This is a genomic window from Micromonospora sp. CA-269861 (assembly GCF_050948505.1).
Lineage (GTDB): Bacteria > Actinomycetota > Actinomycetes > Mycobacteriales > Micromonosporaceae > Micromonospora.
The window spans coordinates 4,737,936-4,853,278 of the sequence record NZ_CP192014.1 but is presented as its reverse complement, the minus strand read 5'-3'; the positions used below and the strand labels follow the sequence as shown (position 1 = coordinate 4,853,278).

Annotated in this window: 91 protein-coding genes, 1 tRNA gene and 5 pseudogenes (2 of these 97 cut by a window edge); 53 read left to right on the top strand and 44 right to left on the bottom strand. The window is 69.3% G+C overall.

The features are described from left to right. Positions 1-2,340, top strand: partial view of a nitrate- and nitrite sensing domain-containing protein gene (locus tag ACQP0U_RS22090; protein WP_433310176.1) — the 3' portion only. 81 nt of this gene lie to the left of the window's left edge; the window shows 2,340 of its 2,421 coding nt (coding positions 82-2,421); its start codon lies off the left edge, out of view; it ends in the stop codon at positions 2,338-2,340. Further along, positions 2,337-2,759, top strand: coding sequence for a roadblock/LC7 domain-containing protein (locus ACQP0U_RS22085; RefSeq protein ID WP_088988684.1), 423 nt, complete (start codon positions 2,337-2,339; stop codon positions 2,757-2,759). Before ACQP0U_RS22090 ends, ACQP0U_RS22085 begins: the two co-directional genes overlap by 4 nt. An 80-nt stretch (positions 2,760-2,839) precedes the next feature. On the opposite strand, the gene ACQP0U_RS22080 is transcribed toward ACQP0U_RS22085, so the two are convergent. Then, on the bottom strand, positions 2,840-4,183 hold the full coding sequence (locus ACQP0U_RS22080; protein WP_433310173.1) for a GH1 family beta-glucosidase: 1,344 nt from the start codon (positions 4,181-4,183) through the stop codon (positions 2,840-2,842). Positions 4,184-5,025: 842 nt separating this feature from the next. Here ACQP0U_RS22080 and ACQP0U_RS22075 point away from each other — a divergent pair. Then, a complete protein-coding gene (locus ACQP0U_RS22075) occupies positions 5,026-7,932 on the top strand; it encodes a glycoside hydrolase family 48 protein (RefSeq protein WP_433310170.1) in 2,907 nt (968 codons plus the stop codon). A gap of 327 nt (positions 7,933-8,259) precedes the next feature. Here the strand turns inward: ACQP0U_RS22075 and ACQP0U_RS22070 are convergent, their stop codons facing one another. After that, a complete protein-coding gene (locus ACQP0U_RS22070; RefSeq protein WP_433321015.1) occupies positions 8,260-8,868 on the bottom strand; it encodes a DUF3159 domain-containing protein in 609 nt (202 codons plus the stop codon). Positions 8,869-9,098: 230 nt separating this feature from the next. Between ACQP0U_RS22070 and ACQP0U_RS22065 the strand changes: the two genes are divergently transcribed. Continuing rightward, a complete protein-coding gene (locus ACQP0U_RS22065; RefSeq protein WP_433310167.1) occupies positions 9,099-9,986 on the top strand; it encodes a phosphatase PAP2 family protein in 888 nt (295 codons plus the stop codon). Beyond that, on the top strand, positions 9,986-10,663 hold the full coding sequence (locus ACQP0U_RS22060; RefSeq protein WP_433321012.1) for a maleylpyruvate isomerase N-terminal domain-containing protein: 678 nt from the start codon (positions 9,986-9,988) through the stop codon (positions 10,661-10,663). Before ACQP0U_RS22065 ends, ACQP0U_RS22060 begins: the two co-directional genes overlap by 1 nt. Before the next feature lie 39 nt (positions 10,664-10,702). Here ACQP0U_RS22060 and ACQP0U_RS22055 read toward each other — a convergent pair whose 3' ends face one another. Then, complete coding sequence (locus ACQP0U_RS22055; protein ID WP_433310164.1) at positions 10,703-11,566, bottom strand: DUF1028 domain-containing protein; 864 nt, start codon at positions 11,564-11,566, stop codon at positions 10,703-10,705. 47 nt (positions 11,567-11,613) lie between these two features. Continuing rightward, positions 11,614-12,834, bottom strand: coding sequence for a low temperature requirement protein A (locus tag ACQP0U_RS22050; protein WP_433310162.1), 1,221 nt, complete (start codon positions 12,832-12,834; stop codon positions 11,614-11,616). A gap of 153 nt (positions 12,835-12,987) precedes the next feature. On the opposite strand from ACQP0U_RS22050, the gene ACQP0U_RS22045 reads away from it, so the two are divergent. After that, positions 12,988-13,971 (top strand): LLM class F420-dependent oxidoreductase, encoded by a 984-nt coding sequence (locus ACQP0U_RS22045; RefSeq protein WP_433321009.1) that lies wholly within the window; start codon positions 12,988-12,990, stop codon positions 13,969-13,971. Next, the gene (locus ACQP0U_RS22040; RefSeq protein WP_433310159.1) at positions 13,968-14,759 is read left to right on the top strand and encodes an SDR family oxidoreductase; all 792 of its coding nucleotides are present in this window, start codon (positions 13,968-13,970) and stop codon (positions 14,757-14,759) included. Before ACQP0U_RS22045 ends, ACQP0U_RS22040 begins: the two co-directional genes overlap by 4 nt. A gap of 4 nt (positions 14,760-14,763) precedes the next feature. Here the strand turns inward: ACQP0U_RS22040 and ACQP0U_RS22035 are convergent, their stop codons facing one another. From ACQP0U_RS22035 to ACQP0U_RS22010, 6 genes are all read right to left on the bottom strand, one after another. Further along, positions 14,764-15,567 (bottom strand): class I SAM-dependent methyltransferase, encoded by an 804-nt coding sequence (locus ACQP0U_RS22035; RefSeq protein WP_433310156.1) that lies wholly within the window; start codon positions 15,565-15,567, stop codon positions 14,764-14,766. Between the two features lie 65 nt (positions 15,568-15,632). Next, complete coding sequence (locus ACQP0U_RS22030) at positions 15,633-17,987, bottom strand: DUF3488 and transglutaminase-like domain-containing protein (RefSeq protein WP_433310153.1); 2,355 nt, start codon at positions 17,985-17,987, stop codon at positions 15,633-15,635. Next, positions 17,963-19,135, bottom strand: coding sequence for a DUF58 domain-containing protein (locus tag ACQP0U_RS22025; protein ID WP_433310151.1), 1,173 nt, complete (start codon positions 19,133-19,135; stop codon positions 17,963-17,965). The genes ACQP0U_RS22030 and ACQP0U_RS22025 overlap by 25 nt, the downstream gene beginning before the upstream one ends. Before the next feature lie 14 nt (positions 19,136-19,149). Next, positions 19,150-20,145, bottom strand: coding sequence for an AAA family ATPase (locus ACQP0U_RS22020; RefSeq protein WP_112583044.1), 996 nt, complete (start codon positions 20,143-20,145; stop codon positions 19,150-19,152). Between the two features lie 27 nt (positions 20,146-20,172). After that, the gene (locus ACQP0U_RS22015) at positions 20,173-22,788 is read right to left on the bottom strand and encodes a fibronectin type III domain-containing protein (RefSeq protein WP_433310148.1); all 2,616 of its coding nucleotides are present in this window, start codon (positions 22,786-22,788) and stop codon (positions 20,173-20,175) included. Between the two features lie 195 nt (positions 22,789-22,983). Next, positions 22,984-24,156: a hypothetical protein gene (locus tag ACQP0U_RS22010; RefSeq protein WP_433310145.1), complete on the bottom strand. Its 1,173-nt coding sequence runs from the start codon at positions 24,154-24,156 to the stop codon at positions 22,984-22,986. A gap of 454 nt (positions 24,157-24,610) precedes the next feature. Between ACQP0U_RS22010 and ACQP0U_RS22005 the strand changes: the two genes are divergently transcribed. Further along, entirely contained in the window at positions 24,611-24,904 is a 294-nt protein-coding gene (locus ACQP0U_RS22005; RefSeq protein ID WP_433310142.1) for a hypothetical protein, read from the top strand. A gap of 612 nt (positions 24,905-25,516) precedes the next feature. Here ACQP0U_RS22005 and ACQP0U_RS22000 read toward each other — a convergent pair. Next, a pseudogene (locus tag ACQP0U_RS22000) lies at positions 25,517-25,933 on the bottom strand (tetratricopeptide repeat protein); the annotation flags it as partial. Positions 25,934-26,165: 232 nt separating this feature from the next. On the opposite strand from ACQP0U_RS22000, the gene ACQP0U_RS21995 reads away from it, so the two are divergent. The 4 genes from ACQP0U_RS21995 to ACQP0U_RS21980 all read left to right on the top strand — a co-directional run bounded on the left by ACQP0U_RS21995 (position 26,166) and on the right by ACQP0U_RS21980 (position 34,440). Continuing rightward, positions 26,166-26,249, top strand: a tRNA-Leu gene (locus ACQP0U_RS21995). A 574-nt stretch (positions 26,250-26,823) separates the two neighbouring features. After that, a complete protein-coding gene (locus ACQP0U_RS21990; protein WP_433310139.1) occupies positions 26,824-29,856 on the top strand; it encodes a family 16 glycoside hydrolase in 3,033 nt (1,010 codons plus the stop codon). A 479-nt stretch (positions 29,857-30,335) separates the two neighbouring features. Then, on the top strand, positions 30,336-32,459 hold the full coding sequence (locus ACQP0U_RS21985; protein WP_433310136.1) for an MMPL family transporter: 2,124 nt from the start codon (positions 30,336-30,338) through the stop codon (positions 32,457-32,459). 904 nt (positions 32,460-33,363) lie between these two features. Further along, entirely contained in the window at positions 33,364-34,440 is a 1,077-nt protein-coding gene (locus ACQP0U_RS21980) for a cellulose binding domain-containing protein (protein ID WP_433310133.1), read from the top strand. 627 nt (positions 34,441-35,067) lie between these two features. Here ACQP0U_RS21980 and ACQP0U_RS21975 read toward each other — a convergent pair. Genes ACQP0U_RS21975 through ACQP0U_RS21965 form a run of 3 tightly spaced genes read right to left on the bottom strand, consistent with a single transcriptional unit; the run spans position 35,068 to position 37,277 of the window. After that, on the bottom strand, positions 35,068-35,886 hold the full coding sequence (locus tag ACQP0U_RS21975; protein WP_433310130.1) for a CPCC family cysteine-rich protein: 819 nt from the start codon (positions 35,884-35,886) through the stop codon (positions 35,068-35,070). A gap of 4 nt (positions 35,887-35,890) precedes the next feature. Continuing rightward, complete coding sequence (locus tag ACQP0U_RS21970) at positions 35,891-36,049, bottom strand: hypothetical protein (protein WP_433310127.1); 159 nt, start codon at positions 36,047-36,049, stop codon at positions 35,891-35,893. 40 nt (positions 36,050-36,089) lie between these two features. Next, positions 36,090-37,277 (bottom strand): HEAT repeat domain-containing protein, encoded by a 1,188-nt coding sequence (locus tag ACQP0U_RS21965; RefSeq protein WP_433310124.1) that lies wholly within the window; start codon positions 37,275-37,277, stop codon positions 36,090-36,092. Between the two features lie 242 nt (positions 37,278-37,519). Between ACQP0U_RS21965 and ACQP0U_RS21960 the strand changes: the two are divergent. From ACQP0U_RS21960 to ACQP0U_RS21940, 5 genes and pseudogenes are all read left to right on the top strand, one after another. Then, positions 37,520-37,705, top strand: a pseudogene (locus ACQP0U_RS21960) (DUF1877 family protein); the annotation flags it as partial. Positions 37,706-37,742: 37 nt separating this feature from the next. Beyond that, the gene (locus ACQP0U_RS21955; protein WP_433321355.1) at positions 37,743-38,060 is read left to right on the top strand and encodes a hypothetical protein; all 318 of its coding nucleotides are present in this window, start codon (positions 37,743-37,745) and stop codon (positions 38,058-38,060) included. An 80-nt stretch (positions 38,061-38,140) separates the two neighbouring features. Next, a complete protein-coding gene (locus ACQP0U_RS21950) occupies positions 38,141-38,797 on the top strand; it encodes a hypothetical protein (protein ID WP_433310122.1) in 657 nt (218 codons plus the stop codon). A gap of 22 nt (positions 38,798-38,819) precedes the next feature. Further along, positions 38,820-39,221 (top strand): hypothetical protein, encoded by a 402-nt coding sequence (locus ACQP0U_RS21945; RefSeq protein ID WP_433310120.1) that lies wholly within the window; start codon positions 38,820-38,822, stop codon positions 39,219-39,221. A gap of 132 nt (positions 39,222-39,353) precedes the next feature. After that, the gene (locus ACQP0U_RS21940; protein ID WP_433310117.1) at positions 39,354-41,915 is read left to right on the top strand and encodes a tetratricopeptide repeat protein; all 2,562 of its coding nucleotides are present in this window, start codon (positions 39,354-39,356) and stop codon (positions 41,913-41,915) included. 474 nt (positions 41,916-42,389) lie between these two features. On the opposite strand, the gene ACQP0U_RS21935 is transcribed toward ACQP0U_RS21940, so the two are convergent. Then, positions 42,390-45,167 carry a TIM barrel protein gene (locus tag ACQP0U_RS21935; protein WP_433310114.1) on the bottom strand — a complete coding sequence of 926 codons (2,778 nt, stop codon included), beginning with the start codon at positions 45,165-45,167 and terminating at the stop codon, positions 42,390-42,392. Next, a complete protein-coding gene (locus tag ACQP0U_RS21930) occupies positions 45,148-46,056 on the bottom strand; it encodes a shikimate dehydrogenase (protein WP_433310111.1) in 909 nt (302 codons plus the stop codon). Before ACQP0U_RS21930 ends, ACQP0U_RS21935 begins: the two co-directional genes overlap by 20 nt. A gap of 129 nt (positions 46,057-46,185) precedes the next feature. Between ACQP0U_RS21930 and ACQP0U_RS21925 the strand changes: the two genes are divergently transcribed. Beyond that, the gene (locus ACQP0U_RS21925) at positions 46,186-46,836 is read left to right on the top strand and encodes a TetR/AcrR family transcriptional regulator (RefSeq protein WP_433310109.1); all 651 of its coding nucleotides are present in this window, start codon (positions 46,186-46,188) and stop codon (positions 46,834-46,836) included. Between the two features lie 51 nt (positions 46,837-46,887). Here ACQP0U_RS21925 and ACQP0U_RS21920 read toward each other — a convergent pair whose 3' ends face one another. From ACQP0U_RS21920 to ACQP0U_RS21905, 4 genes are all read right to left on the bottom strand, one after another. Further along, positions 46,888-47,868 (bottom strand): ThuA domain-containing protein, encoded by a 981-nt coding sequence (locus ACQP0U_RS21920; RefSeq protein ID WP_433310107.1) that lies wholly within the window; start codon positions 47,866-47,868, stop codon positions 46,888-46,890. Between the two features lie 246 nt (positions 47,869-48,114). After that, positions 48,115-48,918 (bottom strand): citryl-CoA lyase, encoded by an 804-nt coding sequence (locus ACQP0U_RS21915; protein ID WP_433310104.1) that lies wholly within the window; start codon positions 48,916-48,918, stop codon positions 48,115-48,117. After that, positions 48,915-50,111, bottom strand: coding sequence for a CaiB/BaiF CoA transferase family protein (locus tag ACQP0U_RS21910; protein ID WP_433310102.1), 1,197 nt, complete (start codon positions 50,109-50,111; stop codon positions 48,915-48,917). The genes ACQP0U_RS21915 and ACQP0U_RS21910 overlap by 4 nt, the downstream gene beginning before the upstream one ends. A 56-nt stretch (positions 50,112-50,167) precedes the next feature. Beyond that, entirely contained in the window at positions 50,168-50,962 is a 795-nt protein-coding gene (locus ACQP0U_RS21905; protein WP_433310099.1) for an IclR family transcriptional regulator, read from the bottom strand. Positions 50,963-51,116: 154 nt separating this feature from the next. Here ACQP0U_RS21905 and ACQP0U_RS21900 point away from each other — a divergent pair, with 154 nt between their 5' ends. The 7 genes from ACQP0U_RS21900 (at position 51,117) to ACQP0U_RS21870 (ending at position 61,363) form a co-directional block, all read left to right on the top strand. Further along, the gene (locus tag ACQP0U_RS21900) at positions 51,117-52,607 is read left to right on the top strand and encodes an aldehyde dehydrogenase family protein (RefSeq protein ID WP_433310096.1); all 1,491 of its coding nucleotides are present in this window, start codon (positions 51,117-51,119) and stop codon (positions 52,605-52,607) included. Then, a complete protein-coding gene (locus tag ACQP0U_RS21895; protein WP_433310094.1) occupies positions 52,604-54,379 on the top strand; it encodes a thiamine pyrophosphate-binding protein in 1,776 nt (591 codons plus the stop codon). The genes ACQP0U_RS21900 and ACQP0U_RS21895 overlap by 4 nt, the downstream gene beginning before the upstream one ends. Before the next feature lie 111 nt (positions 54,380-54,490). Further along, positions 54,491-55,645, top strand: a complete 1,155-nt coding sequence (locus ACQP0U_RS21890) for an ABC transporter substrate-binding protein (protein ID WP_433310091.1) — start codon at positions 54,491-54,493, stop codon at positions 55,643-55,645. Between the two features lie 66 nt (positions 55,646-55,711). Then, the gene (locus tag ACQP0U_RS21885) at positions 55,712-56,581 is read left to right on the top strand and encodes a branched-chain amino acid ABC transporter permease (protein ID WP_433310088.1); all 870 of its coding nucleotides are present in this window, start codon (positions 55,712-55,714) and stop codon (positions 56,579-56,581) included. Next, positions 56,578-58,392: a branched-chain amino acid ABC transporter ATP-binding protein/permease gene (locus tag ACQP0U_RS21880; RefSeq protein ID WP_433310085.1), complete on the top strand. Its 1,815-nt coding sequence runs from the start codon at positions 56,578-56,580 to the stop codon at positions 58,390-58,392. The genes ACQP0U_RS21885 and ACQP0U_RS21880 overlap by 4 nt, the downstream gene beginning before the upstream one ends. Beyond that, positions 58,389-59,144 carry an ABC transporter ATP-binding protein gene (locus ACQP0U_RS21875; protein WP_433310082.1) on the top strand — a complete coding sequence of 252 codons (756 nt, stop codon included), beginning with the start codon at positions 58,389-58,391 and terminating at the stop codon, positions 59,142-59,144. Before ACQP0U_RS21880 ends, ACQP0U_RS21875 begins: the two co-directional genes overlap by 4 nt. A 92-nt stretch (positions 59,145-59,236) precedes the next feature. Further along, complete coding sequence (locus tag ACQP0U_RS21870) at positions 59,237-61,363, top strand: PQQ-binding-like beta-propeller repeat protein (protein ID WP_433310080.1); 2,127 nt, start codon at positions 59,237-59,239, stop codon at positions 61,361-61,363. A gap of 877 nt (positions 61,364-62,240) precedes the next feature. Here the strand turns inward: ACQP0U_RS21870 and ACQP0U_RS21865 are convergent. The 3 genes from ACQP0U_RS21865 to ACQP0U_RS21855 all read right to left on the bottom strand — a co-directional run bounded on the left by ACQP0U_RS21865 (position 62,241) and on the right by ACQP0U_RS21855 (position 64,684). Further along, positions 62,241-62,792: a kinase gene (locus tag ACQP0U_RS21865; protein WP_433310077.1), complete on the bottom strand. Its 552-nt coding sequence runs from the start codon at positions 62,790-62,792 to the stop codon at positions 62,241-62,243. Continuing rightward, positions 62,789-64,027: a methyltransferase, FxLD system gene (gene fxlM / locus ACQP0U_RS21860; RefSeq protein WP_433310074.1), complete on the bottom strand. Its 1,239-nt coding sequence runs from the start codon at positions 64,025-64,027 to the stop codon at positions 62,789-62,791. The genes ACQP0U_RS21865 and fxlM overlap by 4 nt, the downstream gene beginning before the upstream one ends. An 87-nt stretch (positions 64,028-64,114) precedes the next feature. Further along, positions 64,115-64,684 carry an NUDIX domain-containing protein gene (locus ACQP0U_RS21855; protein WP_433310072.1) on the bottom strand — a complete coding sequence of 190 codons (570 nt, stop codon included), beginning with the start codon at positions 64,682-64,684 and terminating at the stop codon, positions 64,115-64,117. A 140-nt stretch (positions 64,685-64,824) separates the two neighbouring features. On the opposite strand from ACQP0U_RS21855, the pseudogene ACQP0U_RS21850 reads away from it, so the two are divergent. The 4 genes and pseudogenes from ACQP0U_RS21850 to ACQP0U_RS21835 form a co-directional block, all read left to right on the top strand. After that, positions 64,825-65,067: pseudogene (locus tag ACQP0U_RS21850) on the top strand (helix-turn-helix domain-containing protein); the annotation flags it as partial. Between the two features lie 136 nt (positions 65,068-65,203). Continuing rightward, entirely contained in the window at positions 65,204-66,001 is a 798-nt protein-coding gene (locus ACQP0U_RS21845) for an ABC transporter ATP-binding protein (RefSeq protein WP_433310069.1), read from the top strand. Beyond that, entirely contained in the window at positions 65,998-66,759 is a 762-nt protein-coding gene (locus ACQP0U_RS21840; RefSeq protein WP_433310068.1) for an ABC transporter permease, read from the top strand. The genes ACQP0U_RS21845 and ACQP0U_RS21840 overlap by 4 nt, the downstream gene beginning before the upstream one ends. Before the next feature lie 45 nt (positions 66,760-66,804). Further along, positions 66,805-67,584, top strand: a complete 780-nt coding sequence (locus ACQP0U_RS21835; RefSeq protein WP_433310065.1) for a MerR family transcriptional regulator — start codon at positions 66,805-66,807, stop codon at positions 67,582-67,584. A 65-nt stretch (positions 67,585-67,649) separates the two neighbouring features. Here the strand turns inward: ACQP0U_RS21835 and ACQP0U_RS21830 are convergent, their stop codons facing one another. Then, the gene (locus ACQP0U_RS21830) at positions 67,650-68,096 is read right to left on the bottom strand and encodes an SRPBCC family protein (RefSeq protein ID WP_433310063.1); all 447 of its coding nucleotides are present in this window, start codon (positions 68,094-68,096) and stop codon (positions 67,650-67,652) included. A 650-nt stretch (positions 68,097-68,746) separates the two neighbouring features. On the opposite strand from ACQP0U_RS21830, the gene ACQP0U_RS21825 reads away from it, so the two are divergent. Both ACQP0U_RS21825 and ACQP0U_RS21820 read left to right on the top strand, forming a co-directional pair. Then, positions 68,747-72,607, top strand: coding sequence for a ThuA domain-containing protein (locus tag ACQP0U_RS21825; protein ID WP_433310060.1), 3,861 nt, complete (start codon positions 68,747-68,749; stop codon positions 72,605-72,607). 703 nt (positions 72,608-73,310) lie between these two features. Continuing rightward, positions 73,311-74,342 (top strand): DUF808 domain-containing protein, encoded by a 1,032-nt coding sequence (locus ACQP0U_RS21820; protein WP_433310057.1) that lies wholly within the window; start codon positions 73,311-73,313, stop codon positions 74,340-74,342. A gap of 694 nt (positions 74,343-75,036) precedes the next feature. Here the strand turns inward: ACQP0U_RS21820 and ACQP0U_RS21815 are convergent. From ACQP0U_RS21815 to ACQP0U_RS21805, 3 genes are all read right to left on the bottom strand, one after another. Further along, positions 75,037-75,723 (bottom strand): hypothetical protein, encoded by a 687-nt coding sequence (locus tag ACQP0U_RS21815; protein ID WP_433310054.1) that lies wholly within the window; start codon positions 75,721-75,723, stop codon positions 75,037-75,039. 211 nt (positions 75,724-75,934) lie between these two features. Then, complete coding sequence (locus tag ACQP0U_RS21810; RefSeq protein ID WP_433310052.1) at positions 75,935-76,792, bottom strand: hypothetical protein; 858 nt, start codon at positions 76,790-76,792, stop codon at positions 75,935-75,937. Positions 76,793-77,093: 301 nt separating this feature from the next. Continuing rightward, positions 77,094-77,693 carry a hypothetical protein gene (locus tag ACQP0U_RS21805; RefSeq protein ID WP_433310049.1) on the bottom strand — a complete coding sequence of 200 codons (600 nt, stop codon included), beginning with the start codon at positions 77,691-77,693 and terminating at the stop codon, positions 77,094-77,096. An 867-nt stretch (positions 77,694-78,560) separates the two neighbouring features. Here ACQP0U_RS21805 and ACQP0U_RS21800 point away from each other — a divergent pair. The 4 genes from ACQP0U_RS21800 (at position 78,561) to ACQP0U_RS21785 (ending at position 81,918) form a co-directional block, all read left to right on the top strand. Further along, a complete protein-coding gene (locus ACQP0U_RS21800) occupies positions 78,561-79,466 on the top strand; it encodes a hypothetical protein (protein WP_433309956.1) in 906 nt (301 codons plus the stop codon). Between the two features lie 552 nt (positions 79,467-80,018). Next, complete coding sequence (locus tag ACQP0U_RS21795; RefSeq protein WP_433310046.1) at positions 80,019-80,171, top strand: MYXO-CTERM sorting domain-containing protein; 153 nt, start codon at positions 80,019-80,021, stop codon at positions 80,169-80,171. A 449-nt stretch (positions 80,172-80,620) separates the two neighbouring features. Beyond that, positions 80,621-81,283: a DsbA family protein gene (locus tag ACQP0U_RS21790; protein ID WP_433310043.1), complete on the top strand. Its 663-nt coding sequence runs from the start codon at positions 80,621-80,623 to the stop codon at positions 81,281-81,283. Further along, complete coding sequence (locus ACQP0U_RS21785; protein WP_433310040.1) at positions 81,280-81,918, top strand: vitamin K epoxide reductase family protein; 639 nt, start codon at positions 81,280-81,282, stop codon at positions 81,916-81,918. The genes ACQP0U_RS21790 and ACQP0U_RS21785 overlap by 4 nt, the downstream gene beginning before the upstream one ends. A 77-nt stretch (positions 81,919-81,995) precedes the next feature. Here the strand turns inward: ACQP0U_RS21785 and ACQP0U_RS21780 are convergent, their stop codons facing one another. The 3 genes from ACQP0U_RS21780 to ACQP0U_RS21770 form a co-directional block, all read right to left on the bottom strand. Further along, positions 81,996-82,712: a cation transporter gene (locus ACQP0U_RS21780; RefSeq protein ID WP_433310037.1), complete on the bottom strand. Its 717-nt coding sequence runs from the start codon at positions 82,710-82,712 to the stop codon at positions 81,996-81,998. Continuing rightward, positions 82,712-83,041: an ArsR/SmtB family transcription factor gene (locus ACQP0U_RS21775; protein ID WP_433310034.1), complete on the bottom strand. Its 330-nt coding sequence runs from the start codon at positions 83,039-83,041 to the stop codon at positions 82,712-82,714. Before ACQP0U_RS21775 ends, ACQP0U_RS21780 begins: the two co-directional genes overlap by 1 nt. Positions 83,042-83,179: 138 nt before the next feature. Continuing rightward, positions 83,180-84,229: an aldo/keto reductase gene (locus tag ACQP0U_RS21770; RefSeq protein WP_433310032.1), complete on the bottom strand. Its 1,050-nt coding sequence runs from the start codon at positions 84,227-84,229 to the stop codon at positions 83,180-83,182. Positions 84,230-84,343: 114 nt separating this feature from the next. On the opposite strand from ACQP0U_RS21770, the gene ACQP0U_RS21765 reads away from it, so the two are divergent. Then, a complete protein-coding gene (locus ACQP0U_RS21765; RefSeq protein ID WP_433310029.1) occupies positions 84,344-84,799 on the top strand; it encodes a MerR family transcriptional regulator in 456 nt (151 codons plus the stop codon). Between the two features lie 214 nt (positions 84,800-85,013). Beyond that, on the top strand, positions 85,014-85,988 hold the full coding sequence (locus ACQP0U_RS21760; RefSeq protein ID WP_433310027.1) for a zinc-binding dehydrogenase: 975 nt from the start codon (positions 85,014-85,016) through the stop codon (positions 85,986-85,988). A 286-nt stretch (positions 85,989-86,274) separates the two neighbouring features. On the opposite strand, the gene ACQP0U_RS21755 is transcribed toward ACQP0U_RS21760, so the two are convergent. Both ACQP0U_RS21755 and ACQP0U_RS21750 read right to left on the bottom strand, forming a co-directional pair. Beyond that, entirely contained in the window at positions 86,275-86,454 is a 180-nt protein-coding gene (locus ACQP0U_RS21755; protein ID WP_433310024.1) for a hypothetical protein, read from the bottom strand. Positions 86,455-86,520: 66 nt separating this feature from the next. Further along, entirely contained in the window at positions 86,521-87,744 is a 1,224-nt protein-coding gene (locus tag ACQP0U_RS21750; protein ID WP_433310022.1) for an MFS transporter, read from the bottom strand. A gap of 166 nt (positions 87,745-87,910) precedes the next feature. Here ACQP0U_RS21750 and ACQP0U_RS21745 point away from each other — a divergent pair, with 166 nt between their 5' ends. From ACQP0U_RS21745 to ACQP0U_RS21730, 4 genes and pseudogenes are all read left to right on the top strand, one after another. Then, entirely contained in the window at positions 87,911-91,183 is a 3,273-nt protein-coding gene (locus ACQP0U_RS21745; RefSeq protein ID WP_433310019.1) for a BTAD domain-containing putative transcriptional regulator, read from the top strand. Between the two features lie 46 nt (positions 91,184-91,229). Beyond that, positions 91,230-91,862 (top strand): NAD(P)H:quinone oxidoreductase, encoded by a 633-nt coding sequence (gene wrbA / locus ACQP0U_RS21740; protein WP_354978238.1) that lies wholly within the window; start codon positions 91,230-91,232, stop codon positions 91,860-91,862. 120 nt (positions 91,863-91,982) lie between these two features. Continuing rightward, positions 91,983-92,879: an NAD(P)-dependent oxidoreductase gene (locus ACQP0U_RS21735; protein ID WP_433310016.1), complete on the top strand. Its 897-nt coding sequence runs from the start codon at positions 91,983-91,985 to the stop codon at positions 92,877-92,879. A gap of 309 nt (positions 92,880-93,188) precedes the next feature. Then, positions 93,189-93,283 (top strand): annotated as a pseudogene (locus ACQP0U_RS21730) (IS5/IS1182 family transposase); the annotation flags it as partial. Positions 93,284-93,339: 56 nt separating this feature from the next. On the opposite strand, the gene ACQP0U_RS21725 reads toward ACQP0U_RS21730, so the two are convergent. Then, entirely contained in the window at positions 93,340-93,696 is a 357-nt protein-coding gene (locus tag ACQP0U_RS21725; RefSeq protein WP_354878882.1) for a nuclear transport factor 2 family protein, read from the bottom strand. A gap of 178 nt (positions 93,697-93,874) precedes the next feature. Next, complete coding sequence (locus ACQP0U_RS21720) at positions 93,875-94,345, bottom strand: MarR family winged helix-turn-helix transcriptional regulator (protein ID WP_433310012.1); 471 nt, start codon at positions 94,343-94,345, stop codon at positions 93,875-93,877. A 103-nt stretch (positions 94,346-94,448) separates the two neighbouring features. On the opposite strand from ACQP0U_RS21720, the gene ACQP0U_RS21715 reads away from it, so the two are divergent. Continuing rightward, positions 94,449-94,868 (top strand): hypothetical protein, encoded by a 420-nt coding sequence (locus ACQP0U_RS21715; RefSeq protein WP_433310009.1) that lies wholly within the window; start codon positions 94,449-94,451, stop codon positions 94,866-94,868. Between the two features lie 29 nt (positions 94,869-94,897). Further along, complete coding sequence (locus ACQP0U_RS21710; RefSeq protein WP_433310007.1) at positions 94,898-96,343, top strand: MFS transporter; 1,446 nt, start codon at positions 94,898-94,900, stop codon at positions 96,341-96,343. 173 nt (positions 96,344-96,516) lie between these two features. Here ACQP0U_RS21710 and ACQP0U_RS21705 read toward each other — a convergent pair whose 3' ends face one another. Further along, positions 96,517-97,887: an MFS transporter gene (locus ACQP0U_RS21705; protein ID WP_433310004.1), complete on the bottom strand. Its 1,371-nt coding sequence runs from the start codon at positions 97,885-97,887 to the stop codon at positions 96,517-96,519. A 64-nt stretch (positions 97,888-97,951) separates the two neighbouring features. Here ACQP0U_RS21705 and ACQP0U_RS21700 point away from each other — a divergent pair, with 64 nt between their 5' ends. Further along, positions 97,952-98,845 (top strand): LysR substrate-binding domain-containing protein, encoded by an 894-nt coding sequence (locus ACQP0U_RS21700; RefSeq protein ID WP_433310001.1) that lies wholly within the window; start codon positions 97,952-97,954, stop codon positions 98,843-98,845. A gap of 12 nt (positions 98,846-98,857) precedes the next feature. On the opposite strand, the gene ACQP0U_RS21695 is transcribed toward ACQP0U_RS21700, so the two are convergent. After that, positions 98,858-99,814: an EamA family transporter gene (locus tag ACQP0U_RS21695; RefSeq protein WP_433309998.1), complete on the bottom strand. Its 957-nt coding sequence runs from the start codon at positions 99,812-99,814 to the stop codon at positions 98,858-98,860. A 79-nt stretch (positions 99,815-99,893) separates the two neighbouring features. Here ACQP0U_RS21695 and ACQP0U_RS21690 point away from each other — a divergent pair, with 79 nt between their 5' ends. After that, complete coding sequence (locus ACQP0U_RS21690; RefSeq protein WP_433309995.1) at positions 99,894-100,793, top strand: LysR family transcriptional regulator; 900 nt, start codon at positions 99,894-99,896, stop codon at positions 100,791-100,793. Between the two features lie 63 nt (positions 100,794-100,856). Here ACQP0U_RS21690 and ACQP0U_RS21685 read toward each other — a convergent pair whose 3' ends face one another. Next, positions 100,857-101,717 (bottom strand): pyridoxamine 5'-phosphate oxidase family protein, encoded by an 861-nt coding sequence (locus ACQP0U_RS21685; RefSeq protein ID WP_433309992.1) that lies wholly within the window; start codon positions 101,715-101,717, stop codon positions 100,857-100,859. A gap of 9 nt (positions 101,718-101,726) precedes the next feature. Next, entirely contained in the window at positions 101,727-102,176 is a 450-nt protein-coding gene (locus tag ACQP0U_RS21680) for a VOC family protein (protein WP_433309990.1), read from the bottom strand. A gap of 90 nt (positions 102,177-102,266) precedes the next feature. Between ACQP0U_RS21680 and ACQP0U_RS21675 the strand changes: the two genes are divergently transcribed. After that, positions 102,267-102,830, top strand: a complete 564-nt coding sequence (locus ACQP0U_RS21675; protein WP_433309987.1) for a CGNR zinc finger domain-containing protein — start codon at positions 102,267-102,269, stop codon at positions 102,828-102,830. A 110-nt stretch (positions 102,831-102,940) separates the two neighbouring features. Here ACQP0U_RS21675 and ACQP0U_RS21670 read toward each other — a convergent pair whose 3' ends face one another. Further along, positions 102,941-103,900 carry a helix-turn-helix domain-containing protein gene (locus ACQP0U_RS21670; RefSeq protein ID WP_433309984.1) on the bottom strand — a complete coding sequence of 320 codons (960 nt, stop codon included), beginning with the start codon at positions 103,898-103,900 and terminating at the stop codon, positions 102,941-102,943. 71 nt (positions 103,901-103,971) lie between these two features. Here ACQP0U_RS21670 and ACQP0U_RS21665 point away from each other — a divergent pair, with 71 nt between their 5' ends. Together ACQP0U_RS21665 and ACQP0U_RS21660 are read left to right on the top strand one after the other, a co-directional pair. Further along, positions 103,972-104,295, top strand: coding sequence for a cupin domain-containing protein (locus ACQP0U_RS21665; RefSeq protein WP_433309982.1), 324 nt, complete (start codon positions 103,972-103,974; stop codon positions 104,293-104,295). Positions 104,296-104,392: 97 nt separating this feature from the next. Next, on the top strand, positions 104,393-107,353 hold the full coding sequence (locus ACQP0U_RS21660; protein ID WP_433309979.1) for a hypothetical protein: 2,961 nt from the start codon (positions 104,393-104,395) through the stop codon (positions 107,351-107,353). A 401-nt stretch (positions 107,354-107,754) separates the two neighbouring features. Here the strand turns inward: ACQP0U_RS21660 and ACQP0U_RS21655 are convergent, their stop codons facing one another. After that, entirely contained in the window at positions 107,755-109,032 is a 1,278-nt protein-coding gene (locus tag ACQP0U_RS21655; protein ID WP_433309976.1) for an MFS transporter, read from the bottom strand. Positions 109,033-109,315: 283 nt separating this feature from the next. On the opposite strand from ACQP0U_RS21655, the gene ACQP0U_RS21650 reads away from it, so the two are divergent. After that, complete coding sequence (locus tag ACQP0U_RS21650) at positions 109,316-109,696, top strand: MerR family transcriptional regulator (protein WP_433309973.1); 381 nt, start codon at positions 109,316-109,318, stop codon at positions 109,694-109,696. Between the two features lie 211 nt (positions 109,697-109,907). Continuing rightward, positions 109,908-110,267 carry a VOC family protein gene (locus ACQP0U_RS21645; RefSeq protein WP_433309970.1) on the top strand — a complete coding sequence of 120 codons (360 nt, stop codon included), beginning with the start codon at positions 109,908-109,910 and terminating at the stop codon, positions 110,265-110,267. A gap of 320 nt (positions 110,268-110,587) precedes the next feature. On the opposite strand, the gene ACQP0U_RS21640 is transcribed toward ACQP0U_RS21645, so the two are convergent. After that, positions 110,588-110,776, bottom strand: coding sequence for a hypothetical protein (locus ACQP0U_RS21640; RefSeq protein WP_433309967.1), 189 nt, complete (start codon positions 110,774-110,776; stop codon positions 110,588-110,590). Positions 110,777-110,782: 6 nt separating this feature from the next. Between ACQP0U_RS21640 and ACQP0U_RS21635 the strand changes: the two genes are divergently transcribed. Then, positions 110,783-111,061: a GNAT family N-acetyltransferase gene (locus ACQP0U_RS21635; RefSeq protein ID WP_433309964.1), complete on the top strand. Its 279-nt coding sequence runs from the start codon at positions 110,783-110,785 to the stop codon at positions 111,059-111,061. Positions 111,062-111,359: 298 nt separating this feature from the next. Here the strand turns inward: ACQP0U_RS21635 and ACQP0U_RS21630 are convergent, their stop codons facing one another. Then, positions 111,360-112,073, bottom strand: a complete 714-nt coding sequence (locus tag ACQP0U_RS21630; protein ID WP_433309961.1) for a hypothetical protein — start codon at positions 112,071-112,073, stop codon at positions 111,360-111,362. Positions 112,074-112,109: 36 nt separating this feature from the next. Between ACQP0U_RS21630 and ACQP0U_RS21625 the strand changes: the two genes are divergently transcribed. Beyond that, a complete protein-coding gene (locus ACQP0U_RS21625; protein WP_433309959.1) occupies positions 112,110-112,430 on the top strand; it encodes a hypothetical protein in 321 nt (106 codons plus the stop codon). Positions 112,431-113,339: 909 nt separating this feature from the next. Continuing rightward, positions 113,340-114,245, top strand: a complete 906-nt coding sequence (locus ACQP0U_RS21620) for a hypothetical protein (RefSeq protein WP_433309956.1) — start codon at positions 113,340-113,342, stop codon at positions 114,243-114,245. Between the two features lie 162 nt (positions 114,246-114,407). Here ACQP0U_RS21620 and ACQP0U_RS21615 read toward each other — a convergent pair. Both ACQP0U_RS21615 and ACQP0U_RS21610 read right to left on the bottom strand, forming a co-directional pair. Beyond that, positions 114,408-114,690, bottom strand: a pseudogene (locus tag ACQP0U_RS21615) (hypothetical protein); the annotation flags it as partial. 47 nt (positions 114,691-114,737) lie between these two features. After that, positions 114,738-115,343: the final stretch of a pentapeptide repeat-containing protein gene (locus ACQP0U_RS21610; protein WP_433309953.1), read on the bottom strand. 1,785 nt of this gene lie beyond the right edge of the window; the window shows 606 of its 2,391 coding nt (coding positions 1,786-2,391); the start codon falls outside the window, past its right edge; the stop codon is at positions 114,738-114,740.

Here is a 115,343-nt window from a genome sequence, read left to right as displayed (position 1 = left end):
GTGGGGCGGACGACGGCGTTGAACGACTTCTCCAGCCAGGTGGGCATCGGCCGGCAGATCACCGCGGCGGTGCACCAGCTCCAGCAGGAGCGTGACCGCTCGGCGGGGGAGCTGGGTGAGCTGCGTAAGGGTGGCGACCGGCAGGCGACCGAGAACGACCTGAAGCCGTTGCAGGCGGCCACCGACAAGGCCATCGTGGACCTGAGCCGGGCCGCCGAGCCGCTGGCGGACGCGGACGCGTCCTGGCGGGTCGCCTTCTCCGAGGCGTTGGAGGCGTACGACCAGGTGGTTGACATCCGCTCGGCGATTCCGCCGGCGGTGCTCAGCAGCGAGACCATCCTGAGCAACTACCACCGGGCCGTCGGGGCGTTGCTCGACCTGCTCGCCGAACCGAAGCCAGGTCAGAACCAGCCGGCGTTGAACGACGCGGTGCTGCGCTACGTCCAGCTGGCCCGGGTCAAGGAACTCTCCTCCCGGGTGCGGGCCCAGCTCTACACCGCCGCCCGCGCCGGTGCGTACGGCACCGAGGACCGGGTGGTCCTCGCCGACCTGCGCGGCCAGCAACTCACCGCGCTCGGCGCGTTCCGGGTGGCCGCGACCAATGAGCAGATCAGCCGTTACGACGAGACCTCGGTGTCGCCGGACTTCCTGGTCGCCACCGGTCTGGAGGAGCGCAGCCTGTCCACCGGCGCCGCGTCGCCGCAGGTGCTGCCGTCGGAGCAGTGGTGGTCGGCCAGCCAGCAGCGTCAGGAGCTGCTGCGCCAGCTCGAGGCGGGCGTGCTCGACGACGCCGTGCGGCAGGCCGAGGAGGCCAGCGACGATCAGCTGCGCACGACCTTGCTGGTCGTCGGTGGGGTCGTCACGGTCCTGCTGGCCGCCCTGCTGATCTCGTTGCTGATCGGGCGGTCGGTCGCCAGGTCGATGCGGATGCTGCGCAGTCAGGCGCTGCGGATCGCCCAGGTCGAGTTGCCGGACGCTCTGGACCGGCTGAAGACCGTCACCGGCGGGGTGCCCCGCATCGACGTCGCGCCGGCGGTGGTGCGTTCACTCGACGAGATCGGTGAGCTGGCCGAGGCGTTCGTGGCGGTGCACCGCAGCGCGGTCACGGTCGCCGTCGAGCAGGCGCTCATGCGGCGTAACGTCAACGCGATGTTCGTCAACCTGGCCCGCCGCAGCCAGGTGCTGGTCGAGCGTCAGCTGGAGCTGCTGGACGACCTGGAGCGTGAGGAGAGCGACCCGGATCAGCTGGAGAACCTGTTCAAGCTCGACCACCTGGCCGCCCGTATGCGCCGTAACGACGAGAGTCTGCTGGTGCTCGCCGGCACCGACTCCACCCGCCGGTGGAACCGGCCGGTCGGTCTCGGTGCGGTGCTGCTGGCCGCCGCCGCCGAGATCGAGCAGTACCAGCGGGTGCGGATCGAGTCGGTGGCCGACGTGCACGTGGTCGGCCACGCCGTCGGCGAGTTGGTGCACCTGCTGGCGGAGTTGCTGGAGAACGCCACGGCCTTCTCCCGCCCGGACACGGTCGTGGTGGTGAGCGCCCGGGTCGAGGCGGGGGCCCCGCTGATCGAGATCGTCGACCGCGGTCTGGGCATGAGCCCGGCCGCGCTGGTACAGGCGAACGAGGTGCTGGCCAGCCCGCCGGCCGCGGATGTCGCGGCGGTGGAGCGGATGGGGCTGTTCGTGGTCAGCCACCTGGCGGCCCGGCTGGGCGTACGGGTGCGGTTGGAGGGCGGCGAGGACGGCCTGGTCGCCCGGCTCGCCCTGCCCGCGGTGTTGCTGGCTCCGGCGGGCAACGTGGAGTTGGACACGCCCCCGTCGGCGCGGATGCTGGCGGCGGGCGCGGCGCGGGGCCTGGCTGCGCAGTCCGGGGCTCTCCGGCCGGCCGCTGCCCCGGTGCCCAACGGCGCGGTGCGGGACCTGCCGGTGGCCGGTCGCCCGCCGGGCGTCGGCGTGCCGCGTCAGGGCCGCCCGACGCCGGTGCGCGCCGAAGATGTGTTGACCCCGGCCGCTGCCCGTGGCGCCGGCGGGGGCTGGTATTCGCGGCAGGGCCCGACCGCGCCGGTGGTGCCCGCACCGGCGGCGCCGCCGACCGTCCCGGTGAGCGCCGGCACCAACGAGCGGGGGCTGCCGGTGCGGGTACCCATGGCGCAGTTGAGCGCGGTCACCCGTTCGGCACAACCGATGACGGCACCGACCCGCACCGACCCGGACCCGGAGGCGGTCGGCGGCATGCTCTCGCGGCTCTACAGCGGAGTACGGCGCGCCGAGGCTGAGGACACCACCGAGATACCCGTGCCACCGTCCGGGGGGCACGACGAAGGGGGACGACGACAGTGACGACGTTGAGCCAGGAGGCGCGTGACCTGAGCTGGCTGGTGAGCGCGTTCGCGGAGCGGGTGCCGGGTGTGGCGCACGCGGTGGTGGTCTCCTCTGACGGGCTGTTGGTGGCGATCTCCGATCACCTGCCCCGGGACAACGCGGACAAGCTCGCCGCGGTGACCTCCGGGCTGATGAGTATCACCGCGGGCGCGGCCTCGATGTTCGACGGCGATGTCGTCAAGCAGACGGTGGTCGAGATGGGTCGTGGCTACTTCCTGGTGATGCAGATCCGCGACGGTTCGATTCTGGCCACGTTGGCTGCCGGTGACGCGGACATCGGTGTGGTGGGCTACGAGATGGCCCGGCTGGCGAAGCAGGCGGGGGAGATGCTCACCCCGGCCCTGCGGGCGGAGTTGCAGCAGGCGCTGCCCCGCTGAGTGCGCCGGCCGGGGCCCGGACGGTCACCGGCTCACCCGAGCCGAGCCGTCCGGGCCCGGCTGTCCGGGTGGCGGCGCGTTCAGAAGCCGCCGTCGGCGATGACGGAGCGGTACCAGGTTGCGCTGTTCTTGAGCACCCGCCGCTGGGTGGCGTAGTCCACGTAGACCAGGCCCCAGCGCTGCTCGTACCCCTGGTCCCACTCGAAGTTGTCCAGCAGTGACCAGACGTGGAAGCTCTCCAGCGGCACCCCGTCGGTGATGGCCCGGTGCGCGGCGGCGAGGTGGTCGCGGAGGAAGCTGATCCGGCCGGTGTCCTGGACGGTGTCGTCCGTGCCCAGGGTGTCCGGTGTGGGCAGCCCGTTCTCGGTGATGGTGAGCGGGATCGGGCCGTAGTCGCGGGTGATCCGGGTCAGCAGGTCGTACATTCCCTCGGGGTAGATCTGCTGCCACTCGGCCTCCGAGGTCGCCCAGCGGTGCGCGGTGCCGCCGTCGGCGGTGACGTAGATCGGGGTGTAGTACTGCACGGCCAGTAGGTCGACAGGCGCGGAGATGATCTTCAGGTCGCCGTCGCGGATGCTCTGGACCATCCGGCTCTGCGGGCCCAGGTCGGCGAGCAGGTCCTCCGGGTAGCTGCCCCGGAACAGGGAGTCGAGGTAGAGGCGGTTCTCGTAGCCGTCGTAGAGGCGGGCGGCCGCGGCAGCCTGCGGGGAGTCGTCGGCGGGGTAGCAGGGGTGCAGGTTGAGTGCGGGGCCGATCCGGCTGTCGCTGCCGCTGGCCCGCAGCGCGCCGACGGCGAACCCGTGGGCGAGTTGCAGGTGGTGGGCGACCAGGTAGGCGGCGTCCGGGTCCTGCCGGCCGGGGGCGTGGTGGCCGGTGAGGTAGCCGTTCTGCACCACGGTCTTGGGCTCGTTGATGGTGAGCCAGGCTGGAACCCGGTCGCCGAGGGCGCGGAAGACCACGTCGGCGTAGTCGGCGAAGCGGTGGGCGGTGTCGCGTGACTCCCAGCCGCCGGCGTCCTGCAGGGCCTGCGGGAGGTCCCAGTGGAACAGGGTGGCCATCGGGGTGATGCCGCGCTCGTGCAGGCCGTCGAGGAGGCGGCGGTAGAAGTCGAGGCCGCGTTGGTTGGGCGTGCCGGTGCCGTCGGGCTGGATCCGGGGCCAGGAGATGGAGAAGCGGTAGCTGCGCAACCCGAGGTCGCGCATGAGGTCGAGGTCCTCGGCGTAGCGGTGGTAGTGGTCGATGGCCACGTCGCCGGTGTCGCCGTTGCGGGTGCGCCCCGGGACGCGGCTGAAGGTGTCCCAGACCGACTCGCCGCGCCCGTCCTCCTTGGTGGCGCCCTCGATCTGGTACGCGGAGGTGGCCGCGCCCCAGCCGAAGTTGTCCGGGAAGCGCAGCGGGCCGGCGGGCCCAATAGGTATCGACATGGATTCTCCTCATGGATACGGGGCCACCGCCGAAGGTTTCGGGAGCGCTCCCATGATAGGGCAGGCGCTGCCGGCCGGTCAGCCGGCCGTCAGAACGGCCGGCGCTGGCGGGTGGGAGGCGGGTGTGGCCCCGAGCAGCGAACGAGGCCGTCCGGGCGGCGCGGCGCGCCTGTCCCGTCGGCCTCTTTTCCTATCGTGTACGGGGGTTTAGTGTGGGGACGGGGGAGGGCAACCCCCGTCCCCACCGTAACTGCACACACACGGGCGGAATTTGGGTCCTGCCGTGCGTGTCGCGCGGGAGCCGGGCCACGCGAGTGGCTCTGGTTCCACCTCCCTCCCTGTGGCGGGACGATGGCTGACGACGGCGTCCGGGCTGGCCCGTCGTCGGCCCTCGGTCTGGGTCCCTGGGCTCGTCAGAGACGACCCCAGCGATCTTCTTGTTGGAACCTTGTCGATGGAAGCGCTCCCATCGACCGATGTTGCGACTGTAACGCCCGTCACGCCTTTGTGAAAGCCCCAAAACGAGATCGAAACAAGGAGCTGATCCGCCGCTCCGTGCGCTTGTTGTGGGAGCGCTTCCATGGCACACTGTCGATTCGACGCGACAGGAGCCACGTCGCGTGAGTGCGGGTCCACCGAGGGCAGCCGGCAGCACCAGCTCCGGTCACGGTCACCCGATCGGCCGGCGGGACCCCCTCCCGTGCGGGCCGCACCGCCCTACCCCGGCCGGGCCCGGGGAAGACCACCTTCCCGGCGCCTCGACATCCCCGTGGACCACCACCCTCGCGGGCAGGCGCCTCGCCGGGGACCGTCCCGGCCTGGTCCGAGGAGACACCGCGCACATGAGACAACTGGCAATACGCCGCCGCGTGGCGCTCGCCGCCGCCGCGCTGCTCGCCATCGGCGGGGTGACCCTGCCTGCCGGCGCCGCGCAGGCCGCACCCGCCTGCGACGTGGTCTACGCGACCAACGACTGGAACACCGGCTTCACCGCCAACGTCACCATCAAGAACCTGGGCGACCCGATCAGCAGTTGGACGCTCAAGTGGACCTTCCCGACCAGCGGTCAGCGGGTCACCCAGGGCTGGTCGGCCAGGTACAGCCAGTCCGGTAGCGAGGTCACCGCGACAAACGAGTCGTACAACGGCAACCTTGCCACCGGGGCCTCCACCACCATCGGCTTCAACGGCGCCCACACGGGCAGCAACCCGAAGCCCACCGCGTTCACCCTCAACGGCACCCCCTGCAACGGCACCCCGGCCAACCAGCCGCCGACGGTCTCCCTCGGCCTGCCGAGCGGGCCGTTCACCGCGCCGGCCGACGTGCCGCTGACCGCCACCGCCAGCGACCCGGACGGGACGATCAGCAAGGTCGAGTTCTACCGCAACGGCCTGCTGATCAACACCGACACCTCCGCCCCGTACGCGTACACCCAGGAGGACCTGCCGGCCGGCAGCTACACCGTGCAGGCCAGGGCGTACGACAACGCCAACGGCATCGGGGTCGACGAGAAGGCCTTCACGGTCACCGCCGCCACCGGCCCGACGCTTGTCGCCACGCCGTCCGCGGTGAGCGTCGCCGAGGGTGGCACCGCCACCTTCAACCTGAAGCTCAGCGCCGCCCCGACGACAAGCGTGCCGGTCACCCTCACCCGCACCGGTGACACCGATGTCACGGTCTCGCCGACCACCGCCACGCTGACCCCGAGCAACTGGAACACCGGGGTCACCGTCACGGTCGCCGCCGCGGAGGACGCCGACACCGCAGGCGGCGCCGCCACCATCACCGCCTCCGCCACCGGTCTCGCCTCGCTGGCGGTCACCGCCACCGAGATCGACAACGACACCCCCGGCGGCGACAACGCCTACACCGCGAAGTTCCTCGAGCAGTACGGCAAGATCAAGAACTCGGGCTACTTCAGCCCCGAGGGCGTGCCGTACCACTCGGTGGAGACGCTGATCGTCGAGGCGCCCGACCACGGCCACGAGACCACGTCGGAGGCGTTCAGCTTCTGGCTCTGGCTGGAGGCCTACTACGGCAAGGTCACCCAGAATTGGGCGCCGTTCAACAACGCCTGGACGGTGATGGAAAAATATATAATTCCGAATCATTCCGACCAGCCAACTGCTGGGTCCGCGGGCACCCCGCAGTACGCCGCGGAGTACAACCTGCCCAGCCAGTACCCCTCGGCGCTGAACCCGAACGTCTCGGTCGGACAGGACCCGCTCCGCTCGGAGCTGCAGTCCACCTACGGCACCGGCGACATCTACGGCATGCACTGGCTGCTGGACGTCGACAACACCTACGGCTTCGGCCGCTGCGGCGACGGCACCAGCAAGCCGACCTACATCAACACCTTCCAGCGGGGCACCCAGGAATCGGTGTGGGAGACCGTCCCGCAGCCGTCCTGCGACACCTTCAAGCACGGCGGTCAGTACGGCTACCTCGACCTGTTCGTCAAGGACACCGGCACCCCCGCCAAGCAGTGGAAGTACACCAACGCCCCGGACGCCGACGCCCGCGCCGTGCAGGCCGCGTACTGGGCGCTGACCTGGTCCAAGGCGCAGAACAAGCAGGCCGACGTCGCGGCCACCATCACCAAGGCCGCCAAGATGGGCGACTACCTGCGGTACGCGATGTTCGACAAGTACTTCAAGAAGATCGGCAACTGCGTCGGGGCCAGCACCTGCCCCGCCGGCAGCGGCAAGGACTCGGCGCACTACCTGCTGTCCTGGTACTACGCCTGGGGCGGCGCGTACGACGCGAGCCAGAACTGGTCCTGGCGGATCGGCTCCAGCCACAACCACTTCGGCTACCAGAACCCGTTCGCGGCCTGGGCGCTGACCAACACCCCGGAGCTCAAGCCGCAGTCGTCGACGGCTGTCGCCGACTGGACCAAGAGCTTCGAGCGGCAGCTGGAGTTCTACACCTGGCTGCAGTCCGCCGAGGGCGGCATCGCCGGTGGCGCGACCAACAGCTGGGACGGCAGTTACGCCCAGCCGCCGTCGGGCACCAGCACCTTCTACGGCATGTTCTACGACGTCGACCCGGTCTACAACGACCCGCCGTCGAACCAGTGGTTCGGCATGCAGGCCTGGTCGATGCAGCGCATCGCCGAGCTGTACCTGCAGACCGGCAACGCGAAGGCCAAGGCACTGCTGGACAAGTGGGTGCCGTGGGCGATCGCCAACACCACAGTCGGCACCAACTGGTCGATCCCGTCGGACATGGCGTGGACCGGTCAGCCGACCACCTGGAACCCGTCCAGCCCGCAGCCCAACACCAACCTGCACGTCGAGGTGATCAGCAAGGGCCAGGACGTCGGTGTCACCGCCGCCTACGCCCGGACCCTGATCGCGTACGCGGCCAAGTCGGGCAACACGGCGGCGAAGGACACCGCCAAGGGGCTGCTCGACGCGCTGTCGGCCGCCAGTGACGCCAAGGGTGTCTCCACCACCGAGAAGCGTGGCGACTACCGGCGCTTCGACGACGTCTACAACGCGTCCACCGGGCAGGGCCTCTACGTCCCGTCGGGCTGGACCGGGAAGATGCCGAACGGCGACGCCATCGCCGCCGGCAAGAGCTTCCTCGACATCCGGTCCTTCTACAAGAACGACCCGGACTGGCCCAAGGTGCAGGCGTACCTGAACGGTGGCGCGGAGCCCAGCTTCAACTACCACCGCTTCTGGGCACAGGCTGACGTCGCCATGGCGTACGCCGACTACGGCAGCCTGTTCCCGAACGGCTGAGACGACCCGGGGTGGGTGGCGTGCACCGCCCACCCCGGGATCCAGCCCGGTCCGGGGAACGACGGACCCGGGCTGGCGGACGGCCTGACACCCACGGTCAGGCCGGGGTGGGCCAGCCATCTGGCCGACGCAGCGGATCGGCTGGCCCACCCCACCGCCCGGACTGAAGCTAGCCGCGAAAAAGCCCAGAAATTCGGGCCGTCGCGGGATCACACCGAGGTCCGTGACGGAGTAACGTACGTCACCGGAGAGGCCGCTCCCCCCGTGGCGGCCTCTCCACTTTTTTGCCCCGAGCCGGGCTGCTTTCTCGCCCCGCGCCCACCCGGTTCAGCGAGGCGGCGTGACCGGGTGACGCAGCCCCGGGTGCCCGGCCGGCAGCGAGCGCCGCAGCACCACCCAGCTCAGCGCCAGCGCCGCGGCGACCAGCGGCCAGGTCAGCGCCACCCGGGCCACCACCAGCGCGAGCACCTGCCCACCCAGGTAGAGCGGCACGAACACGGCGAGCCGCAGCAGGTAGGTCGCCGTCCACACCCAACTGGCCCGGCCGTACCCGCGCAGCAGCGCCGGGTCATGTCGCCACCGGGCGCGCTGGCCCAGCACCGCGCCGACCAGCACGCCGAGCAGTGGCCACCGCACCACGATGCTGACCGTCCACGCCAGAGCGCTCGCGGCGTTGGAGAGCACCTGGATCAGAAAGAAGTTCTCGGCCCGGCCGGTGCGCACCGCGATCAGCGCCGCGACGCAGACGGCCAGCAGCCCGATCAGTACCGAGCGCGGCCGGTCACCGCGACGCAGGCGTACGCCGGCCACCACCGCGCCCACGGCCAGCGCCGCGCCGACCCCGCCCCACAGCGACTCGCCGCCCAGCAGCCAGCCCGCGGCGAACGCCAGCGGGGGCAGGGTGGCGTCGATGGCACCGCGTCGCCCGCCCAGCAGATCCGTCAATGACTCGTCCCGCGCCGGCCCTCCCGGACCGGTGTCGACGCCGGCTGGCGCCGGCCCTCCCGACCCCGGATCGTCGCCCCTGCGCTGCTCCGGGCCGGGCTCGGCCGGGCCGCCGTCGCGCTTCGCTGTTCCGCTCACCACCGCCTCCTCGCCACCGGCACAACCTAACCGGCGATTGGCGGCGGGCCACCGCTCGGAGCGCCGACACCTGCCGCTACGGTGTGCGGATGCGCGCGACGGCTCGGGGTTGGACCGCGGTCTGGTTGGTCGTACTGGCCCTCGTCCAGGCGGCTGCCTTCCTCGCCGTGTGGCGGGTGGCCGTGCACTTCGAGATCGGCCAGTGGGTGGACACGGTCGCCCTCACCGGCAACCGGATCGGGCAGGACACCATCGACGGTCCGGTCGACAAGATCCTCAACGCGATGTCGGTGGTCTCGCTGCTGGCCGCCACCGCGATGATCGGGTTCATCGCGTTGATCCGGGGGCGGATCGCCCTGGCGATCACCGCGACCCTGTTGATCGCCGGAGCGAACGTCACGACCCAACTGCTCAAGTACGGGCTGAACCGGCCCGACTATGGTCTCGACCCGGAACGCGCGGCGGTCGGCAACAGCCTGCCCAGCGGGCACGCCACAGTGGCCGCCTCGGTGGCGGTCGCGCTGATGCTCGTGCTGCCGCGCAAGGTGCGGGCCGCCGGTGCGGTCATCGGTGCCGGCTACGCCGCCGTCGCCGGAGTCGCCACCCTCTCCGCCGGCTGGCACCGGCCCAGCGACGCGGTCGCCGCGTACCTGGTGGTGGGCGTCTGGGCGGCGTTGGCCGGGCTGCTCCTGCTGGTCACGCAGCGGGAGCAGGCCGAGATCGCCCCCGGCGACGCGCACCGGGTCGCGGCGCTGGTGCTCGGGGTCGGCGGTGTGCTCGCCCTGGTCGCCTGCGGGCTCTCCCTGTCCTGGCTGCTCGACCTGCGCGACACCGGCCCGGAGGAGCTGGCCCGCCGCCCCCTGTTCGTCGGGTACGCGGGCAGCGCCGCCGGGATCGCCGGCACGATGGCCGTGGTGATGGCGTTGGTGCTCACCGTCGTGCACCGGCTGGTGCCCCGGGTCAAGGGCTGATCCGTCCGGTGCAGCCGGTCCGGGCGGCGTTCTCCGCCGAGTGCGCGCGGTTCACCGAGATCCTGGCCGAGCTGCTCGACGATGATCTCAGCCGGCCCACCGACTGCCCTCCGTGGAACGTTCGGGACCTGATCGCGCACACCCGCACCGGGGTCGGCCGGCTGACCGAGATGCTCGCCGCGCCGGCCCCGCCACGCGCCGAGGTGGACGCCGCCGGCTACTTCGGCACGGCGAAGTTCACCGCCGAGGTCGACGCCGACCGGATCGCCGGTGGTCAGCGGGAGGCGCTCCGGGTGGACCGGGCGGCGCTGGCGACCGAGTTCGACCGGGCCTGGCGGGCCACCGAGGCGGCGGTCGCCGCCGCGCCGCCCGACCGGGTGGTGCGAACCCGGCACGGTGACGCGATGCTCGTCGGCGAGTTCCTGCGGACCCGGGTCGTCGAGGTGGGTGTGCACGGGTTGGATCTGGCCGCCGCGCTGGGCCGCCCCCCGTGGCTCACCCCGTCGGCGGCGGTGGTCATCGGCGACCTGCTCACCGATGGTCGACCGACACCGGCCGGGTTGGGCTGGGACCGGCTGACAGTGATCCGCAAGGCCACCGGCCGGGCGGTGCTGACCGCCCCGGAACGGGCCGCGATCGACGCCGCCGGCTTCCGGTGGCTCTCCTTCGGCCGCTGACCCGAGCTGCCCGCGCGCGGCGGCTTCCGGTGGTGGACGTCAGCTCGCGGAGCGCGGGGCGGGGACGTGCGGGGCGACACCGCGCAGGTGCGTCAGCACCACCGGGTCGATCCGCCCCGGCACCAGCCGTTCCTCCAGGTTCTCCAGCCCGGCCCAGGAGATCAACGCCGCTTCCGTGCCGTCGGCGTGCACCGGATGGCCCAGCGCGCCGAGCAACGCCGCCACCTCGGCGGCGACCGCGCCGCTCAGGTCGAGCAGGGTGGCCGGGTCGGGCCGGCCGAACAGCATGGTGTGCACCGTGAGCAGGCGACCCAGCTCGGCGACCGGGTCCGGGTGGTCGTCCATGCGCAGGTCGACCACCACGTCGCTGGTGCCGCCGTACCCGCCGCCGCGCTCGACCACCAGCAGGCCGGCGCTCTGCCGGCCTCGCCTGTCGCCGCCGGCCTCGTCGCCGGCGCGCAGCGCGGCGACCAGGCGCTCGGCGAACGGCAGCGCCGTTCCCGCCTGCCAGGCCGTACCGAGGGCGTCGACGACCTCCGGCCCGGTGAGCACATTGCCCTGCGCGGCCCAGCCGTCGCCGGTCCGCCCGCCGGCCCACGGGTGGCAGGCCGGCCCCGTCCAGCTGGCGCCCGCACCGCTGGCCCCCACGACGCCGAGCTGGCGGTGCTCCCGCTCGGGGTCGGCGGCGATCAGCCCGGCCACCACGTCGGCGGGGGCCACCCCGGTCCGTAGCAGGGTGAGGCCCTGAGGGCGGTAGGCGAGGTTGACGTGCGCCTGGGTGGCCAGCGCGCCCACCTCGGCGGCGGCGGCGGGCACCAGTGCCCCGGCGGCGAGGAACTTGCTGGCGACGGCCACGCCGTGCAGGCGGCCGTCGTCGGAGCGGGCGACGATCGAGAAGGTCACCGGCTGAGAGTAACCGGCCGGTCCGGCGTGACATCGACGCGCGAGGCTCAGAAGGGTGGCGCTGCGGCCTCCGGTGGGGCGCCGTGGGCCCGACGGGCGTCGGCCACCGCGACCGCGCCCAACACCACCACCCCGACCGCGGTGGCGACCACGCCGGGCAGGAACAGCAGCGGCACGGCCGACGCCACGAGCACGAGGAGGGCGATCCACCGGGACGGGGACACCCGCGCGAACACCTCGTACTCCAGTCGGGCCCGCCCGGCCAGGAACAGGGCCGGTCCGCCGAGCACCATGGCCAGCCACGGCCCGGGGATCCGCTCCAGCGGATGATTGATGATCAGCTCGTATCCGATCGCGGTGGCGGCGAGTCCGATCACCATCACCAGGTGGGTGTCGGCCGCCGACCGGCCGATGGTGGCGGGGTGGCGGGCCTTCATCACCGCCTCGCCCAGGATCCGCCCGGCCCGCTGCACGTAGATGCGCCACAGCATGATCGAGGTGGCCAGCGCCAGCGCGAACGCCCATACGTGCCCCGACTCGTAGGGGCCTGCGCTGTACGCGAAACCTGCCACCAGGATCGTCTCGCCCAGCGCGACGAGGAAGAACTGCTGATACCGCTCGGCCAGGTGCTCCCCGGCGATCTCCCACTTGGAGATCGTCGAACGGCCCAGGCCGGGCACCGGCCACCCGCAGCGGGCGGCCAGGTACTCGCCGACCAGAGCCGCCGACCAGAGCACTACCTGCGCGTTGGTGCTGAGCATCGCACCGCTGATCCACAGCACCCCGCTGACGGCGAAGATCACCGCCATGCGGACCTTCAACCGGCGGTACGGGTGCGGCCCGAGCGCGATCGACAGGATCACCGGCCGGGTCACCTGCGCGATGACGTACGCCACCGCGAACATCAGCGCGGTGTCGCTGAACGCGCGGGGGACCGCCACTCCCATCAGCATGCTGCACACCAGCGCGGTGATCACCACGCTCTGCAGCGGCACCCGGTACGGGTCGTATCGGCTGGTCGTCCACGCGGTGCCCTGCCAGACCGCCCAGAGCGCGAGCAGCAACAGCAGCGTCTTGCCGCTGCCGGTGATCGTCCCCCAGCCGTGCTCCCGACCCGGTTCCTGGGTCAGGTCCTCGAACGCGCGCGCGGAGATCCGGGTGAGCGCGAAGACGAACACCAGGTCGAAGAAGAGTTCCAGGAAGGTGGCCCGGCCGGGTGGGGTCGCCGCGGGGACCGGCTCCAGGTGGCCCGCTGCTCTGGAACCCATGGTCAGCGGCCTGTGCCGTCGGTCCGGTCCACTCCGCAGTCGTAGCACCTCCGTCGGAGGGCACGGCCGGAAACCGGCGATTCTGCCCAGTCCGGGGATCTTGCTCGTGCTCGCGTCAACGGGCACGATCGATCGGTGACGAATCGATGGGGCATGACGGTGCCGCTGGGCGGGATCGCGTTGGCGCACCACGACGCGGCGTACGCGGCCCTCGACCGGGCCGGGTTCACCGACGTCTGGTCGTCCGAGGTCGCCGGGACCGACGCGTTCACCCCGCTGGCGCTCGCCGCGGCCTGGCAGCCCGGGCTGCGGCTCGGCACCGCGATCACGCCGGTCTTCACCCGGGGTCCCGGGTTGTTGGCGATGAGCGCGGCGGCGCTGGCCGAGGCCGCGCCGGGCCGGTTCTCGCTCGGCATCGGCGCGTCCTCACCCGTGCTCGTGCGGGACTGGAACGCGGTGGCGTTCGACGAGCCGTTCCGCCGCACCCGCGACGTCCTGCGCTTCCTGCGTGCCGCGCTGAACGGCGAGACGGTCGACGAGGTCTACGACACGTTCGCCGTGCGCCGGTTCACGCTGGAACGACCGCCGGCGGTGCCGCCACCGATCCTGCTGGCCGCGCTGCGCCCGGGGATGCTGCGGCTGGCGGGCGCGGAGGCCGACGGGGTGATCCTCAACTGGCTCAGCGCCGACGACGTGCCGCGTGCCCTCGCCGAGGTGGGCGAGCGTCGCGCCGGCTTCGAGGTCGCCGCCCGGATCTTCGTGTGCCCCACCGAGGACACCGCGTACGCCCGGGCGCTGGGCCGCCGGCTCATCACCAGCTACCTCACCGTCCCGGCGTACGCCGAGTTCCACCGCTGGCTCGGCCGCGACGAGACGCTCGCGCCCATGTGGGCGGCCTGGGCCGCCGGTGACCGGCGCGGCGCCAGCGCGGCGGTGCCCGACGAGGTGGTCGACGCCCTGGTGCTGCACGGCACGCCGGAGCGGTGCCGTGCCGAGGTGCGCCGCTACGCCGACAACGGTGTGGACGTGCCGATCCTCGCGCTGCTGCCCACCCCCGAGGTCTCCGCCGGTGGCACGACCGCGCTGCTGAGCCTCATCGCCCGGTTGGGCACCAACCTGGTGGAGGCGTCCGCGTGAACCTCACCGACCGGATCGTGGTGGTCACCGGCGGGGCCGGCGGCATCGGCGCGGCGCTGTCGCGCCGGTTCGCCGCCGAGGGGGCCGCCGCCGTGGTCGTCGCCGACCTGGACGCCGACGCGGCCCGCGCGGTGGCCGAGGGCATCGGCCCGGTCGCGCACGCCTGCGCCCTCGACGTCACCGACGAGGAGCAGGTCCGCGCGCTGGTCGCCGACACCGAGCAGCGGTACGGCCGGATCGACCTGTTCTGCGCCAACGCGGGGGTGACCACCGGCGGGGGAGTGGAGGTCGACGACGCCGGTTGGGACCGGGCGTGGCGGGTCAACGTGCTCGCCCACGTCTACTCGGCCCGCGCGGTGGTGCCCGGCATGCTCGCCCGGGGTGGCGGGCACCTGCTGCACACCTGCTCGGCGGCGGGTGTGCTGACCGCGGTGGGTGACGCCGCCTATACGGCGACGAAGCACGCCTCGGTGGGGTTCGCGGAGTGGCTGGCCATCACCTACCGGGACCGGGGCATCCGGGTCAGCGCGCTCTGCCCGCAGGGGGTGGACACCCCGATGCTCGCCGACGGGCTTGCCGATGCTCACCTCGGCGCTAGGGTGGTCGCCGCGTCCGGTGCGGTGCTCACCCCGGACCAGGTCGCCGACGCGGCCGTTGCCGGGCTGGCCGAGGAGCGTTTCCTGATCCTGCCGCACCCGGAGGTCGCCGACTACGCGCGCCGCCGCGCCGAGGACCCGGACGGTTGGCAGGCCGGGATGCGCAAACTGATCCGCCGGTTGACTGCCTGATCCGTTACCGCACCGGGACGCGCCCGGCGGCCAGGAGGTGGGCACTGGAACTGATCAGCGCCGGCTCGCTGCTGTAGAGCCGGGCGAGGTCCACTGCTGCGGCGAAGACCGTGTCCTGCGCCGGCCCGTTCGCCGCGGCCTCCGCTGCCGTCCAGGCCGGGCCTTCCACCCCGTGTACGACGACATCGGTCAGTCCTGCGGCCCGGCACTCGTCGGTGATCTCCTCGGCCCGGTGGAAGTAGGCGTGGGTGAAGCCGATCTGCGGGTCGTTGACGCCGTCGCTCAGCAGCGCCCTGGCCTCGTCGAGCAGTCTCTCGTCGAGTCGGCCGGTGGCCGCGAAGTCCAGCGGGCCGGCGAAGCGGGAGATGACGGCGGCCACGACGAGACCGCCGGGGCGGGTGACCCGGATGGCCTCGCGTAGCGCCTGGAGCCGGTCGGGACGGTGTACCAGGTGGTAGAGCGGGCCCAGGAGCAGTACGGCGTCGTAGTCGTCGTCGGCGTCGGGAAGCGCACGCGCGTCGGCCACCCGCGCCTCGACCGGCGGGTGCCCGTTGGCGGCCTGTGTGACGTGGTGCGGCACCAGGTCGACGAGGCGGACCTGGTAGCCGGCGGCGACGAGGGCCCGCGCGTACTCGCCGGTGCCTCCGCCGATGTCCAGCACGCGGGCACCCGGACCGGGCAGCAGATCCCGCAGGAGCTGCATGGTGCGGATCCACTCCAGGCGCGCCTGCGGTCTGCCGGTGAGCCGCTGGTCCTCGCGGTAGTGCTGCGTGTAGTAGTCGACGATGTCGTTCGAATGCTGGTCCACGCTCTGATGGTCACCAATGTGTGGTGCGCGGGCCAACGGATTTCGCCCGTCGGGCTGGCCCCTGCTCAGCGGCGGGCGCGGCGCAGGGGAGACGGGTGCACGGACCAGAGCAGGCGCCGCCACCAGGGTCGGGCGGCGCGCAGGGTGGCCACGTAGGCGGTGGCCACCTCGGCGGCCCGAGCCGCCTGGTCGGGCGTCGCGGCGGCGGGGGCGAAGCCCACCTGATTGAGCAGGACGGCCAGCTCGTCCACGGCCGGGCCGGACGCGTCTGCCTGCGCCGTGCCGCCGGTGTCCGGGCCGGCGGTCGTGTCGTCGCCGGTCGTGCCGGCTCGGGCGTCGGAGAGGGTCTGGCGGGCATGGCCGGCGATCTCGGTGGCGGCCAGGTCGCCGCCGACCGGTTTCCCGGCCAGCAGGAGCGCGTCGGTGACCTCCCGCCACGCGCCGGCGATGCGCTGACCGGGGTCGCCGCGCACGAGCCGGCTGCGCGTGAGAGAGCGGCGCATCGCCAAGAGGGTGAGCAGGAGCGCCCCCACCACCAGCAGCAGCCCGCCGCTGCCGCCGGCGACCAGCACCGGCGTGGAGAACCCGTCCTTGCCGGGCGGGGCGTCGGCGGCGGCCACCGGCTCCGGTGATGCGCTCGGCTCCGCGGTCGGTGCGGGCGCCTCCGACGGCGGCGGGTCCTCCGGCGTCGGGCGGAAGTCCTCCTCCACCGGTCGCGGCTCGTCGTTGGGGCGGGGCATCGGGTCGAACGCCACCCAGCCCAGCCCGTCGAAGAGCACCTCCGGCCAGGCGTACGCGTCACCGGCCAGGACCGGCCCCTGCCCGCTGGTCCGGAAGCCCACCACCACCCGCGTGGGTAGCCCGGAGAGCCGGCCGAGGACCGCGAACGCCGCCGCGAACTGCTCGGAGGTGCCCTCCTGCCCGCCGCCGTTGCGGGGCCCGAACAGGAAGAAACCCAGATTCGGGTACGCGTGCCCGCTCGGCGCGTCCGCCACCACCCGGTAGTGCTCGGCGAGGAACTGCTCGATCGCTGACGCCCGCGCGAACGGCGCGCCGTTCTCCTCGGCGAGCTGCGCGGACAGCCGGCGCATCGGGTCGGGCACCCCGTCCGCTACCCGCAGCACCCGGGCCACCTCATCGCCAGCGGGCACGTTCGCGGTGGCCAACAGGTTGTTGTCCGGGCGTTCCTCGGCGGAGGTCACCGCGTACCGCAGCCCCGGCGTGAGCCCCTCCGGCCGGATCAGCGTCCCGCTCGCCGGGTCGTACGCCACCCGCGCTCCGCTGACCTCCCGGGGCGTCGCCACGGCGGGCAGCAGCCGACCGCTCAACTCGGCCACGCTGATCTGCTGCCGGACCGTCTGCAGGGTGCTGTCCCGGGCCGGCGTCGCGGCCGGCAGGATCCGCCCGGCGTTGCGGTACGTCGCGCCGACCCGCCAGGTCACCCCGTCGTAGTCGCTGAGCACCGCCAACCGGATCCGCACACTGCGCGCGGTCTCCGCCGCCGCGTCGTTCTCCGGCGGGGCGTCGACGGGTGGTGCGTCGGGGCGTTCCGTGCTCACGTCGAGGAGCTTCTGCTCCGGGTGCAGCGCCCACCCGGAGATCCGGATCAGCGGGTTCTCGTCGAGGGTCTGCACCTGCGGCGGCTCCACGTACCGGCGTGGGTCCACCGGCCGGCCGTCGACCTGCTCGGCGACGACAGGGCCGAGCAACGCGACCAACCCGACCACCACTGCCACCCCGAGCGCCGCGCTGGTGGCCAGCCGCAGCCGCACCGCCGCGCGCACCCCGGGGGTCAGCTCGGCGGTCGGATCGCCGCCGCCCGGTGCGGTGCGGGCGGGGGTGGCCAGGCCGAGGGCCGCGACCGCGACGAACGCCAGCGTCGCCCCGACCGCCGGTTCGGCGTTCGGGCCGACCACGTAGAGGGCGGCGGCGTAGAGCCCCGCCGCGGGCAGGTACCCCAGCAGCACCCTGCCCGTGCGTAGCGCCACCTCCGCGCCGGTCAGCCCGGCCAGCCAGGCGGCGACGACCGGCACCAGCACCGTGTCCGGTGTGGGCTCCACCGGGATCATCGCGGTGAGCAGCCGGGGGATGCCGTTGCGGGCGGCGTCCGCGGTGACCTCCAGCAGACCGCCCGGCAGCTCGGCGCGGGTGGCGGCCAGTCGCAGCGACCACAGTGTCCAGCCGGCCATGACGGCGACCGACACCGGCGCCACCAGCCAGGATGGCAGCCGCCGGGCGGCCACGCTGACCAGCACCGAACCCGCCGCCGCGCCGATGACCAGCCAGGTCAGCAGGCTGCCTGCGTACACCCGGCCGAGGACCACCCCGGCGAGCGCCGTCAGCCCGATCAGCGCCAGCGGCAGGACCGCCGCCCGCAGCACCCGCACGGCGCCCGTCACCACCTGCGTACCCCGTCCCACTCGGCGGCGAACTGCGCGCCGTCCGCCGCGTCGACGACCACCAGGCCGGCGGTGCCCGGCGGCGTCGGCTCGGCCGCGCCGAACACCCCGACCACCACCGACGGGTACGCCCCGCGCAGCGCGCCGACGTGCCCCAGCTCGTCGCGGCCACCCGGCCCGGTCAGGAAGATCAGCGTGTCACCGAGCCGGTCCTGGCGCAGCCGGGTGGTGGCCGCCCGCACCGCGCCACCGTCGGCGGACAGGTCGGCGGCGGCGAGGCGGTCCAGCGGCCCGAGCGCGCCGTCGGCCCCGCCGTCGGGCGTCGTCACCTCGGTTGGCTCCGCGGCGGCCACCAGCAGCAGCACCGGCAGGTCGGCGCGGTGCGCGGCGGTGACGATCGACGCCGCCGCCTCACAGGCCGACTCGAACGACTCCGCCACCCCGCCGACCCGCTGGGGATGCGCGGCCGCGCGGTTGTCGAGCAGGACGACCAGGCGTGGCAGGCTGGTGTCCACGTTCTCCCGCACCATCAGCTCACCCACCCGGGCGCTGGTGCGCCAGTGCACCCGGCGCAGCTCGTCGCCGACCACGTACTCCCGCAGCGAGTCGAACGTGATCGACCCGTGCGGGACGCCGTCCACCCGGCCGTCGAGGCTGCGCCCCGCGCCTCGGGGCACCGCCGTCAGCGGGTGGATGCGGGGGTGCACCCAGACCGGCACCGCCGCACCGTACGGGCGGGCCAGCGCCACCAACCCCAGCGGGTCGCGCCGGGTCACCCGCAGTGGACCGACAGGCACCACCCCACGGCGGTGGGTCGGCACGTCGTAGCGGACCTCGGTGTCGCGCCCGGGCCGCAGGCGTAGCACCGGCACCGGCACCGTCCGTTCGCCGCACCGGTCCTCGGCCAGCAGGTTCGCCGAGCGCAGCCGGCCGGTGTTGCGCACTGTCAACGTCATGCTCGCCGGCTCGCCGCGCGCCACCCGGTCCGGGTCCGCGCGGCGGGTCACCGTCAGCCGGGGCCGCCAGGCCGCGACCAGCGCGGCGTAGCCGACGGCCGCGCCGCCCGCCGCGCCGAGCAACGTCAACTCGGGGTACGCGAACCGGAAACCCGCGCCCAGCAGCAGGACGGCGGCGACGAGCAGCCCGATTCCACGGGCGGTGATCCCCATCGCGGTGCTGCCGGTCAGCCCTGCACCGGAGCGGGTTGCCCCGACGGCAGTGGCACCGGCACCGAGGCGACGGCCTGGCGCAGCACCTCCGCGGGGGTCATCCCGCGCACCTGGGCGTCCGGGGTGAGTAGCAGCCGGTGCGCGAACACCGCCTCGACGAGTGCCTTCAGATCCTCCGGCATGATCCAGCCCCGCCCGTCGATCAGCGCGTACGCGCACGCGGCGCGGGTCAACGCGATCACGCCCCGGGGGCTGACCCCGACGCGGACTTGAGGGTGGGTGCGGGTGGCCGCGGCCAGCCGGACCGCGTACGCGTAGAGCGGCTCGGCGATGTGCACCCGGCGGGCCATCCGGACCATCTCCCCGACGGTGGCGGTGTCGGTGACCGGGGCGAGCGCCTCGGGGGACCGTACTGTCGCACCGCGCAGCACCTCGACCTCGACCGCCTCGTCCGGGTACCCGACGGAGAGCTTCACCAGGAACCGGTCCAGCTGCGCTTCGGGCAGCCGGTAGGTGCCGTCCATCTCCACCGGGTTCTGCGTGGCGACAACCAGGAACGGCGACGGCACCGGGTGCCGGACTCCGTCCACGGTGACAGTTCGTTCCTCCATCACCTCCAGCAGCGCGGACTGGGTCTTCGGCGACGCCCGGTTGATCTCGTCGGCGATGACGATGTTGGCGAAGACCGGCCCCGGGTGGAACTCGAAGTCCCGGGTCGCCTGGTTGAAGATCGTCACGCCGGACACGTCCGAGGGGAGCAGGTCGGGCGTGAATTGGATGCGTCGCCACTCACCCTTGACCGTGGCGGCGATGGCCCGTGCCAGGGTCGTCTTACCGACCCCGGGCACGTCCTCCAGCAGCACGTGACCCTGGGCGAAGAGCGCGGTCAGCGCCAGCCGCACCACCTGCGGCTTGCCGAGCACCACGGCGTTGACGTTCTCGGCCAGCCGGGCGGCCAGGGCGGCGAAGCCCTGCACCTCCGGCTGGGTGAGCGGCTCGTGGGTGTTCACGGTCGGTGGTGCTCCTCGCCTGGTGTTTCAGCAGGTGGGCAGGACGTTGATGGTGTCGCCGCCCTCCAGGTTGAGCCAGGCCCAGGGAATGTAGTTCTTCCCCTCGTAGCTGACCTGCACCCACCAGGTGCTGCGCTTCTCGTTGTTGTAGATGTAGGCGTAGACCTCTTCGCCCGACTTCTTGCAGTACGCCTGCAGACGGGTGCCGGGCTTTGCCCAACCCACCTGCTTGTCGTTGTCCTGCCGGGCGACCGAGAAGATCTCGTTGCCGTTGCGGCCTGCCCGGTCCCGATCACAGTAGGTCGACTCGGGCCCGGACGCGCCGTTGCGGCAGGTCGCGATCCCGTACAGCGGCTGCGTGGCCTGCGCCTTCGTCGCGGTGCCCTTGCCGGCGGCGTTGGTGGCGGTCACCGTGAACGTGTAGTTGGTGCCCGGTGTCAGGCCCGTCATCGTGATGCTGGAACACGCCCCGGCCTTCGCCGGCTCACCCGCCGTGGTCACCGCGCAGGTCGCCTGACCGCCACCGGCGTCCACTGTGAACGTGACAGTCGCCCCGGTGGCCGTCGACGACGAGCCGGTCACCGTGACCCGTGGCTCGGCCACCGTGCGGGCGGTGGCGGTGGCCTCCGGGCCGGGCCCCGCCTCGTTGACCGCCTTCACCTTCACCGTGACGTTCTGGCCGTTGCCCAGCCCGGTGACGGTCGTGCGGTTGCCGGTCACCTCGCTGACCCGCCCACCGACGTCCACCAGGTACTTCGTCACCGGCCGACCGTTGGCCTCGGCCGGCGCCCACTGCACCGTCACCGCCCCCGGCTGGCTGGCGACAGTGCCGGCGCGCAGGTCGAGCGGCCGACCGGGTGCCGCGAAAGGCACCACCGTGTTGCTGACCGGCGACGCCGCCGACCCGGCGCCCTTGCTGTTGACCGCCACCACCGTGAACGCGTACTGGGTGCCGAACTCCAACTCACCGGCGGGCACCACCAGCTCGGTCTTGGTCGACTCGCCGGCCGGCGCGTTCGTCCCCGCCGAACTGGCCGTCACCGCGTACCTCGCGATGGTGTTGCCCTGCCCGTTCGCCGCCGGCCACTTGACGAGGACCGTGCCGTCGGGCCGTTCCTGCGCGGTGACGCTCGCCGGCGGGTCGGGCACCGCAGCGGTCGGCGTCACCGGGTTGCTGGAGCGCGGCGGCCCGTCGCCCTTGGCGTTGACCGCGTGCACCGCGAACCGGTACGTCTCGCCGTTGGTCAGACCCTTGACCTCCACCGCACGCTGGTTCGCGCCCACCTCCAGGCGTTGCCCGGCGCCCTCCACCACGTACTTGATGATCTCAGCGCCGTTCGCGGCGGCCGGACGCCAACTCACCCGCGCCTCGGCGTTGCCGGCGGCGGCGGTGACGCTGCGCGGCGCGCTCGGCTTGCCCACCCGCGGCTTTTTCGGCGGAGGCGGCGGCGGGGGAACCGGCGGCGGGTCGCCACCGAGCACGTCGTTGGCGTACTTGTTGACCTCGCGCACCTGGTGCTTGTCGTCCACCACCCGGGCGGTCGCCGAGTCGGGGGAGTTGATGAACAGGTGGTTCTCCCGGACCTCCAGCTCCAGCGGCCCGTTGGCCCGCCCACGGATGGTCTCGACAAGCTGACCGGCCGCGTCGAAGGAGTAGATGGTGCCGGTGGCCTCGTCGGCGCAGTAGAACCGGTTAGCCCAGGCCACCGCCGGGCTGAGCCGATCCCCCTCACCCGGCACGGTGAACGCGTTCTCCTGCCCACCGTCACCCACCAGCAGCACCCGCCGGTCGGCGGTCACCGTGACCGGCACCCGGGGGCCGCTGGTGCGCGCGGGCAGCGCCGCCGGCCCGGACAGCGTCAGCGGCGTCGGGTGCACCTCACCGTGCTGCACCCGCACCAGCTTCCCGGCCGTCCGGTCGAGCACCGCCACCCCGTCGTCCAGGGTGGAAACCACCAGCTCGTGGCTGGCGTCGGCGACGTCGTACGACTCGACCCGCTGCGGGCTGAGCCCGGCACTGGCCGTTGCCGGCGCGGACGGCAGCTTGGCGGCGGTGATCGCCGAGACGGTGCCCTCGCTGGGCACCGCGATCCAGAGTCGACCCTTACCGTCGAAGGTGCCGCCGGTGATGCCCGGCGGGTAGCGCACCGGCTCACCGACCGGGGTCAACGATCGCGGGTCGAGCTGGCGGACGATGCCCTGCACGGCGTCGACGACGAACGCCGCGTCCTCGTGCAGGGCCACACTCACGCCCAGCCCGGGGGTGGTGCGGGTGGTCGCGCTCAGCTGGAGGGTGGCCAGGTCCAGGGAGCTGACCTGCCCCGTCTGCAGGTCCCGCAGGAGCAGCAGCCGGTCGGTCTGGGTGATCAGCATCGGATGCTGCCGGGCGCCGGGGATCTCGGTGCGGGTGTCCACCCGGGCGGTCAGCCCGTTGACCCGGGCCAGCTCGCTGCGCGCCGTGCTCCACAGCCAGGAACTCGCGTCGTAGTTGGCCACCGCGTTGTCCGCCGCGCCCAACCCGAGGACGGTCAACCCCATGGCGGCCAGCAGCGCGGCCACCGTGCCGACGGTCACCAGCCCGCCGCGCAGCCGGGACCGGGAGCGGGGAGCCTCGGTCGGTACGGCGTCGTCGATGCTGGCCACAGCCGGCTGCCTCCCCTGAGTCGTGGCAGGTGGCGCGCCTCGCGGCGACCCCTCCCCTGAGCCGGGTGCCATCATATGGCGCTGGTGGTGGCGGGGGAACCCGCACCGTCACCCCTGTGGATACCGAGCGTGTGCGGTGTGGACATCCAGCTCAGCCCAGTTCGCGCTCGACTCGGTCCGGGTTTCCGGGTCAGCTCAGCGCGGCGACGGTCGGTCGGAGGGCTCCCCGCTCGACGTGGCATTGCGCTCCCGCGCGGTGCAGACCTGCCCCGAAGTCGCAAAGCTGTCAGTGGAGTAGACCGCCAACACGGTGAAACAGTGATCCACTCGGGAGTTCAACCCGTTGACCGTGTAGCTCGTCTTGCCCGGGTCCACGGTGGCCATCACGCCCAGCGCCTGCCCGGCCCGCCCGGCGGCGACCATGAACGGCACCGCCCCGCCGGTCGGGTCCGTCCAGGTCAACGTGATCGTGGTCGAGTCGTCCCGCAGCGTCAGGTCACCCGGCGGCGGCCCGTCGGCCGTCGGCGCCGCCGCCGTCGGCGCGGTCCCGGCCGGCGGCGGGTCGTCGCGAGTCAGCATCACCGCGCCCAGGCCGGCCACCGCCACGACGGCCACCCCGGCCGCCACGACCGCGCCGATCAGCGTCGCCCGGTTGCGGCCCGCCGGCCCACCCTCATCGGCGTACGCCGGCCGGTACGCGTCCGGCATCGGTTGGTATTGCTGACCCGGGTACGGCGCGTGGTGCTGGTCCTGAGTGGGGTACGGCGTCTGGGGTGGCTGGTGGTGGTACTGCTGGACCGGTGGCGGTGCCAGCGCCGGGTCGACGCCCGGTGACCAGGCTGGCTGGGCGACGGGGCTCGGCGGGGCGGTGCTGTGACCTGCCTGAGCGATGCTCGGGTCTTCCTGTGCGGCGGTGAAGGTCGCCGGAGCGGGGGCGGGGTTCGCCTGGGCGGCCGTCGGGGTGGGCTGGGCGGTGGCGGGCCAGCCCGGGACGGCCTCACCGCCGGTCGGGCCGCCCTGCGACGGCACGGCCGGCAACACCACGGTCTGGTCGGACAGGACGCTACGGGCCTGCTGAGTCGGCACCGCCGGGGAATCGAGGATGCCCAGCCCGGAGTCACCCTCCGCGTCGGTGCCGCCCGTGTCCATCATGGTCTGCCCGGCGGTGCCGGCCTGCGCAGCCGTAGTGGTCGGCCCACCGGCCACGGCCTGCGCAGCCGTCGTGGTCTGCCCGGCGGTGCCGGCCTGCGCAGCCGTAGTGGTCGGCCCACCGGCCACGGCCTGCGCAGCCGTCGTGGTCCGCTCGGCGGTCACGGCCTGCGCAGCCGTCGTGGTCCGCTCGGCGGTCACGGCCTGCCCAGCCGCCACGGCCTGCGCATCCGTCGTGGTCTGCGAGGGCGTCGTGGTCTGGGCGGGGGAGTCAGCGCCTGGAGTTGGCAGGGGCTGGGGTGGGGCGCTGCTGCTCCAGGGCGGTGCGGTCAAACCCCAGGGGGGAACGGGCGTTGCGCTCACCGGAGGCGCGGAGACGGGCAGTCCGTAGGGCGGCCCCGACACAGGCGGCCCGAAGCCAGGCGGTGCGGACACCGGGTAGGTGTGCCCTGGTGGTGCGGAGACGGGTTGGGCGTAGCCGGGTGGTGCGGACACCGGGTAGGTGTGCCCTGGTGGTGCGGAGACGGGTTGGGCGTAGCCGGGCGGTCCGGAGACGGGTGGGCCGTAGCCGGGTGGAGCGGAGACCGGGTATGGGTGAGCTGGTGGTCCGGAGACCGGGTACGGCTGGCTGGGGGGCGCGGAGATCGGATGCGGGGTCACCGGCGGTGCGCTCATGGGCTGGGCCGGTGGTCCGGTCACCGGGTACATCGGCCCAGGCTGGCCGACGGTCGGGGTGGGCCTGCCCGGTGATGTCGCCTCGGTGTCGGACACGTTGTGCGATTCGCTCGGCGTGGTTGGCCGGGCGGCGGCTCGGGCGGCCTCCTCGGCGAGCAGCGGCTCGATCTGCCGTACCCGGATCGTGGGCTCGTCCCAGCGCGGTGCCGGCACCGCCGGTGTTGCCGGCGGGGCGGTCGACGCCGGGGCGGTTGGGGTCGACGGCGAGGTCGCCTGGTCGCCCATCCGCTGACGTGGTGCCGTGGCTGGCGCGGACGGCGGTCGGTCTGGTGGTCGCTGCCCGGTCGGTGTTGTCGGCGGGACCTCAGTCCTCGGCCGGGGCATCGGACCGACCGCTGGCCGAGGTGGTCCGGGCGGTTGCTGGTCGGCGTGCTGGAGCGGCGGTACCGCATTCACGGGGGGTTGCCCGCTGACCCGTGAGCCGAGTGACGTCGCATTCGCCGGCGGTGGTGGGTCGGCACGCGGGCGCGGCGGCGTCGCGGGCGTGGGTGCGGCCGTCTGCGGACCGGGCCGCGCCGGTGCGATCGAGGAAGCTGCCGGCTGGACGGGCGCCGTCCGAGGGGCAGGGACCGGTGCCGCAGGGGCGTTGCTGGGCGGGGTGGGTGTGGCGGGTGCGCGTACCGCTGGAGGGGTTGGTTGGTGCGTGGCCGGCGGCTGCGGCGGTGCCCAGGGAGACGGCCGGCGGCGGGTCACCGGCGGAGGGTCGCATCGCGGCGAGGGTCGCCAGCGACAGGGTCGGGCCGGAGAGCGCCGACCGGACACCCGGCTCGGTCACCGGGGTGGCCGGGGCCGGACCGGGCGTCGGCGCGGGGTGCTGCTCGCCCGGCGTCGACGCGGGTGGGCCGAGGTAGTCGCGGGCTGCGCGTACCGCCGGGTGGTTCTCCCCGAGCGCGGCGGGCCCCGCGGTGGCGACACGGGTGTAGTTGCGGCGGGCCTCGTGCCGGTTGCCCAACTCCTCCGCTACCTCGGCGAGCTCGAAGGCGAGCGCGAGCATCAGCGGGTCGGAGTGCTCCCAGCGCCGCTCGCCCGCCGCGAACGCCTCCTCCAACACCCGGCGGGCGGCGAGCGGGTCGTCCCCCTCCCGGTGCAGCCGTGCCAGCACATGGGCGGTGTGCAGTACCTCGGGATGGTCGTCACCGTACGGCGGCGGTGCGGATTCGACGGCCTCCGTGAGCAGGTGCCGGGCGGCGCTGAGGTCGCCCGCGGCGCGCAGGGCGAGGGCTCGGTGCTGGGCGGCTGCCAAGGGGGAGGGATGGGACACGGGGCAATGCTGCCGTCAGAGGGCGGCCGGACGCTACCCGGACACGCTCCGACGGTGTGTCGGCGCGGCCTTTTGAGGTGGCTTGATCAGCGGCGGGAGCGTCGGGGGAGAGGCGCCGGAAGGCGATGTGCATGATCCACGAGTGGCGTGTACAGTAACTCCCCGTGCGGCCCACCGTGCCGACCACCGGATGGAAAGATCATCTGGTCGGCGAGGTAGGCTGAACATGTAGGTCCGGGTGGCGGAATGGCAGACGCGCTAGCTTGAGGTGCTAGTACCCGTATAGGGTGTGGGGGTTCAAGTCCCCCCTCGGACACATTATTTCCACACGAACTGTGATGGTTGTTCGTGTTTTGCGTGATCCCCGTCCCGTTGGGCGGGGATTTTTGCTGTCGTAGCGAGGAGGCTCCCCGCCGGGGTGAGCGGGTGGATCGCGGTTTCGGCTTCGATGGTCCACGCGTGGTAGGGGTCGGTGCGCTGTGGATTGCCTGAATGGCGACGAAGTGTTCTTCGCTGGCCAGCGGAGGGTGCGCGATCTCGCGGGAGATGACCCAGTCGGTGGAGGCGGTCCACCGTTGGATCTCGTGGACCCGCTCAGCCCGGGCGACACTGAACGCCCTGCCCGGCCGGCGAAACGTGCAACCACCGGAGCCCCGTGCCGACCGTGCGGGGCATTGAAACATCATGATGAATCATATATAGTGGCCCGTTAGGAAAGCGCTTTCCTGACCGACTTTGGGAATGTTTCCGAAGCGGTAGCAACCTGCTCCGTTGAGAAGACGACGCGGCGGCGCGCGTCCTACCTGCGTCAGGCAACTACCTGATCCCACCCCTGTCATCCGGGCCGGCGTGTGCGCTGCTGCGCGGGTGCGAGCGCGAGAAGGATTGTCATGAGCATTCAAACCGTCCCAGAGGTCGCCCGCCGGCGGCGCCGGGCGCCAGTCCTCGTTCTGGGGCTGAGTGTATTGCTGCCATTTCTGTTGGTGCCTGGTCAGGCACACGCCGCGATCCCACCGCAGGATCCCGGGGTCACATTGCGCACCTACAACCTCGGAATCGATCGGTCCGGACTCTGCACGCTCAAGCCCGGACAGACTCCCAACGTCGACAAGCTGATGCCAGTGATCGACTGGTCGACCCAGGCCGACTTCGGCGTCGCCGACAGGTTCCACACCCAGGTCATCGCGAACATCAACATCACCACGGCCGGCTCGTACGTGTTCCGGCTCACCAGCGACGATGGCTCCCGCTTGCGCATCGACAGAAGCACCGTCGTCGACAATGACGACGCGGACAGCACGTTCACGACGGTCATCGACCACGACGGCCTTCATGGCGCGTTGCCGAAAGACGGCACCATCGACCTGTCCGCCGGCTATCACAAGCTGCGCATCGAACATTTCGATAACACCAGTGGGCAGGCGCTCAGACTGGAGTGGCGGCCACCGGGATCCACACAGTTCTCGCTCGTGCCGACCACGGCGCTGAGCACCGAATCCGGAGTGACCCGGGTGACCGCACCTGGCACCAAGGAATGCGTCGAGGGGGTGGACAGTCCGGGGGACGGGCTGCCACTGGACGCGGTGCATCCCAATTACACGCTGACCAATCTGCGTCCCAGCGGGTTCGAGCCAAAAGTCACCGGGATGGACTGGCTGCCCGACAACAGGCTGGCCATCACCACGTGGGGCGGCGACTACGGCACCACTACGCCGCTTGGCGAGGTCTATGTGCTGGGCAACGTCACCGGCACCACCTCTGCCGCGCAGGTGACGGTGAAGAGGATCGCCACAGGGTTGCAGGACCCCATGGGAATCAAATATGTGGACGGCAAACTGTACGTCGCGGAGCGGTACGGGCTGATCGAGCTGACCGATGCCGACAGCGATGACATCATCGACAGCAGGCGAACGGTGGCGACTTGGCCGTTCGGCGGGACCTACCACGAGTTCGCGATCGGCCTCCTGTACAAGGACGGCTACTTTTACCTCAACCTGTCGGTCCAGATCACTCCTGGCGGACGCTCCACCAAACCGCAGCTCGCCAACAATCGCGGCACCGCGATCAAAGTCAACAGGGCGACCGGACAGGTCGAGTACACAGCAAGCGGATTGCGTACCCCGAATGGCATAGGCTGGGGCCCCGAAGGCGGCATCTTCGTCACCGACAACCAGGGCGACTGGCTACCGGCCAACAAGCTGGTGCATCTCAAGCCGGGCCGGTTCTTCAACCACTACAACGATCCGGCCGGTCCGTTCGACTCGAACGCGGTCACACAGCCGGTCCTGTGGCTGCCGCACAACGAGATCGCGAACTCGCCGAGCACACCGCTCATGCTCACCCAAGGCCTGTTCGCCGGCCAGATGCTGTTCGGTGATGTTACCTATGGCGGGATCCAACGCGGGTATCTGGAGAAGGTCAACGGCGAGTATCAGGGTGCGGTCTTCCGCTTCACCCAGGGACTCGAGGCCGGCATCAGCCGGATCACCCTCGGCCCCGACGGTGCGATCTACGCGGGCGGCATCGGCGGTGGACAGGCCAGCAGCAACTGGCGTCAGCAGGGCAAGCTCACCTTCGGTCTGCAAAAACTCACCCCCAGCAGTAGCAACGCCTTCGACATGCTGGCGATGCGGGCGGTCGCCGGTGGCTTCGAACTCGAATACACCCAGCCGTTGTCGGCCGCAACGCTGAGCTCGCTGGCGTCGCGGTACGCCGTCCGGCAGTGGCGTTACACCCCGACCTCCAGCTATGGCGGCCCAAAGGTCGACTTGGAAACGCTGAGCGTCACTTCGGCCATCCCTTCGGCCGACGGCAAGAAAGTCACGTTGCGGATCAACGGCTTGAAGTCCGGGCGGGTGGTGTACGTGCACTCGCCACGGCCGTTCAGTTCGGCTTCGGGGCAGTCCCTGTGGAGCACGGAGGCCTGGTACACGCTCAACTCTCTGCCCGGCGGCCCGTACGAAGCCGAGTATGCGGCGCTCAGCGGCGCGACCGCAGGGTCCGAACATTCCGGTTACAGCGGAACCGGTTACGCCGACTTCGCGGCGTCCGCGAACACCGGCGCACACACCGAATGGACAGTCAACGCGCCGAGCGCGGGAACCTATTCGCTGGAATTCCGTTACGCCAACGGCGGACCCGTCGACCGGCCTCTGGCCATCGCGGCCAACGGCACGACTGTCAGCCCAGCGCTTTCGTTCCCGCCGACGGGTGCGTGGAACACCTGGCGAACCGTATCGCTGAGCACAACGCTACCGGCCGGGCAGAGCAAGATCCGTGCGACCACGACGGGCGCCAACGGCGCCAACCTCGACCACGTCGTCGTCGCTCCGGTATCTCGCATCCCCCTGTTCGACGGTACCGGCCTGGCGGCATGGGAGAACACAAACGGCGGCCCTGCGACCTGGCCGGTGGCCGGCGGATCGATGGAATCGCTTGGCGGAAACATCCGTACCAGAGCGAAATTCGGCGACTTCAAGCTGCACGGCGAGTGGCTGCAACCCGACTACCCGCCCGAGGTCACCGGACAGGCCCGCGGCAACAGCGGATTCTACCTCCAGGAACGCTACGAGATTCAGGTGCTGGACTCCTTCGGTGACACGACACTGGCCAACAACGAGGCCGGAGCCATCTACCTCAGGCGTGCTCCCGACCGGAACATGGCAACCGCGCCCAACACATGGCAGACGTTCGACATTACGTTCCGCGCGGCGCGGTTCAGCGCGACAGGCGCGAAACTCGAAGACGCCAGGGTCACTGTGGTGTGGAACGGCGTTGTTGTCCACAACAACGTCGCCATCAGCGGACCCACCGGAAACGGCCAGCCCGAAGGGCCGTCGCCTGGCTCCATAGCCTTGCAAGACCACGGCGACCCCGGCGCGAATCCCCGCTTCCGCAACATCTGGATCGAACCGCTGAGTTGACGCACACTCTGGTGTCGCCGCCGGTTCCGTGCGGCGGCACCAGAGTCCTGCGTGTCCGCCGGACCGGGCCACGTTGTCGGAGTACGGGTCGGCGGCGGTGATGAGGTAGACGTCGCACCCGGTCGCCTGCTGGATCATGTCGGCGAGGACCCGGGTGTTACCGGTCGTCAGGGTTCGGCGACCGCCGTAGTGGTACGCACCCGCCCGGGCGAGTTGCGCCGTGATCTTGGTGGTAACTCCTCGCCGGGGAAGAAACGCTCGCACAGATCTAGCGCGGCGTCGATGTCGCTGACGCCGATCGTCCGAGGTTGCCGCGCCAAACGATCGTCCAGCTGATGGAGCAAGTCGTCGATCGCTTCGCGGTGGCGATCGTCGCAGCAGCTCACCAGCAGGACCTGCGAACCATTGCGGGACGAGGGCAGTTGATGTTGTATTGCCTACGGCAGCGGCTAGGTCGGCTGCGGCCCGAGGAGGCTGCGGTGCTTGCACTGCTCGGCCGGTGGATCGCCAAACACCGAATGTGGGTGCTCGCTGGCTGGAGCGTGATCACGCTGGCCGGTGCGATGCTCGGAGGTGCGGTTTACGACCGGACCCAGTCGGTGGACAGTCTGCGACCCGACGCGGAGTCCATGGTCGCGCAGTCGCGCATCGACCGGCTCGACCCGCAGGGGGAGCGGATCGTGGCGGTCATCGCGGGCCGCGACTTCAACGCCACGGCACTGGTGGACAGCGCCACGCGGGTGATGTTCGACATCCGCGCGATCCCGGGAGTTGCGTCCGTCACCGATGCCTACACCGCAGGATCTTCGCAGGTGGCCGCCGATGATCAAAGCTCGCTCGTCGTCGTCGAGCTGCGCCCGCAACTCAGCGACGACGAGGCGCTCGCGGTGGCTGACCAGGTGGCCGCCGCACTGCGCCGCATCGACGCCCCCAGGGTGCTGGTCGGTGGGGAGTTGCTTGCCGAGCGGACCTTCGGCGAGCAGGCCGTCAAGGACGCCGCCATCGGCGAGTCGATCGCGCTGGTGGTGCTCTGCGGCGTTCTCACCGTCGTGCTCGGCGGGCTGATCGTAGGCAGTCTGCCGCTGGCGGCCGCCCTCGCCGCGGTTGCCGCAACGCTGCTGGCGCTGAGCGGGCTCGCCGAGGCGATGCCGGTCAGCGAGTACGCGGTCAACGTCGTCACCCTGCTCGGTCTCGGCCTCGCCGTCGACTACAGCCTGCTGATCCTTGCCCGGTTCCGGGAGGAACGCGAGGCGGCCCCTAAGGCATCGGTGGCGGAGCTGCTCGCCGCGACCACCGCGACGGCCGGACGTGCCGTTCTCGTGTCCGGTCTTACCGTCGGTGCGGCACTGGCTGGTCTTTTCGTCTTCGCCGAGCCGCTGCTGGCGGCGATGGCGCTGGGTGGAGCGCTGGTCGTCGGCATGGCCACGGTGATCGGGCTGACCCTGGTCCCCGCGCTGATCGCCCTGGCACACAGGCGTATCCCGCCGCCGCGAGGCGCCCGGATACGGTCCTCGGCGGGCAGCTCCCGTCGCCCGGCGCCGGGTCGGCCGGGCCTGCTGGCGCGGCTGGCGGCGTTCTCGCAGCGCCGTCCCGCCGCGGTGGCGTTGACCGTGACCGCCGGCCTGCTTCTGCTGGCGTCTCCGTTGTTCCAGATCACGCTCGCCAACTCCGACGCACGGTCGCTGCCGGCCGCCAGCGAGGAGCGGTTGGCGTACGAGGCCGTCGAACGGGACTTCGCCACCTGGGCCGCGCAGCCGGTCACCGTGCTCATCGAGGCCGGTGCCACCGAGCCGCCGGTGCCGGCGTTGCTGCAACAGTTGCGCGACCTCACCGGCGAGAAGGAGCTCGACCTGCGCTCGGACCTGCCGGCCGACGTCACCGTGGTGGACTTGCGCCCGGCCGGCCCGGCGAGCGGCGAACCGGCCCAACGCCTGGTCCGTGACCTGCGGGCCCTCGACATGCCGGTGCCGCTCCTCGTCGGGGGGCCCGCTGCCGAGCTCATCGACGCGCGGGAGTCGACGGCCGCGCGGCTACCGATCGCGGTGGCCGTCATCGTCGTCGCGACCGGGCTGCTGCTGGTCGCCTTGACCGGCTCGGTCGTCGTACCGGTCAAGGCCATCTGCATGAACATCCTGACGCTGCTGGCGACCCTCGGCGTCCTGGTCGCCGTGTTCCAGTGGGGATGGGGTTCGGCCCTGCTCGGGTTCGAACCCTGGGGGGCTCTGGACATCACCACACCGCTGCTGCTCTTCGTGTTTATCTTCGGGCTGTCGATGGACTACGAGGTGTTCCTGCTCGCCCGGATCAAGGAGGAGTGGGACCGCCGTACCGCCAACGGCCGGATCGACAACGACCGGGCAGTCCTCGCCGGCATCACCGCGACCGGTCCGATCGTCACCACCGCGGCCGTGGCGCTGGGTATCGTCTTCCTCGGCTTCGCCCTCGGCGAACTGATAGCGGTCAAGGAGATCGGTGTCGGCATGACTGTGGCCGTGCTGCTGGACGTCACCGTGGTCCGTGGACTGCTGCTGCCCTCTGTCATGTCCCTTCTCGGCGCGGCGAACTGGTGGCGTCCCGGCCGCCGTGCGACGCCCGCTTTGTAAGACGTCAGTTCAGTGAGTGAGTAGCTGGCGTAGGCAGATCAACGAGCAGGCGACGCTGACCACGCCTTCGTGGATGTCGGCCGGTGTTCGTAGAAGCGGGGTAGGTCCATTCGACGACCCGGCGCAGCTTGCCCGGCCCGCAGCCGTGGGCGCTGCCGCGGCGGGCAATCTTCGGCGTGATGGCGGCGTTGCCGCGGCAACCGGCTGCACTTGTGGCGAGGACATGGGCTTCGCCCCGCGCGTTGGCCGAGTAGTTGTACCACTCGTCCGCACGCTCCCACCGCTGCGGGCGTCGTACTCCTTGAGACCCTCGTTGGTGAAGACCCCGGAGTCCTCGGAGTGGATTGAGTCGATCCCAGCCTCGGATAGCGCCTCCTGGATCAGGGGAGTGCCCTGTTCAATGGCCTCCGAGTGCCGGAACTGCGTCGTCTTGCGACAGCCCCTCAAGGTCGAGAACGATAGCGGTGACAACATCGCTGGAGGTCTGAAGCCGTGCGGTGTACGGCGATGGAGGAGTTGTGTCGGAATCGGCCCCGGTAGGTCGTCGTCACGAGGTAGCCGGTGGCGGTCAACTGCCACTGTGGCAGGAGAGCGACACCGGCGCCCACATCGCGAAAGTGCCTCGCGCTGTGGCTCAGGGCTGACTGGTGGCCGCCGGTCTGGTGATCTGCCCACTCCCCGGTCCACATTGCGAGCTGGCGTACCAGGCGCTCGCTTTTCTGCCGGGACGTGGCGGCCCACTTCTCTGCCTGCTCGGCGCTGTGGCCGCTACCGGTCAGCCATGGGTGGGCTGTCCATTGTCCTGCCGGCGGCAGGACTGCCGTGCGTGCCTTGACAGGAAGGCGGAGCAGCAGGACAGTCGACATTCTCATAGACGCTCAGCTATTCAAGGTGAGGTGGTGCCATGCGGAAGTCGCTGACTGCTGTGGCCGCCATCGCTGTTGCCGTGGTCGCGATGATGGCCGCGATCTCACATGCCAGTGCGGCGAACGCGGCGGCCGGGTGTCGGGTGAACTACGTCGTCACCAGCCAGTGGACCGGTGGCTTCCACGCCGACATCGCGGTCACCAACTTGGGTGACCAAGTCAACGGGTGGACGCTGCGGTTCGCGTTCCCTGCAGTCGACCAGCGGCTCACGCAAACCTGGAGCGCCACCTGGGCCCAGGCGGGCCAGCAGGTCAGCGCGACCAATCTGGGCTGGAACGCGACCCTGGGCACCAATGGCTCCGCGAACATCGGTTTCGTTGGCGCCTGGTCGGGCAGCAACCCCATACCGGCGTCGTTCACGCTTAACGGCGTCACGTGCACCGGCGGCGTCCTGCCCAGCGTGACGTCGACCCGGACGACCACACCGCCGGTCGCTGACTGGCCGGCGATCGTCACCTGGCTGAGCCCGACCGCCGGCGCGGTGTACACCACGCCGGGAACCGTCCCGCTGGCGGCGACCGCGACCGTGGGAGGCGGACACAGCATCACCTCGGTGTCGTTCCGGGTGGACGGCGTCACGGTGGCCCGGGGGGTGAGGACGACCGGTGACCGGTACGAGGCGCTGTGGACACCACCGATCGGGGAGCCCGGCACCAGCACCACCTTCGTGCTGTACGTCTCGGCCGGCACCGACCAGTCGCTGTCTGGCGCTGCGCCGCCGTTGCTGGTCACGGTGGTGACTCCGGCGTCCACCGGCACCAACCACCCGCCGGCGGTGGCGTTGAGCACCCCGGGCGGGCAGACCTACTTCCTCGAACCGACGACCGTCACGCTGGTCGCCGACGTCGCCGACACCGATCCCGGGGACCTCGTCAGCCGGGTGGAGCTTTACCTCGGCGCAACCCGGCTGGCCGTGACGCCGACCAACAGCGGACAGCGCTACCAGTTCCAGACGACCCTGTCGGCCGGCACGTCGTCCACCTTTACCGTGCGGGTCCACGATTCCCACGGCGGCCTCGGCATCTCGAACCCGCTGACCTTCACCATCCGTTAGCGCCTCGGCCCTCCGTTGAGGGCTGACCAAGGTCCTTCCACTGGCCGTCGATACGTTGCGAGTCGGCACGCGCTCTGGGTCAATTCGACCAGGCCATCGGGGTTGGCGGTGACCGTCGTGGTGGGTGAATCTGCGGCGGTCGCCTCCCGCGGAGTGCTCCCCGGTTTCGCGCAACGGTCGACAATGCTCTATGTCGCCTGGCAGGGGAGTGTGCGCAGATCAAGGCGGTTAGGAGCCGTTGGTTGGCCCGGCCTTGCATCTGGGAGCAGATTGGGTGCAGGTTGGCGAAGAGGTCTCCGCGACCGAAGTGCTCACCGGCGCCCGACAGGTACGAGGGCTTCGACCTGCAGTGATGCGGTCGATCGGTGCGGTGTGACCTCCCAGTGGACACCGGAGAGGTCAAGCCTTCAGCCTCCCGACTGGCTGGTGCCGGATGTTGACTGATGCCTGCCGGCACCAATCACGAGACCAGCCCGCATCGATGCACGGCTCTTCGGCGGCACCAAAGGCATCAACGCTGACGCTCCCGCGGTAGTGGTAGGGCGGCGTCCGCACATGTCGAAGTGCGGTTACCCACCGCGTCTCAATCAATTTCGCGGGTGGACGAAGCATTGCGTGAGTCCGCTGTCACGAGCGGTCCCCGCCTCGAGCGGGCGGCCACCGCACCACGATCAGCCCGGCGATGTAGTAACCGTCCTCATCGACGCGGGTGGCAACGTCGAGTTCGACTGTCGTCGCCGTGGTGCGTAATCGGTGGACTTCCCAGTGGCGGTACCGAAGGTCACGTAGCCAGGCTCGCTTAACCTCTTCCGCGACACGCATCGGTGACGCCGCCGGCTCGGCGATACAGGCAGCCGTGATCTGCTGGGCAGGGTCGGGGCCTGTGGTCACGGTCACTTCCCGGATCGAGGGGCACCGGAACAGGTAGTGGTCGAAGTCGATCGACATGCCCGAGAGATTGTCCGGATCGGCCGGGGTTGCCACAGATGCGACTGCGCGGACTGCCTCGGCGAAGCCGGTTGGATCGGCGTCGTCGACTGGTGGCTCGGGGAAAACGATGGCCTGCACGTCGTCCCACCAAGTCCGGCCCGTTCGGCGGCGCCACCAGTACAGGACGGTCCGATCATCCGGCCAAGCCGCCAGGGCGCCACCGCGTGGCTCGAAGCGGTCCCCTTGAAGGTCGATCGTCCGCCAGTGCGGTTCTCTGCGGTAGTCGGCCGGGTCGGCTCGGTTCTCGACGAGGCTGTCCTCGTCACAGGCGCCGTACCTGCCAAAGTTGCGTTGCGCGTCAATCAATGAGGATTTGTTCGCGCCGCCTGCGCGGTACGGCCAACGTAGCTGGTAAACATCGTCCTCCCAGCGGCACACCTGGCAGATTTCGTGTGAGCCTGGCGGATCCCCCAATGTGCGGTAGCCGCAACAGACACACGGATAGGGGAGGTCCATGCGATCAGTGTGCCCGACACCCGTGCCGCACCAATGGCAGCCGCATACCTTCGGTCTGCTGGGCGATCACAGCGAAGCTGCGGGCGTCGACCGGGTCGGTCTTGGGGCCCTGGCCGGTGGCGAACACCCGGGCCCGGGCGGACAGCCTCGCGGGAACGTCCACGACGGTCTCGCCAGCGGATCGCTGACTGTGGGCTGCCGGGTCAGCGAGCGGTGGGGTTGGTCAGTCGGTCCAGTTCGGTGGCGGCAAGTCGGCGCAGGGTCTGATCAGGGTCGCGGGTATACCGGCGGAGGATGTCCGGGGCGGCGTCAGGCGCGACATGTCGTGCAACGACTGCGACCCGCTGACGGACCATTGGATCCGGATCGTTCACCAATTCGACCAAGAGGTGCCCCCGGTGCCACGCAGCCTCGCCACCGACGCTGGCGAGTCCGCTGAGGGTCGCCGCCCGTACTGCGGCCTCGCCGTCTCGTGCCAGCATCGTGAGTTGCGGCGCCACGCGGGGATCCGAGTCAGCCGCCTTCGCGAGCGCTTTGGCGGCTTGGACTCGCAGTTGTGGGTCTTGGTCGGCAGCCAGCGCCAGTAGCGTATCGACCGCCGCTGGCCCTCCGACTGAGCCGAGGGCTTCCGCAGCGTTTTCGCGGACGTGCCGATCGGCGTCGTGGATGAGCCGTAGCAGGGCCGGGGTCGCCTCGTGACTGCCGAGTCGCCCGAGTGCGTAGGCGACCATGGACCGTACTCGCGGTGTCGGGTCGGCGGCGAGGGCAACGAGCGGTGCGACCGCGTCAACCCGGCTGGTGTAGCCAAGCCTGCTCGCGGCCGACACACGTACCTGCTCGTTCAGATCACGCAACGCCATAACGAGCGCGCCGAATGCCCAGTCGTCGCCGGTTGGGTCAGGGATCGAGTCGACCGCCATGGACCTAATCTCCGGGTCGGCGTCGGTCACGGCCGCGGCCAGCAGCTCGACATCCTGTGCGTCGACCACGATCCCGAGCGCCCACAGCCCCACACGGCGCAGCTCTGGCGTATCACCCATGGCGAAATCACGGACCACACGCCGGCTGGCCGAACGGTCTGCGTGCAGCAGCTCGATGATCTCGGTCTGGAGACTGTCCTGGTCGTCCCCGAGATCGCGCGCCGAAGCGCGTAGCAGCACCGGCAGCGCCGCCACACCCTCGATGCCAGCCAAGACACCGGCGATCAGGTCCCGGCCGTAGAAGTTCCCCTCGTCGAGGAACTGGTCCAGTACCTCCTGCAGCCGGGGTACCAAAGCAGTGTCCCCGGATGCGGCCAGTGTCGTGACGGTCGGCGCGATGTCGTCGTAATCGTCCTCTAGCTCCACGGCATGCCGGACCACAGCCTCCAAGGCCTCACGGCTGTCGATCATCCGGTTACCCTGCCACACCACCACCCCGGCGGTGGAACAGCCAACGCATTGTCTGTGGCGACCTCTTCGGCGTGCCCGTAGGATCCAGCGTTGGCGTTCTCTGCAGCGGCTGGGGCGGTGTCCGCTCATGCCGAAAGTCGTGCACCTTCGTACGCCACGTGACCGCTCTTTAGGCGGTCGCAGCCGGATCACCGGGCATAGTCGTCCCGCAGCGTTCAGTGCACGCCCGTACGATCGCCGGCATGTTAGGGGTGCACTTCGCCATTACGTCCGAGCAGGAGCGCTTGCTACTAGCGGCGGACGACGACAAGTTGGGCGAGTTCCTTGAGGAGCTAGAGGAGTCTCGGGAAGAGGACGCTTTGACGGTTGACACCGACAAAGCCTGGGACGCGATCCACCGCTGCCTGACCGATGGCACGCTCGACCCAGGCGGCGGCGTGTATCCGTGGTCCCACGCGGTGCTCGGTGGCCGGCACCTACACGTTGACCGACACCGACCTGCTGGATTTGTTGATCGCGCACGACGCCACCGCGATCGTGGCGCCCGCAGCCGCCGAATGGCGTGCCTTGGCCGCCACCTACGACACCGTCGGCCGCCTCGACGCCGCCTCAGCGGTGCTGGCCCCACAATCTCGACATCTTGATCTTTGCCGGCCAGCCGGCGCTTTAGGCCGGGCTTGCCGGCGGCGGACCGTTCATCGAGCTGCCGCCGGCGTAACACGCGCGCCCACATCGTCGCAGGTCCGCCCGAGCGTCGTGCCACGCGTGAACCTGAAACGCTAAACTCGGCACCGGCCCGCACGTCGGCCGGAACCACCGAGCGGGCCACGCCGGCGCGCATCATCGGGGATAGGGTGCCGTGCATGGAGTGGGACTACGAGGCGTATCGGTTAATCGATCCCGGTGAGGCCGAGCGGCGGTTCTCGTTGTCTGCACATGTTGGATATCCCTACGCCGACCCTGCCGACCAGCAGGAGATCCGGCTGTTCGAGGGCGATTGGACGGTCGACGGTGACCTGATGTCGGCGTTCGACTTCACCCGGCCGCCGTACCACGTCATCATCGACGGTGACCTGACCCAAGTCAGCGAGCTGACCTGGGTGACCGACGACCGCTCCTCGTTCTTCCTGGTCTGTGGCAATGTGGAAGCCCGGGCGGTGACGCTCGGCGGAGTCACCGCAGGGCCGGAACTTGTCATCAGCGGGAGTCTGGTGGCAGACGAGGGCGTACTCGGCGACTGCGACGACCCCGGCGGCCGGCTCGTTGTCCATGGTCGTACGCACACCCCGATCGCGTTGGTACTCGACGCCTTCGTCATGGATTTTCGTCGGTCGCTGGACGGCGTCGCCGTCGGCGAACCCAGCGCCTTCGTCGGGTCACATCCTGTCGCCAGCTATGCGGACGCACTGCGCCCCGGGCTTATCGTCGACGGCGAGTTCGACAGGGAAGCAATCTGGGAAGACCTCAGCGCTGGCGGCGGTTCCCTCCTGTGGTCGCAGTACAACCCTCGGTCGGACTGACCGCTCCTGCGGTGGCAGGCAGGTGGATCCGGGCCAGGGTGTCGGTGAGGCCGGCCTGCCGCTCGGTCTACCTCCACCAGGTGCCCGGCGGCCCGAGAGTCGACCTCGCCGAGCAGAGGGCGAATCCGGTCGAGCTCGTCGACACAGTTCGTCGGACCGGCATAGTCCCGAAGGGCATGTTGAGCGCCACCTGCGCCTGCCCCGCTACCCCTCGGAGGTTTCGATCACTGCGGCCGGAAACATCACCGATGTGACCAGGCGTCGGCTCACCGAAGGGCTAGCGCGCCTGCAGGTGCATTGGAGCGGCGTGCTGGAGGAGGTGGACCTCCTCGGTCGGCTCTACGACGTTGACGCCCTGCCCAGCCGAGATCCCCGTTTTCACACTGCCGGCCAGGACATCGAACCCGGAGCTGTCTCGGGTTGAGCTGTTGGAGGCTCCGCCTCCTGCGCGCAGCGCGTACGAGGGTGGCGGGCTTACAGTCGTTTGAGGCCGTGGTGGGGAAAGGGTCCTCGCGCTGTGCCGAACCGCAGACAGCCCGCCCGCTACCATCCACGCGTGATACGGAACCGTCGATGGGTACGGTGGATCTTTATCGTCAGCGGTGCGGTATTTCTGCTGATGGGCGGGTACTGGCTCTTCACCACAACCCGGGCGCAGGCCAATGGGCAGGCGGGCTGGACCGGTGGGTTTATCGCGGTAGCTGGGTTGGCGTTCGGGATGGCCCAAGTTGTTCTCGGCGCCTTGGCGCTGCGCCGACAGCAGCCGGCCCGCGGCGTAGCGCCGACCGTGGCGGCACCTCCGGCCACACCAGGAATGATCTCGCTGACCGCGCCGGAGCCCGCCGCACACACGCGGGGCCGTGACGAACTGGTCGGCGAACTCGTCAGGCTCGTCCGCCGGCGGTACCGGCCAGCGGCGCGGGTACGGGTGCTGCACGGCTTGGGCGGTGCAGGCAAGAGCACTGTAGCTCAGCTGGTGGCCAGGCGATTCGCCGATCGCCAGGGAAAAGTCTGGTGGGTCTCGGCGGCGAACGCCACCGCCCTGCAGACCGGAATGCGGCAGCTCGTCGCCGATCTCGGCGCCTCCGATCACGACATACAGCGGGCCTGGTCCGGGCTGACCGGCGCCCCGGATCTGCTATGGACGCTGCTGTCCGCCGTTCCCGGACGCTGGCTACTAGTCATCGACAACGCCGACGACACCCGGTTACTGGGACTGGACGGCGAGCCGGTCACGGCCGCACGGGGGTGGGTCCGACCGGTACCGAACCGTCGGGGCCTCCTACTGGTCACGACTCGTGACGGTGACCCCGAATTGTGGAACACCTCCTGGTGCCGGTTGCACCAGATCACGATGCTGTCCGCCTCCGACGGTGCGGCAGTACTGATCGAACATGCCGGAAAACACGCGGGCGGCGTACGGGAGGCCGTCGCACTGTCGCAGCGTCTCGGCGGCCTGCCGCTGGCTCTCGGCCTGGCCGGCCGGGCCTTGGCCGACGCACAGCTATTGCGGCTACCCGGCATCCCGACCACCTTCGCGGCCTATCAGGCCGCGATCGATCCGCTCGGCGAGTCCAGCATCGGCGAGGCCGTTAGCCGAACGTTGGAGATGTCACTCGACCTGCTCGACAATCGCGGCCTGTCTGAAGCCCGGTCGCTGCTGTGGCTCCTCGCAACCTTCGCCGACGCGCCGATCTCGACCGGGCTGCTGGGATCACCGTTGAATCCACGCGATACGCAAGAGATACTGCGCGCCCTGGCCACACTTGGTCTGATCACCGTCGAACATGGCGAGTCGGACGCGGCGAGCCTGCGCCTACATCCCCTCATCCGCGCCGCCACTGATCCGGTGGCCCAGTTGAGCCTCGCGGTCACACTGCTGGCCGGATTCGCCGACGGCGACCCGGACGACTCCGGGCAGTGGCCAAAGTGGCAGGCCGTTGCCCCGCATGCCTTCCACCTGCTGACCCAGGCAGCCCGCACCACCGACACTGACCTGATCATCCGTGCCGCTTGCATCGCCGAAAACGCCGCCCGTCACCTCAACGCCACCGGGCTCTACGCCGTAGCCCTCGACCATCTGAACGCCCTGCGGTCGATCCGAGAACGGGAGCAGGGCGCGCACCATCCCGACACCCTTACCACCCGGTACCGCCAGGCATACACAACCGGATTCGCCGGCGATCCGGCTGCCGCCCGCGATCGGTTCGCCGCGCTACTGTCCGTCCAGGAACGGGCGTTGGGCGCCGGCCATCCGGACACCCTTGACACCCGTAACCAGTTGGCCCGCTGGACCGGGGAAACTGGCGACATCGTGGCGGCCCGTGACCAGTACGCGGCACTGCTGCCCGTCCATGAGCGCATCCTCGGCCCAGAACATCCGGCCACCCTGGCGTCGCGGCAGGGGCTCGCCCAATGGACTGGCCGGGCCGGCGACTCAGCTGCTGCCCGCGATCAGTTCGCCGCGCTGCTACCGGTCCGGGAACGGGTACTGGGCGACGAACACCCGGACACGTTGGCTACCCGGCATCGGCTGGCCCAGTGGACCGGCTGGTCAGGCGATGCCAGGGCGGCCCGTGACCTGCTCATCGGTGTGGCCGACAGCTGCCGCCGGGTGCTCGGTGCGGAGCACCCAGATTGCCTGTACGCCCAACATGACCTGGCGCGCTGGATCGGATACGCAGGCGATGCCGCCACTGCTCGCGACCGGTTCGCCGCGCTGCTGCCCATCCGTGAGCACGTCCTCGGCCCGGAACATCCCGAAACCCTGGCCACCCGCCATGGCTTTGCGTTCTGGATCGGCGCCGCGGGCGACGCCGCCGCCGCACGAGATCTGTTCGCCGCACTCGTCCCCGTTCGCACACGCGTCCAAGGCCCGGAACACCCGGACACTCTGGGCAGCCAGCACGAACTTGCCTTCTGGACGGGGAAAGCGGGCGACGCCGAAGACTCCCGAGCCCAATTCGCCGCGCTGCTACCGGTTCGCGAACGGGTGCTGGGCACCGACCATCCCGACACCACCGACACCCGTCGTAAACTGATCGAGCCTCTGGACGTAACCACCGGGTCCACCCGGCGATGGTTCCGATCGTGGCACCGCGGCGCAGGCAGTAGGTAGTGGTCAGGCCGGTCCAGGTGTCCACCCCGACATGGCCCCAGGCTGCTGGTATCGCGTCGTGCACGCGTACCACCCTGGCCGTGGCCTCGGCGGTTCGTCGCTGGTCGGCGTTCACCGCCAGCAACACGATGAACATCACCCGACCACGGGCAACCAGGTCGCGGTGCTTCGGGGTGAACGGATCGAACGTACCGGGATAGACGGGCGGGTCAAGCGTCCTGATTCCCGCGGAGTGCTCCACGGTTCTGCCCAGCAGGCGACATAGGGCGCTGTTCGATGCCCCTCTGGCCGGTCGGCGGCGACGATGAAGCCATCGGACCGCCATCTGCTTCTGCCGCTGTCAGGCAAGTTCCTTTTTGCGCCGCCGCTGCTACCTGTGCAGAGCATCGCTGATCAACTCAGATGCGGTAGACGCATCAGTCGCCAGCAGGCGTTCGGGTCGGGGCGAGGGCTCTGCCTGGAAGGCTGCCGCCTTCACGCCGCCCGCGTGGGCAGGTGGGCGTCTGAGGCGTGGTCAAGGTGGTGGCGTGCCGCCGCGATCGACATCCGAGCGTGTTCCTTGGCGCCCACCTGTGCCACCAGGGTCGCCCGAGGGATCTCCAGAGCGTAGGGAATTCCGGGCGGTAGGGCGGCGAGGATGCCGCGCACGTCGATGCCGCCCTCACCCGGAAAGAGACGCTCGAAGCGTGCCGTGTGGATGAGCCCCTCGACAGTGGCAGGCACGGTAGCTGCGGCGTCGCAGACATGCGCGAAGTGGAGCCAGTCGGCTGGCAGTTCACGAAGGTCGGCCAGACTGGATCCGGATCGGGCGAAGTGCAGGAGGTCGATCAGTATGCCGGCGTTGGGCGCCCCGGCGGCCCGCAGTACCCGGGTCGCTTCGCTCAGGTCGGGCGTCTCGGTCCATGACGGAAATTCGAGGTCAATGGTGAGGCCCAGTGGTCGAGCCAGCTCACACAGTTGGGCAAACCGGTCGATCTTGCGGGCCCGGTCGGGGTCGGGCAGTTGGGTGATGACGTGTCGGGCGCCGAGCTCGGCACCGGCTTCGAGGAAGCGTTCGAAGTCACGGGGGTCCTCGTGCGGGCCGATCCGTGCCAGTTCAATGTCCAGAACGTCGATTCCGGTCGCGGCGAGGCGTATTTTCGTCGTCCTCATGAGTGCCGGATCGGTCGCAAGGGGATAGTGGGGCTCCTGCGGCGTGACCCGGGTGAGGCGCAGACCGACGTAGCGGTATCCGGCCTCTGAGGCGGCTTCCACGAGCTCCGGTGGAGACAGGCTCAACGCGGTCAGGTGCGCCAGCGAGTAGTCGTGCGTCGCGACGTTCGGTGGCTGGGGCGTCTCCCGTAGGGCGATCAGGCGGCGTTGTCGATGAGCGGCCATACGTACGGGGGCAGCGTCGGTGGCGCCGTAACCGGCATACCCGCCGATCCGCTGCACCACCTCGAAGAAGACGCGGGAGCCGAGCATCTCGGTGTGGAAGTGCAGGTACTCGCCGTGTGCGTCGTGGTCGTAGAGGATGGAGTGCTCGCGCATGGCCGCGAGTAGCTCCGGACTCAGGGCGAGTCGGCCGTCGAGGTCGTCGTAGTAGTTCTGCGGAATCGTCAGTACGGGAGCGCCGAGTTCGCGCATCGCCTTCGCGCTGGCGATCACGTCGTCGCTGCTGAAGGCGAGATGTTGCGGGCTCGGAACGGCGGGTGCCCAACTGCCGCGTCGCAGCGGCGCTGTGTTAAGTGTGATCCGGAAGCGTTGGTCCGGGCTCGCGGCCCCCCGGCTGCGAATCAGCCCGAACGGCGCAGCGACCTCCGTCGTGGCGTCGAAGCGCAGCCCGAGCACCGAGCGGTAGAAGAGAGCTACGTGGTCGAAGTCGTCGACCGACGCGGTGAGCGACACGTGATCGGTGGCGGTGACCAGGCCGTCGTCACGGGCAGTGGTGCCGGTGGAGACGAAGTCGTCGAGCCAGCTGCCGTCCGCGCCGGTGCGGCAGAAGAAGACGGCGGTGCCGTCGGGTGCGGCCACGGAGCTGAGGTCGGCCTCCTCGGGCTGGCGGAGGCGAGGCAGTACGGGTGCGAGCATCTGCTCCGCGCGTTCGGCCGACGCGGTGGGGTCGCTGCTCTCCACGGCCACCGCGCAGATCGTGGCCGTGCCGGCGGTGACGGTGCGCTGTGGTGCGAAGTTCAGCAGAACCCGGGCGATGCCCTGTTGCCACAGCTGCACCGGCTTGGACCGGTGTTGTCCGCAGTGGGCGAAGCCGAGTGCGGTCAGGGCCCGCGCAATGAGAGGGCCGGAGATCGGGTCGACGGCCAGCTCGGTGAAGACGTGCGCACCCAGGCTTGGGGTGGGTCGCAGGCCGAGTGCCCGCAGTCGTTGCCGGACGGGCGTGGGACCCTTGGCCGTCACGGACTCTTGGAGGGCGAGCATCGCGCGCATGCCGTCGATGGCGGCCTGGCGTGGGTCCGCCTGCCGGTAGACATCGTTGAATACCTCAAGGGACATCGGTCCCGCGTAGCCGGTCGCCAGGGCGTAGCCGACGAAGGCGGTCAGGTCGAACGAGCCGAGCCCGGGCAGCAGCCGGTGGTGTCGGCTCCACTCGACCACCTCCCCCCTCGGTCGGGGCGCGTCGGCGAGTTGCAGGTGGAACACCTTGTCACCGGGGATAGCCCGGATGGCGGACGGGTCGTCATCACGGGAGAGGACGTGGAAGCTGTCGAGGCAGAGGCCGAGGGCCGGATGGTTGGCGTGCCGGACGATTCGCCAGGCGTGCGCGTAGGTGTTCACGAACCTGCCCCAGGCCTGGGCCTCGTACGCGATTCGCAAACCGCGCCGATTGGCCCGGTCAGCCAGCTCGCGCAACTGCTCGGCGGCCAGGTCGTCGTCGTCGACCGCGTCTGCCGATTCGGACGAGCAGACCAGCAGGGTGTCGACGCCGAGCTGCTCGAGCAACTCGAACTTGCGCTCCGCGCGACGCAGGTTGGCGCGGAACAGGTCGGGTGGCACCGCCTCGAAGTCGGAAAACGGTTGGTAGGCGGCGATGCGCAGGCCGCGTCGGGCGCACTCCTGCCGGATCCGCATCGGCGACCATGCCGAGGCGATGAGGTCACTCTCGAAGATCTCGACCCCGTGGAAGCTCGCCGCTGCGGCGGCGGCCAGCTTGTCCTCAAGAGTCCCGGAGAGGCAGATGGTCGCAATGGTCAGCTGGGGGGCCGTGCCTGCCCCGTCGGTCAGGCCGGTCGAGGAGTCACCGTTGGTGACGAACATGTGTGCTCCGCCTTCCAGCTGTGGGGTGGACGAGTTCATAGAACTGACGCAGCATCCGCTCGGCGTCGGGCTCGACGGCGGTGAACAGTCGGAAGGATTCGGCAGCCTGGAAGGCCGTCATCCGGCCCCCGTCGAGCACCTGGCAACCGCGGGCGCGTGCGGCCACGATCAGCTCAGTGTCGAGCGGTCGGTAGACGATGTCGGCGACCCAGAGCCCGGGTCCCAGCAGCTCGACGGGGAGCGGAAGGCCGGGGTGGCCCTCCATCCCGGTCGGGGTGGCGTGGGTGAGGCCGTCGGCGTCGCGGATTGCGTCCGCCAGGTTGCTGATCGGTCCTGTCTCGGCCCGACGCTCGCCGAACCGTCTGGTCAGGCGCCGCGCCAGCGCATCGCTACGCCGCGCGTCGGTGTCGAACACGCTCACGGTCCCCGTGCCCAGCGACAGCAGGCCGTGGGCGACGGCCGCGCCCGCGCCGCCGGCGCCGAGCACGACCACCCGGTCGAGTGCCGCGTCTGGCATGCCCGTGGTGAGGGCTCGAACGAAGCCGGGCAGGTCCGTGTTGTGGCCGACCGTAGCGCCGTCCGCGAAGAGCACCGTGTTGACCGCACCGACGGCAGCGGCGTCGGGGGAGACGACGTCGAGGTGCTCGATGATGAGCTGCTTGACCGGATGGGTGACGTTGACGCCGTCGAAGCCCGCGAGCCGGACCGCCGCCAGCACCCCACCGACGGCCGTTGCTGGCACCCCCATGACGTCGAGGTCCAGGATGCGGTAGCTGTATCTCAACCCGAGCGCATCGGCCTGCCGTTCGTGCAGGGCGGGGCTCAGCGACGTGCCGATCCCGGCGCCGATGAGGCCGACCAGGAAGCTGCGGCCGTTGTGGGGTGTCACCAGATTCTCTCCCGAGTCGACAATGTACGAACCGGTTAGTTACTTATACGCGGGGGTCGGTGGTGTGCGGAAGGGGCGGGGGCGATCTCGGTGGCTACAGTGATTTCACCCCGAAGGGAGGAGCCGTTGATGCCACGGACACCGGCGGTCGTCGCGGCGCCTGCCGCCCGGGACGCGGACCGGACACGGTCGGAGATCCTCGCGGTCGCCACGTCCGAGTTCGCCGACAAGGGGTTCGCAGGCGCACGTGTGGACGAGATTGCCGCGAGGACTCGCACGACGAAACGGATGATCTACTACTACTTCGGTGGCAAGGAGCGGCTCTACATCACGGTTCTCGAGCGGGCGTACGTGGGCATCCGGGCGTTGGAACAACAGCTTGACGTGGAGCATCTCGATCCGAGCGACGCGATCCGGAAACTGGCGGCGTTGACGTTCGACCACCACGAGGCCAACCCGGACTTCATCCGGCTGGTCAGCATCGAGAACGTTCATCGGGGCCGGCACATCGCCCGCTCGAAGATCCTGGCCGGGCTGGCCAACCCCGCGCTTGACGTGCTGGCCCGCATCCTGGAGCAGGGCCGCGTCGACGGCCGGTTCCGCGCCGACGTCGACCCCGTCGACGTCCACATGCTGATCAGTTCGTTCTGCGTGTTCCGGATCGCCAACCGGCATACCTTCGATGCGATCTTCAAGCGGGACATGCTCGACCCCGTCCGCCGCGAGCACTACCGGACGATGCTCGGTGACGTCGTGCTGGCGTACCTGACCGTGCAGTGACGGACCGCCGTGTGGTGCCGGGACGCGCCATCGCGTCCCGGCGCCGGCCGACTATCGGCAGAACGGTGCGCGCCCCATGGCGGACTCGATGCCGCCGAGGACGTGGTCGAGAAAGTACCGGTCGCCCGTCATGGGGGCTTCCGTCCAGGCCTCTACGGCGTGGCCGAGCGTGGTGACCCAGGACCGGCCCCCGTCGTAGTACTGGCACCAGGAGACGGGGTGGTCGGCGCCGTGGCCCGGGTGCCCGCTGCCGCCCTGTGGTCCCTCGGGCAGCGTCGACTCGTCGACCTTGGCGAGCACGCGGACCTGACTGGGGAAGGGGACCAGGTTGTACCACTCGTCGGCGAAGTCCCAGCGCGCCGGCAGGCCGGCAGTGGAGACGTCACGCCGGTTGGTCGTCACCACGGTGCCGGGCTGGTTGCGGCCATGATCGTAGTAGTTGGCGCCGCCGAGCAGCCCCTCGTACCACTCCCAGTTGTACTCGGTACCGAAGGCGTTGTGGACTCCCACGAAGCCGCCGCCGCCGCGGACGTACTGCCGCAGCGCGGTCTGGGCGGCGTCGTCGAGCGTGTCGCGGGTGGTGCTCATGAAGATGACCGCGTTGTACCGGAAGAGGCGCGACGGCGAGGAGAGCTGGGTGACGTCCTCGGTCCAGTCGACGGCGAAGTCGTGCTCGGCGCCGAGCTTGACGAGGGCGCTCTGAGCGGCGTGCTGCGGAGTCAGTGGTGGGTTGAGCCCGGGTGCCAGGGCAGGGCCGAGGTGGGCGTGGCGGGGGCCGGCGGTACGGCTGTAGACGAGGACGCGGTATCCGTCGGTCGTGGGGTCGAAGTTTCCCCAGTCGTGGTAGCAGTCGGGATCGGTGCCACGGCAGACGCCGTAGTCGGGCCGCCCGAGGTTCTCCGCGCCCCCGTCCTTCTGCGGGGGCCTCGCCCGCTCGGCGACGCTGGGCACAGAGGTGCCGAGGAGCATGACAGCGGCGGTGAGGGCAGCGCCGAGAGCCGCGCTGAGGACGGTGTTACGCCGTAAGGGCATGAGTGCTCCTTGTGCAGGGACGGCGTGTGGTGGTGGTGGGCGTCGCATTCGACGCCTGGCACGAGGTCCGTCAGGTGGTCCATTCGTACCGTGTAGAGGTACGCCGAATATATCGGCGGTGCTGTGCCCCGGCAAGACGAAAACCGTTGCAGGGCAAGGGTTTTCGCAGCAGCGCGAGGTGCTGACGGGCAGCCGTGTGCACCCCGTGCGCGGGCACGGGGTAACCGGCGTCGGGGTCGGCGTTCGTCAGGCGTTTCCCAGGTATGTCGGCGTGATGGTCGGCGGCATCGGGCCCTTGTTGCGCCGACCCTGTCCGGTTTCCTCCCAGGCGTGCGCGAGGATCCCGACGCTGCGGCTCAGCACGAACAGCCCACGGGCAAGCGGGGGAGCGAAGCCCAACTCGCCGTAGACGACGGCCGTGCAACCATCCACGTTGATCGGAACGGGCTGCGAGCGTCCGCGCGCAAGGATCGCCTCGACCGCGATCGCCGCGCTGAGGTACGCCCCCTCGGCAACGCCGTCGGCGACCGCTTCCTCGACCCGGCGCAGCAGAGGCTCGCGGCGGGGATCCACGTGGTGGAACCGGTGCCCGAATCCGGGCAGGTACCTCGACTGGGCGCGCCACTCGTCGACGACTGATTGCGCGGCATGCTCCAGCGAAGCGCCTACCGCGTGGCGGGCGGCCACCTCGCCGAGCATGGTCAGACACTGTTCCCCGGCGCCGCCATGCACGTCGCCGAGAAGGTTCACCCCGCTGGCGACGGCGTTGTTCAGGCCGATGCCGCAGGTGGCGGCCATCCGGGCGACCGCGATCGACGGCGCGTGCGGGCCATGGTCGACGGAGGCCACAAGGGCGGCCTCCAACAGTCGCTCCTGACCGCGCGTCGGTGGCTGTCCTCGCAGCAGCAGCCAGATCACCCCGACGAAGCTCGTGTCGCCGATGACCTCCTGGATCGGGCGGCCGCGCAGCTCGATGACGTCGGGCTCGACGCGGGAGACGGCGGTGGCCCACCAGTCCGCGACATCCCGTACTGTCGGCGACCCGCTCACGACGCCGCCACCCCGTCGGTGGCGCCAAGGCTGGCGTTCTCGGCCAGGCCGAGTTCCCCGTTGTGCTCGCCGAGTAGCGGCGGAGCCGATTTCGGCCGCAGCGGCGCCCCGTTGACGAGCACGCCGTTCCCGCTCACCCGTAGGGTCCGGTGTGACTGCCCGGGGAAGGGCAGATCGGTGAAGAAGCCACGCGAGTGGAGCTGTTCGAGCTGGACCGCCTGCGGGACGGTCAGGATCCGCGCGGCAGGTACGCCCGCGCCGGAGAGCACTTCTTCCCACTCCACAGCTGGGCGCTGCCGGAGCGCATGGTTGATCTCACGGTTGAGCGCCGTCCGATTGGTCTTGCGCGCCTCCCGGTCGGCGAACCGCTCGTCGGTGACGAGGTCCTCGCGCTGAACGAGCCGGCACAAAGCCTCGAACTGCTCCTGCCGGTTCGCCGCGATGTTGAGTGGACCGTCCGCGGCGTCGAACGTCCCCGACGGCGCAGCGGTGGCGTTCTGGTCACCCATCGGCTCCGGTGCTACGCCGCTGACGAGGTAGTTGGACGCCGCCCAGCCCATGGCCGACAACGACGCCTCCAGCATGGACACATCGAGGAAGACACCCTCGCCGGTCCGGGATCGACCGGTCAGCGCTGCGCAGATCGCCATGGCGGCCACGAGACCGCCGACCGAGTCGGAGACGGGAAAACCGACCCGCAACGGTGCCGTCTCCGGTGTGCCGGTGATGCTCATCATCCCCGAGAGGCCCTGGATGATCTGGTCGTACGCCGGCGCCTGACTCATCGGGCCGGTCTGCCCGAAGCCCGAGATGGCGCAGTAGACCAGGCGCGGGTTGATCCGGTGCAACACGTCCCAGCCGTAGCCGATCCGGGTGAGCACTCCGGCCCGGAAGTTCTCGAGGAGCACGTCTGCACCCAGGACCATCTTCTCGAGGGCCGCCCTGTCGGCCGGGTCCTTCAGGTCGAGCTCGATCGACTTCTTACCCGCGTTCTGGGCCAGGAACGAGGCGCCCATCGCGGTGTGGTTCAGCGCGGGCTCCGGCCCGAGTCGGCGGGCCAGGTCGCCGTGCCCCGGTTTCTCGATCTTGACGACCTCGGCGCCGAGCAGCATCAGGTGGTAGCTGCAGTAGGGCCCGGCCAGGACATTCGTCAGGTCCAGGACTCGGATGCCGTGAAGCGGTCGTTCGTCCATGTTGTATGCCCCTCGGTCGGTGTCGGCGGCCGAAGCCGGGTGTCGCCAGCCGGCGACTAGCCTGCGAGTGGGTGATCGAAGCCTTTCTCCGCCAGGCGGGCCGCCGCGTCACGCAGGGCCTCGACGAAGGTCTCGATCCGCTCGGGTGTGAAGCGCAGGGTCGGTCCACTGAGGCACAGGGCCGCCACCACGGGAACGGATCGCCCGCCGATCGGCACCGCCACCGCCGACAGGCCCGGTTCCCGTTCGCCGGCGCTGGTCGCGTAGCCCTTCAACGCGGCGTCGTCGATCCATTCGCGCAGGGTCGCCACGTGTGACGCGCCGTCGGGTGCGGTCGCCGCGATGCGACCCAGCAGGGCCTCGGGCGCGTCGCGGAGCAGGATCTTGGACGACGCGCCAGCCCACATCGGCAGTTCGTCGCCGACGCGTACCACGTGCCGCAGTGCCTGGGGACTCTCCTCCTGGGCGACGCAGACCCGGTAGATATCACGCGTCATGTACAGGTTGACGGTCTCGCGGTGCGTGGCCGCGAGTTCGCGCATGAGCTGGCGTGTGTCGGCCGGCACCTCCCAACTGCGGTGGGCCAGATGCGCCCAACGCCACAGCCCAGGCCCCGCCGTGTAACCGTGACTGGTTGCCCAGAGCAGACCGTTCTGCTCCAACGTCTGGACCAGCCGGATCGCTGTCGTCTTCGCCAGCCCGGTCTGCTCCACGATCTCCCGGATCGTGACCGAGGGGCGATGCTCGGTCAGCAGGGACATGATCTCCATCGCGCGCTGGACGCTGCGGACGCCGCCGGCATCCGCAGCGTCGGGAGCGGAGCGTCGCAGGGGCGGGCCTTGGTTGGCCACGGATGCCATGGTCTCGGGTCCTCCGTCTGGGTTCACACCCCTGTAACAGATTTGGCATCACCTATTGCCAGGGGCCCTCGCCGCCCGTACGTTACACCTAGTCCACACAGCGGTCCAGCGGTACCACCAGGCGGTCCACCTTTCAGGAGGGGCGATGCTCGACGACCGGATCAAGACTGTGGCACCTCCCGATGTGACCGAGGTCGGCTGCCTGATCGCCGGCGAGTGGATCACGGACGGGGCGCGTGCCGCCCGGGTCGGTCCGTGGGTCAGGAGCACCGTCAGCGCCGCCCGGCAGGCGACCGACGAGGACGCCCACACCGCGCTCGCCTACGCACGCAGCGGCGCAAAGGTTGTCGCCCGGATGTCTCCGTCAGCTCGCGCCCAGGTGCTGGAGCGGGCGGCGGTCGCCGCCTCCGCGCAGCGCGACCGTCTCGCTCGGCTGCTCGCGCTGGAACTGGGCAAGCCGATCAGGGACGGGCGTAACGAGATCGACCGGGTGGCCGACACCTTCGCGGTGTCCGCCGCCGAGGCGCGGCGGATCGGTGGTGAGGTGCTGCCGGTCGCCGGTTGGGCCCGGGGCGTGGGCACGACCGCCCTGACCCATCGCGCACCCGTCGGAGTCGCGTTGGCGATCACGCCGTTCAACGCGCCTGCCAATCTGCTGGCCCACAAGCTGGCCCCCGCCTTCGCAGCAGGCAACACCACGATCGTGAAGCCACCACCTCAAGCACCGGCGGCGTCCGCCGCCGTGGTGGCGCTCCTGCTGGAGTCCGGCATGCCGCAGGAGGCCGTCCAGGTGCTGCACGGCGACGGCCGCCTCGGCAGCGTGCTCTGCGCCGCGCCGGACGTCGGGGTCGTCAGCTTCACCGGGAGCGCCACCACGGGCGCGGCGGTCGCCCGAGCGGCCGGCGCCAAGCGGCTGGTCCTGGAACTCGGCGGCAACGCCGCCACGATCGTGTGCGAGGACGCCGATGTCGCCGCCGCCGCCCGCATCTGCGCTGCCACCGGCTACAGCAACTCGGGTCAGAGCTGCATCTCGGTGCAACGTGTCTACGTCCACCGGGCACGCTTCGACGAGTTCCTGGAGACCTTCACCGACGAGGTGCGAAGACTCGTCGTCGGCGATCCGCTCGATCCGGCCACCGACGTCGGCTCGATGGTCGATGACGACGCCGCCGAGCGCGTGGTCGCCTGGGCCGCCGAAGCGGCCGACGCCGGTGCGACCATCACCACCGGTGGACGGCGCGACGGCGCGACCGTGGCCCCGACGATAGTCGCGTCCCCACCGGCCGACGCGCGGCTGATCCGCGACGAGGTGTTCGGGGCGGCCGTCAGCGTGCTGCCCTACGACGACTTCGCCGACGTGGTGGCCGTGTGCAACGACAGCCGGTACGGCCTTCAGGCCGGCCTGTTCACCAACGATGTCCGCCGGATCGTGACTGCCTGGCGCGAACTCGAGGTCGGTGGCCTCGTCGTCAACGGCTCATCCAACTTCCGGCTCGACCATGTGCCGTTCGGCGGGGTCAAGGACTCCGGGTTCGGGCGTGAGTCGCCGCGCTGGATGGTCGATGACTACACGGTGGTCAAGACACTACTGCTGCGCGGCATGTCCCTGTTCGGCGACCAGGAGGGCACGCGATGAGCCTCGATCAACGTGTGGACACCACGACCGACGACCGCCGGGTGTCCGCAGCGGAAGCCATGGTGGCGCAGCTCGAAGCCTACGGTGTGGAATACGTCTTCGGGACCTGCGGGCACACCAACATCGCCCTGCTGGACGCCATCCGGCGCAGCAGTATCCGATTTGTCATCAGCCGGCACGAGCAGGCCGCAGCGCACGCCGCCGACGGGTACGCCCGGGCCACCGGCAAACCCGGCGTACTGCTCCTGCACGTCGGCCCCGGGATGACCAACGCGGTCACCGGCGTGCTCACCGCCGCCATGGACTCCGTTCCGTTGGTGGCCATCACCGGCGACATCCCGTCCTACTACCACGGTCGGCACCCGCACCAGGAGGTCAACCTGCACGCCGACGCCGACCAGACCGCGATCTACCGGCCGTTCGTCAAACGGGCCTGGCAGGTGCACCGTGCGGCCGATCTGCCGCGATTCACCGAACGCGCCTTCTGGACCGCGACCTCCGGGCGCCCCGGCGCCGTGCTCCTGAGTGTGCCCATGGACCACTTCTCCCGCCCGGTCGAGCCGGAGACAGCCACCGCACACCCACTCGCGGCCCAGGAGCGCCCCGGGTTGCCGGCGGATGTCGCCGGGCGTATCGCCGACCTGTTGGTCTCCGCCGAACGACCACTGGTCTACCTCGGTGGCGGCCTCCGTCGCGGGCCCGGACTCGCCGCCCTGCGCTCACTCGTCGAGCACCTCGACATCCCGGTCGCGCACTCGCTGATGGCCAAGGGCACACTGCCCGACAGTCATCCGCTGCTGCTTGGCATGCCCGGCTTCTGGGGCCTGGAGATCACCAACCGCCACACCCGGGAAGCCGACGTCGTGTTGGCGCTGGCGACGCGCTTCGCCGAAACCGACGCCAGCTCCTGGGACCGCAGGCACACCTGGCAGTTTCCACCCGGCAAGCTCATCCAGATCGACATCGACCCGGCCGAGATCGGCCGGAACTTCCCGGTGATCGTCGGTGCCGTCGCCGACGTCACCCACGCGGTCACGGCCATCGAGGCGGCTGTCCGCGACCGGCAGCCCGTCGCGCGGCAACGGACCGGGCTGCGGGAGACCATCACCGCGACACGCCGGGCCCTCTTCAGTGAGAGCCGGGAACGTGGCACCAGCGCGCAGTTCCCGCTGCGGCCCGAACGGATCCTGGCCGACCTGCGCGCGATCCTCCCATCCGACGCGGTCCTCGTCACCGACGTGGGGTGGAACAAGAACGGCGTGGCCCAGTGCTACGAGCTGCCCGACGAGGGACGGTTCATTACACCGGGCGGCGCCTCGACGATGGGGTTCGGCCCCGCGGCCGCGGTGGGCGTGCAGATCGCCCAGCCCGAGCGCACCGTGGTCGCCCTGATCGGCGACGGCGGGATGAGCGCACAACTGCCCGCGGTGCCGATGGCCGTCGAGCAGGGCGCCCCGGTGATTTTCGTCGTCATGAACAACCGCTCGCACGGCACGATCTCGGATCTGCAGGCGACGAACTTCGGGCAGAGCTACGGCTGCGACTTCCTCGGGCCGGACGGCCTGCCCTACAGCCCGGACTTCGCGGCCTACGGCCGGGCGTGCGGCGCGGACGGCCACACCGTGGCCAGCGCCGAGGAGTTCGCCGGCGCGCTGCGCGCCGCTCTGGCCAATCGCCGGCCGGCGGTGCTCGACGTACCCATGATCAACGAACCCGTGCCGACACCCGGCCACTGGAACATCAAGGACATCTACCAGGGCGTCTTCGACTGACGGCGCAACCCACCACGTCCTCGCCGGCCGCCGGCTCCGTCGGCCCGGCCCCGTTTCCGCACCGCACCGCACCCGAGTTGCCCGCCCCGAGACAACGACCCGAGGTGACCCATGAACCGCAGCACACGGCGGCACGTCGCCGCACCCCTTCTCGCCCTCTCGCTCGCCTTCGCTGCCGGCTGCTCCGCCCCCGGAGAGGAGCGATCCGGCGACAACGGCGACACCGGTCCCATCAAGATCGCAATCGCCAACGCGCAGAGCGGCCAGCTCAGCTCCCTCGGCGCTTGGGAACTCAAGGGCGCCAAACTGGCCATCGACGAATGGAACAAGAACGGCGGCGTCAACGGACGCCAGATCGAGGTCGGCGTCTTCGACAGCCAGGGCGACCCGACCGTCGGCACCAACCTCGCTCGCAAGATCGCCAGCGAACGGTACGTCGCGATGCTCGGCACCGCCGAAAGCGCCGTCACGATCGCCATGGCCCCAATCCTGCGCCAGGCGGAGATCCCCAACATCACCTCGGGCCAGTCGCCGGGTCTGGTCGGAGTGAAGAGTCCGTTCCTGTTCCTCAACGGACCGACGAGCGTGACCTACGACGAGTCCCTCGCGAAGCACATCGTGGACAGCAAGGGAATCAAGAGCTTCGCGCTCATCACCAACAACGGCTCGTACGGCAAGGGTGAGCACGACTCGTTCACCAAGGCGCTCGACAGCCGGGGCGTCAAGCCGGTGGCCGACCAGGTCGTCACGACCGACCAGAAGGACTTCAGCGCCGCGCTCACCAACATCCGGCAACGGAACCCACAGGTGATCTTCCTCGGTGCCGAAGAGGTGCAGTCCGGCCTGATCGTGAAGCAGGCCCGGGACCTCGGTATCCGAGCGACGTTCGCGGGCGCCGCGCCCCAGGGCACCCCGGTCTTCATCGACACCGCCGGCGCCACCAATGCCGAGGGCACGATCGTCAGCACGCCGTACCTGAGCAACGAGGTCAACGACGCCTCGCGTACCTTCGCCGCGGCCTATCTCGCCGCCCACGGGGAGGCGGCCGAGATGCACGGTGCGAAGGCCTACGACGGAGCGCAGATCCTGTTGACCGCGCTCAAGAACAGCAACAACGCCACCGGAAAGGACCTGTCGGACGCGATCCGCGCCGTCAAGCACAAGGGCCTGCTCGGTGACTTCGCCTTCGACGAGACCGGCGTCGGCATCTTCGCCACCTCGATCGGCACCATCACCAGCGGCAAGTTGGTCCCGGCCCAAGGCTGAGCCAGGCGGGGCGGTTTCCCGCGAGCCGCCCCGCGCCATCCCGTCGGACCGGGTCAGGGGAGAAGCATGCAAGTCTTTCTACAGACATTCATCGGCGGGATGAGCCTCGGCGCGATCTACGCGCTCGTCGCGATGGGCTTCTCGCTCGTCTACCGCACCATGGGACTGGTCAACTTCGCTCACGGCAGCGTCGTCATGATCGGCGCCTACCTGGCATCCACCTTCTACCTGTCGCTGACCCTGCCTTTCGCCCTCGCGATGGTGGTCGCCATCGGCGTGACCGGCCTCATCGGGGTCGTCATCGAACGCGTCCTGCGGCCCTTGGAGAACAAGGACTTCGACCTCATGCTGATCGGCACGATCGGCTTCGGCATCGTGCTGGAGGCCCTCGCCATCATCATCTGGGGCGCGACCGGTCGGGCCGTCCCGTCACCCGTGCCCGCCGCGCCGCTGGAGATCTTCGGCATCCGCGTCCGCACGTACGACCTCGTGGTGCTCGCCATCGCGGGTATCGCCACCATGCTGCTCGCGTACTTCCTCCAGCGCACGAAACGCGGCGTCGCCATGCAGGCCGTAGCGATGGACCACCAGGCCGCGACGGCGGTCGGCATTCACGTCGGACGCAGCAACTCGATGGCGTTCATGATCGGCGCCGGTCTCGCCGCACTGGCCGGCGGACTCGTCGGCCCACTGCTGTACGTCAACCCGGCCATGGGCGGCCTGCTCGGGATCAAGGGATTCGCCGGCGCGATTCTGGGCGGCTTCGGCAGCATCCCCGGTGCGATCCTCGGCGGGATCAGCATCGGCGTGATCGACTCGTTCGCGGCCGGGCATTTCCAGGGCTACTCCGAACTGGTCACCTTCCTGATCTTCACCGTCATCATCATGATCCGGCCGACCGGCATCTTCGGCGAGAGGACGGTGAACCGGGCATGAGATACCGCCTCGTCACCATCGCCGTGCTGGGGATCGCCGCCTGGCTGCTTCCGTACCAGCTCAACTCCTACGCCATGCACGTGGTCAACGTGATGCTGCTGTACGCGATCCTCGCGGTCGGCCTCGGGCTGGCCATGGGTGTCGCCGGTCAGATCAACCTGGCCCAGGTCGCGTTCTTCGGCGTCGGCGCATATGCCACCGCCGTACTGACCGTCAAGGCCGGCATGGGGTTCTGGACAGCCGCCGTGCTCGCGGTGATCGCCACCGCGGCCGTCGGACTGGTCGTCGGCACACCCGCGCTGAGGGTGCAGTCGCACTATCTCGGCATCGTCACCCTCGGGTTGGCGTTGGCCTTCACCAACTGGGTCACCAACTCTCACCTGGCCGGAGGTGCCGAGGGAATCCCGGGCATCCCGGGCCCGACCCTGCCGGGGGTCGACCTGTCCGACGGATACCTCTACTACTACCTCGAACTTGTGCTGTTCGCGGTGACCCTGGCCTTCGGGCTGTTCGTCGTGCACACATCGCTCGGCAGGCGCATGCGTGCCATGCGCGACGACTCCCTGGCGGCCGGTGCCGTCGGGGTCGAGGTGCCGACGCTGCGGATGACCGCGTTCCTGCTCGCCAGCGTCTACGGCGGCGTCGCCGGTGTGCTCTATTCCGGACTGATCGGCTACGTGGCACCGGAGACGTTCAGCATCGCCAACATGTTCCTGCTGCTCGCGATGGTCATCATCGGCGGCAGGCAGAGCCTGGTCGGCTGTGTCGTTGGTGCGATCGGGCTCGCCCTCATCCGCGAGCTGCTGATCGACTACCCGACATACGCCCAGGTGGCCTATGGCACCGTGGTCGTCCTGACCGTCGTCTTCGCCCCCACCGGGCTGGCTGGTCTACCGCGCCGCCTCGGCTCGGTGGCGGCACGCCTGGGCTGGCGCGGTCGAGGCGGCGAGACGGCCGGCGCATTGGGTGCATTCCATCCGTACGACGTGTCACCACCCGTCGCCGGCGACGCTACGGTCATGCTGGAGGTGCGCAACCTCAGCATGCACTTTCGAGGAGTCAAGGCACTCACCGACGTCAGCGTCACCGTGCCGGCACGTCAGGTCCGGGGGATCGTCGGCCCCAACGGCTCGGGCAAGACCACGTTGTTCAACGTGATCAGCGGCTTCTACCGACCGACCGCCGGCCGGGTGCTCCTCGACGGCCGCGACGTCACCGCTGCCCGCCCGTACGCCCTAGCCCACGCCGGGATCGCGCGGACGTTCCAGAACCTGCGGCTCTTCTCGGCGCTGACGGTCCGGGACAACGTGCTGGTCGCCCTCGACCCGACCCGGGCCCGCAGCACCTGGCGCTACCTTCTGCTGCCGCTCGGCGTCTGGCGGCGCGACCACGCGATGCGGCGCGAGGCCGACTCGCTGCTCGACCGGTTCGGACTGGCGGCCTTCGCCGACAACCAGCCCGCGGCCCTCCCCTACGGCATTCAACGCCGCGTCGAGGTCGCCCGCGCGATGGCGGCCCGGCCCCGACTGCTCCTGCTCGACGAACCGGCGGCAGGGCTCAACGGCGACGAGGTACGGCAGCTGTGCGACATCGTCCGCTCGATCCGCGACTCCGGGGTGACTGTGGTCGTGATCGAACACAACATGGGGATGGTCATGTCGTTGTGCGACCACGTCACCGTCTTCGCCCACGGCGCGATCATCGCCGACGGGCCGCCCGCGCAGGTCGCGGCCGCGCCCGAAGTCATCGAGGCGTACCTCGGCGAGTCGATGGCCATACCCGCCCCGACCGTGTCGGAGGCCCAGCGATGACCGCCAACCGCGACCAGGCCGACGCTGCCGCCGTCGGTGGCGGACGCGCCCTCTCCGTCGACGGCCTCTCTGTTCGCTACGGAGGGGTGACAGCGGCCCAGGACGTCTCGTTCACCATTGAACCCGGGCAGTCCCTCGGCATCATCGGCGCCAACGGCGCCGGTAAGACGTCGACCCTCAAGGCCCTGATGGGCCTCGTGCCCCGGACCGTCCGCTCGATCCAGTTCGGGGACCGGGACCTCACCCGGGTACCCGGACGCAACATGGTCCGCCACGGCATCGGGTACGTGCCCGAAGGCCGGCACGTGTTTCCCGGACTGCCGGTGGAGAAGAACCTCCTCCTGGGCGCGTACACCCGGCGCTGGAACGGCCCGACCCTGGAGACACTCGACGAGGTCTACGAGCTGTTCCCGATCCTGCGCGAGATGCGCGGTCGGCTGGCCGGGGCGCTGTCGGGCGGGCAACAGCAGATGCTGGCGATCGGGCGGGCCCTCATGTCAACGCCGCAGCTGATGCTCCTCGACGAACCGTCGATGGGTCTGTCGCCCAAGTTGGTCAGCGAAATTGTCGTGGTGCTCAAGAGGCTCAAGGAACGTGGCCTGAGCATCCTGCTCGTCGAGCAGAACGCGCAGCTGACGTTCGAGGTGACCACCGAGTGCCTCGTGATGGAGAACGGCGCCGTCGCCATGACGGGCACCTCCGCGGCACTCCGTCAGGACCCGCAGGTCCGCAAGATCTATCTCGGGCTCTGAGGATGCCCACCACCCGCGACCGCACCGAGCCGCAGCTGCATCCCGAGCTCCCCGACCGGCCGCCGAGACGGCCGAGGAAGAGGTGACCGCAGATGACGCACATCGACCGGAGGATCGTGCTCAAGGGTGCCGCGGCGACCGCCGTGGCCACGGCGGTGGGCCCTGCCGTCGCTGCACCGCCCGCGGCCGCCGGCGGCAACCACCGACCGTCCTCCGCCGACCTTGCCCGCTTCGATACGCCAGGTGACCAGGACTTTCCCAAGGTCGGCGGCAACCTGGGCAACCAGAACTACACATCGCTGCGTCGCATCGACGGTGTCAACGTCCGACGGCTGCGCGGTGCCTGGGTCAACCGGATCGAGGGTGGCCTCGCCACCGGCAACAGCCAGAGCACGACGGTGGCCGTCGACGGGGTGCTCTACATCGAATCCGCACTCGGCAACGTCATCGCCGTCGACGGCGCTACCGGGCAGACCAAATGGCGCTACGACCAGACCCGTGGCGCGCTGACGCGGCGCGGCGTCGCGGTCGGCGGCGGCTACGTCTACACCAAGTCCAACGAGAACTACGTCATCGCCCTCGACCAGGAGACCGGCCAGGTCGCCTGGGAGCACCAGGTCAACGGGTACGGCAACATCGAGAAGGTGGCCGTCGTCTACCACGACGGACTGCTGTTCTGCGGCACCAACGACGGACCCCGGGGAGCCGCCCTGGCCCTCGACGCCCGCACCGGCACCGTGCTCTGGCACTTCTGGGGCACACCCGGGCCGGGAGAGTTCGGCAACGACACCTGGGAGGGCGACTCCTGGACGGAGGGCGGTGCGACGCCGTGGATCCACCCGGCCGTCGACCCCGAACTCGGCCTCACCTACTGGACGTTCGGCAACGCCCGCGGCAACAACTCCTCCCAGGACGGGTCCGCGCGCGGCGGCCAGAACCTCTTCGCCAATTCGCTAGTGGCGCTCGACCTGCGAACCGGCGCGTACCGCTGGCACTTCCAATCGATTCACCACGACATCTGGGACATGGACAACGTCATGTCACCTGTCCTCGCCGACGTCCGGATCCGCGGACGGAAACGCAAGGTCGTCGTCTACGGCAGCAAGTCCGGCATGTTCTTCGTCCTCGACCGCGTCGACGGCACCGCCCCACTGGGAATCATGGAGCGGCGCGTGCCGCAGGAACCCCGCCAGAAGACGTGGCCGACCCAGCCCTTCCCGGTGCAGGGTCCGTGGACCGAACAGCGGGTCGTCAACCAGCCGCTGGGCACCTCGGTACCGGGCGACCCCAACCGGGCGGTGCCCAACTACGTGCAGGGCGCGTTGTACGACCCGCACTGGGAGACCCCGATCCTGTCGATCCCGGGCCACGGCGGCGGGGCGGACTGGTCGCATCTGTCGTTCAGCCACCGCACCGGCCTGGTGTACACCGGATACGGCTATGTCGCCGCGGCGCACTCGCTCACCGAGAGCAGCAACGGTCTGCGACCCCCGGGCGAATACCAGACCGGCGGCATCGTCGCCGTCGACGTCAGCACCAACCAGGTCAGGTGGAAGCGCCGGATGCCGTACTCGCTGGCACACGGCAACGGCATCCTCACCACCGCCAGTGACCTGCTGTTCATCGGCCAGCCCGACGGCAACCTGCTCGCCTTAAGCGCCCGCAACGGCCACGAGCTGTGGCGCTTCCAGACCGGCGCGGCGATCAGCTCAAGCCCGATCATGTACCGCGTCGGCAACAAGGAATACCTCGCCGTGTACGCCGGCGGCACCAGCATCCCGTACGGCAACTCTGCACCGCGTGGCGACTTCCTCTGGGCCTTCGAGATCAACGGGGACGTCGCGCCCGCGCCCACCCCGCCGCCCCCGGTGATCCGCCGTCCGGTATCCGGGAGCCCGGTCGAGGGCGCCGTCGTCGCGAACACGGTCGTCGTCGGACGGACCTACAATGCCTCCACCGGTGAGATCGGCGTCGCCGAGTCGTTCGCGGTGGCGGGCATGGCCCCCACCCACCTGCGGGTGCCGCTCGGCACGACCGTCACCTTCACCAACCACCCGGGTAACGCCGGTGTCCGTGGTGTGACGCAGTTCTTCGAAGGGCTCTTCGACGTGCGGCTCGCCCCCGGCGAGTCGTTCCGGTACACGTTCGGGCTTCGCGGCGAGTACTTCTTCAACGACCCGGCAAGCCCACGCTCCACCGGTAAGATCGAAGTCTACTGATCGCCGTCGTGCCGCTGGTGTGGCCGTCGGCTGCGCCAGTGGGGCGCAGTGAGGTGTGGCTGCGCTAGTGGTAGGGCGGTCTCCAGAGAACACCGAAGTGGTCAGGCATCGCTGCTCCCCGCCTTCGCTGGCGCCCGCTGTCGTGCTGGTTCGCCAGCCCGGTCGGGGCGGTCACTTTGCGTTGACGTAAGGCACTGGGCTCGTTGCGAGCACGTCGGTGCTGATTCCGCCGGCTGAGACCCGAATCCCACGGGCAAACCTGTGAGTAGGCCTTCCTCGACGGTGACTTCTTCCGGCGGCATCGAAGAAGTCACCACCGCAGCTAGACGTGCGCGAGCTTCACAGTTGCGCCCAGCGTCAACGGTGGTGGGGCAATGGGTGGTGTCGCCCCTCGGACCCGTGCAGTTACCGGACCCGGGACGGCCTTCGGGTCGGACATGCTGACCGCCATCGGCGGCGAGTAGCCCGCGCCGACGGGCAGATGCTGACGACCGCACTGCGAGGCCCCTTGCCGCAGTCGTGCCACGGTCTGCGGCGACGCGACCCCGGTCAGCGGCCTGTCGGCGAGGGCCTCGGCGATGCGGCTGCTCGTCCTCGGGGTCGAGGATCCCGAGGGTCACCATGCGGCGGACCAGGAGGTCCGGATGCGCGCAGCTCGTGCTCGCGCCGGCTTACCCAGTACGGGTCGTCGGTGGTCAATAGCTTCACGATCACCGGTTGGCCGGCGCGGCGGCCGGTGGCGACGACGGCCTTGTGGGTGCGGTGCACAACCCGGCCGATGCCCACCCGTGCGGCAGCGGCACGGGCGATCAGCGCCGGCGAACGCGTCGCCCGCGCCGAGGGCCGGCATAGTCTGGTGTTGCTCTGGGTGGTGCGGTCATGGGACGGCGGGAAGCAGGTCGTTGTCGCGGCCGGTCAACGGCAGGCCGGCGGTGGTGGCGATGCGCTCGATCGCTTGCTCCAGGGTGGTGGTCTCGGAGAGGACGAGTTCGTTGGGCCAGCCGAGGACGTCGCGCGGGGTGTACCAGCTGCGCAGGTTTTCCGGCGACACCTCCGCCGCCATGGGACGCGTTTCGTGGCGCCGCAGGGTCTCGGGTAGCGACACGTCGAGGTAGACGAAGAGCGTTCGCCCGCGGTGCGCGTCGCGCAGCTCGGTGAGCATGCTCCGGTACCGGGCGGTGTGCATGATTCCTTCCAGGATCACGTGGTAGCCGTGATCAAGACAGAAACGAACGTTCTGCGCGATAAGCGTGGGCGCGAGACCACCTGGCTTGTCACGTTCCCTCAGAAGGATCCGCCTAATATGATCTTGGCCAACGAGGGCGCAGCCGCGGCCGTGCCGATACCGCAACTCGCGGGCAATGGTGCTCTTGCCGGCTCCGGAGTTCCCCCGAATGCAGATCAAGATCGGCGATTCCGCGTTGCTCATCTGTCTGTCTCCGGCCAGGTGATCGCGGTCAGCGTGTGGCGGCGGGACACGAGCAGCCGCAACCGCTCAGTGTCGGGCAGTCGCGTGCCGGCCGGGTGCACGGTGATGTCCGGACCGGCGTCGGCCCGGAACTGCTGATCCCAGGCCACTATCAGTTTCATCAAATCGCTGGTCAGCCTGGTGGCCTCGGGACCGAAGCCGTGCCCGCCGAGCTGCCACGTCGTCGTGTCGTGGCGGCGCATGGTCAGGTAGGCGAGGCTGTCACGGGTCAGCAGGGTGGGGCAGAAGAAGCGGTCCTGTGGATCCAGCAGGCCGGCGGTGCGGTCCCGATCGACTCTGAGCACGCCGTACGGGCGAGGTTGACTGGCCAGCCACAGGTGCAGGGTCTCGAGGCAGGTGCCCATGCTCATGTCCAGGGTCACCGGCGAGGACACCTCAACCCGTGGCCCATCAAGGGCAGCGCGGAGGGCCTCGGCGTTGGTGGTGGTGTCGTCATCCAGGGTGAGAACGGCGTCGTCGCCGCGCAGCGGCACCCGGCGGGCCGGGTCCCGGCCGTGGCCTTGCATCGCGACGAAGCCGCACTGCACGGACGCTGTCGCGGCCAGGTGGTCACCTGCCGACTGCAGGGTGAGGCAGCGGGTGTTGCCGCGCAGCCGCAGCGGCACCACCAGCCTGCCGGCTGGTGAGAGCTGACCGGTCCACGCGGGTGGGAGGTCACTGGCCTCGACCGTGACGAGCACCGCGTCCCACAACCCGTCGGCAGGATGGCCGTGGACGCCATCGGCGTGGACCACCTCGACCTGCGGGTAGCCGGCCCGTGCCAGCGCCTCTCGCGCGTGGGTGACGACCTGCACGTCGATATCGACGCTGACGACCGTTCCAGCCGGGCCGACGACCTCGGCGATCAGCGCGGCGTTGTACCCCCCGGAGCCGATTTCAAGAACCCGGGCTCCGGGCCTCAGCCCGGCGGTCTCCAACATGTACGCCTGCAACCACGGCGCGGAGATCGAACTGGTCGCCTTTCCGTCCGAGCCGCGTCGGGTGACGACAACATCATTCGCATACGCGCTCTCAATGCTGGTACCGGCCGGAGCGAACAGGTGCCGCGGCACCGCGGCGAACGCCGCCGCCACCTCCGGTCGGGTGATCCAACCCTGACTGCGCAACTGGTCGACCAGCCGCCAGCGCGCGTCCTCCGCCGTCATCGTCTCGGTCGTTCTGCTCCCAACTGCCACGACATCTCCTCCTCGAACGAATATCAGGTGAGCGGACGGCCGACCGCGACGAGCATCGGCCCATTGGCGGGATGCGGCAGGTCGAGATCAGGAGACCGGCACGCCGTCTTCGAGGTAGCGGGTAGACCCGTCGGCACGCGCTTGAAGGCATTCGCTGACGCGGCGGGCCAGCAACGGCTGTAATCGCTGGCGCGTCTGCGGCGAGGTAGACCACGCCCAACCCTTCAACTCGGCGGGCGGCACGACGATCCGCTGCGCCTGAACCGCGTCGAGGACACCGCCGTCGAAGACGAGCATCACACCGTCGGTGCGGCCGTCACGGGCCGGCACCCAGTCCACGACGAGCAGCCGACCCGGCGTCAGGCTCACGGCGAGCTCTTCGCGGCACTCCCGCACCGCCGCCTGCCACGGCGATTCGCCGGGCTCAACACTTCCTCCGGGAATCTCCCAATCCGTCTTGTAGGCCGGCTCGACCAGCAAAACCCGATCCTGCGAATCGGTGATCAACAGTCCGGCCGCCATCCGCTTGCGCGGAAGACCAGCGGCGAATTCCTGGGAGTCGGAGGGCATGCGGGCACCGTAGAACTCCAGGCAGCCGACACGCCCGCAGCGCCACGCCCCGACAATGTCGGCACATCCCGACACCAGCTCCAACACCCGCCACCTTGACCAGGTTCGGGGACATCTGCTGGCGCTACCTCGCCCCATGATGCGCCGGCTGTCGGCCCCGGAACTTGTCACAGCCAGTCGCTACGGTGAACACGCACCGTGAGCGCTCAATCCGGGGGTGGTGGCCGATGGGCGACAGCGATGAGATCAGTGCTGCGCGCCGGGCGCTCGGCCGTCGCCTCGCGCATCTGCGCAAGGCTGCCGGACTCGCGCAGCACGGCCTCGCCCCTCTCGTGCGGTATGCCCGCAGCTCCATCGCCAGCATCGAAACCAGTCGGCAGCACCCCGATCGGACGTTCTGGAACCGCTGCGACTCGATCCTGAAAACGGGCGGCGCATTGGCGCCGAGTACGACCGCATCATCGAGCTGGACCTTCACCGTCAACGCGCCACGCCGGCAGACACCGCGGCGGCCAGTGGTGACGTGCTGTGGGAGCCCGAGGAATGCATCACCGCCCGCCGGTCGGCTTGACCCTGACGCTGCGTCAACCCTCCATGCTGGCTGCCATGACCATCCCACCAACAACAGATCAGGTTGAGCAGGCCGCGATACACGTGGACGGCCTGGAGAAGTCGTTCAAGGATGTGAAGGTCCTGCGCGGCGTGAACATCGACGTGGCACGGGGCAGCATCTTCGCCCTGCTCGGCTCCAACGGGGCGGGCAAGACCACGGTGGTGAAGATCCTTTCCACGCTGCTCAAGGCCGACGCGGGGTCCGCCCAGGTCAACGGCTTCGACGTCGCGGCACAGGCCGCCGAGGTACGCGAGTCGATAAGCCTCACCGGGCAGTTCGCCGCGGTCGACGAGATCCTCACCGGACGGGAGAACCTCGTCCTGGTCGCCAAGCTGAGGCATCTGAAGGACCCGGGTGCCATCGCGGACGACCTGCTGAGGCGCTTCTCGCTGACCGAGGCGGGCTTCCGGAGGGTGGCGACGTACTCCGGTGGCATGCGCCGCCGCCTGGACATCGCGATGAGCCTCATCGGGAATCCGCCGGTCATCTTCCTCGACGAGCCGACGACCGGGCTGGACCCGGAGGCGCGCATCGAGGTATGGCAGGCCGTCAAGGAACTCGCCGAGGGCGGCACGACCGTGCTGCTCACCACTCAGTACCTCGACGAGGCCGAACAGCTCGCCGATCGGATCGCGATCCTGCACGAGGGTCGAATCATCGTGAACGGCACCCTCCATGAACTCAAGCAGCTCCTGCCACCTGCTGAGGTCGAGTACGTCGAGAAGCAGCCCACCCTCGAGGACGTCTTCCTCACTCTCGTCGGCGCCAAAACGGACAAGGAACAACGATGAACAAGCATTTCCTCGGCGACACCGCCGTCCTGCTGGGACGGTCACTGCGCCACATCGCCCGCAGCCCGGACACCATCATCACGACCGCGGTCATGCCGATCGCCTTCATGCTGCTGTTCGTCTACGTCTTCGGCGGCGCGATCGAAACCGGTACCGACTCGTACGTGAACTACCTGCTGCCCGGCATCCTGATCATCACGATCGCCTCGGGCATCTCCTACACCGCCTTCCGGCTCTTCATGGACATGCAGGGCGGCATCTTCGAACGGTTCCAGTCCATGCCGATCGCACGATCCTCCGTGCTGTGGGCGCACGTCCTGACCTCGCTGGTCGCCAACCTGATCTCGATCGTCGTCGTCATCGGCGTCGCCCTGATCATGGGCTTCCGTACCGGGGCGGGCGTGGAGGGCTGGCTCGCGGTCGCCGGCATCCTGGTCCTGTTCACCACGGCGCTGACCTGGATCGCCGTGATCCCCGGCCTCACCGCCAAGTCCGCGGACGGCGCGGGCGCGTTCTCCTACCCGCTCATCTTCCTGCCGTTCGTCAGCTCGGCCTTCGTGCCCACCCAGTCCATGCCCGGCCCGGTACGGGCCTTCGCCGAGCACCAGCCGGTGACCTCCATCGTCAACGCGATCCGGGACCTGTTCGCCCGGCAGCCGATCGGCAGCGACATCTGGATCGCCCTCGCCTGGTGCGCCGGCATCCTCGTTCTCGCCTACCTCTTCGCCACCGCCACCTACCGTCGCAGGGTCTCCTGAGCCGGTGCCGACCAGAGTTGGAGCAACTGCGGGCAGGATCAGAGGATGCTGACGATCGGTCAACTCGCGGCGTACGCCGGCGTCACGGTGCGGGCGGTGCGGCACTATCACCAGATCGGGCTGCTGCCCGAGCCGGAGCGGGACGCATCGGGCTACCGACGGTACGGGGCGACGGCGGTCGTGTCCCTCATCAAGATCCGCACTCTCGCCGACGCCGGCGTGCCACTGTCGCGGATCAGTCGGATGCTCGAAGCCGACGCATCAGCCTTCGCCGAAGCGATTCGGACCATCGACGACCACCTGCGCGACGAGATCGAACGGCTGCAGACCAGCCGCGAACACATCGCACAGCTGACCGCCGGGGACAGCCTGGCGCTTCCACCGGAGGTGGCCGCCTATCTCGACCGGCTCCGGGGCATCGGGGCGTCAGAGCGGATGGTGGAGGCCGAACGGGACGGGTGGATCCTCGTCGCGGCGCGCTGGCCGGACCGCATCGTCGACTTCATGCCCGGCAAGACCGCCCACCTCGACGATCCGCAGGTCGTCCGGCTCTATCGAGTGCTGTCGGAGATCTTCGACGATGACGTGCAGGATGACCCGCGCCTGGCGGAAGCCGCCGACATCATGGCCTGCCTGGCAGAGCAGGCGTACGCCTCGGGCGAGGGCATGCCCGCCGACGAGGTCGACGACGATCTCCCGCACGACCTGATCGACGCCCTAGCCGTCGAGTCCGACCCGCGGGTGGAGCGCCTGCGGGAGCTGATGCGCGAGCGCGGCTGGTCCGGTTGGAACCGGATGAAGCGGCTGACCGAGCCGCCCGACTGACCTGCCGGCGCCGCCCGCGAGGCCGGCGACGACCACTGCCGTCGCGACGGCAACCATAGGATTCTTCATGAGGCGGTCACCGCCTCGGCGGTGCGCTTGAGTCGGTCCAGCCACATGGCGAGGGTCGTGTCGAGGCCTTCCTGGAACGACGCAGGGTCGGCATCGACAGGCGGGCCTGCAAAGGACTCCTCGGTCGACACCTCCACACCGTCGCCGGCCGGAGTGAGCGCCCAGACGTGGATGCCGAGGACGCCGTCCGGCCCGTCTCCGTATCCCCGCCACACGAGGCGTTCCCGCGGCCGTACCTGAACTATCGTCGACTCGATCTCCATGCCTGCGGCCGACCAGCGGACCGCGGAGCCCGGGGCGAGTGGACCCGGTGTTTCCACGTGTGCGTACGGGATTTCTGGCAGCCAGGTCGTCCATGCGTCGATGTTCGTGAGGATCCGCCACACGGCGTCCGCCGACGCGGTCACCGTGACGCTGTGGCGGCGGACCACCGGGGCCGACACGTCATGCCGGCCTCGTCGCTGTCCGTAATGCTCTCCATCGTGAACGGCCTTGAACGGCACCCGACAGCCAGTACTCCGGCGAGTACGACCAGATCGGCAGGGGGGCCGCGCGGTACGCGGCGAAGTCGCCAGCATCGGCTTGGGTGGCGGTGATCCCGTTGAGCCCAGCAGCGGTGATACCCATCCGGGCGGCGGCCACGTCGCGAGGGTCGTACTCGATGAGCTCTGCGCCGCCGCGCGCTCGCCGACCGGGGCGGACTTCGGCAGTCGGATTTCACGACGGTCGATGGAGCCATTGTTGGACGATGATGAATCTGTTAACTTTTCCAAACCCCCATGAGAGAGCGCTCTCCCGAGAATAGAGGTCAAAGAAGATGGCGGCGCTGCACCCCTGACCAGCCACCGTCAACAGCCGCTCACGTCCACCCACCCCCACCCGACCCCACCCCCATCCCCATCACGGCGCCGCGCGACCGTCACTGAGTCGCGACGTGCCGACGACCCTTCACCGCCGGGACAGACGCGACACCGCTGTGCGCGTCCCGGGACCTACCCGCGGGGCCGCCTACCGCGGCCACGTTCGAGACGTGATCGGCGCACGTTTCGGCTACTTCCTCACGAGAGGTAACCAACCGATCATGATTCGAAGAATGCTGCTAGTCGTCGCTCTTGTGCTGGCCGGGATGGGCGTCAACGTCGCCCCGGCATTCGCGGCCGACTTCTCGGTGCTGGTCTTCAGCAAGACTGCGGGGTTCCGGCATGACGCGATCCCCGCAGGGATCGCTGCGATCCAGCAACTGGGCACGCAGGGCAACTTCACGGTCGAGGCGACCGAGGACGCTGCCCAGTTCACCGACACGAACCTGGCCAGGTTCAGAGCGGTCATCTGGCTGTCCACGACCGCCGACGTGCTCAACTCGACCCAGCAGGCCGCGTTCGAGCGCTACATCCGCGCCGGCGGCGGCTATGTCGGCGTGCACGCCGCCTCCGACACCGAATACGACTGGCCCTGGTACGGCAACCTCGTCGGCGCCTACTTCTCCAGCCACCCCGCGATCCAGCCGGCCACCGTCCGCATCGAGGACACCGCCCACCCTTCAAACGCGGGCATCCCGGGGAACTGGAACCGCACCGACGAGTGGTACAACTACCGCACCAACCCCCGCTCGCAGGTGCACGTCCTCGCGAATCTCAATGAGGCCACGTACACCGGCGGCACCATGAACGGCGACCACCCGATCTCGTGGTGCCGGCCCTACGACGGCGGCCGCTCCTGGTACACCGGCCTCGGCCATACCCAGGAGAGCTACACCGAGGCCAACTTCCGCACCCACCTGCTCGGCGGCATCAGGTACGCCGCGCAGAACGTCGGCAACTGCTCGGTGCAGGCCCCCGTCGGCACGTTCAACCAGGTGAACCTGGCCAAGGGCGTGGCGGAGACCGGTGAGCCGATGGGCCTCACCGTGCTGCCCAACCGGGGTGTGCTGCACACCTCGCGGAACGGCGTCATCCGTTACACCGACGTCAACGGCAACACCAAGGTCGCCCTGACGCTGCCGGTCTACAGCCACGACGAGGAGGGTCTGCAGAGCATCAAGGCCGACCCGAACTTCGCCAGCAACCGCTGGGTGTACGTCTACTACGCGCCGCCGCTCAGCACGCCGGGCGGCGACGCTCCGTCCACCGGCACGGCGGCGCAGTTCGCCCCGTTCAACGGCTCCAACAAGCTGGCCCGGCTCACCGTGCGAGACGACAACACGATCGACCCGGCCTCGCTGGTGACGATCCTCGACGTGCCGACCAGCCGTGGGCTGTGCTGCCACGTCGGCGGTGACATCGACTTCGACGCCGCCGGCAACCTTTACCTGTCCACCGGTGACGACACCAACCCGTTCGACTCGGCCGGGTCCGCACCGATTGACGAGCGGGCCGACCGCAACCCCGCCTACGACGCGCAGCGCACCTCGGCCAACAGCAACGACCTGCGCGGCAAGGTGCTGCGGATCAAGCCGGGTGCGACGGGCGGCTACACCATCCCAGCCGGCAACATGTTCGCCCCGGGAACGGCGAACACCAGGCCCGAGGTGTACGCCATGGGCTTCCGCAACCCGTTCCGGATGAGCGTGGACAAGGCAACCGGGGTCGTCTACCTCGGTGACTACGGCCCCGACGCCGGCTCTGCCGACCCGCAGCGCGGGCCGGCGGGCACCGTCTCGTTCGAGCGGATCACCCAGCCGGGCTTCTACGGCTGGCCGTACTGCTCCAACTACAACACCCCCTACCAGGAGTTCACGTTCCCCAGCGGGCCGTCGTCCGGTCCGTACAACTGCGCCGGTGGGCCGACGAACAACTCCCGGAACAACACCGGTATCACCACGCTGCCGCCGTCGCAGGCGGCCTGGCTGCCCTACGGCGGGCAGGGGCCCTGGCGGCCCGAGCTGGGTGGGGGCGGGCCCATGGGCGGTCCGGTCTACAACTTCAACCCGGCGCTGGCCTCCGACGTGAAGTTCCCGGCGTCGTACAACGGGAAGGTCTTCCTCGGGGAGTTCACCAGTCGCTGGATCAAGGCGGTCACCTTGAACGCCAACGGCACGGCCGGCGCGATCGAGCCGATCCCGTGGTCCGGAACCGCGATCATGGACTTGGAGTTCGGGCCTGACGGCGCCCTCTACGTGCTCGACTACGGCACCACCTGGTTCGGCGGCGACGCCAACTCGGCCCTCTACCGGATCGAGTACAACACCGGCGGCAACCGGGCACCGATCGCGCAGATCAGCGCTACCCCGTCCTCCGGCGCGGCGCCGCTAGCCGTGCAGTTCAGCTCGGCGGGCAGCAACGATCCGGACGGCGACCCGATCACGTACGCCTGGGACTTCACCAGTAACGGCAGCACCGACTCCACGGCGGCCAACCCGACGTTCACCTACCCGGCTAACGGCGAGTACACCGCGACGCTGACGGTACGGGACCCCGGCGGCAGAACCTCGACGGCCAGTACCGTCATCGGGGTCGGCCGACCATCCATCGAATTGATCACACCGGCCGACGGATCGGTGTTCCAGTTCGGCGACCTGGTGCCCTACGAGGTGAGGGTCACCGATCCGAACGCCGGCACCATCGACTGCAACCGGGTCCAGCTCAACTACATCCTCGGCCACGACAGTCATGGTCACCCGATCACCAGCAAGAACGGCTGCACCGGGTCGATCCAGACCACGGTGGACGGTGAGCACGACGCGTCCGCGAACATCTTCGGGGTGCTCGCCGCGGTGTACACCCCGGTCAGCGGGGTCGCGGTCCAGGACCAGCACGTGCTGCAACCGCGGACCCGGCAGGCCGAGCACTTCGGCACCATGAACGGCGTCCAGCTCGCCGCCAAGCCCAGCGCCCACGGCGGCAACGCCATCGGGTACATCGAGAACGGCGACTGGATTTCCTTCACGCCGTACAACCTGGCCGGCGTCACCGGTATCAAGGCGCGGGTCGCCTCGGCCGGCGTCGGTGGCACGCTGACCGTGCGGGTCGACTCACCGACCGGCCCGGTGGCCGGCACGGTGCAGGTCGCCCCGACCGGTGGCTGGGAGACGTGGGCCGACGTCACCGGGACGATCAGCCCACCGGCCGGAACGCACCAGCTGTACCTGGTGTTCACCGGCGGCGCGGGATCCCTGTTCGACATCGACGACTTCACGTTCACCTCCGGCACCACGCAACCGCCGTCGGGGAACCTGGCGTTGAACAAGCCGGTGACGGCGTCGAGCACGGAGTCCGGAACCTTCCCGGCCTCGGCTGCGGTCGACGGTTCGCTGACCACCAGGTGGGCGAGCACCTTCAGCGATCCGCAGTGGATCCAGGTGGACCTCGGCCAGTCGACCTCCATCGACCGGGTCAAGCTGACCTGGGAAGCGGCGTACGGCTCGGGGTACCAGATCCAGACGTCGGCCAACGGGACCACCTGGACCACGGTCCGGACGGTGACCGGCGGCGACGGTGGGGTGGACGACAACACCGCGCTGGCCGCCACGGGTCGTTACGTGCGGATCAACGGTACGGCCCGCGGCACGGCCTGGGGATACTCCCTGTTCGAATTCGAGGTCTACGGCGGCGGCGTCGTACAGCCGCCCTCGGGCAACCTGGCGTTGAACAAGCCGGCTACCGCGTCGAGCACCGAGGCGGTCGCCTACCCGGCCTCCGCCGCGGTCGACGGTTCGCTGACCAGCAGGTGGGCGAGTGCCTTCGCCGACCCGCAGTGGATCCAGGTGGATCTCGGTCAGTCGTACCCCATCAATCGGGTCAAGTTGACCTGGGAGGGGGCGTACGGCTCGGGGTACCAGATCCAGACGTCGGCCAACGGAACAACCTGGACCACAGCCCGGACGATCACCGGTGGCGACGGTGCCGTGGACGACAACACCGCGCTGGCCGCCACCGGCCGATACGTGCGGATCAACGGCACGACCCGCGCCACAGTCTGGGGCTACTCGCTGTTCGAGTTCGAGGTCTACAGCTGATCGGGTAGACCGCGCACGATGGGGCGCAGGGACCTTCGAAGGTCCCTGCGCCCCTGGTCTGTCCCGGCCATCGCCACATGACGGGCGGCGGTGGGCGGTGCCGCTTCCGTCGCCGCGCGCGGTGCGGTGGCGCACGCGCCGGTGGCCAAGCCGGCGTTCGGCGACGGCGCGACGGCGTCCCGCAGGCGGCCGGTGAAGAGCTCACCCGCGGCGAGCCGGGCGGCCGATCCCTTCGTCGGTCAGGGCTACATGCCCAAGAGTCGTGGTCGTCCTGCGCCATGAGGCAAGCCGAGGCGCCCGCAGCGCCCGGTGCGTGGATTGCGGTTGTCCGATCGGCTGATGCGTGACGCGGTGACGATCGTGCTGAATAAGCCGGCGGCGGGAAACTATTTCCCCGGCGTACCCTGATCGCCGGCTCCGCCGCGCGAGGTACATGGCGTCGCGGCGCCGCTCTCGTCCCCGCGTCCGGCGATCCGCCGTCGTTGGTGCGCGCACGGTCTCGTGCGGTCGCGCTTCCGCCTCAGTTCACTCCGATCCTGCGCACCTGGGCATCGGGCGCGGTGGTGGCGGGTCGCCGGCCGAGCGCGATAGCCGCTCACCTCGAGCTCGCCCGATATGCGACCGGGCGGTGGCGTGCCGCGCGCAGGGACCTGAGCGAGAATGGTCCAGTTCGAATTCTGCGCAACCCTGGAAGGACCCTCCCTTGGCCGGTGGACTCGTAGCCCTGCTGGATGACGTGGCGGTGCTGGCCCGGGCCGCTGCCGCGTCGATCGATGACATCGGGGCGGCCGCCGCGAAGGCCGGCGCCAAGGCTGCGGGTGTCGTCGTCGACGATGCTGCCGTCACGCCGCAGTACGTGCGGAGCCTGGCGGCCGAGCGCGAGTTGCCGATTATCAAGCGCATTGCCGTGGGGTCGCTGCGCAACAAGTTCCTCATCATCCTGCCGGCGGTGCTGCTGCTCAGTCAGTTCGTGCCTTGGCTGCTCACTCCGATCCTCATGCTCGGCGGCGCCTACCTCTGTTACGAAGGCGCGGAGAAGGTGTGGGCCAAGGTCGCGCATCATGATGCCCACGGCGCGGGCGAGGAAAAGGTGCAGGACGAGACGACACTGGTGTCCGGGGCGGTACGAACCGACCTGATCCTCTCGGCGGAGATCATGGTCATCAGCCTCAACGAGGTGATCGATGAGGCGTTCTGGTCCCGCCTGGCGATCCTGGCTGTCGTCGCCGTCGTCATAACCGTCCTGGTGTACGGCGTGGTGGCCCTGATCGTAAAAATGGACGACGCCGGGCTGCGCCTGTCGCAACGTTCCGGCGCCGTCGCCACGTTCGGCCGCGGTCTGGTGAAGGCGATGCCGGCGGTCCTCACCGTGCTGACGGTAGTCGGCACCGCGGCGATGCTGTGGGTGGGCGGGCACATCCTGCTGCTAGGCACGAACGAGCTGAACCTGCACTTCCTGTACGAGGCCGTGCATCACGTGGAGGTCGCCGCCCACGACGCCACGGGTGTTCTCGGCGGGCTCGTCGGCTGGCTCGTCAACACGGTGGCCAGCGCGATCCTCGGGCTGATCGTCGGAGCGCTGGTCGTGCTGGTCATGACTCTCACGCTCCACCGCCGCAAATCCAAGGCTGCGACTGCGGCGGCCACGACTCGTGCTGACGGCACCATCCCCGCGCCGCCGAGCCGTGCAGCTCGGCGTCTCGACGCTCCTACGGACCGAGCGCCGCGCGGTTGACCGCAAAATCACCGCAACTCGACCAGGGGGTCTGACCCCAGCCATGGTGCTCAGCGCCAATGCGGCGCGGTGTAGGTCCGGCGTTGGTCGAGGAGGCTCCGAGACTCGGGCTTGTCAGGCCGTCAGGCAGGTGCCGAGGCGTGCCAGAGGCGAAGTGCTCGGTCCCGAAGGGCTGGGAGAGTCTGCGCGAGTCCTTCATGTCGGCCAGTACGTCGCGCAGATCCCGGGTGGGCCAGCCGGCGTCCAACCAATCGAGTGCCAGTGTCGGCCAGTAGCTTCCCCATGCAGTGAGCGCGAACCGCACGAGGGCGGGAAGCGGTGTGTCGGTGACAGGCACGTCAGACAGCTCCGCACTGACGTCGCTCGGGGTGCGCTCCAGCAGTGGCAACAGCCACACGAGTCGGTCCCCGGCCGGGTAGACCAACCCATCGTTGGAAGGGCTCCGATCCCACCCGCAACGCGGTGGCCAGCTCGTCCTCTATGTTGGCGCCTTCGGCGGACCCGAAGGCGTCAGCGTCGGCGCCCTGCGAAGGCGGTAGGGCGGCGTCCGCACATGCCGAGAAAAGTGCGCGCCTTCCAGGCTCGTACTCGAGGCGCACCGCGATGCCGCCGAGCGGGCCTCAGTGCGGTGGGACTCTGCCGTGCGTACGCGTCCGGACACTCGTCACGCCGGGATGGGCAGTTGGGGGACTGGTCAGAATGGTCCCCACAGGTGGCGGCGTTTCCACCTCTCGTCGCCGGCCCGGAACTCCTGCAAGAGCCGCAGGGCTGCTTCGCGGTCGGTGGTCTGGCACCGGAAGTGTCGGTCGATAGAACCTTCCTGATACTCCAGTGCGTATGTCCCGGCGGGTACTCCGGCAGCGTCGCCGTAGCCAACCTGGACGAACCATCCGTCGGCGCGTTCGAGAATCACGTAGCCGTTGTCCTTGCCGACTTGGCCGATGATCCATTCCAGTCGCCGCGCGTCGGGGTCGGGCATCGTCGGCAAGCTCTCCGACGAGAGCGTAAAGAGCGCTGCGTGGCCCGGCGCGTTCGGGTTGACGACGTGGTAGCCCGGTTCGTAACAGATCAGGCCGTGCTCGGCGGCGAGCGTCAGGACGGCGGCACCGACCTCGCCCGCCCGCGACCAGACACACGAGACGGTCAGAATCGCGTCGGAACGCTCGGGCGTCATGCTCCACACTCCGAGCCGGTCGACGTCATCATCGCCGAGACTCTCCAGCGGTGGGAAGCGATCGAGCAGTGCGTCATAGAACCGTCCCACGGCGGGATGCGGGACGAACATTTCCGGTACGCCGTCGCCCCAGCGCTCCAGCTTTGCTCGCGCCTCGGCGGCAGTAACCGGTTGGTCCTCGTGCCAGACGTACAGGTCAAAACTCACCGCAACCCCAAGTGCCCCAGCCAGATCGGCGACGACAGCCTAGGTCCCGCGACCGTGCCCGAGAAACCCGTGCACGGGTCCGCGGCCTACCGGCCGCAACGCTCTGTCAATGGACGCGGCGGGCCGAGCGTTCCATGGCGGCGACATGCGCGGGCGATGACGGCTGCGCGATCTACGTCAACGAGCGGCGCGCCGTCCGAACGTTCGACGACTATCGGAGGGCGTCGGCCGCACGTGCTGGTGGGAACAGTTGACGCAGCGTCGGGCCGATGGCCGTGGCCAGTGTGCCGTCGTCGCCGGAGTGCATGATCAGGTTGATCACCCCTGTCGCAATGTGTCCGGTGCGGGTTTCAGCAGCCGCGGCCGCGACGTCGGGCAGGCTGAGGTCGGCGAGTAGCTGCCGTACCAGGACGCCTTCACCCCACAGGGCCTCGGCGGGGATGGGAAGCCGGCCAAGCCAGGACAGCAGGGTCGCCGCCCTGGCGGTGGGTGAGGGCATGGCGGCGGTGAGCCTTCGACGGACGTCGTCGACGTGCGCATCGGACAGCTCGCCACACTGCTGGCCGGTGGCAGCGACCAACACAGAATGCAGCACGTCCGGAACCCCACGCTCGGTTAGATACCGCTCGCCTTTCTTACCGGCGGGCCGGAACTGCGGACGACCCTCGCGCAGGTTCAGCAGGTCAGCCAACGGTGCCAGGAAAGAGGTCAACTGATTCGGCACTCCGTGTCCGGCCAGAAACACGTGCAGCGCCGCGGGATCCGCCACGACGAGGTCGTTAAGGAACCGCGATCGCTCCCAGCTGACCGAGCCGTGGCCGTGAAGACCTGCGCTAGCGAGCACGTCGCCCGTTGCGTCGCGGAGCACGATCGTCGGCCCACCGTGACAACGGCAGATGTCACCGGTGAAGCGACCTGTCGTGGTTAACTCGCGCGCCGCCTCGACAGACACAGCGTCTGGCAGCTCGGCCAGAACTGCACGACCGCACAGGGGACCGGCATCCTCACCGCCCTCGACGATCTGCACGCTGCGTGTTCGAGACCAGACATGGTCAAGCCACTCAATCATCGCTACCTCCCACGCAGACCGAGCGGTCATCACAGCCGCCCTTACGCTCACCGCCGGGCTGGGACGTACCACACCCATCTGCCGCTGACGGCGGCCAGCAGCACTGCCAGGTGAAAATAGCTCGGTCGAACCGTCGGGCAGGGTGTCGTCAGGCCGGATGAGCGACTAGAGCATGTCGGCGTCGCCCCACATCACGTTCGCGCCGCCACAGTTCGCCCGGCCTGCTTGCACCGCTCAACGACGGCCAATCATTCCTTCGGGACGAAGGGGTTGTCCGGGGTTGGGTTCCGGCGCTCTCCGACTATCTCGATTGGGTCGATGCGATCCACGGGTGCCCGGGGACGAGGGCGCTCTCTAGCTTCCGCGGGTCGATGCTCCAGTGACCTGCGAGCGTGAGCACGGTTTCCTCGTCCGGCCAGGGCGAAGTCTCGTCATCGTCGTCCCACGGTTCGTCCTCGTCGTAGGCGGCGCCAACCCCGAGCGTGTGCTCTTCGATCGTGCGCTCGCCTACGTCGAACAGCACCTCGCCGCGTTCGCCGAGATAGGCGAATGCTCGTTCCACAACGCCGCCTCTGGCACGCCCCCACCCGTGATAGTCGACGACACGATGGGTCCCGAAGTACTGCACCTCACCCAGTACACGGCTCAGCGCCGCCAGCCAAGCGGCGAATCGGTCGTCTTCGGGTGCGGGAACGTCTGTCGAAGCGGCGAGCGTCCACCGGTCGAGCGGCGGTGTAAGAAGCCAGTTGCCGTGGTCGTCATAGGCCGCGGCGACCGCATCGCGCCAGGTGGCGGGAGTGCAACGGCTGAGGTTCAGTGCGGCAGCGACGGCGTCGGCACCCCGGTCGCGCATAGCGAGCCACTGAAGTTTGTAACCGAAGCCGAGCACGGCGTCCGTCATGGCGTCATCGTAAGTGGTTGCAAAGACTGCCTCGCACCACCCACTCACGGCTTCGCGACTTCGCGAGGCTGATCAGAATCGTTACGGCGTCCCGCACCTGCATGCGTGAGCCGCAGCCGCAGGGAGCCGTTGAGGAGGAGGCAGGGTGGACATCTCGTGGAGCGCTTCGTCCCCGACGTCTGGGACGTTCGTTTCGCCTGAGCGCTCGGGTGTCCCTGACCTTGTGGAGCGGTTCAGTGAGTTACGTGCCCAGGGGCAGGGTTACCTCGATCCGGGGCGATGCCGGGTTCCCCGTATGCGCGCTGGGGTTCAAGGGGTCTGCGGCGGTGGTCCATCGCGGGTCTGGCGGTGAGCTCTGCGAAGGCAGCTCCGGGCACTGCCGACGCCCTCGGTGTCGCGCCGACGATGTCCCCAGGGCGATCACATCGGCTGCTTGCAGGACCCGACGGCGATCGCCGCCCGGCTGCGCAAGGTGTTCACGGAGGACCGGGACCCTTCTGAAGATCACGATTGCGCCCCGATCGTGAACCGGGGCCTGACCGGCCGTTGACGGTCCAGTGGATCTTCCGCTCTGCTGTGCGCGGGCAGGTCGCCCGGATCGGAGACACCATTATGGAATCCACGGCACCGGGACCGGTACCCGTTACGCCGCCGGGACGGCGCCGACTACGGAAGTGGTTGGCGGCCGCTCTGGTCGGGGTGCTGACCGGCGGGGCCGCCGGGGTGACGGTCTGGCGAACCAGCGCTACCCGGTCACCAGCACTGGCCAAGGTCGCCGCCCCGGTAACAGCCCGGGAACTCCTCGCCGGACTGCCCGACCGGTTGCTGCCGCCGGCCACCCCGACTGCCCTGCCCAACGATCGGGCCGTGGGACGGGGAGCCCTGCTCTATCAGATCAACGACCCCGATGCCCTCGACATGAGCGGCGCGTTGCCCCGGTGGCCGATGTACCTGGTGACCGCTTCCGGTGAACAATTCAGCGTCGGGCTGGCAGGCATCGTGGGGGCCAGTCAGGCACTATCGCCGGACGGGCGGTGGTTCGCCCAGCGCCGAGACGAGCAATGGTGGATCCGTGACCTGACCGGGACCACGGAACGGGCTGTCCCGCCGGGGTACGAGTTGCGTCAGTGGTCGACCGACGGGCAATCGTTGCTGCTGGGGCAACCCTCCGGTGCTGATGAGGCGTACTCAGCGATCACCCTGCCCGGCGGGGAGGTGCGCCTACTGGCGTTACGCGGGACGCCAGGTCGCCGTACGCTGGCATTCCTCGATGGGCGTGAGCTCGTCACCGCAGAGGTCAAGGTCGGTTTGAACGCGCGACCGCGCCGCCAGCTCACCATCGCGATTCAGGACGTCAACGGCGGTAGTGCCCGCTCGGTGTCGCTGGCCACGACCCATCAGGTCGGCCCCGGAGATATCCGCAACGCGTTCGCCCCACTCGTACGCGGTGGCGGCGATCCGCCGACGGCGTGGGCTTTGGTAACCCCGCAGGAGGAACTCCCGTCAGGCAAGCCGGCGAGGAAGCCGACGGTGCCCCCAATGACGTTGGTAGGGGTCGATTTGCGCTCCGGTCGATCGGCCGGCCGGATCGACCTCGTGGTGCTCCGGGGTGGCAGGGCTGAGACTTTCCTAGGTCTCGCCGGTACCGAGGTCATCCTGCAAGACTTGGCAGTGGGTGCGGGTGAGCTGGTCGCCGTCAATCCGGTCACCGGCCAGCGTCGGGTGCTGACATCGCTGCCCCACCGTACGCGGGTGATCCTTCCCGGCGACTAAGGGCCAGAGAGTGAGCCAGTGGGCGCGGCCGGTGCTGGAGCGCTGTCACGAACAGCCCGACCCGGTCATCGGCGCAGCCGGCGTTGAGCACTAGCCACGAGCTGGGCGCCTGAACGGCCTTGAACTGCACCCAACGACGCCGAACGGCCCTCAACTACACCCACCCCTACCTGCGGTTCCACGATCGTGCCGGTCAGTGCGGGTGCGACGTCCTGTTTCACACCGAAGAGGTCGCTGGTTCGATACCAGCATCGCCCACTCTCAGTTTTTGCAGGTCAGAAGCCCGTTGCCGAACTCATCGGTAACGGGCTTTGCGGTATGTGCGGCTTGCATTGGGAGCTTGAGAACGGACTCGTCAACCGCCGCCCGCTGCTTGACAGCCTTGTCGGCATAAGCGCCCCCACGACCTCATCACCGCCATCACCAGCACAAATCTCAGAACGCAAGACCTTGCCACGGCCGACGTGGGCGGCCCGCTGCTCGCTGGGTCGTGGTAGTGGGGCGCAAGGCGCGTCCCACACAGCCCCTCGTCTACCGCGGTACCGTATCGGCATGAGCACAGCGCCCGCGAGCGGCGAGCATGAGTCGAACTCGGTGCCGGTTTTGCCGGAGGCAACCGCTGCGGGCGACTGGACCATCCTGGCCGCCATCGCGGCGGCCGTCGCAGGCCTGGTCTTCTGGCGCAGGCGGAGCCGACGCGGTTAACAGCGAGACCACAACGATCGACTGTCCGGTGTCGGCTATACCTCGACGGGCACCGGGCTTCGTCGTGCCTGCTGGGTCATCGTGCCGACCGGGTCGACAGCGAAGCGGCCAAGCGCGGTATGCCCGGTCCAGAGCGAAACGGCCAAGCGAACATGCCATCCCGAACGCGAACATGCCGCTCGCGGCCCACCTTTCGTCCTTCGGCACGGGTGGCCTAACTTGGGCTGAGGGACGAGCTCAAGCGGCCATCCACCGAACACGCAGTGGCCCTGGGGTGCGGTGCTGCCGGCCGCGACGACCCTGATCGCTAGACGGACGGCTTGCCGCGCGCCAGTCTCAGGAAACTGACAGCATCTCGGTACAGCCGTCTCTGTATCGTCCGGATCGGACTCCACCGCAAATAGGCGGGCGGGCCCATCACATGTTCAGCCGGCGGACGAGGACAGAGAATGACGAAAAACACTCGCTTGACCTTGGCGTTGATCGCGGTGATGGTGCTCGTGGTCGGCGGTCTGCTGGCTGTCAACCGTCCCGACCAGCCGCCTGCTGCGACCAGCGACGCTGGCGCGATCGAATCGACGGTGCTCGTGCACGAGGACAGTCATCGGCTGTCCACCGCCGCGGATGGCAAGGTGACTCTGGTGGAGTTCCTCGACTTCGAGTGTGAGTCCTGCGCCGCCGCATACCCGGCGGTCAAGCATGTCCTGGCCACCTATCAGGACCGCATCACCTTCGTGGTCAGGTACTTCCCGATCCCCAGCCACCCGAACGCCGATCTGGCCGCCCGCACCGCTCAAGCCGCCGCGAACCAGGGCCGCTTCTCCGCCATGTACAACCAGTTGTTCGAGAATCAGACCAGCTGGGGTCACAAGGAGCAGGCGCAGACGGAGGTGTTCCTCGGCTACGCCCGTGCCCTCGGCCTGGACATGCCGCGCTTCCAGCGCGATCTCGACGATCCCGCCACTGCCGCGCGGGTTGCCAAGGACAAGGCCGACGGCATGGCGGCTGGTGTGCAGGGCACCCCGACATTCTTCCTCAATGGCCAGAAGCTGACCGACCTGCGTGGCCAGGACGACCTCGTCGCCGCGATCGACGCGGCACTGGCCGAATGAGCGCCACCACCGTCGATCCGGCCGCCGACCTGTCCTCGTCCGGGAAGGGTTTCCTGTCCCGGACCACCGCCTGGATCTGCACCGTCGGTGGCGTTGTCGGGTTGCTCGCCGCCGTAATCCTCATTGTCGAGAAGATCAATCTGCTCGCCGATCCCGACTACGTGCCGAGTTGCAGCATCAATCCGATTCTGTCCTGCGGCTCGGTCATGACCACGTCCCAGGCCGAGGCGTTCGGCATTCCGAACCCTTTGATCGGCATCGCAGGTTTCGCCGTGGTCACCACTGTCGGCGTCGTCCTGCTGGCCGGCGTGCGACTGCCCGGCTGGTTCTGGCTGGGACTACAGGCCGGCACCACGTTCGGCGTCGTCTTCGTGCACTGGTTGATCTACCAGAGCCTCTACGTCATCGGCGCGCTGTGCCCGTACTGCATGCTCGTTTGGGCCGTCACCATACCGATCTTTGTGTACGTCACGCTGCGCACCCTGCGCGATCACGGTGCCGCGCTTCCCGGGTTTCTGCAGCGGGTCGCCGACGCTGCTGCCAGCTACCACAGCCTCATCCTTACCGCCTGGTACGCCGTCATCCTGCTCGCGATCCTGAACCGCTTCTGGGAGTACTGGATCACGCTGGTCTAGCCCGTCCGCTGCGTCAGGGCCCATCGCACGGCAGGTGCGGCGGTGGGCGAAGGAGCCTCCCGCGTCCGTAGGTCCGCTCAGCGGTTGTCGGTGGCGCAGAACCCGTCGTCGCACCCGCTGGCATCGCCGCCCGTGGCGGGGGAGCGCAGAGCGGCACCGGGCGCGCAGCAGGTGTCGCCGCGCCAGGCTTCGCGGCCTTCCTTCACCGCGACCGCGGCGATGACCAACGCCGCAGCGGGGTCGGCCCACCACCAGCCGAACAGCGAGTTGACCGCCAGCCCGACCAGCAGCACCGCCGACAGGTAGGTGCACAGCAGGGTCTGCTTGGAGTCCGCGACAGCCGAGGCCGACCCCAGTTCGCGTCCGACACGACGTTGCGCGGCCGACAGGACCGGCATCACCGCCAGGGACACCGCAGCCAGGACCAGACCGATCGTGGAATGCTCCGCGCGGTCCGCGCCGACAAGCGCGCGCACCGACTCTACGGACACGTACGCGGCGAGGGCGAAGAACGACAGCGCGATGACGCGCAGCGCGGCGCGTTCCCGGCGTTCGTGGTCGGGTCCGGAGAACTGCCAGGCGACGGCGGCGGCCGAGGCCACCTCGATGACGGAGTCGAGCCCGAACCCGATCAGCGCGGTCGAAGAGGCCATCCTGCCCGCGGTGATCGCGACGATCGCCTCGACGACGTTGTAGGTGATCGTCGCGGCGACGAACAGGCGCACCCGCCGGATCAGGACCGACCGTCGGGCCGGTGACGGGCCAACTGACACCAGGGGAAGGTGTGCGTTCATCAGCAGCACCCCTCGGACTCGGCGGCCGGGCAGGCAGCCGGATCGACGGCCAGGACCAGGCCGAGGAGGTCTCCGAGTGCATGCGTGAGTCGCGCGTCAGCCAGTTCGTAGCGGCTACGCCGGCCCTCTGGCACTGCGACGACGAGGCCGCAGCCCCGCAGGCACGCCAGGTGGTTGGACAGGTTCTGCCGGCTCGTGCCCAGCAGGTCGGCGAGGTCCGCCGGGTAGCCGGGCCCCTCGCGCAGCGCGAGCAGGAGTCGGGCGCGGACCGGGTCGGACAGGGCGTGACCGAAGCGGGCCAGAACTTGCCCGTGCGTCAGAGTCTCCACATCCTAATAGTACATCGTCGGATGAATAAACAGAACGCTGAACTATTCAGTCGAGACTTTCGACGCGGCTACAGCCACTCAGAATCACATGCGCATGGGCATGATTCTCGACCTCATCAACCACCACTGTCAGCTTGCTCAGGCCGCGGCGCGATCGGTGAGTGGGCGGCGACGTAGTGCGGTGTCGGTCAGTGAACGCGGGGGCAGGGGAGCGTTGGGGTTGTACAGGTTGGTCCCGGGCGGCACGATCTCGTCGATTCGGTCGAGGGCCGCGTCGTCCAGGGTTAGCGCGGCGCCCTTGAGGAGATCCTCCAGCTGCGGCATGGTCCGCGGTCCGATGATCGCCGAGGTGACGGCCGGGTGGGCCACGGTAAACGCAACGGCGAGCTGCGGCAGGGTGCAGCCGATGTTTTCCGCGAGTTCGACGAGCTGCTCGACGACGTCGAGCTTGGCGGCGTTTTCCGCGATCGTGGGATCGAATCGTTCCGGCCGGACTGTGGGACGGCCGGTTGACAGGTCGATGGGCTGGTTTTTGCGGTACTTGCCGGTCAGGAATCCGAAGGCCAGTGGACTCCAGACCAGCACCCCCATTCCGTAGCGCTGGCAGACGGGCAGGAGCGAGGCCTCGATCCCGCGGGCCAGGATCGAATACGGCGGCTGCTCGGTGCGGAAGCGTCCGAGGCCGCGACGCTCGGAGACGTTGTGCGCTTCGACGATCTCCTCGGCCGGGAACGTCGAGCAGCCGAAAGCGCGGATTTTCCCCTGGTGCACGAGGTCGCTGAGCACCGAGAGCGTCTCCTCGACGTCGGTTGAGTGGTCGGGGCGGTGGACCTGATAGAGGTCGATCCAGTCGGTGTTCAGGCGCCGGAGACTGTCCTCGACCGCCTTGAGGATCCAACGCCGCGAGTTGCCACTGCGATTGCGGCCCTCGCCCATCTGAAAGTGCACCTTGGTGGCCAATACGACGTCATCACGGCGCCCCCGCAGCGCCTTGCCCACGATCTCCTCGGTCTCTCCCTGTCCGTACATGTCGGCGGTGTCGACGAAGTTGATCCCCTGATCCAGGGCGGCGTGGATGATGCGGGCACAGTCGTCGTGGTCGGAATTGCAGCCAGCCTGGAACATCATGGTCCCGAGGCAGTAAGTGCTGACGTCGATACCGGTCCCGCCGAGGGTGCGATAGCGCATGGTGATACTTCCCCTACTGATTCAGCCGTGATTGCCGAGCGACAGAAGCGTCGATCGCACGGGGAACCCTAGGATCTAGAGTCGGCTCTAGGTCAAGCCGCTACCGTGGGCGGTATGGCTGAGGTCACCACAACTCTGAGCATCGGGCAGGTCGCCGAACGCACCGGCTTGAGCGTCCACGCGCTGCGCTTTTACGAGCATGAGGGCCTCTTCGTCGACCCTGTGCGGCGCGGCCCTGGCGGGCGCCGCGTCTACAGCCAGGATGACGTGGACTGGCTCACCGTCTGCATCATCTTGCGCGCCTCCGGCATGCCCCTGCCCGTGCTACGCCGATACGCCGACCTCGTCAGGCAGGGGGCCGGCACCGAGGAAGAACGACTCACCCTTATGCGCGAGCACCAAGCCCACGTCACCGCCCAGATCGGCAGACTCGCCGAGTGCCTGGACCTCATCAGGTTCAAGGTCGGGGTGTATGAGGACCTCCTCGACCCGGACAGCGCCGGCGACCACCAATGTCATGCTCCGATGCCTTCGGCATCGGCGCAGCCGACCGAGGTCCGCATCGGCTGAGCGCGGGTGTCGGGCTCGTCGGCAGCAGGCGGTCACCGCGTTGGCAGCCATGGTCTGCGAATGGTGGTCGGGTGACTGGTGCCCAGCGCCGATGTTGTCCGCGCGGACACAAGGGAGCATCGCCGCCCGGAGGCCCATCGCGAGATGCTTGACCTCAAGTGCAGTAGAGGTCGGAAGGTGGTGTTCTTCTGCAGATCTACTGGAAGGAACGGTCATGCGCGCCGTCGTCTTGCACGAGTTCGGGCCGGCTGAGAACCTCCGCTATGAGACAGTGCCTGATCCCGTGCCGGGGCCGGGTGAGGTCCGTGTGTCGGTGCGGGCCGCGGGAGTCCATCAGATCGAGACGGCGATGCGGGAAGGGCTGGAGATCGGTCCGCCGCTTCCCGGGCTGCCGGCCATTTTCGGAGCAGAGGTGGCCGGCGTCGTCGAGTCGATCGGGCCAGACGTGGACGAGGCCTGGTTTGGCGCCAAGGTGGTGACCGCGCACGGCAGGCCGGGGGGCTACGCCGAGCTCGCCGTCGCCGACGTCTCGTCTCTGCACCGGATCCCAACCGGACTCGGGTACAAGGCAGCCGTGACGATGGTGGTGACCGGCACCACCACAATCGGCCTGCTCGACATCGCGGAGCTCACCTCCGGCGACGTCGTTCTGGTCACGTCCGCAGCCGGTGGGATCGGCCGTTTGGTCGTCCAGTTCGCCCGCCGCCTGGGCGCCACGGTCATCGGCGCGGCAGGCGGACCGGCCAAGACGGCGGCCGTGCGAGAGCTGGGCGCCAATGTCGCTGTCGACTACAACCTGCCGGACTGGGCGGGCACCGTCCGCGACGACCTGGGCGGACGCAGCGTTACGGTCGTTCTGGACGGTGTCGAGGGCGACAAGGGGCGGGCCGCCTTCGGGCTGCTGGCCGAGGGTGGGCGCTACATCACGATCGGCGCGGCCTCCCGAGATGAGTTCCGTCCCGAGGAGGCACAGCTGAAGGAGCGCGGCGTGCGTTTCATCGACGCACTGGCCCTGCTGTTGGAGGGCCAGGACGCGCCCGCGGACGAGGCCCGCGCGCTTGCGGAGGCCGCCGCCGGTAATCTGGTGCCCGCCTTCCAGGCCTTCCCCCTGTCGCAGGCCGCCACGGCGCACGCCGCCCTACAGGCGCGGGCAACGACGGGCAAGATTGTTCTCGTCCCCGACGCCTGATGGTGAGGTACGGCCGAAGGGAGTCCCGCGGCGATGAACACGCCACCGTGGAGCCGAGGACCTGTCGTTCTGAGGATGTCGCGAGCGAAGCGCCGTACACGCTCCGTGGCTATACGGGAACCGAGGACGGCGCCCACGGCGGCGGAGGGCTGTCTGAAGGGTGACCTCTTCGGCGTCTCCGAAGAGGTCGCTGGTTCGATACCAGCATCGCCCACCAAGTTTCACAGCAGGCCAAAGCCCGGTTGGACACAGTCCAGCCGGGCTTTTCGCTACCTAGCCACAGAGATCATGAGTCGCCGATGAGTGGCACACCCCGCTCCGCCAACTGCGCTGTGTGCCCGATCTCGAAGCGCTGCTCGATCCCGTCGTCGCGCGCCCGCTGCAGTGTCGCGCCGGACGGATCGGTCGGATCGTCCGCAGTGCCGCCCTTGCGGATACCGATCGTCTCGCCCTGGGTGCCCGACACGTACTGCCGTGTGGCCCGGACGTCGGGCTTGCCGCCTGACGGCACCGCGCCGGACGCGGCTGGATCTCAGCCGGTCTGATGCGAGAGCGTCACGGCGATCGCTGGACCGAACGCGACACTGAGCAGATAGGCAAGGTTGAACAGGCCAAGGGCTTCGGCCTTGTGAGAGCCGGGCACGACGCCGGTCGCTCGCAGGGCGAGTACGCCCTGGCCGGTCGCGGCGGCAAGGGACGCGAGTGCCATCGCCACCAGCAGTAGCGGCACGGCGGTGGCGACCGCAGCCAGCAGCGGCGCGGCGACGGCTCCGCCGAGCAATGCGGCGGCCGTCACGCGGTGTGGCACCCGCACGGACGCCGCGATCAGGAACCCCGAGCAGAGGCCGCCGAGCAGGTACGGCGCCAGTAGCACGACTCCGCTCCGGGTGCTGTCCCAGCCCGCGTGCTCTCGCAGCAGATCTGGTGCGGCGTAGAGCAGGGCGAAGTTCACCAGGCCCACAGTGAAAACCAGCACGCACGCCGTGAGGAACCGGCCGTTACGCGCCACTGCGGCGGGCAGAAAGCCGTCGGGGCGAACGTTCGTCCGGACCACGAGCAACACCAGCAGCGCGACGGTGACCGGGCCGGCCACCAGCGGACGGTGTGGAGTGAGAACTGCCGCGGTGACCAGCATGGCAAGGAGAGCCATGCCGAGCGGATCGAACGACGTCGGCACCGCGTCCGGCGGTGTGGCGTCGCGGCGGGCCGCAGGCACGGCGGCCACCGCCAGCAGGGGCAACGCCAGCACCGCCTGCCACGAAAGGAGTTCGGCTACCAGTGCACCGGTCAGCGGACCGGTGGCCCCCACGACCGCCAGCGACGCGGCGACCACCCCCATCCGCCGAGGCGAGTCGGCCAGTTTCATGGCCGTCACGCTGAGGCCGGCGGACCCCAGTGCCTGCACCGCCGCGCCGGCCACCAACGCCGGCAGTGTCGGCACCAGCACGAGGAGGATCGTCCCCGCGGCCAGCAGCGCGGCCGAGGCGGTCAGGGCCGTCCGTACGCCGCGGCGGGCCAGCAGCGCCGCCAGCAGTGGCGTACCCAACGCGATCCCCCAGCCGAAGGCGGTCACGCCGCCCGCCGCGGCCCGTTCCCCGGTGCCCGTCGCGCGCGCCAGGTCGTCGAGCAGCAGGGCCGGCGCGGCGATCCCGTACGACAGCGGACCGGCCAGCAGGGCCAGCCAGGGCGTGGCCACCCGCCGTGGTGCGACCGGCACGTGACCGTTGGTGCTTCGGTGCCGCTGTAGATAATCCATGTCATTCCTCCGGTGTCGGCTCGGTTCAGCCTCGCCGGGGTCGCTTACCGCTGACTGCTCGTCGACTGACGTTCGCCTCCGTGGCGTCGGCGCCGCGTTCTGGTGAGCGGGCCGACTGTCGATCGACGTTTCGCGGGCGGGACAGCCGACTGGCTAGGGTGAAGCGGTGAGGTTCGGGGTGCTGGGCGAGATCGCGGTGTGGACGCCCGACGGCGAACCCGTCGCCGTACCCGGCCTGAAGGTTCGGGCTCTCCTGGCTGACCTGCTGGTCCATGAGGGGCATCCGGTGTCCTCCGACCGGCTCATCGAGGATCTCTGGGGTGACCGGGCGCCGGGCAACCCGCTCGGTGCGCTCCAGGCCAAGGTGTCGCAGTTGCGTCGCGCGCTGGAGTCGGGTGAAGCGGGTGGCCGTGCGCTCGTCGAGTCCGGTGATGCCGGCTACCGGCTGCGTATTTCGCCGGAATCGGTCGACGCTGGTCGCTTCGCAGCCCTGTTGGCGCGTTCGCGGACGCAGCGGGAGCCAGTTGGCCGGGCCGCGGAGCTGACGGAGGCCCTGTCGCTGTGGCGTGGCTCGCCGTACGCCGACTTTGGTGACGAGCGATTCGTCCGTCAGGCGGTCGAGCGGCTCGACGACCAGCGCCTGGCGGCGTTGGAGGAGTTGGCCGAGGCCCGGCTCGATCTCGGTGAGCATCACCTGCTCGCCGGTGAGCTGGCCGACCTGGTCACTCGTCACCCGTGGCGCGAGCGGCTACGGGCCGCGCACCTGCGCGCCCTGTACGGCTCGGGACGCCAGCGTGAAGCCCTGTCCGCCTACGAGCAGTTCCGTCGGCAGATGCGTGATGAGCTCGGCATCGATCCCGGCCAGGAGTTGGCCGAGCTGCATCGGGCGATCCTGCGCCAGGACCGCGCGCTGCAGCCGCCGGTACCGCCGTCGTCTCCGGTCCGAACCAACCTGCCGGCGCCTCTGTCACCTGGTCCGTACGGCGGATTGATCGGGCGTGACGAGGCCGTCGAGGCGGTACGGGAGCGGCTGACGAACGGGCGGCTGGTGACCCTTACCGGAATGGGTGGGGTGGGTAAGAGCAGGTTGGCGCTTGAGGCCGCTCGTCTGCTGGCCGACACGTTCCCCGCCGGAGTGTGGCTCGTTGAGCTGGCGGGCCAGCCGCACCGCAACGGCCAAGCGACCTCTACCGGGGTTGTCGACGTGGTGGCGGCGACTCTTGAGATCCGCGACGACGCCCCGGCCGGTCTGCCCGGTGATCGGCCAGGTGAGCCGATGGATCGGCTGCTCGCCGCGCTGCGGGACCGGCGGATGCTGCTGCTGCTCGACAACTGCGACCACGTGGTGACGCCCATCGCTGAACTGACCGAGAGCCTTCTCGGCGCCGCGGCCGACCTGCGCATCCTGGCGACGAGCCGTGAACCGCTCGGGATCCCAGGCGAGGTCGTCTTGCCGGTGCCGCCGCTGGAGCTGCCGGAGCCGGGAGCGACCGCGGAACAGATCGCCGAGGCCCCGGCGGTGCGGCTCTTCGAGATCCGTGCCCGCGCCGTCGAGCCGGGCTTCATCGTCGATCAGCGGAACACGGACACAATCGCCACCATCTGCCGGCGTCTCGATGGCGTACCGCTGGCGTTGGAACTGGCCGCGTCCCGGCTGCCCGTTCTCGACCCGGGCGAGTTGGCGGCGCGGCTCGACGATCGCTTCCGACTGCTGTCATCCGGTCGGCGTACCGCGCCCCCTCGTCAGCAGGGGCTTCGCGCCATGATCGACTGGAGTTGGGAGTTGCTGTCGCCCGGCGAACGGGCCGTGCTGCGCCGGCTGGCGGTCTTCGCCGACGGTGCCACCCTGGCTACCGCCGAGCAGGTGTGCGCGGGCGGACAAGTGGCGTCCGACGAGGTCCTCGATGTGCTGGCACGACTGATCGACCGATCGCTGGTCCTGACGCGCCACGGCGAGAGTCCACGACGCTATCGGCTCCCGGAGACGGTGGCCGCCTACGGTCTCGAACAGCTCGACAGTGCCGGCGAACTCCCGGCGACCCGTCGCCGTCACGCCGCGTGTTTCGTCCGTCTCGCCGAGCAGGCCGCAGGGCGGCTACGGGGTCATGACCAGAGTCGCGCGCTACGGGAACTCGACGCCGAAAATGCCAACTTGCGGGCAGCACTCGACGTCGCCGCCGCCGACGGTCAGCCTCGCGTGGGCCTGGCGCTCGCGACCTCGTTGGCCTGGTACCGGCTGCTCCGGGGTCGGCTCGGAGAGATGCGCCGGTCGCTGCGAACGGCGTTGGACATCGTCCCGAAAAGTGCGGACGACGTCGCACCGGACGCCCTGCGGCGACGTGCTGATGTGTGGCTGACCGCCCTGGCCACCCGTGACGGTGACCCGAACGCTCCCCGGCAACGGATCCTGGAATGCCACCAGGACGCCGACGGGCCGGAGAAGGCGTTCGCGCAGTGGTTGTTCGCCTCCATGATGCTCGGTTCCGGAGATCCGGGTGAGGCTGCCGCCCTGGTCGACGCGGCGCTGACGACGTTCCGCGCCAATGGCGACCAGTGGGGCATCGCTGCCGCCTGCGCCACTCGGGCGGACCTCGCGCTCGTACACCGCAGCGACCTGCCCGGTGTGCAGCGTGACTGCGAGACCAGCCGGACGCTGTTCGTGCAACTGGGCGACTGCTGGGGGCAGGTGCATCCGACGAGCCTGTTGGGCACCCTGGCCGAGATCAACGGCGACTACGACAGCGCAGCCATGCGGTACCGGGAGGCGTTGCGCATCGCCGAACATCTGCGGCTGTGGACGTCGGTGTCCCGGCAGCTGGCGTGCATCGGACGGATCGCCCTGTTGCGCGGCGACCTCGACGAGGCGGCCGCCTGCCACGACCGCGCGCTACAGGTCGCGCGGGAACAGTCGAGCCGGTCCGCCGCCGCCTTCGCCGGCACGGGCCTGGCGATGATCGCTCGCCGCCGGGGTGACCTCGACGCCGCCGAGACCCAGCAGCGGGATCTACTCGACTGGAACCGGCACGCTGGTTATCTGCCCGGCTACGCGCTTGCGCTTGCCGAGTTGGGATTCATCGCGGAGCACCGCGACGATGCGGTCCTCGCCGAGCGCCACCACCGCGAGTCGCTCGACGCGGCGCACGCCACCGGGGATCCCAGAGCTGTCGCCCTGGCCCTTGAGGGCCTGGCCGGGGCGACCAGCCTCGGCGGTGACCATCGCCTCGCCGCACGGCTGCTCGGCGCGGCCCGCACGCTTCGCGCGGGCGCCGGAGCGCCGTTGCCCCCCGGTGAGCAGCATGACGTCCAGCGCATCACCTCTCGCCTGCGCACGGCGCTGGGCAGCGAGGAACTCGCTGCCGAGATGAGCTGCGGCGCACAGCTCGACTGGGACAAAGAGGATTTCAGCGGCATCGGTAAGGGGATGGTCAGCGAACGGTAAGCCTGCTCGGCACGGTTGACCGAGAACCGAGCCCCAGGAGGTAACCGTGCAGACCGCTGCCAGGATCGCCGTCATCTACTACTCCGCCACCGGCACTGTGCACCGGCTCGCGCAGGCATTCAGGGACGGAGCGGCCGACGCCGGCGCGGAGGTCCGCTTGCGCCGGGTGGCGGAGTTGGCACCGGATCAGGTCGTCGATGCCAGGCCGCAGTGGCGGGCCCACCTCGACGCCACTGCCGATGTTGCGCTCGCCACCCTGGACGACCTGCGGTGGGCGGACGGGTACGCCTTCGGCACACCGACACGTTTTGGCAACGTCTGCTCTCAACTGCGCCAATTCATCGACACCACGACCGCCCCCTGGCAGGCAGAGGAACTGGCCGACAAACCGGCGACCGGCTTCACGGCCAGTTACGAGGAGCACGGCGGCCAGGAGTCGACCCTGCTCAGCCTTTACCAGACGTTTCACCATTGGGGGGCGGTCATCCTGCCCACGGGCTACCTCAACTACGACACCGCGCACGCCGCCGGCGGGAACCCGTACGGCGTCAGCCTCGTGGAGAGCCGCGCCGGCCGGGATCCGGAGTACGCCAGAGCCGTCCTCGAGACGGCCCGCTTCCAGGGCGCACGCCTCACCCGCCTGACAGCCGCCGTCCGCGCGGAGAGCCACCTCGGGTAGAAGCCCGGCGACGAGCGGTACGGCATCCGGGGCGAGATCACGAGTAGTCGCCTCCGGGCGACGGATGCCCGTTTCCCGCCCCCTGACGCATCGAATCACCGAGTAGAAACGAGAAAAGTCATGCTGACAACGACCACCGCTGATCCGACCGAACAGGCCAGCCGGGTCACCGTGCTCGGTCTCGGTGACATGGGCTCGGCGATCGCCAAGACGTTCATCGATCGCGGACACCGTACGACGGTCTGGAACCGGACCATGAGCAGGGCCCTGCCGATGGTCGACTCTGGCGCCACGGCTGCCGCGAGCGCCGCGGAGGCTGCGGCCGCCAGCCCGCTCGTCGTGTTGTGTCTGCTCGACGGCGCGGCGGTCGACGAGGTGCTCGCCACCGTGGACGCCGCAGTCGCGGGCAAGGTCGTGGTGAACCTGACCAGTGGCTCTCCCCACCAGGCGCGGGCCAACGATCGCTGGGCGAGACAGCGCGGGGCCACGTACCTCGATGGCAAGATCTTGGGAGATGCGGCAGACGTCGGTACGCCGCGCATCATGTTGTCGTTCAGTGGTTCCCGCAAGGCCATCGATGCGCACGGGTCAACGCTGGGGGAGTTGGGCACCGTCACCTACCGCGGGGAAGAAGCCGGCTTGGCCGCCGTCGAGTTCATGGCGCAGGTCGCGATGGGCTACGAGATCCTCATCGGGTTCCTGCACACCCTGAGGCTGGTGCAGGCAGAAGGAGTCGACGTAGCGGAGTTCGCCGAGCGTGCCGCCAGCTCCGTCGCCGCAATGCCCCCGCTGTTGACCTCGATCGGCAATGCGGTCAAGGCCGGCGAATACCCGCCGGATCTCGGCCCGCTCAACGTCCAGGCCGCCCTGATGGACGACATGATCAGCCATCGGGAATCCATTGGCGCGGAAGCCGTGCGGATGCGAGAGGTCAGGGACCTGATGAACCGCCGGATCGCTGACGGCTTCGGCGCTCAGGGGTTCTCGAGCTTGTTCGAGCTGCTGACAAAGTCCTGATGGCGGTCTCTCAGCACCGGGGACGCGATGCCACAGACCGCAGCGTCATCGGGCCCTCTGCCGCGAGACCACCACGGCCGCCTCCGCCGAGGACGAGCTGGCCACCACCGTTCTGAGACGTTGACGGGGGCTGGGCGCGTGCCATCCGGCATGCGCCCAGCCCTCGGTCGTCCACGAGTTGCTCGACAAGGGCGTGGGCCTGCTGGGATGTGTCCGCCGGCCCAACCTCGGCCTTGCCTGATCCACCTTGCGGGCCTCATCCGCCGCCACCGTGACCAGCGCGGGTTCCGATGGCAGCGTCTCTTGTCCAGGCCGGTAAACCGCGCTCACACCCGCATCCGCGCCATCGGTGAACGCGCCAATGCCACCCTCAAACCGGGAAGGTCATGACGAAACTGCGCTGCTGACCACGCCTCGCCACCGCGATCGTGCACTCCATCCTCGTCCTTTGTTAACGGACTCACTGGACCGGGACGAAGGTGGCGGCCAACACCCGCCAGTTGTCGTCCTCACGCACCCAGAGTCGGGTGTAGCGCAACCGCGCGGACACTGCAGCACCGCTCTGAACGGCATCCACCGCAGCGACCATGCGAGTCACGCCGGTCTGGCCGTCCTCCTGGATGTCGAGTGACTCCTCCACCAGGCTGGTGATTCGCAGTGCACCGGAGCGGTAGCCAGCCAAGTCGTCTTCCTTCGTAAAAACCGTGCCGTCCGGTCCGGCACCCACGACCTGCGGGTGCAGTAGCGCGTCGAGGGACTCGACGTCAGCGGCGCGCTGGGCGGCTTGAAGTTGCCGTTCCGCGGTGAGGAGATCCATCCACCGATCCTCCGCAGCGGGCCCCCACAAGACAAGCGGGTTCGCTCGCGGCAGAACGGCGAGGTCGGCCCGGTAGTGGCGTGAGCCTCTCCTCAGATACCCGAATCAGTGAAAACGCACGACTGGTCGCGGCGTGCGGTCGCGCCGTCCGAGGACCACCCGGACCGATTGGATGCGCTCAGGGCTCCTGCTTCGCATCGGCCCGGTGGTGGCTCAGCAGTCGACCGAGCAGCCGCCGCAGCTCCGCGCGCTCGTTCTCGGACAATGGCGCAAGCAGATCGTTCTGGATGTCGAGGACCTGCTCGTCGAGCCAGCGCAGCCGCTGGCGGCCGGCCGGCGTGACGGTGATGACGTTGCGTCGCCGGTCGGCCTGGTCAGGCGCGCGCTCCACCAGCCCGGTCTGCGCCAGCTCATTGATCGTCGCCACGATGTCGCTGACGTGGATGCCGCTTCGTCGCCCCAGCGCGGCCTGGCTGGCCGGACCAAACTCGTCCAGCGAGGCCAGCACCCGGTAGTGGTAGCCCCGCGCGCCGGCCCGGGCGAACCCGTCCGCGACCAGCCGCCCCGCGTGAGCGGCGGTCTGCGTCATCAACCAGCTGGTGAGTCCGCTGAGTCGGGCCGGCGTCTCGTCCTGGACGGAGGGATCCACGGACCCATCCTACCAGTCTGTTGGTGGCACCAACGATTAGATACCATTGGTCGTCCTAACGTTTGGTCAACCAATGAATGAACTGATTGCGAGGTGACCAACCATGAGCGAGGCCACCCACACCCTCGACATGACCATGATGTTCGCGGTGCACGACGCCCTGCGCCGAGACCTGGCCCAGCCCGCCATTGCCGACCGGGAGTCCGGGCCGCAGCGCCTCGGCGAAGTGGTCGACGCCCACTATCTGAGCGTCGCCGGGCGCCTGCGGCACGAGGAGGACGAGGGCCTGCGCCTCGTCGAGTCGGTGCTCACTCCGGGGCAGTGGGCGGCGTTCGGTCAGGACCACCAGAAACGCGTCGGCGCGGAGTCCGCGCGTCACCTGCCCTGGCTGCTCCAGGGAGCGTCGCCGGAGACCGCCGTCGCCATCCTCGGCCGCATGCCGGAGGAGATCAAGAGGGCGTACGCCACCGAGTGGCGGGCCGAGTACCTCGACGTCCGTCCCTGGAACCCCCGCATTCGCTGATCCGCAAACGCCGACTCTGGAGAAGATCAATGCCTGTCTACGAAGAATCGAAGGCCTCGCTGGCGGTGGAGCCGGAAACGGGCCCACCGCCACGACTCGGCCTCGCACTGCTGGTCATCGCGGCCGCCCAGCTGATGCTCGTGCTGGACAACACCATTACGAACGTGGCCCTGCCGAGCATCCAGCGGGCACTGGGAATGGCCACCGCCGACCTCAACTGGGTGATCACCGCGTACGCGCTCGCCTTCGGCGGTCTCCTGCTGGCCGGTGGCCGAGCCGGGGACCTGTTCGGTCGACGGCGGGTCTTCCGGATCGGCCTGGTCCTGTTCACCGCCGCCTCACTGCTGGGTGGCTTCGCCTGGTCCGGCACCGTCCTCATCGCCGCCCGGGTGCTGCAGGGCGTCGGCGCCGCCATCGCGGCGCCGACCGCGCTGTCGCTGCTGGCCACGACGTTTCCCGCCGGGCAGGCACGGAACAAGGCGCTGGGTGTCTACGGGGCGATGGGCGGCCTGGGCTCGGTGGTCGGCCTCCTGCTCGGCGGCGCCCTCACCCAGTACGTCAGCTGGCGGTGGGTCCTGTTCGTCAACGTGCCCATCGCCGTGCTCGTGCTGCTCGGCACGTCGGTGCTGCCACGAGGAGAGCGCGAGCGCGGTCGGGCGGACCTCTCCGGTGCCGCCACCGCCACCGCCGGGCTCGCCGCACTGGTGTTCGCCATCAACCACGCGGCCCTGCACGGCTGGCGCGACACCGTCACCCTGGGCTTTCTGATCGCTGCCGCGGTCCTGCTGATCGCGTTCGTACTCGTCCAGCGCTTCGCAGCGGCGCCCATGCTGCCCGGCCGGATCCTCAGCGACCGGGCACGGACCGGCGCGTACGTCACCATGTTCCTGGTAGGCGGCGGCATGTTCGCCCTGTTCTATTTCCTCACTCTCTATATGCAGGTGGTCAAGGGCTACCCCCCGATGCGGACCGGCCTGGCCTACCTGCCATTCACCGTCGGCATCGCGGTGGCGGCTGGCGGCGTCGGTCCCCAGTTGCTGTCCCGCCTGACGGCCCGCGCCCTGACGGTGGGCGGCCTGGCGCTGGCGGCCATCGGCATGGTCTGGTTCGGGGCGCTCAGCCCGACGTCGAACGCCCTTAGCGCGCTGCTGCCAGCTCAGCTGGTCGCCGGCTTCGGACTGGGACTTACCTTCGTGGCCACCACAGTGGTCGCGATCAACGGGGTGGCCCCGCAGGACACCGGTATCGCCTCTGGCGTGGTCAACACCAGTCAACAGATCGGCGGCGCACTCGGCCTTGCGCTGCTCAGCGGCGTGGCCGCCGCAGTGACCGCTGCCCAGCCCTCGGGCACCGCCCTCCCAGACGCACTGACCAGCGGGTACGTCGACGGGCTGCTGCTCGGCGGAGCGGTCTTCCTGGTGGCCGCGGTCGTCGCGGCCGCGACGATGAACGCACGCGTGGTGGCATCGCACTGACACCAGGCGGCTGCCGCCCGGTTTCCCTCTGCCGGGCGGCAGCTCCGCTGGTCAGGGCGGGCTCGCCCTTCTGTCAATGCGGTTCCTCGGAGAACGCGACCTCGCGGTCCTGGTGGGAGCAGTCCGTCCGCTGGGCGCGTTCCGCATGGTCTGCGGCCGGCCCGGTCACCGTGTCACCCGGTGGTGGCCAACTCGTCCTCGGAGACCGTTGCAGTGGTCGTCCGACGTATGGCGACGGTGACGAGCAACGCGGCGGCCGTCAGCGCCACACCGAACCAGAGGGCGCTGTCGACGCCAAGACTGTCAGCGAACCATCCACCAAACAGCGCGCCCAGCGCGATGGACGTGTTGTAGCCCATGGTGTTGATGGACATGGCTGCCTCGAACTTCCCGGGTGCGGCGCCGAGCATCAGGTTGATCTGGCACAGGTTCGCGGCGCCGAAGGACGCTCCCCAGAGGGCAACGGCGAGGATTAGTCCGGGCCGTGTGTGCCCGATTGTGAGTAGCAGCAACATCGCCGTCACGAGCCCTGCACAGGCAAGGACGAAGCTGACCCAGAGATTCTTGGTCACCGTGTGACCGGCGATGAAGTTGCCGGCCGTGCCGCCGACGCCGTAGATCACGAGCAACACGGTGATGAAGGCGGCCGACGCCGACGCCTGTTCCTCCGCGAAGGGCCGGATGTAGGTGTACGCGCCGAAGTGGCCGAGCACGTACAGCGTCACGGCGACCATCACCAGGCGCAGTTGCGGGTACTGGATCGGGAGTCGGAAGACATCCCGGACCGGGACGGCGTTCTGCGAGGGCAGCGAGGGAATGGTCACGGTGACCGCGAGGAACATCAGCGCGCTGAGGCCGGCCCAGATGAGGAATGTGGCTCGCCAGTTGGTGAGGCTTTCCAGGAAGGTGCCGAGTGGAATACCCACCACGGCGGCGATCGAGATGCCGGACAGCGCGATCGCCGAAGCTCGGGGGGCGAGACGTCCAGGTACGAGGCGCATCGCCATGCTCACCCCGATGGCCCAGAAGACGCCATTGGCGAATCCCATGACGAGCCGGGTGGTGAGGACCAGGGCGAAGTTCGGTGCGACGGCGGTGAGCAGGTTACCCAGAGCCAGGATCGCCAGGAGTACGGACAGCAGGATGCGCCGGTTGATGCGCCTGGTCCACGCGACGATGAACGGCACGCCGAGGCCGGCGGAGATGCCGTACAGCGTGACCATCAATCCGGCGACGCCCGCGGACACATCCAGGTTCGCGCTCACCGGGGTGAGCAGGCCGACGGGCATCAGTTCGGTGGTGACGAAGGTGAACAGGCTGGCGGTGATGACGGCGACACCCAGCCATGACCTCAGGGTCGAGTACGGGTGCTCATCGATTGGGGTCATGTCTTCTTTCTTGTCGTGAGGGGACAGCGGTCGGCGATGGCGCGTGTGAGATCGGCCGGCTTCCGCTGACGGCTGGCGACGGCGCAGTTGGTCCGGGGTGCTGGAGGTTTCGGCCGGACAACGGCCGTGCCGTGCCGGTTCTGCTCGAAGCTTCACCCGAATGGATCAATGAGTCCAACACATGCTTGTCACCTCATCGATCGTGAAAGAAGATGGATCGGTGGAGCTACAGCAGATGCGCTACGTGATCGCGGTCGCCGAGACGAGCAGCTTCACCCGGGCCGCCGAGCGCTGCCTGGTGGTGCAGTCCGCGCTCAGTCACCAAATCGCGCGCCTGGAACGGGAACTGGGCGCGAAGCTCTTCGAGCGCACCAGCCGCCGTGTCCGGTTGACCCAAGCCGGCGCCGCGTTCCTGCCCGCCGCCCGTCAGTGCGTGGACGCCGCAGAGCGGGCTTCCGCCGAGGTCGCGGGGGCCGTCGGTGAGGTACGCGGACGGCTCGTGATCGGCCTGATCTCCACCGTCGCCGCAGTCGACCTTCCCGGCGTCCTGCGAGACTTCCGTCAGCGGTACCCCTCCGTACGCATCAACCTTCGTGCCGGTGCGAGCGAAGAACTCATCGAGCAGGTCAAGCAGGGCACCGTCGAGGCGGCCTTTCTCGGCCTGCCCACCACCGCGCGACCCGAAGGCGTCAACGCCCGAGAGCTCGCCCGCGACCGGCTCGTTGCCGTGGTCGCCCCGGACCATCCCCTCGCCGCGGAGTCAGCGGTCAGCCTGCGTCGGCTCACTACCGAAGTTTTCGTCGACCTGCCGGCCAAGACCGCCGGGCGAATCCAGTCCGATCAGGCATTCGCGGCCGCCGGTCTCAGTCGGGAGGTCGCCTTCGAGGTGACCAACGCCTACCTCACGTCCCGGTTGGTCGAGCAGGGACTTGCCGTGGCGATGCTCCCGTCCGCCTACGCGCCGCAGCTCACCGGCGTGACCACCATCCAGGTCACGGACGCGCCGACCCGCGTCGAGCACGTCATTTGGAGCCGGGCCGAGCTCACGCCCGCGGCGAAGGCATTCCTCGCACTCCTCGACATTCACGCCAATGACACCGGAAGCCACGAGTGACGCGGGCGATCTTCACCGAGCTGCCCCGTCCGGTCCAACCCGCACGCCCGTCCGGCGTGGGCCGGCTGGCGTGGAGAGCTGTCCCGCGACGATCGCGGCGAGCGAGAGCCCGAGCCCGCAAAGCTGGATTGGGCCGAGCGTCTGATCGAGCAGGATGGCGCCGAGCAGCGCGGCGACCAGGGGGGAGAGTAAACCGAGAACCGCGACGGCGGTCACGGGCAGCGTGGTGACGCCGCGGAACCACAGGACATACGCGGCCAGGCCGCCGACCAGGCCCAGCCAGAGGTAGCCGAGTATGGCGGGCGGATCGATCACTGGTGGCGGCCCTTCGACGAGGAAGGTGATGGGCGTCAGGAAGAGACCGCCCGCGCTGAGCTGCCAGCCGGCGAAGGCCATCGGGCTCACCCCGGCGGGACGTCCCCAGCGCCTGGTGAGCGTCACCCCGAGCGCCATCGTGGCCGCGCCGACGAGGCCGGCCACGATCCCCACCAGGTCGAGCGCGGCATCTGGCCCGATCACCACGAGGCCGACGCCCAGCACCCCGGTCGCGCCCCAGGCGGCACGCCAGACGGAGAGTCGCTCCTGTAGGACCGCCGTGGCCATGACGGCGACGATGAGCGGCTGCACCGCGCCCAGGGTCGCCGCGACGCCCCCCGGCAGCCGCTCGGCCGCGACGAAGAGTAGTGGGAAGAAGAGTCCGATGTTCAGTACGCCGAGCGCGCCCGCTTTTCCCCACCACGCCCCTGTGGGCAGCGTGCGGGTGACCGCCAGCGCCACCAGACCGGCGGGCAACGCGCGCAGGAGTCCCGCGAACAGCGGGTGGTTGGGCGGAAGAAGCTCGGTGGTGACGACGTAGGTGGTGCCCCAGGCCAGCGGGGCGAGCGCGGTCAGGGCAGTGCGCGGCAGGTTACTGGGCAACGTGCCGCCGCCAGCTCCGCGGGGGAGTCTCTCCGCTCCGGAACTTGTCATGTCGAAATTCTGATCACGTGCTTATCGATGACTCCAACACATGTTTGTCATCCGATCGATCAACAGGAAAGATGGATTAATGGAGTTCCATCAGCTGCGCTACGTTCTCGCCGTCGCCGAGACGAGCAGTTTCACCCGGGCCGCCGAACGGTGCCTGGTCGTCCAGTCCGCGTTGAGTCACCAAATTGCGCGCCTGGAACGGGAACTCGGCGCGAGGCTCTTCGAGCGGACCAGCCGCCGGGTGCGGCTGACCCCGGCGGGGGTGGCGTTCCTCCCCGCCGCCCGCCAGTGTCTGGACGCCGCCGAGCGCGCGGCCGCCGAGGTCGCGGCGGCGGTGGGGGAGGTGCGGGGACGAGTGACTGTGGGTCTGATTCCCACGGTTGCGGCCGTCGACATTCCGGCCACGCTCTGCGCGTTCCGGGAGCGGTACCCACACGTGCGCGTAAGACTGCGTGTCGGCGGGAGTGACGAACTCGTGGAGCACATCAAGCAGGGCGTCATCGATATCGCGTTCGTGGGACTGCCGGGAGGGGTTCAACCGAAGGGCGTTGCCGTTCACGAACTCGCTCGGGACCGGCTCGTCGCCGTGATCGCCCCCGATCATCCGCTCGCGTGCAAACCGGAAGTCGACCTCCACCGGCTCGCTGCCGAGGTTTTCGTCGACTTTCCGGCGGGCAGCGCCGGGCGGGCCCAGACCGATCAGGCATTCTCTGCCGCCAACCTTGTCCGCGACGTCGCGTTCGAGGTGACCGCCGCTGACCTGATGGCTGAGCTCGTCGCCGCGGGTCTGGGCGTCGCCATGCTCCCCTCCGCCTACGTGCCACGGCTCAGCGGCGTGAGCACCGTTGAGGTGGCCGATGCGCCGGCCCGTGTCGAGTACCTCGTCTGGAGCCGCCTGGGTCGAACCCCCGCGGTGGAGGCTTTTCTCGCTGTTCTGAAGATCCCGACCGGGCCGCCCACCGGGGCGGCAGCGAACTGACCCGTGAGCCGAGCACGGCCTCCGGTCTCTCCCGGTCTGGGGTGGAAGGTTTTGCCGGCCAACTCATAGCGAACGCCATATCAGCGCGTGTCCCGGCGTCTCGACGACACTGTCGATGGCGATGTCCACCATGCGCTCGGCGCCCGGGTGATCTGCCAGCCGGCCGGGGTTCCAGTCGATGGAGGCGCTGCCCGTCACCTGTAGGGCAGGTCGGGAGCCGGTCCAGTCGATGAACAGCAGGCCGCAACGTGGCTGTACGTGGATATTGCCGAGGGTCATGTACATGGCGTTGCCGCGGTATTCCGGCCAGGACAGCGTCGTGGCGCTGTGGCCGACGACAAACCCGGGGCTGCCGCCGCGGTGCGAGACATCCGCTCCATGGCCTTCGGCGCCGGTGGCGATGAAAAAGGTGTCGGCACCGGCCACGACGCGCAGTTGCTCGTCGGAAAGCCGGTCGCTGGGCGCCGCAAAGGTTCCTGTGTTGACGTCGCCCTGGGCTTCCCGGCGGGTGATGTGCCTCGGGCAGTTCGCGAAGATCTGTTCGGCCGTGATGATGAGCCGATCCCCTTGGACGTGACCTGTGCCGTTGATGCGCATGCGGTGGCGGGTGGCCGGCTCGATGGCGAGTGCACCGAGAGGAGCCGGGGCGGCGAACGCCGCTTCCAGTGGGTCGCCCGCGGCAGGCGCGGCGTCCGCGATCACACCGCGCTCGCCACTGGGACGCAGGAAGCCGGGTGGTCCATACAAGGGGCTCGCCCATAACGCTCCGGCCGTGTCGTGTCCGCCGATCACCACCATGCGCTGGCGGATGAGGAACTGGCGCGCGATCTCCGGAAGGCGCACGCCGATGCTGGCCGAGCCGAGCCCTTCGCGTGTGTAGCCGGACCTGCGTTGGACGTACACCTCGCCTGAGTGAATTTTCATGCCATACCCCTAGAAGAAGCCGCACGGCGGGCCGTCGCCGGTGGCGGTCGCCGGCCGGGGCGGACGCTGGAAGGCGTACACCTCAAGGCGGATGCCATCAGGGTCGTAGCAGAACACCTGCCCGGCGGAGGCCAGCTCACCCGGCACACCGTTGTCGTCGCGGATGTCGGCACCCAGCCCGCGCAGCCGGCGCTCGACCTCGTTCAGGGCCGGAACGTCGGCGACCTGGAACGAGAGGTGATGGAGGCCGGCGCGGTCAGCCGCGAACGGCGCGCCACTCTGCTGCCAGAGTGTGATCATGAGCAGGTCGTGGCGGCCGAGGAAGCCGTAGCGCCTGCCGTCGACATCTGAGCGGCCGATGACCTCAATGTCGAGCGCCTGACTGTAGAAGTCGAGTGAGCGGTCAAGGTCGGTGACGTTCAACCCGACGTGTCCCGTGATGATGCTCTGATCGGTCATTCGCAGCCATTCCTAATGGTCGTTTCACCAGCGGCCGTTAGAAGTTAACAGGCTGAACTAATGCCCACAAGGGGCAGGTATCATTAGCTCGTGCGTCTTGCGATCGAGCTCGCCAATACCGTCCGCACTCGTCGGGGGGAGGTCTGTGACGAGCTTCAGACACCTGCGGATCTCGCCGCTTGGCTTGGCCGCGTCAGCTTCCTGTGCGCCGTGCCGATCGACGACGAGGCGCTGAGCACCGTAGGTTCCGCCGAGCTTGCTGCCGCCCGAGGCATCCGAACTGCCATCCGTGCCATCGCCGGTGCCGTCTCGGCCAGCCAGATTCCCGCCGCAGTGGACGTCGAGAGCCTCAACGCCGCCGCCCGAATGGCGCCGCGCTGGCAGGAGCTCGCCTTTGCCGATACGGAGCCACGACTGACGACGCGACACGGAGCAGCGGCCATAACCGGTGCCATCGCCGAGGTTGCCGCCGACGCTGTCGCCCTCTTCGCCGCCGGCCACCTGGGTACGTGTGCGGCGCCCGGATGCGTACTGCTGTTCCTCCGTGACCGGCCCAACCGCGAATGGTGCGGCAACTCCTGCGGAAACCGGGTGCGAGTGGCGCGCCACTACGACCGCCGTAAGCACGGCGCTTCGGATGGCGAGGCGGTCTGAGACGCCAGTGCCTGCGAAATCGCGGTGCCGGACCGGACTACGGGCGCGAGGGTCCCCCCGCTCTCCACGTGCCGAACGGGCAGCTTGCGCCAGGTGTGGTGGCGTGCGGTCTACGTGCTCCCGCCGCGGCCGAAGGAGCGGCGGTAGGCGGTCGGTGTGGTGTTCACCGTGGTGTGGAAACGGCGGCGCAGGTTGGTGGCCGTGGACAGGCCGACTCTGGTCGCGATTGTCTCGACCGGCAGATCGGTCTCCTCCAACAGCGCTCGCGCGGCCGCGATGCGTTGCTGGAGCAGCCAATGTCCTGGGCTGACGCCCAGTTGCGCGGTGAATCTGCGGGCGAACGTACGCGGGGACATTCTGGCCTGTCTGGCGAGGTCGTTGACGGTGAGCGGCTCGTGCAGTCTCTCCGCGGCCCAGTCGAGGACGGGAGCCAGAGACGCCGGAGTGCGCGCGGTCAGGGGTGTTGCTGCGTACTGCAGCTGCCCGCCCTCGCGATGTGGCGGCATGACCATGTGCCGGGCGATCTGGTTGGCGTGAGCGGCGCCGTGGTCACTGCGGACCAGGTGCAGGCAGAGGTCGATGCCGGCCGCGGTCCCCGCGCTTGTCGCGACGTCGCCGAGGTCGATGTACAGACTGTCGGCTTCGACATGTACGCCTGGGAATCGGGCGGCGAACTCGGCCGCCATCCGCCAGTGAGTCGTCGCCCTACGCTGATCGAGCAGGCCGGCGTGGGCGAGCAGGAAAGCGCCGGAGCAGATGGCGACGATGCGGGCACCGCGCCGGTGAGCGCGCCGCAGCGCATCGATCACGGCGGGCGGCGCGGGCTGCTCACGGCGTTGCCAACCCGGAATCACCACAGTGTCCGCGGTCTCGAGCGCGTGCAGCCCGCTGGTGACCGCCATGTCGTAACCAGCCATCGTGGGCACAATGCCCGGCTGCTCGGCACACACGTCGAACCGGTAGTTGACTGGTAGACCGGGACGCCGCACGCCGAACACCTCAGCGACACAGGCGAGTTCGAAGGTGGACTGCGGCGGCAGAACCAGGGCGACCACCCGATGAATGATCATGGCAGGAATGTACCTGTCAACGTCATTGCAGACACTGGCCGGTGCGGCGCGAACACGACGATCATGACTGCATGGCTACTGAATCCGATGATGTACAGATCCTGCAGGTCGACGAGGTGGAACCCGTCGAGGTCGTGCCCGGCATCATCCGGCGGCGCCTGCCGGCGACCGAGCGGGCCCGTGGCTGGATGTACGACTTCGCCCCGGGAACGGAGTGGCCAGAGGTGGACGTGCACGAGGGCGAGGAACGCTACTACGTGGTGTCGGGTGAGTTCATCGATCGAGGCCATCGTCTGGGCCCGGGCAGCTACGTGGTGTTCGCTCCGGGCAGCACGCACCGCCCGCGTACCGAGACCGGCGCACGCATGATCGGCATCAGCATCGTCGCGATGTAGCCGGCAATTCCGAACACGCCGTCGGAGAGCGGGCTCGTGATCTGCCGGCGACCCAAGGGCTTGATACGTCCAAGAACATCCAAGCTAGGAGCGGTAGATGAGGAAGACCCTGGCTCTGGTCACAGCGACGGTAGTTCTGGCCGGGGCAGTGTCTACCAGTGGCGCTGCGCAGGCGGCACCCGACCCAGACACCGCGCGAGCCGCCAGCCGTGCCATTGGCACCGCTCCAGCGCCGCACACCCCCGAGCCGGACCTGATTACCCCGCCGGTACCGAAGCCCAAGCCGTTCAAGGAGGCCCCGCCCAGCATTGCGCCGCACAAGGCAGTCACTCCGCCCGACTTCGGACCGAACGAACGGATCCTCTCGGCGTACCACCGGGGCAAGCTCTCCCGGGACGACGCGGTGCGGTACGGACTCACCGCGCTTCGCTCACCCCGGGCAGTACCCGCCCACCTACGGCAGACCGGTGCCATCCGCGACCCGCAGCGGTACCTGACCTACCTCTCGATGCTGGCGGCGAGCGTTGAGCCCGAGGCGGTGAGGATGATCGCACCGGACGTCGCCGCACCGGCTGCCGCCCGTGCGGCGGCCGGCTACGACGACTGCGCCGCCGACCCGTTCGACTATCTCGGTGTCACCTACCGCTGCCGGGCATCCGCCGGCGAGTTCCTCATCCTGTTCAACATCGCCGGAGCAGGCCGACCGGGCATTCCGGCGGACTACCATCCCAACGGCCGGGCCAAGGCCGTCCAGCACCTGCTGAATTCGCTCGCGATCGCTGTCGACGAGTATCGCGAGATGGGTTACCCGCTGCCGGTGCGCGACGGCAAGCCGTGGGTGTTGGTGTACGGCGTTGACGAGATCCCTGTCGTCGGCGGTGTCGGGTTGGAGATTGACGCGCCTTTCGTGTTGCCGTTCGGGCTCAATCAGCAGGCCACCATCCTGGTGCCGAACGGGCAGACCGACTGGGACTACCTGCCCCGGCATGAGCTGTTCCACGTCATGCAGTACCAGTACTGGGACAAGTCTGACGTCAGTCTCGATTTCCTCGCCATCCTCGTGCGCGGTAAGGAGTTCGGTTCGATGAACTGGTGGATGGAGGCCACCGCCGAGTGGGCCGCCCACCAGACCTACGTCCGGGAGCCGTACCTGCCCATCCCCGGCGAGGAAGAGCTGTATGCGCGCAACGTCTACGACGTGCTCAGCATGCCGGGCTCAGCGCTCAACTCGTGGGGTGGCCTGGGTGACGGCCCGCAGTACGGCGCGTTCCTGCTGCCCGCCTATCTCACTGAGCAGATCGACCCGGTCTTCGTGCGGCGGACCTGGGAAAGCATCCGGGACCACGGGCATCTGCCGATCGAGGCGATCCGGCACGCCGCGCAGGGCTATGGCCTGAACTTCAAGGACATGCTGCTGGGCTACCACATCGCCAACTATCGGCTGGCCAAGGCGAACGCCGCCCCCGCCCCGACGGTGGACGCGTGGCGCAGCTATGGCTACACCGACGCTGACACGAGACTGTGGCGCGTCAACCTCAGCGCCCTGAGCGGGACGAGCAGCGACGTCCTCGGCGGCGCGAGGCCGGCCCGCAAGAGTCACTCGACGCCCGCTGGTACGCGTGTGGAGTATCAGGACATCCTGCGTAAGGGTGGTGCCGTCTATCACGACTTCCGGGCGGTGAAGAATTCCGGTGACCCGGCCTGTGGGTACTGCTCGACGCTGCTGATCGATACGAGCAAGGACACCAACCGCAGCTCTGCGGTCATCATCTGGTCACCGACCGGCAGCACCGGCACGCTGGCGAAGTACCCGAGCATCCAGACCGTGCTCTACCCCGACGCCGGTGGCCTGATCATGGTGCCCAACTTTGCCTTTCCCATGGTCGCCACCCTGGTGAGCACCTGGACCGAGCTGGACATCCACTCCGCCGACGCGGACAGCAGCCCGAGGACGTTCTCCACCCACGTGGAAAGCGTGCTGCCACTCACCGGCCGCTCGTGCGTCCTGCGGCCGCTGTCGGTGCGCAGCGTGGAGACCACCGTCGAGCCGGAGGGCACCTTCAACCGGTACGCCGCCAGCACGCGGGACGGCTGGACCGGCGGTGACTCCACGTACTCGGTGAAGCTGCCCGACGGTCGCATCGTCTGGCTGTTCTCCGACACCTGGATGGGACCGCTCAACGGCGACGGCACCCGACCGGTCAGCGCACCGCTGGTGAACAACACATTCGTGGTGCAAAGCGGCGGGACTCTCACCACCTACCAGGGCGGCACTGCCGGGGCTCCGCGAGCGTTGATGCCGCCCTCCGGACCAGGTAAGTGGTACTGGGTCGGTGACGGTCACCTCTCCGGCGGGCAACTCCAGGTGGTGTACCAGGAATACGAGCGCTTCGGCTCCGGCGCCTGGGACTGGCGGTTCAACCGCAACGTGGTGGCGAACTTCGCCCTGTCCAATCTACGAACCCCGGTCAGCGTCCGACAGCTACCCTCGGCCAGCGGCGTCGCCTGGGGCTCGGCGCTCCTGCCGGCCAGCCGCAGCGGCGACGGCTACACCTACGTCTACGGCGTGGACGACTCGCCGATCAACAAACAGATGCGCATCGCCCGCGTCTACGGCAGCGACCTCGCCACCGGCACCTGGCAGTACCACACCCCGTGGGGCTGGACGATGCGTGAGCAGAACTCCCGCAACCTGCTGACCGGCATCGCCAACGAATACAGCGTCACCCCCTGGGGCGGACAGTTCCTGCTGCTCAGCCAGGACAGCACCCAGGCGTTCAGCGGCCAGATCAACGCCTGGACGTCCTGCTCACCCTACGGCCCCTTCACCCAGAAGACCCCGGTCTACCGAATGCCAGAACCCGGACCATACGGCAGCTACTGGAACCCGAACGTCATCTCGTACAACGCCCACGTGCACGCGGCGTTCAGCTCCGGCGACACGTTCATCGCGTCGTACAACGTCAACAGCATGGACACCCGCGTCTCGCCCGACGGCGACCACTACCGCGACCCAGGCATCTACCGCCCCCGCTTCTTCCGCTTCACACTCGGATAAACACCTCCGGTTCCGCCGGGCGTATCTCACGCCCGGCGGAACCAGCAATGTTCCGGCCTGCCCCGCCGGGCGTGATGCCTGCTGAGGAGGGTGCCGTGATGACCGCGACACTGAACGACCAGACCGGACGTAATAGCTCCACCAAAGTCGCCTAACTAACCTGGCAAACGTCGGCGTCACGGCAATAGCGACGGCGCCCTCGCCCTGCGTACCTGCGGATCCCCCGTACGTCGTCCGCCACCCGTGCCGTCCCGTCGGCAAAGAGGCCGTGCTTGCGGTAGAAAGCCTGCGCCCGAGGCTTCGGACCGGCGACTGACAGCACCGTCGACTCCGCCGCGTGGATGACGGCCTGCATCTGGCACAGGTTCGCGGCGCGCCTCGGCACTACGGGCAGTGATGTATCACCGATCAGAAGCACTGGTACTGATCGGTGTGTTGCCATCCGGCGGGGTAAGACGGCGGTCTGTGGTCATAGCCGCGCGTCTGGTCGGGAACCCGTGTGCCCGGGCGGTGATCACCACTACCAGCGCCGGCATCAGGAGCACCAGGGCGCTCCAGGGGAAGGACGGGGGACCAAGGAGGTCGAGGAGGAGTCCGCCGGCGGCTGCGCCGCCGGCCATGGCAGCGTTCCAGAGTGTGACAAGCATGGCTTGTGCGGCGTCCGCCGACTCGCCACCCGCGTCGCCGACGGCGGTCTGCAAAAGAGTGGGAGCGCCACCCCAGCCGAGCCCCCAGAGCACCACCGCGGCGTAGATCAGCGCGGGGCTGTCGGCCCGCACCGCCAGCACGGCGGCTGCCACGGCGATCAAGAGGGCGCTGGCGATGGTGAGGACACGCAGCCTTCGGTGGATGTGGGCGCCCACGATCCAGATGCTCAGTAGGCAGGTGACGCCGAAGACCAGCAATACGAGACCGGTGGAGTCACCCAGGCCGACCCTGTCGAGGAAGGTGGCGATGTAGGTATAGAGGATGGTGTGTGCCAGCACGAAGATCAGAGTGACGAGCAGGACCGGCGCCACGCCGGGGACGCCGAGCGTCCTCAGTGTCGGCGTTCGGTTTTCCGGCCGCTGTCCCGGGTAATCCGGGACCGTCGCGGTGATCCATGCGAGTAGAACGACGGTAAGCATGGTCATGACCAAGAAAGCGGTTTGCCAGCTGAGCGCTTCGCCGAGGAGAGTTCCCGCAGGCACGCCCAGGGACAGAGCGATCGGAATGCCCGCCATGGCGATCGCGATGGCCTTGCCTTGAAGGTGAACAGGGGCCATGCGGCGGGCGTACCCGGGTAGCATCGCCCAGGCGAGGCCTGCGGCCACCCCGGCGACGAATCGGGCCATCATGGTCAGCGGATAGTACGTCGAGACTGCGGTGACCGTGTTGGCAAGGGCGAATCCCGCCATTGCCGTCAACAACAAGCGCTTGCGTCGCCACCCCGCGGTGGCCGCGGTCAAGGGTAGCGCCGTTAGCGCGGTCCCGATCGCGTAGACCGTGACCGACTGCCCCATCGCCGACTCGCTGACCATGAGGTCGGCGCGCATTGCGGGGAGCAGACCTGCGGGCAGCGTCTCGGTCAGGCTGGTGATGAAGACGGCCGTGGCCAGCGCCAGCAGCGCCACCATCGGCAGCTTCTGGCCCTTGGTCTCGGCACGGGGATCGACAGACAGCGAACTGCGGGTGGCCATGGTCCGAATCCTCAATCCTCATATTTGTTAATGATCAACGGCGGCGAAGGCGGCACGCCGGGAGAGCCTGCAGAGGCGAGTGCGCCGCCCTGGTAAGCCGTGGCGCTCGGAGACCCGGAATCTGTCCTCGTACGCCTCACCGGGGGGCGAGTGGGCAGGCGCAGAGCGCTGGAGTGGGCGGGCGGGTTGAAAAAGACGGATCGTCATGTGTGCTCGACATGTCGGTACGGTAAAACTTGACATCAGTGTTAGTTGCAAGGCACCAGCCGGGTGAGGTGAAGGAATGCGAATCGGGGAACTGGCCCAGCGCACCGGCGTGAGCGAGCGGTCGCTGCGCTATTACGAGCAGCAGGGACTGCTGGTGGCCGACCGCACCCCCGGCGGTCATCGTGACTATTCCGAAGGCGCAGTCGACCGGGTCATCCGCATCCAGGAACTCTTCGCCGCCGGGCTCAACAGCGCGAAGATCACGCAGCTGCTGCCCTGCATGCGGGACACGGACGGCGGACCGTCCGAGTTCGCCACTCCGCAGCTCGTCGCGGACCTCACGACGGAACGAGCCCGCGTCGACCGAATGATCATCGACCTGGTCCGCGCGCGGGAGGTCCTGGACGAGGTGATCGACACGGCATCAGGCCGGGGCGGGTCAAGCGCCATGCCTTGATGATCGGCAACCGCGAGGAAACGTAAGCCGTTGCGTCGGACTGGCACCACATTCACGTTCGTGACCGAAGGGCTGGAATCCGCCGTCAGGCAAGCCAGTGACGCGGCCGAGGGCCGTGATGTGTTCCTGTCCGGTGGCGCCACGATTCGTGGGGCACCTGCCAGAGTGGTTCATGCCCTTGAGCGCGTACCACCTCAGAACCTCGGTCGCCGTGTCCGACATCCAGAAGGCCGTGGCCTTTTACGAAGGCACGTTGGGCCTGCGAGCGTTGCGGTCCGGCCCCAGCGCCACCATCGCCGACGGCAGCCGCGTCTACGGCTCCGGTGGCGGGCCGGCGTTGAACGTGTACCAGTCGGTCACTGCCGGGAAGACCCCGGCGACGCTGGCGACGTGGTACGTCGACGACATCGACCAGATCGTCGAAGAGCTCTCCTCGTCCGGCGTCGAGTTCGTTCGCTACGAGCAGCTCGAGCACGACGCGAAGGGGATCACCCCGCGGGCCGGAGGTGGACGTATCGCGTGGTTCCAGGACCCGGACGGCAACACCTTCGCTCTCGAATCCGACGTGTGACCTCCTGGCTCGCAATCTGGTCCGTCACCACCAGGCCGTCGTCCCCGCTCAGCATCGCCCTGACCGGCGGATGCCGCCTGGATCGCCCGTCGCATGATTTGGCGTGATCTTGTTGGCTCCCGCGGACCCTCTTCGGCCGCGCCACCCGCACGAGCACTTTGCCGCAAAGGCGCGGGCTGCACGTGCTGCCGGGCTGGATGTGGCGGTGGCCGACTCAGTCGGCCGCCGGGCGATGGGGCTGCCATGACGGGACCACCTGCGAGTGTCGATTACCGTGCACCCGAGCATTGCGCGGGTCACCGCTGCTTCGCCAGGCGTCCTCACGCCGATTGCAGGCAAAATAGATCGATGGCGACGATAAGACGGTTCGACAGCGCCGATGCCCCGCCGTGGCGGGCCTCATCGAACGCTGCCTGCGTGAGGTCAACAGTCGTGACTATCCGAGGGAGGTCATCGAGCGGATGTGCGACCACTTCACCGCGCAACGCATCAAGGAACTCGCCATCCAACGATAGATGTTCGTCGCGGAGGTAAACGGGATCGCCGGCACGGTCTCCCGCGACGGCAACAAGGTCTACACCATGTTCGTGAATCCACAGGCCGCCGGTCGCGGCATAGGACGGCTCCTCATGCGCCACATCGAGGCGCTGGCGGTGGTCGACGGCTACGACCACATGGAAACCGGAGCGGGCATCACAGGGCATGGCTTCTACCAACGGCTCGGCTACATCGACGTCCGCTCCACGGAGACAGAGTTCGGCTTCAACTACATCCTGCGCCGCAATCTGCCCTGACTGGAAGCCGAGACTCAAATCCCACCAGCAACCTTCTGGACAGGGCTTCTTGCTGGAAGACCTCTTCGGCGACCCCGAAGGCCTCAACAGCGGTAGCTTGCGCTTCGCGTGCGGCTGGCCCCCGCTTGTAGCCGATGTCAGTGCGTCTGACCTTCCAGTGCAAGACGCGGCCAAGATCAACACCAGGACCAGCGGCCCGTCATCCGGAGCGGACTACCACAAGGCCATCAAGAGGACGACCGGCGGCAGGCCGGCAGGAAGCCGCGAACGTGCTCCCCGCCAGCCTTCCCTCCGGACGCTACTCGTCGTTCACGGTGAACGCTCGAAGCCCAAGGCTTGGTGCCAGCGCTTCGACAAGCCAAGTGACACGGTGATCACCAGCGGCCAGCCCAGCGCGAGCGACCGTGCACCAGTCGTCGCGGTCGAGCAGGGCAAGATAGCCGCTCAGCACGCGCTCTCGTCCGCCCTCGGGCCAAGCTATTCGTTGCGCCGCTGGACGTTGTAAATGCTCAGCCAGTTGCGCGGCGATGACGAAACGCTCTACCGACGGCTCTAGGCGGCCGGCGTGTTCGCAGTGGGCCTCTAGAACGACGGAGGCGGGCGGGTAGTGCTCGAGCGTGATGCCCGTGCCGCTGCTGTCAGCCATGATGGTCAGCAGCAGGCCGGTGTGATCGACCAACTCGCTGTCAGCATTTTCTGCGGTGATCGCCTCTTGCAGGTGCGCCGCAGCGGCGATTTCTCCGGCGAAGTAGCGGTTGAGGTAGTCGCCATCACAGGCGCGTCGCAGCATCCACGGCCGCGCTGCGGTGCTGCCGATCGTGCACAGGGACTCCACGACATAGACCCGTCCCCAGCCCGTGACCCGCTCGGCCAGCCACAGCAATGCGTCCGAGCCGCCGCACCACGACCGCCGTTCGAGCGCGCGGGCGGCCAGCGGGCCGAACTGGCGCGACAGCAGTCCGATCGTTTTGATCAACTCGATGTCGTCGTCATCCCACACGGTGGTCAGCAACGCCAGACCAACAGTCGCAGCACAGCGATCGGTCGCGTGCTGGACAAGCCATCGACCGGTCGCCCGAACACGTTCGGCGTCCACTCGACAGGCCGCAGCAGTGATGTGTTCATTGGGATGGATCGGAACATAGATGTCATGGAACGCCCCGGCAAGATCGCCTGGAGCGGCGGATCGATCGGCGAAATGCGTGTCCAAAACGGCGGCGACATCAGCGCCGCTGCGGCGCCGATCCTCCGGCTCGCGAGGACGGGATTTTCGACCTCGGTGCTGTCCATCATCCGGATACGGCTCACCCTCACGGGGAAGAGGCGCGTCGGGATCCGCGCGATGCATTCGCAACGCATGATCAAATAACGACAAGTGGGGTCCGAGCAATCCAGGCTCGGGTGTCACGCTCACCGGCGGACGGAGGACTCGATTCTTTCGATCATGTCCGGATCATGCCAGGCACTTCAGCCGACCAGCAACCCCCGCGCCGGATTGATCACTGCTGCCAGTCGCCTAAGGCGAGGGGAGGGCCGTCCGCCTCGCGGGCCCGACGGGCGGCAGTCTGGAAGACGACGGATACTCGGCTGTGGCGCGTGGTTGTCCGTCCTTTGGCTAAGCCGGATGCTGGGTCTTGTCTTGGTGTGACGGCGGGAGGTGGCCGCGTCCTGCGTCGTAGTCGATGGTGGAGTTGGGCAGGGCGGGCGGTTATCGCCGTGGTCATGGCCGCCCTTATGTATCCGCTGTCGCGGGTCTGCGGTGAGCTCTGCGAAGGCAGCTCCGGGCACTGCCGACGCCCTCGGTGTCGCGCCGACGATGTCCCCAGGGCGATCACATCGGCTGCTTGCAGGACCCGACGGCGGTCGACGCCCGGCTGCGCAAGGTGTTCACGGAGGACCGGGACCCTTCTGAAGATCACGATTGCGCCCCGATCGTGAACCGGGGCCTGACCGGCCGTTGACGGTCCAGTGGATCTTCCGCTCTGCTGTGCGCGGGCAGGTCGCCCGGATCGGAGACACCATTATGGAATCCACGGCACCGGGACCGGTACCCGTTACGCCGCCGGGACGGCGCCGACTACGGAAGTGGTTGGCGGCCGCTCTGGTCGGGGTGCTGACCGGCGGGGCCGCCGGGGTGACGGTCTGGCGAACCAGCGCTACCCGGTCACCAGCACTGGCCAAGGTCGCCGCCCCGGTAACAGCCCGGGAACTCCTCGCCGGACTGCCCGACCGGTTGCTGCCGCCGGCCACCCCGACTGCCCTGCCCAACGATCGGGCCGTGGGACGGGGAGCCCTGCTCTATCAGATCAACGACCCCGATGCCCTCGACATGAGCGGCGCGTTGCCCCGGTGGCCGATGTACCTGGTGACCGCTTCCGGTGAACAATTCAGCGTCGGGCTGGCAGGCATCGTGGGGGCCAGTCAGGCACTATCGCCGGACGGGCGGTGGTTCGCCCAGCGCCGAGACGAGCAATGGTGGATCCGTGACCTGACCGGGACCACGGAACGGGCTGTCCCGCCGGGGTACGAGTTGCGTCAGTGGTCGACCGACGGGCAATCGTTGCTGCTGGGGCAACCCTCCGGTGCTGATGAGGCGTACTCAGCGATCACCCTGCCCGGCGGGGAGGTGCGCCTACTGGCGTTACGCGGGACGCCAGGTCGCCGTACGCTGGCATTCCTCGATGGGCGTGAGCTCGTCACCGCAGAGGTCAAGGTCGGTTTGAACGCGCGACCGCGCCGCCAGCTCACCATCGCGATTCAGGACGTCAACGGCGGTAGTGCCCGCTCGGTGTCGCTGGCCACGACCCATCAGGTCGGCCCCGGAGATATCCGCAACGCGTTCGCCCCACTCGTACGCGGTGGCGGCGATCCGCCGACGGCGTGGGCTTTGGTAACCCCGCAGGAGGAACTCCCGTCAGGCAAGCCGGCGAGGAAGCCGACGGTGCCCCCAATGACGTTGGTAGGGGTCGATTTGCGCTCCGGTCGATCGGCCGGCCGGATCGACCTCGTGGTGCTCCGGGGTGGCAGGGCTGAGACTTTCCTAGGTCTCGCCGGTACCGAGGTCATCCTGCAAGACTTGGCAGTGGGTGCGGGTGAGCTGGTCGCCGTCAATCCGGTCACCGGCCAGCGTCGGGTGCTGACATCGCTGCCCCACCGTACGCGGGTGATCCTTCCCGGCGACTAAGGGCCAGAGAGTGAGCCAGTGGGCGCGGCCGGTGCTGGAGCGCTGTCACGAACAGCCCGACGCGGTCATCGGCACGCCGATGCCCACCGCGACCTGCGTAGGGGACGACTCTGGAGATCGTAGAGGCGGTGCCGAGGTGCCCGGATTCCTGGTGAAGGCGCCCTACACCGCCGCCGGGCTCAAGGGTTTGCGCGCGGCGGGCGGGACGCGGCGCGCCGAGGTGATCCGGGCGTTGCTGGGAACTCCTACTTCCCAGCCGTCCGGGAACTTGACCGGCACGTTTAGGTGCACCCGCTCCTTCGACGGATGCGCATTCAGCAGCTCAGCGATCCCCGTCCGTCACGACGCACACGCGCCGGTGGCAGGACGCGAGTACACAGAGCCGCCACGACTCCAGGTTGATCGCGGTCGCGTCCCGCCCGCCCGATGGCGGGTCCGGCACGAGCCATCCGGAGGATGCTGCGAGCGGTGAGCATGACAGCGGATGGCCGCTCAATCGAAGGTCGCTGAGGTCAGGTTCTCCTGAACGACGTGCGAACATCCCTCCACCCGGCAGGTGTCCTCCAAGAGCGACCGGATGGCCGGGGTCACTCGGAGGTTCTGGGCGAACCCCACCATGTCCGCATAGAGCTGGCTGTGCGTGCGCTCATACCGGCGGCGCTTGGGAATGGCGGTGAGGAAGCGGGCTCGCACCGCACCGCTGAGCACGGAAGCCGGATCGACGATGCGCCGTCCGGACAGCAGGCCCTTCTCGTCGAGCGAGTCACGACGATAGTGGCCGTCCGGCCGGACGAACTTCAGGAACAGGAACCGCAGTTGAAGGGCGGTGGGGCAGGGGCCGACAAAGGGGTGCTCCCGGCGCCCGTCCGCCCCGAGCAACGTGACGAAGTCCGCGACGTCCTCGATGGCGGTTCGCGAGTCGATCTCCACGGAGACAAAGCCGGTGAGATGCCCGAAGTCGGCCTCGGCGAGGGTGGGCAGGCAGGCGTCGAATCGGGTGCCGTGCAACGTCGCGTCGGACAGGTCGCAGCCGGTCATGACGCAGCTGTTGAAGCGGGTCGACTCCAGATTCGCGCCGCGGAAGCTGACGCCGGCCAG

What these genes read in the sequence shown, in the direction of transcription:
- ACQP0U_RS21865 (WP_433310077.1), bottom strand. Translation starts at nt 62,792, where the DNA reads ATGAGCAACGCGGAATCGCCGATCTTGATCTGCATTCGGGGGAACTCC.
- ACQP0U_RS21835 (WP_433310065.1), top strand. Translation starts at nt 66,805, where the DNA reads ATGCTGACGATCGGTCAACTCGCGGCGTACGCCGGCGTCACGGTGCGG.
- ACQP0U_RS21965 (WP_433310124.1), bottom strand. Translation starts at nt 37,277, where the DNA reads ATGATCGACAGCCGTGAGGCCTTGGAGGCTGTGGTCCGGCATGCCGTG.
- ACQP0U_RS21975 (WP_433310130.1), bottom strand. Translation starts at nt 35,886, where the DNA reads ATGGACCTCCCCTATCCGTGTGTCTGTTGCGGCTACCGCACATTGGGG.
- ACQP0U_RS22005 (WP_433310142.1), top strand. Translation starts at nt 24,611, where the DNA reads ATGGGCTGGGCCGGTGGTCCGGTCACCGGGTACATCGGCCCAGGCTGG.
- ACQP0U_RS21895 (WP_433310094.1), top strand. Translation starts at nt 52,604, where the DNA reads ATGAGCCTCGATCAACGTGTGGACACCACGACCGACGACCGCCGGGTG.
- ACQP0U_RS21665 (WP_433309982.1), top strand. Translation starts at nt 103,972, where the DNA reads ATGGCTACTGAATCCGATGATGTACAGATCCTGCAGGTCGACGAGGTG.
- ACQP0U_RS21845 (WP_433310069.1), top strand. Translation starts at nt 65,204, where the DNA reads ATGACCATCCCACCAACAACAGATCAGGTTGAGCAGGCCGCGATACAC.
- ACQP0U_RS21780 (WP_433310037.1), bottom strand. Translation starts at nt 82,712, where the DNA reads ATGAACGCACACCTTCCCCTGGTGTCAGTTGGCCCGTCACCGGCCCGA.
- ACQP0U_RS21770 (WP_433310032.1), bottom strand. Translation starts at nt 84,229, where the DNA reads ATGCGCTATCGCACCCTCGGCGGGACCGGTATCGACGTCAGCACTTAC.
- ACQP0U_RS21750 (WP_433310022.1), bottom strand. Translation starts at nt 87,744, where the DNA reads ATGGATTATCTACAGCGGCACCGAAGCACCAACGGTCACGTGCCGGTC.
- ACQP0U_RS21655 (WP_433309976.1), bottom strand. Translation starts at nt 109,032, where the DNA reads ATGGCCACCCGCAGTTCGCTGTCTGTCGATCCCCGTGCCGAGACCAAG.
- ACQP0U_RS21695 (WP_433309998.1), bottom strand. Translation starts at nt 99,814, where the DNA reads ATGACAAGTTCCGGAGCGGAGAGACTCCCCCGCGGAGCTGGCGGCGGC.
- ACQP0U_RS21680 (WP_433309990.1), bottom strand. Translation starts at nt 102,176, where the DNA reads ATGACCGATCAGAGCATCATCACGGGACACGTCGGGTTGAACGTCACC.
- ACQP0U_RS21635 (WP_433309964.1), top strand. Translation starts at nt 110,783, where the DNA reads ATGTTCGTCGCGGAGGTAAACGGGATCGCCGGCACGGTCTCCCGCGAC.
- ACQP0U_RS21920 (WP_433310107.1), bottom strand. Translation starts at nt 47,868, where the DNA reads ATGCCCTTACGGCGTAACACCGTCCTCAGCGCGGCTCTCGGCGCTGCC.
- ACQP0U_RS21660 (WP_433309979.1), top strand. Translation starts at nt 104,393, where the DNA reads ATGAGGAAGACCCTGGCTCTGGTCACAGCGACGGTAGTTCTGGCCGGG.
- ACQP0U_RS21990 (WP_433310139.1), top strand. Translation starts at nt 26,824, where the DNA reads ATGAGCATTCAAACCGTCCCAGAGGTCGCCCGCCGGCGGCGCCGGGCG.
- ACQP0U_RS21735 (WP_433310016.1), top strand. Translation starts at nt 91,983, where the DNA reads ATGCTGACAACGACCACCGCTGATCCGACCGAACAGGCCAGCCGGGTC.
- ACQP0U_RS21760 (WP_433310027.1), top strand. Translation starts at nt 85,014, where the DNA reads ATGCGCGCCGTCGTCTTGCACGAGTTCGGGCCGGCTGAGAACCTCCGC.
- ACQP0U_RS22045 (WP_433321009.1), top strand. Translation starts at nt 12,988, where the DNA reads ATGACGGTGCCGCTGGGCGGGATCGCGTTGGCGCACCACGACGCGGCG.
- ACQP0U_RS21900 (WP_433310096.1), top strand. Translation starts at nt 51,117, where the DNA reads ATGCTCGACGACCGGATCAAGACTGTGGCACCTCCCGATGTGACCGAG.
- ACQP0U_RS21840 (WP_433310068.1), top strand. Translation starts at nt 65,998, where the DNA reads ATGAACAAGCATTTCCTCGGCGACACCGCCGTCCTGCTGGGACGGTCA.
- ACQP0U_RS21670 (WP_433309984.1), bottom strand. Translation starts at nt 103,900, where the DNA reads ATGATCATTCATCGGGTGGTCGCCCTGGTTCTGCCGCCGCAGTCCACC.
- ACQP0U_RS21790 (WP_433310043.1), top strand. Translation starts at nt 80,621, where the DNA reads ATGACGAAAAACACTCGCTTGACCTTGGCGTTGATCGCGGTGATGGTG.
- ACQP0U_RS21980 (WP_433310133.1), top strand. Translation starts at nt 33,364, where the DNA reads ATGCGGAAGTCGCTGACTGCTGTGGCCGCCATCGCTGTTGCCGTGGTC.
- ACQP0U_RS21785 (WP_433310040.1), top strand. Translation starts at nt 81,280, where the DNA reads ATGAGCGCCACCACCGTCGATCCGGCCGCCGACCTGTCCTCGTCCGGG.
- ACQP0U_RS22075 (WP_433310170.1), top strand. Translation starts at nt 5,026, where the DNA reads ATGAGACAACTGGCAATACGCCGCCGCGTGGCGCTCGCCGCCGCCGCG.
- ACQP0U_RS22050 (WP_433310162.1), bottom strand. Translation starts at nt 12,834, where the DNA reads ATGGGTTCCAGAGCAGCGGGCCACCTGGAGCCGGTCCCCGCGGCGACC.
- ACQP0U_RS21885 (WP_433310088.1), top strand. Translation starts at nt 55,712, where the DNA reads ATGCAAGTCTTTCTACAGACATTCATCGGCGGGATGAGCCTCGGCGCG.
- ACQP0U_RS22025 (WP_433310151.1), bottom strand. Translation starts at nt 19,135, where the DNA reads ATGGGGATCACCGCCCGTGGAATCGGGCTGCTCGTCGCCGCCGTCCTG.
- ACQP0U_RS21825 (WP_433310060.1), top strand. Translation starts at nt 68,747, where the DNA reads ATGCTGCTAGTCGTCGCTCTTGTGCTGGCCGGGATGGGCGTCAACGTC.
- ACQP0U_RS21765 (WP_433310029.1), top strand. Translation starts at nt 84,344, where the DNA reads ATGGCTGAGGTCACCACAACTCTGAGCATCGGGCAGGTCGCCGAACGC.
- ACQP0U_RS21795 (WP_433310046.1), top strand. Translation starts at nt 80,019, where the DNA reads ATGAGCACAGCGCCCGCGAGCGGCGAGCATGAGTCGAACTCGGTGCCG.
- ACQP0U_RS21690 (WP_433309995.1), top strand. Translation starts at nt 99,894, where the DNA reads ATGGAGTTCCATCAGCTGCGCTACGTTCTCGCCGTCGCCGAGACGAGC.
- ACQP0U_RS21650 (WP_433309973.1), top strand. Translation starts at nt 109,316, where the DNA reads ATGCGAATCGGGGAACTGGCCCAGCGCACCGGCGTGAGCGAGCGGTCG.
- ACQP0U_RS21935 (WP_433310114.1), bottom strand. Translation starts at nt 45,167, where the DNA reads ATGTTCGTCACCAACGGTGACTCCTCGACCGGCCTGACCGACGGGGCA.
- ACQP0U_RS21715 (WP_433310009.1), top strand. Translation starts at nt 94,449, where the DNA reads ATGAGCGAGGCCACCCACACCCTCGACATGACCATGATGTTCGCGGTG.
- ACQP0U_RS21725 (WP_354878882.1), bottom strand. Translation starts at nt 93,696, where the DNA reads ATGGATCTCCTCACCGCGGAACGGCAACTTCAAGCCGCCCAGCGCGCC.
- ACQP0U_RS21875 (WP_433310082.1), top strand. Translation starts at nt 58,389, where the DNA reads ATGACCGCCAACCGCGACCAGGCCGACGCTGCCGCCGTCGGTGGCGGA.
- ACQP0U_RS22080 (WP_433310173.1), bottom strand. Translation starts at nt 4,183, where the DNA reads ATGTCGATACCTATTGGGCCCGCCGGCCCGCTGCGCTTCCCGGACAAC.
- ACQP0U_RS21925 (WP_433310109.1), top strand. Translation starts at nt 46,186, where the DNA reads ATGCCACGGACACCGGCGGTCGTCGCGGCGCCTGCCGCCCGGGACGCG.
- ACQP0U_RS21950 (WP_433310122.1), top strand. Translation starts at nt 38,141, where the DNA reads ATGGAGTGGGACTACGAGGCGTATCGGTTAATCGATCCCGGTGAGGCC.
- ACQP0U_RS21910 (WP_433310102.1), bottom strand. Translation starts at nt 50,111, where the DNA reads ATGGACGAACGACCGCTTCACGGCATCCGAGTCCTGGACCTGACGAAT.
- ACQP0U_RS21710 (WP_433310007.1), top strand. Translation starts at nt 94,898, where the DNA reads ATGCCTGTCTACGAAGAATCGAAGGCCTCGCTGGCGGTGGAGCCGGAA.
- ACQP0U_RS21805 (WP_433310049.1), bottom strand. Translation starts at nt 77,693, where the DNA reads ATGACGGACGCCGTGCTCGGCTTCGGTTACAAACTTCAGTGGCTCGCT.
- ACQP0U_RS21880 (WP_433310085.1), top strand. Translation starts at nt 56,578, where the DNA reads ATGAGATACCGCCTCGTCACCATCGCCGTGCTGGGGATCGCCGCCTGG.
- ACQP0U_RS21810 (WP_433310052.1), bottom strand. Translation starts at nt 76,792, where the DNA reads ATGATTGAGTGGCTTGACCATGTCTGGTCTCGAACACGCAGCGTGCAG.
- ACQP0U_RS21890 (WP_433310091.1), top strand. Translation starts at nt 54,491, where the DNA reads ATGAACCGCAGCACACGGCGGCACGTCGCCGCACCCCTTCTCGCCCTC.
- ACQP0U_RS21870 (WP_433310080.1), top strand. Translation starts at nt 59,237, where the DNA reads ATGACGCACATCGACCGGAGGATCGTGCTCAAGGGTGCCGCGGCGACC.
- ACQP0U_RS21685 (WP_433309992.1), bottom strand. Translation starts at nt 101,717, where the DNA reads ATGAAAATTCACTCAGGCGAGGTGTACGTCCAACGCAGGTCCGGCTAC.